This is a genomic window from Pseudoleptotrichia sp. (assembly GCF_057270515.1).
Map to the genome: position 1 here is coordinate 1 of NZ_DBHIXS010000006.1, position 115,343 is coordinate 115,343.

General features: G+C 30.2%; 112 protein-coding genes, 1 other RNA gene, 2 pseudogenes and 1 CRISPR repeat array (1 of these 116 running past the window's edge). Of the genes and pseudogenes, 102 read left to right on the forward strand and 13 right to left on the reverse strand.

All coding sequences use genetic code 11. The features are described 5' to 3' along the window. Positions 1-31 precede the first annotated feature (31 nt). A CRISPR array of direct repeats spans positions 32-463; the repeat unit is 36 nt; unit sequence GTTTGAGAGTAGTGTAAATTCAGATAGTATTCAAAC. Between the two features lie 341 nt (positions 464-804). The 3 genes from ACO5J6_RS05775 (at position 805) to ACO5J6_RS05785 (ending at position 2,869) form a co-directional block, all read left to right on the forward strand. Continuing rightward, positions 805-1,728, forward strand: a complete 924-nt coding sequence (locus tag ACO5J6_RS05775) for a manganese-dependent inorganic pyrophosphatase (protein ID WP_485642656.1) — start codon at positions 805-807, stop codon at positions 1,726-1,728. A gap of 90 nt (positions 1,729-1,818) precedes the next feature. Continuing rightward, positions 1,819-2,172, forward strand: a complete 354-nt coding sequence (locus ACO5J6_RS05780; protein WP_485642658.1) for a hypothetical protein — start codon at positions 1,819-1,821, stop codon at positions 2,170-2,172. Between the two features lie 31 nt (positions 2,173-2,203). Then, entirely contained in the window at positions 2,204-2,869 is a 666-nt protein-coding gene (locus ACO5J6_RS05785) for a peptidylprolyl isomerase (RefSeq protein ID WP_485642659.1), read from the forward strand. Positions 2,870-2,905: 36 nt separating this feature from the next. Here the strand turns inward: ACO5J6_RS05785 and ACO5J6_RS05790 are convergent, their stop codons facing one another. Next, on the reverse strand, positions 2,906-4,021 hold the full coding sequence (locus ACO5J6_RS05790) for a S1C family serine protease (RefSeq protein WP_485642660.1): 1,116 nt from the start codon (positions 4,019-4,021) through the stop codon (positions 2,906-2,908). Positions 4,022-4,571: 550 nt separating this feature from the next. Between ACO5J6_RS05790 and ACO5J6_RS05795 the strand changes: the two genes are divergently transcribed. From ACO5J6_RS05795 to ACO5J6_RS05860, 14 genes are all read left to right on the forward strand, one after another. Further along, complete coding sequence (locus tag ACO5J6_RS05795) at positions 4,572-5,306, forward strand: DeoR/GlpR family DNA-binding transcription regulator (RefSeq protein ID WP_485642661.1); 735 nt, start codon at positions 4,572-4,574, stop codon at positions 5,304-5,306. 144 nt (positions 5,307-5,450) lie between these two features. Beyond that, complete coding sequence (gene pfkB, locus ACO5J6_RS05800) at positions 5,451-6,368, forward strand: 1-phosphofructokinase (protein ID WP_485642662.1); 918 nt, start codon at positions 5,451-5,453, stop codon at positions 6,366-6,368. A 5-nt stretch (positions 6,369-6,373) separates the two neighbouring features. After that, on the forward strand, positions 6,374-8,278 hold the full coding sequence (locus ACO5J6_RS05805; RefSeq protein ID WP_485642663.1) for a PTS fructose transporter subunit IIABC: 1,905 nt from the start codon (positions 6,374-6,376) through the stop codon (positions 8,276-8,278). 505 nt (positions 8,279-8,783) lie between these two features. Continuing rightward, on the forward strand, positions 8,784-9,821 hold the full coding sequence (locus ACO5J6_RS05810) for an ABC transporter ATP-binding protein (protein ID WP_485642664.1): 1,038 nt from the start codon (positions 8,784-8,786) through the stop codon (positions 9,819-9,821). A gap of 1 nt (position 9,822) precedes the next feature. Beyond that, entirely contained in the window at positions 9,823-10,773 is a 951-nt protein-coding gene (locus tag ACO5J6_RS05815; RefSeq protein WP_485642850.1) for an ATP-binding cassette domain-containing protein, read from the forward strand. A gap of 1 nt (position 10,774) precedes the next feature. Then, a complete protein-coding gene (gene opp4B / locus ACO5J6_RS05820) occupies positions 10,775-11,737 on the forward strand; it encodes an oligopeptide ABC transporter permease (protein WP_485642665.1) in 963 nt (320 codons plus the stop codon). Positions 11,738-11,747: 10 nt separating this feature from the next. Next, positions 11,748-12,659 (forward strand): ABC transporter permease, encoded by a 912-nt coding sequence (locus ACO5J6_RS05825; protein WP_485642666.1) that lies wholly within the window; start codon positions 11,748-11,750, stop codon positions 12,657-12,659. 110 nt (positions 12,660-12,769) lie between these two features. Next, positions 12,770-14,557 (forward strand): oligopeptide ABC transporter substrate-binding protein, encoded by a 1,788-nt coding sequence (locus ACO5J6_RS05830; protein WP_485642667.1) that lies wholly within the window; start codon positions 12,770-12,772, stop codon positions 14,555-14,557. A gap of 353 nt (positions 14,558-14,910) precedes the next feature. Further along, positions 14,911-16,701, forward strand: coding sequence for an oligopeptide ABC transporter substrate-binding protein (locus ACO5J6_RS05835; protein ID WP_485642668.1), 1,791 nt, complete (start codon positions 14,911-14,913; stop codon positions 16,699-16,701). Positions 16,702-16,883: 182 nt separating this feature from the next. Beyond that, on the forward strand, positions 16,884-18,653 hold the full coding sequence (locus ACO5J6_RS05840; protein ID WP_485642669.1) for an ABC transporter substrate-binding protein: 1,770 nt from the start codon (positions 16,884-16,886) through the stop codon (positions 18,651-18,653). 39 nt (positions 18,654-18,692) lie between these two features. Next, positions 18,693-20,588 carry an ABC transporter substrate-binding protein gene (locus ACO5J6_RS05845; protein ID WP_485642670.1) on the forward strand — a complete coding sequence of 632 codons (1,896 nt, stop codon included), beginning with the start codon at positions 18,693-18,695 and terminating at the stop codon, positions 20,586-20,588. A 99-nt stretch (positions 20,589-20,687) separates the two neighbouring features. Next, positions 20,688-21,668: an FAD-dependent oxidoreductase gene (locus ACO5J6_RS05850; protein ID WP_485642671.1), complete on the forward strand. Its 981-nt coding sequence runs from the start codon at positions 20,688-20,690 to the stop codon at positions 21,666-21,668. A gap of 98 nt (positions 21,669-21,766) precedes the next feature. Next, complete coding sequence (locus tag ACO5J6_RS05855; protein ID WP_485642673.1) at positions 21,767-22,486, forward strand: hypothetical protein; 720 nt, start codon at positions 21,767-21,769, stop codon at positions 22,484-22,486. A gap of 133 nt (positions 22,487-22,619) precedes the next feature. Beyond that, positions 22,620-23,849 (forward strand): replication-associated recombination protein A, encoded by a 1,230-nt coding sequence (locus tag ACO5J6_RS05860; protein ID WP_485642675.1) that lies wholly within the window; start codon positions 22,620-22,622, stop codon positions 23,847-23,849. Positions 23,850-24,080: 231 nt separating this feature from the next. Here the strand turns inward: ACO5J6_RS05860 and ACO5J6_RS05865 are convergent, their stop codons facing one another. Then, on the reverse strand, positions 24,081-24,590 hold the full coding sequence (locus tag ACO5J6_RS05865) for a YceB family lipoprotein (RefSeq protein WP_485642677.1): 510 nt from the start codon (positions 24,588-24,590) through the stop codon (positions 24,081-24,083). A 311-nt stretch (positions 24,591-24,901) separates the two neighbouring features. Here ACO5J6_RS05865 and rapZ point away from each other — a divergent pair, with 311 nt between their 5' ends. From rapZ to ACO5J6_RS05975, 22 genes are all read left to right on the forward strand, one after another. Then, the gene (gene rapZ / locus ACO5J6_RS05870) at positions 24,902-25,783 is read left to right on the forward strand and encodes an RNase adapter RapZ (RefSeq protein WP_485642679.1); all 882 of its coding nucleotides are present in this window, start codon (positions 24,902-24,904) and stop codon (positions 25,781-25,783) included. Positions 25,784-25,807: 24 nt separating this feature from the next. Beyond that, positions 25,808-27,589, forward strand: coding sequence for an excinuclease ABC subunit UvrC (gene uvrC, locus ACO5J6_RS05875; RefSeq protein WP_485642681.1), 1,782 nt, complete (start codon positions 25,808-25,810; stop codon positions 27,587-27,589). Between the two features lie 79 nt (positions 27,590-27,668). Next, the gene (locus ACO5J6_RS05880; protein WP_485642682.1) at positions 27,669-28,688 is read left to right on the forward strand and encodes a hypothetical protein; all 1,020 of its coding nucleotides are present in this window, start codon (positions 27,669-27,671) and stop codon (positions 28,686-28,688) included. A gap of 115 nt (positions 28,689-28,803) precedes the next feature. Beyond that, positions 28,804-30,324 carry an ABC transporter ATP-binding protein gene (locus tag ACO5J6_RS05885; RefSeq protein ID WP_485642684.1) on the forward strand — a complete coding sequence of 507 codons (1,521 nt, stop codon included), beginning with the start codon at positions 28,804-28,806 and terminating at the stop codon, positions 30,322-30,324. Continuing rightward, a complete protein-coding gene (locus ACO5J6_RS05890; protein ID WP_485642685.1) occupies positions 30,317-31,381 on the forward strand; it encodes an ABC transporter permease in 1,065 nt (354 codons plus the stop codon). Before ACO5J6_RS05885 ends, ACO5J6_RS05890 begins: the two co-directional genes overlap by 8 nt. Then, a complete protein-coding gene (locus ACO5J6_RS05895) occupies positions 31,382-32,251 on the forward strand; it encodes an ABC transporter permease (protein WP_485642686.1) in 870 nt (289 codons plus the stop codon). It abuts the gene before it with no gap. A gap of 106 nt (positions 32,252-32,357) precedes the next feature. Next, the gene (locus tag ACO5J6_RS05900) at positions 32,358-33,401 is read left to right on the forward strand and encodes a BMP family lipoprotein (RefSeq protein WP_485642687.1); all 1,044 of its coding nucleotides are present in this window, start codon (positions 32,358-32,360) and stop codon (positions 33,399-33,401) included. Positions 33,402-33,510: 109 nt separating this feature from the next. Next, positions 33,511-34,815 (forward strand): thymidine phosphorylase, encoded by a 1,305-nt coding sequence (locus ACO5J6_RS05905; protein ID WP_485642688.1) that lies wholly within the window; start codon positions 33,511-33,513, stop codon positions 34,813-34,815. Between the two features lie 469 nt (positions 34,816-35,284). Then, positions 35,285-35,950, forward strand: coding sequence for a deoxyribose-phosphate aldolase (gene deoC / locus ACO5J6_RS05910; protein WP_485642690.1), 666 nt, complete (start codon positions 35,285-35,287; stop codon positions 35,948-35,950). A gap of 33 nt (positions 35,951-35,983) precedes the next feature. Next, a complete protein-coding gene (locus ACO5J6_RS05915; protein ID WP_485642692.1) occupies positions 35,984-37,159 on the forward strand; it encodes a phosphopentomutase in 1,176 nt (391 codons plus the stop codon). A gap of 279 nt (positions 37,160-37,438) precedes the next feature. Then, on the forward strand, positions 37,439-38,083 hold the full coding sequence (locus ACO5J6_RS05920) for an NUDIX hydrolase (protein ID WP_485642694.1): 645 nt from the start codon (positions 37,439-37,441) through the stop codon (positions 38,081-38,083). Between the two features lie 21 nt (positions 38,084-38,104). After that, positions 38,105-38,578: a pyridoxamine 5'-phosphate oxidase family protein gene (locus ACO5J6_RS05925; RefSeq protein WP_485642695.1), complete on the forward strand. Its 474-nt coding sequence runs from the start codon at positions 38,105-38,107 to the stop codon at positions 38,576-38,578. A 56-nt stretch (positions 38,579-38,634) separates the two neighbouring features. Then, positions 38,635-39,180, forward strand: coding sequence for a GNAT family N-acetyltransferase (locus ACO5J6_RS05930; RefSeq protein ID WP_485642697.1), 546 nt, complete (start codon positions 38,635-38,637; stop codon positions 39,178-39,180). A 113-nt stretch (positions 39,181-39,293) separates the two neighbouring features. Then, on the forward strand, positions 39,294-40,004 hold the full coding sequence (deoD, locus tag ACO5J6_RS05935; protein ID WP_485642698.1) for a purine-nucleoside phosphorylase: 711 nt from the start codon (positions 39,294-39,296) through the stop codon (positions 40,002-40,004). A 43-nt stretch (positions 40,005-40,047) separates the two neighbouring features. Then, on the forward strand, positions 40,048-40,476 hold the full coding sequence (cdd, locus tag ACO5J6_RS05940; RefSeq protein WP_485642700.1) for a cytidine deaminase: 429 nt from the start codon (positions 40,048-40,050) through the stop codon (positions 40,474-40,476). Positions 40,477-40,863: 387 nt separating this feature from the next. Then, positions 40,864-43,542: a cation-translocating P-type ATPase gene (locus tag ACO5J6_RS05945; protein WP_485642702.1), complete on the forward strand. Its 2,679-nt coding sequence runs from the start codon at positions 40,864-40,866 to the stop codon at positions 43,540-43,542. Positions 43,543-43,795: 253 nt separating this feature from the next. Then, entirely contained in the window at positions 43,796-44,077 is a 282-nt protein-coding gene (locus ACO5J6_RS05950) for an HU family DNA-binding protein (RefSeq protein WP_125235626.1), read from the forward strand. Positions 44,078-44,277: 200 nt separating this feature from the next. Further along, the gene (locus ACO5J6_RS05955; protein WP_485642704.1) at positions 44,278-44,721 is read left to right on the forward strand and encodes a DUF3290 family protein; all 444 of its coding nucleotides are present in this window, start codon (positions 44,278-44,280) and stop codon (positions 44,719-44,721) included. A 97-nt stretch (positions 44,722-44,818) separates the two neighbouring features. Next, on the forward strand, positions 44,819-45,445 hold the full coding sequence (locus ACO5J6_RS05960) for a DUF421 domain-containing protein (protein WP_485642706.1): 627 nt from the start codon (positions 44,819-44,821) through the stop codon (positions 45,443-45,445). A 203-nt stretch (positions 45,446-45,648) separates the two neighbouring features. Next, positions 45,649-46,641: an ABC transporter substrate-binding protein gene (locus ACO5J6_RS05965; RefSeq protein WP_485642708.1), complete on the forward strand. Its 993-nt coding sequence runs from the start codon at positions 45,649-45,651 to the stop codon at positions 46,639-46,641. Between the two features lie 132 nt (positions 46,642-46,773). Next, complete coding sequence (gene typA, locus ACO5J6_RS05970; RefSeq protein ID WP_485642709.1) at positions 46,774-48,588, forward strand: translational GTPase TypA; 1,815 nt, start codon at positions 46,774-46,776, stop codon at positions 48,586-48,588. Positions 48,589-48,656: 68 nt separating this feature from the next. Further along, positions 48,657-48,794: a hypothetical protein gene (locus tag ACO5J6_RS05975; RefSeq protein WP_485642710.1), complete on the forward strand. Its 138-nt coding sequence runs from the start codon at positions 48,657-48,659 to the stop codon at positions 48,792-48,794. A gap of 189 nt (positions 48,795-48,983) precedes the next feature. Here ACO5J6_RS05975 and ACO5J6_RS05980 read toward each other — a convergent pair whose 3' ends face one another. Beyond that, positions 48,984-49,577: a histidine phosphatase family protein gene (locus ACO5J6_RS05980; RefSeq protein WP_485642711.1), complete on the reverse strand. Its 594-nt coding sequence runs from the start codon at positions 49,575-49,577 to the stop codon at positions 48,984-48,986. A 201-nt stretch (positions 49,578-49,778) separates the two neighbouring features. Here ACO5J6_RS05980 and ACO5J6_RS05985 point away from each other — a divergent pair, with 201 nt between their 5' ends. The 9 genes from ACO5J6_RS05985 (at position 49,779) to pyrG (ending at position 59,179) form a co-directional block, all read left to right on the forward strand. Further along, positions 49,779-50,276 (forward strand): hypothetical protein, encoded by a 498-nt coding sequence (locus ACO5J6_RS05985; protein WP_485642712.1) that lies wholly within the window; start codon positions 49,779-49,781, stop codon positions 50,274-50,276. A gap of 70 nt (positions 50,277-50,346) precedes the next feature. Then, on the forward strand, positions 50,347-51,162 hold the full coding sequence (locus tag ACO5J6_RS05990) for a toxin-antitoxin system YwqK family antitoxin (protein WP_485642713.1): 816 nt from the start codon (positions 50,347-50,349) through the stop codon (positions 51,160-51,162). Between the two features lie 136 nt (positions 51,163-51,298). Further along, a complete protein-coding gene (gene whiA, locus ACO5J6_RS05995) occupies positions 51,299-52,204 on the forward strand; it encodes a DNA-binding protein WhiA (RefSeq protein ID WP_485642714.1) in 906 nt (301 codons plus the stop codon). A gap of 22 nt (positions 52,205-52,226) precedes the next feature. Continuing rightward, positions 52,227-53,183: a tetraacyldisaccharide 4'-kinase gene (lpxK, locus tag ACO5J6_RS06000; protein WP_485642715.1), complete on the forward strand. Its 957-nt coding sequence runs from the start codon at positions 52,227-52,229 to the stop codon at positions 53,181-53,183. Between the two features lie 52 nt (positions 53,184-53,235). Further along, positions 53,236-54,099: a hypothetical protein gene (locus tag ACO5J6_RS06005; RefSeq protein WP_485642716.1), complete on the forward strand. Its 864-nt coding sequence runs from the start codon at positions 53,236-53,238 to the stop codon at positions 54,097-54,099. A gap of 71 nt (positions 54,100-54,170) precedes the next feature. After that, the gene (gene serS, locus ACO5J6_RS06010) at positions 54,171-55,442 is read left to right on the forward strand and encodes a serine--tRNA ligase (RefSeq protein WP_485642717.1); all 1,272 of its coding nucleotides are present in this window, start codon (positions 54,171-54,173) and stop codon (positions 55,440-55,442) included. Positions 55,443-55,470: 28 nt separating this feature from the next. Then, entirely contained in the window at positions 55,471-56,178 is a 708-nt protein-coding gene (locus ACO5J6_RS06015) for a glycoside hydrolase family 25 protein (RefSeq protein ID WP_485642718.1), read from the forward strand. A gap of 105 nt (positions 56,179-56,283) precedes the next feature. Then, positions 56,284-57,270 carry a class II fructose-bisphosphate aldolase gene (locus ACO5J6_RS06020; protein WP_485642719.1) on the forward strand — a complete coding sequence of 329 codons (987 nt, stop codon included), beginning with the start codon at positions 56,284-56,286 and terminating at the stop codon, positions 57,268-57,270. A 295-nt stretch (positions 57,271-57,565) separates the two neighbouring features. Next, positions 57,566-59,179 (forward strand): CTP synthase, encoded by a 1,614-nt coding sequence (gene pyrG, locus ACO5J6_RS06025; protein ID WP_485642720.1) that lies wholly within the window; start codon positions 57,566-57,568, stop codon positions 59,177-59,179. A gap of 148 nt (positions 59,180-59,327) precedes the next feature. Here the strand turns inward: pyrG and ACO5J6_RS06030 are convergent, their stop codons facing one another. The 6 genes from ACO5J6_RS06030 to ACO5J6_RS06055 all read right to left on the reverse strand — a co-directional run bounded on the left by ACO5J6_RS06030 (position 59,328) and on the right by ACO5J6_RS06055 (position 64,731). Continuing rightward, entirely contained in the window at positions 59,328-59,588 is a 261-nt protein-coding gene (locus ACO5J6_RS06030; RefSeq protein WP_485642721.1) for an HPr family phosphocarrier protein, read from the reverse strand. Between the two features lie 93 nt (positions 59,589-59,681). Then, positions 59,682-61,271: an Rqc2 family fibronectin-binding protein gene (locus ACO5J6_RS06035; RefSeq protein WP_485642722.1), complete on the reverse strand. Its 1,590-nt coding sequence runs from the start codon at positions 61,269-61,271 to the stop codon at positions 59,682-59,684. Between the two features lie 51 nt (positions 61,272-61,322). Next, positions 61,323-61,985 (reverse strand): MarR family transcriptional regulator, encoded by a 663-nt coding sequence (locus tag ACO5J6_RS06040; RefSeq protein WP_485642723.1) that lies wholly within the window; start codon positions 61,983-61,985, stop codon positions 61,323-61,325. Between the two features lie 162 nt (positions 61,986-62,147). Next, positions 62,148-62,783 carry a ribulose-phosphate 3-epimerase gene (rpe, locus tag ACO5J6_RS06045; RefSeq protein WP_485642724.1) on the reverse strand — a complete coding sequence of 212 codons (636 nt, stop codon included), beginning with the start codon at positions 62,781-62,783 and terminating at the stop codon, positions 62,148-62,150. Between the two features lie 119 nt (positions 62,784-62,902). After that, entirely contained in the window at positions 62,903-63,808 is a 906-nt protein-coding gene (gene rsgA / locus ACO5J6_RS06050) for a ribosome small subunit-dependent GTPase A (protein WP_485642725.1), read from the reverse strand. Positions 63,809-63,810: 2 nt separating this feature from the next. Then, positions 63,811-64,731 carry a PASTA domain-containing protein gene (locus ACO5J6_RS06055; protein WP_485642727.1) on the reverse strand — a complete coding sequence of 307 codons (921 nt, stop codon included), beginning with the start codon at positions 64,729-64,731 and terminating at the stop codon, positions 63,811-63,813. A gap of 265 nt (positions 64,732-64,996) precedes the next feature. Between ACO5J6_RS06055 and ACO5J6_RS06060 the strand changes: the two genes are divergently transcribed. Next, positions 64,997-66,760 carry a 1-deoxy-D-xylulose-5-phosphate synthase gene (locus ACO5J6_RS06060; protein ID WP_485642729.1) on the forward strand — a complete coding sequence of 588 codons (1,764 nt, stop codon included), beginning with the start codon at positions 64,997-64,999 and terminating at the stop codon, positions 66,758-66,760. Between the two features lie 293 nt (positions 66,761-67,053). Here ACO5J6_RS06060 and ACO5J6_RS06065 read toward each other — a convergent pair whose 3' ends face one another. Beyond that, complete coding sequence (locus ACO5J6_RS06065) at positions 67,054-67,797, reverse strand: SDR family oxidoreductase (protein ID WP_485642730.1); 744 nt, start codon at positions 67,795-67,797, stop codon at positions 67,054-67,056. Positions 67,798-68,059: 262 nt separating this feature from the next. On the opposite strand from ACO5J6_RS06065, the gene ACO5J6_RS06070 reads away from it, so the two are divergent. The 12 genes and pseudogenes from ACO5J6_RS06070 (at position 68,060) to ACO5J6_RS06125 (ending at position 75,465) form a co-directional block, all read left to right on the forward strand. Further along, on the forward strand, positions 68,060-68,767 hold the full coding sequence (locus ACO5J6_RS06070; RefSeq protein WP_485642732.1) for a GntR family transcriptional regulator: 708 nt from the start codon (positions 68,060-68,062) through the stop codon (positions 68,765-68,767). 151 nt (positions 68,768-68,918) lie between these two features. Next, positions 68,919-69,320: a hypothetical protein gene (locus ACO5J6_RS06075; RefSeq protein WP_485642733.1), complete on the forward strand. Its 402-nt coding sequence runs from the start codon at positions 68,919-68,921 to the stop codon at positions 69,318-69,320. Between the two features lie 111 nt (positions 69,321-69,431). Further along, a complete protein-coding gene (locus ACO5J6_RS06080; protein WP_485642734.1) occupies positions 69,432-69,857 on the forward strand; it encodes a hypothetical protein in 426 nt (141 codons plus the stop codon). Positions 69,858-69,960: 103 nt separating this feature from the next. Further along, positions 69,961-70,125, forward strand: a pseudogene (locus ACO5J6_RS06085) (Txe/YoeB family addiction module toxin); the annotation flags it as partial. A 660-nt stretch (positions 70,126-70,785) separates the two neighbouring features. After that, positions 70,786-71,604 carry an oxidoreductase gene (locus tag ACO5J6_RS06090; RefSeq protein WP_485642735.1) on the forward strand — a complete coding sequence of 273 codons (819 nt, stop codon included), beginning with the start codon at positions 70,786-70,788 and terminating at the stop codon, positions 71,602-71,604. A gap of 34 nt (positions 71,605-71,638) precedes the next feature. Next, positions 71,639-72,643, forward strand: a complete 1,005-nt coding sequence (locus ACO5J6_RS06095; RefSeq protein WP_485642736.1) for a helix-turn-helix domain-containing protein — start codon at positions 71,639-71,641, stop codon at positions 72,641-72,643. A 717-nt stretch (positions 72,644-73,360) separates the two neighbouring features. After that, positions 73,361-73,543: a hypothetical protein gene (locus ACO5J6_RS06100; RefSeq protein ID WP_485642737.1), complete on the forward strand. Its 183-nt coding sequence runs from the start codon at positions 73,361-73,363 to the stop codon at positions 73,541-73,543. A 190-nt stretch (positions 73,544-73,733) separates the two neighbouring features. Continuing rightward, positions 73,734-73,841, forward strand: coding sequence for a hypothetical protein (locus ACO5J6_RS06105; protein ID WP_485642738.1), 108 nt, complete (start codon positions 73,734-73,736; stop codon positions 73,839-73,841). Positions 73,842-74,015: 174 nt separating this feature from the next. Further along, entirely contained in the window at positions 74,016-74,519 is a 504-nt protein-coding gene (locus ACO5J6_RS06110; RefSeq protein WP_485642739.1) for a hypothetical protein, read from the forward strand. A gap of 64 nt (positions 74,520-74,583) precedes the next feature. Further along, positions 74,584-74,817 (forward strand): annotated as a pseudogene (locus ACO5J6_RS06115) (type I restriction endonuclease subunit R, EcoR124 family); the annotation flags it as partial. A 215-nt stretch (positions 74,818-75,032) separates the two neighbouring features. Continuing rightward, entirely contained in the window at positions 75,033-75,197 is a 165-nt protein-coding gene (locus tag ACO5J6_RS06120; RefSeq protein WP_485642740.1) for a hypothetical protein, read from the forward strand. 58 nt (positions 75,198-75,255) lie between these two features. Further along, positions 75,256-75,465 (forward strand): aldo/keto reductase, encoded by a 210-nt coding sequence (locus ACO5J6_RS06125; protein ID WP_485642741.1) that lies wholly within the window; start codon positions 75,256-75,258, stop codon positions 75,463-75,465. Positions 75,466-75,715: 250 nt separating this feature from the next. Here the strand turns inward: ACO5J6_RS06125 and ACO5J6_RS06130 are convergent, their stop codons facing one another. Continuing rightward, positions 75,716-76,828, reverse strand: coding sequence for an NADH-dependent flavin oxidoreductase (locus tag ACO5J6_RS06130; RefSeq protein WP_485642742.1), 1,113 nt, complete (start codon positions 76,826-76,828; stop codon positions 75,716-75,718). Between the two features lie 380 nt (positions 76,829-77,208). Here ACO5J6_RS06130 and ACO5J6_RS06135 point away from each other — a divergent pair, with 380 nt between their 5' ends. The 24 genes from ACO5J6_RS06135 (at position 77,209) to dnaN (ending at position 97,895) form a co-directional block, all read left to right on the forward strand. Further along, positions 77,209-77,673 carry an META domain-containing protein gene (locus tag ACO5J6_RS06135; protein WP_485642743.1) on the forward strand — a complete coding sequence of 155 codons (465 nt, stop codon included), beginning with the start codon at positions 77,209-77,211 and terminating at the stop codon, positions 77,671-77,673. 417 nt (positions 77,674-78,090) lie between these two features. Further along, positions 78,091-78,645 carry a hypoxanthine phosphoribosyltransferase gene (hpt, locus tag ACO5J6_RS06140; protein ID WP_485642744.1) on the forward strand — a complete coding sequence of 185 codons (555 nt, stop codon included), beginning with the start codon at positions 78,091-78,093 and terminating at the stop codon, positions 78,643-78,645. A 126-nt stretch (positions 78,646-78,771) separates the two neighbouring features. Beyond that, positions 78,772-79,587 carry a 16S rRNA (adenine(1518)-N(6)/adenine(1519)-N(6))-dimethyltransferase RsmA gene (gene rsmA, locus ACO5J6_RS06145; RefSeq protein ID WP_485642851.1) on the forward strand — a complete coding sequence of 272 codons (816 nt, stop codon included), beginning with the start codon at positions 78,772-78,774 and terminating at the stop codon, positions 79,585-79,587. A gap of 1 nt (position 79,588) precedes the next feature. Continuing rightward, entirely contained in the window at positions 79,589-79,828 is a 240-nt protein-coding gene (locus ACO5J6_RS06150) for a DUF4911 domain-containing protein (protein ID WP_485642745.1), read from the forward strand. Between the two features lie 433 nt (positions 79,829-80,261). Beyond that, the gene (locus tag ACO5J6_RS06155) at positions 80,262-80,504 is read left to right on the forward strand and encodes a KH domain-containing protein (protein WP_485642746.1); all 243 of its coding nucleotides are present in this window, start codon (positions 80,262-80,264) and stop codon (positions 80,502-80,504) included. Positions 80,505-80,512: 8 nt separating this feature from the next. Next, positions 80,513-80,908 carry an acyl-CoA thioesterase gene (locus ACO5J6_RS06160; protein WP_485642747.1) on the forward strand — a complete coding sequence of 132 codons (396 nt, stop codon included), beginning with the start codon at positions 80,513-80,515 and terminating at the stop codon, positions 80,906-80,908. A 252-nt stretch (positions 80,909-81,160) separates the two neighbouring features. Beyond that, positions 81,161-81,589: a ribose 5-phosphate isomerase B gene (rpiB, locus tag ACO5J6_RS06165; protein ID WP_485642748.1), complete on the forward strand. Its 429-nt coding sequence runs from the start codon at positions 81,161-81,163 to the stop codon at positions 81,587-81,589. A gap of 52 nt (positions 81,590-81,641) precedes the next feature. Further along, entirely contained in the window at positions 81,642-81,983 is a 342-nt protein-coding gene (locus ACO5J6_RS06170; RefSeq protein WP_485642749.1) for a histidine triad nucleotide-binding protein, read from the forward strand. A gap of 133 nt (positions 81,984-82,116) precedes the next feature. After that, complete coding sequence (locus tag ACO5J6_RS06175; RefSeq protein WP_485642751.1) at positions 82,117-82,896, forward strand: TrmH family RNA methyltransferase; 780 nt, start codon at positions 82,117-82,119, stop codon at positions 82,894-82,896. Then, on the forward strand, positions 82,884-83,792 hold the full coding sequence (locus tag ACO5J6_RS06180; RefSeq protein WP_485642753.1) for a deoxyribonuclease IV: 909 nt from the start codon (positions 82,884-82,886) through the stop codon (positions 83,790-83,792). Before ACO5J6_RS06175 ends, ACO5J6_RS06180 begins: the two co-directional genes overlap by 13 nt. Before the next feature lie 98 nt (positions 83,793-83,890). Continuing rightward, positions 83,891-84,155, forward strand: an RNA gene (gene ffs / locus ACO5J6_RS06185) — signal recognition particle sRNA large type. A gap of 162 nt (positions 84,156-84,317) precedes the next feature. Beyond that, positions 84,318-85,565, forward strand: coding sequence for a GNAT family N-acetyltransferase (locus ACO5J6_RS06190; RefSeq protein ID WP_485642755.1), 1,248 nt, complete (start codon positions 84,318-84,320; stop codon positions 85,563-85,565). A 124-nt stretch (positions 85,566-85,689) separates the two neighbouring features. Next, positions 85,690-86,121 carry a TM2 domain-containing protein gene (locus ACO5J6_RS06195; RefSeq protein WP_485642756.1) on the forward strand — a complete coding sequence of 144 codons (432 nt, stop codon included), beginning with the start codon at positions 85,690-85,692 and terminating at the stop codon, positions 86,119-86,121. 198 nt (positions 86,122-86,319) lie between these two features. Beyond that, positions 86,320-88,521 (forward strand): ATP-dependent helicase, encoded by a 2,202-nt coding sequence (locus tag ACO5J6_RS06200; protein ID WP_485642758.1) that lies wholly within the window; start codon positions 86,320-86,322, stop codon positions 88,519-88,521. 19 nt (positions 88,522-88,540) lie between these two features. After that, entirely contained in the window at positions 88,541-89,395 is an 855-nt protein-coding gene (lpxC, locus tag ACO5J6_RS06205; protein WP_485642759.1) for a UDP-3-O-acyl-N-acetylglucosamine deacetylase, read from the forward strand. Between the two features lie 109 nt (positions 89,396-89,504). After that, a complete protein-coding gene (gene fabZ, locus ACO5J6_RS06210; RefSeq protein ID WP_485642761.1) occupies positions 89,505-89,930 on the forward strand; it encodes a 3-hydroxyacyl-ACP dehydratase FabZ in 426 nt (141 codons plus the stop codon). Positions 89,931-89,964: 34 nt separating this feature from the next. Then, positions 89,965-90,744 (forward strand): acyl-ACP--UDP-N-acetylglucosamine O-acyltransferase, encoded by a 780-nt coding sequence (gene lpxA / locus ACO5J6_RS06215; RefSeq protein ID WP_485642763.1) that lies wholly within the window; start codon positions 89,965-89,967, stop codon positions 90,742-90,744. Beyond that, on the forward strand, positions 90,744-91,553 hold the full coding sequence (locus ACO5J6_RS06220) for an LpxI family protein (protein WP_485642764.1): 810 nt from the start codon (positions 90,744-90,746) through the stop codon (positions 91,551-91,553). Before lpxA ends, ACO5J6_RS06220 begins: the two co-directional genes overlap by 1 nt. A 49-nt stretch (positions 91,554-91,602) precedes the next feature. Continuing rightward, on the forward strand, positions 91,603-92,745 hold the full coding sequence (lpxB, locus tag ACO5J6_RS06225) for a lipid-A-disaccharide synthase (protein ID WP_485642766.1): 1,143 nt from the start codon (positions 91,603-91,605) through the stop codon (positions 92,743-92,745). A 22-nt stretch (positions 92,746-92,767) separates the two neighbouring features. Next, the gene (locus ACO5J6_RS06230; RefSeq protein WP_485642767.1) at positions 92,768-94,207 is read left to right on the forward strand and encodes an MATE family efflux transporter; all 1,440 of its coding nucleotides are present in this window, start codon (positions 92,768-92,770) and stop codon (positions 94,205-94,207) included. A 3-nt stretch (positions 94,208-94,210) separates the two neighbouring features. After that, positions 94,211-94,831: a glycerol-3-phosphate 1-O-acyltransferase PlsY gene (gene plsY, locus ACO5J6_RS06235; RefSeq protein ID WP_485642769.1), complete on the forward strand. Its 621-nt coding sequence runs from the start codon at positions 94,211-94,213 to the stop codon at positions 94,829-94,831. A 28-nt stretch (positions 94,832-94,859) separates the two neighbouring features. Then, a complete protein-coding gene (locus ACO5J6_RS06240; RefSeq protein ID WP_485642771.1) occupies positions 94,860-95,879 on the forward strand; it encodes an NAD(P)H-dependent glycerol-3-phosphate dehydrogenase in 1,020 nt (339 codons plus the stop codon). A gap of 41 nt (positions 95,880-95,920) precedes the next feature. Continuing rightward, positions 95,921-96,742, forward strand: coding sequence for a sigma-70 family RNA polymerase sigma factor (locus ACO5J6_RS06245; RefSeq protein WP_485642772.1), 822 nt, complete (start codon positions 95,921-95,923; stop codon positions 96,740-96,742). Positions 96,743-96,767: 25 nt separating this feature from the next. Then, entirely contained in the window at positions 96,768-97,895 is a 1,128-nt protein-coding gene (gene dnaN, locus ACO5J6_RS06250; protein WP_485642773.1) for a DNA polymerase III subunit beta, read from the forward strand. A gap of 154 nt (positions 97,896-98,049) precedes the next feature. Here the strand turns inward: dnaN and ACO5J6_RS06255 are convergent, their stop codons facing one another. Further along, complete coding sequence (locus tag ACO5J6_RS06255; protein WP_485642775.1) at positions 98,050-98,610, reverse strand: C40 family peptidase; 561 nt, start codon at positions 98,608-98,610, stop codon at positions 98,050-98,052. Positions 98,611-98,836: 226 nt separating this feature from the next. Between ACO5J6_RS06255 and thrB the strand changes: the two genes are divergently transcribed. Together thrB and ACO5J6_RS06265 are read left to right on the forward strand one after the other, a co-directional pair. Next, entirely contained in the window at positions 98,837-99,763 is a 927-nt protein-coding gene (thrB, locus tag ACO5J6_RS06260; RefSeq protein ID WP_485642777.1) for a homoserine kinase, read from the forward strand. A 60-nt stretch (positions 99,764-99,823) separates the two neighbouring features. Continuing rightward, positions 99,824-100,909, forward strand: a complete 1,086-nt coding sequence (locus tag ACO5J6_RS06265) for a thymidine kinase (RefSeq protein ID WP_485642778.1) — start codon at positions 99,824-99,826, stop codon at positions 100,907-100,909. 195 nt (positions 100,910-101,104) lie between these two features. Here ACO5J6_RS06265 and ACO5J6_RS06270 read toward each other — a convergent pair whose 3' ends face one another. Further along, positions 101,105-101,479 carry a carbonic anhydrase gene (locus ACO5J6_RS06270; RefSeq protein WP_485642780.1) on the reverse strand — a complete coding sequence of 125 codons (375 nt, stop codon included), beginning with the start codon at positions 101,477-101,479 and terminating at the stop codon, positions 101,105-101,107. A gap of 724 nt (positions 101,480-102,203) precedes the next feature. On the opposite strand from ACO5J6_RS06270, the gene ACO5J6_RS06275 reads away from it, so the two are divergent. From ACO5J6_RS06275 to pepF, 15 genes are all read left to right on the forward strand, one after another. Further along, a complete protein-coding gene (locus tag ACO5J6_RS06275; RefSeq protein ID WP_485642782.1) occupies positions 102,204-102,425 on the forward strand; it encodes a DUF896 domain-containing protein in 222 nt (73 codons plus the stop codon). 39 nt (positions 102,426-102,464) lie between these two features. Next, positions 102,465-103,127 (forward strand): HAD family hydrolase, encoded by a 663-nt coding sequence (locus ACO5J6_RS06280; protein ID WP_485642784.1) that lies wholly within the window; start codon positions 102,465-102,467, stop codon positions 103,125-103,127. Positions 103,128-103,242: 115 nt separating this feature from the next. Next, a complete protein-coding gene (locus ACO5J6_RS06285; protein WP_485642786.1) occupies positions 103,243-104,316 on the forward strand; it encodes an asparaginase in 1,074 nt (357 codons plus the stop codon). 42 nt (positions 104,317-104,358) lie between these two features. Next, positions 104,359-105,504 (forward strand): pseudouridine synthase family protein, encoded by a 1,146-nt coding sequence (locus tag ACO5J6_RS06290; protein WP_485642788.1) that lies wholly within the window; start codon positions 104,359-104,361, stop codon positions 105,502-105,504. 978 nt (positions 105,505-106,482) lie between these two features. Continuing rightward, positions 106,483-106,899, forward strand: a complete 417-nt coding sequence (locus tag ACO5J6_RS06295) for an HD domain-containing protein (RefSeq protein WP_485642790.1) — start codon at positions 106,483-106,485, stop codon at positions 106,897-106,899. Positions 106,900-106,924: 25 nt separating this feature from the next. Further along, positions 106,925-107,878, forward strand: a complete 954-nt coding sequence (locus tag ACO5J6_RS06300; protein ID WP_485642791.1) for an RluA family pseudouridine synthase — start codon at positions 106,925-106,927, stop codon at positions 107,876-107,878. Positions 107,879-107,896: 18 nt separating this feature from the next. Beyond that, positions 107,897-108,562, forward strand: a complete 666-nt coding sequence (locus tag ACO5J6_RS06305) for a ribonuclease HII (RefSeq protein WP_485642793.1) — start codon at positions 107,897-107,899, stop codon at positions 108,560-108,562. Beyond that, complete coding sequence (locus tag ACO5J6_RS06310) at positions 108,552-108,908, forward strand: YraN family protein (protein WP_485642795.1); 357 nt, start codon at positions 108,552-108,554, stop codon at positions 108,906-108,908. Before ACO5J6_RS06305 ends, ACO5J6_RS06310 begins: the two co-directional genes overlap by 11 nt. A gap of 9 nt (positions 108,909-108,917) precedes the next feature. Further along, positions 108,918-109,118, forward strand: coding sequence for a zinc ribbon domain-containing protein (locus ACO5J6_RS06315; RefSeq protein ID WP_485642797.1), 201 nt, complete (start codon positions 108,918-108,920; stop codon positions 109,116-109,118). 43 nt (positions 109,119-109,161) lie between these two features. Then, positions 109,162-109,947, forward strand: a complete 786-nt coding sequence (locus ACO5J6_RS06320) for a ComF family protein (RefSeq protein ID WP_485642798.1) — start codon at positions 109,162-109,164, stop codon at positions 109,945-109,947. Next, entirely contained in the window at positions 109,944-112,382 is a 2,439-nt protein-coding gene (locus ACO5J6_RS06325; RefSeq protein ID WP_485642800.1) for an alpha-amylase family glycosyl hydrolase, read from the forward strand. Before ACO5J6_RS06320 ends, ACO5J6_RS06325 begins: the two co-directional genes overlap by 4 nt. A gap of 83 nt (positions 112,383-112,465) precedes the next feature. Beyond that, the gene (locus tag ACO5J6_RS06330; protein ID WP_485642802.1) at positions 112,466-113,017 is read left to right on the forward strand and encodes a PepSY domain-containing protein; all 552 of its coding nucleotides are present in this window, start codon (positions 112,466-112,468) and stop codon (positions 113,015-113,017) included. A gap of 200 nt (positions 113,018-113,217) precedes the next feature. Beyond that, the gene (locus ACO5J6_RS06335) at positions 113,218-113,631 is read left to right on the forward strand and encodes a YkvA family protein (RefSeq protein ID WP_485642804.1); all 414 of its coding nucleotides are present in this window, start codon (positions 113,218-113,220) and stop codon (positions 113,629-113,631) included. Positions 113,632-113,773: 142 nt separating this feature from the next. After that, positions 113,774-114,619 carry a YlmH family RNA-binding protein gene (locus ACO5J6_RS06340; protein WP_485642805.1) on the forward strand — a complete coding sequence of 282 codons (846 nt, stop codon included), beginning with the start codon at positions 113,774-113,776 and terminating at the stop codon, positions 114,617-114,619. A gap of 232 nt (positions 114,620-114,851) precedes the next feature. Continuing rightward, positions 114,852-115,343, forward strand: partial view of an oligoendopeptidase F gene (gene pepF, locus ACO5J6_RS06345; protein ID WP_485642807.1) — the 5' end (the start) only. 1,311 nt of this gene lie beyond the right edge of the window; 492 of the gene's 1,803 nt are visible here — the first part of the coding sequence; it begins with the start codon at positions 114,852-114,854; its stop codon lies beyond the right edge, outside the window.

The following is a 115,343-nucleotide window of genomic DNA, read 5'->3' on the forward strand; positions in this document are numbered from 1 at the left end:
CTTGTTAATTATATATAAAAGCAATATTATCGTTTGAGAGTAGTGTAAATTCAGATAGTATTCAAACCTTTATCCGTAAAAAAATATAGAGAACAGTGTTTGAGAGTAGTGTAAATTCAGATAGTATTCAAACATGGAAAGCAGTACAATAAAAAATATATAGGTTTGAGAGTAGTGTAAATTCAGATAGTATTCAAACTGTACTTGTGGAGCCATCTTTTAATCTATGGTTTGAGAGTAGTGTAAATTCAGATAGTATTCAAACATCTTTGCAATGTGGAAATATGGAATTTAAGTTTGAGAGTAGTGTAAATTCAGATAGTATTCAAACAAAGCACAGAAGAAATTCAGTGGAGTATTTGTTTGAGAGTAGTGTAAATTCAGATAGTATTCAAACGGACGGAAGAAAAATAAAGACATATAGTGTGTTTGAGAGTAGTGTAAATTCAGACAGTATTCAAATAAAAAAATAAATTATGTTAGATTATACCAAGTTTCAGAGTGTATAATATTCTAAATTAGAATAAAAACGTAAAAATTTAAAAAGAACAGATAGGGAGCTTTTTCCCTATTTTTTTGTAAAAATATTTTGTTTTTAAGAAATTTATGTATTAAAAAAAAAGAGAAAATGTTATATAATAAAAAATATAATGATAAAAATTAAGATATGAATTTTTAAATTTATAATATATTAAGAAATGAAATATGAGGAATAAAAAAATGGAAACTTATCATAATCCCATGTAAAATGTTAACGATGATTAGAAAATAAAAAATACATAAAAATATCAAGGAGGAAAAATTATGTCAATATTAGTTTTTGGACACAAAAATCCGGATACGGATACAATCTGTTCAGCAATAGCATATGCTGAATTAAAAGGAAAATTAGGAAAAGATATAAAACCTGGAAGACTGGGAGAATTAAATGAAGAAACAAAGTTTGTACTGGATTATTTTAAAATTGGAAAACCTGAACTAATAGAAAATGTTTCGGGAAAAGAAATTATGCTTGTCGATCATAATGAGAGAACACAGACGGCTGACGGATTTGAAGAAGCAAAAGTATTGGAGCTTGTAGATCATCACAGAATATCAAATTTTAATGTGGATGAGCCTCTTTATGTCAGAATGGAGCCGGTAGGATGTACAGCTACAATTATACTTAAACTATTTAAAGAAAATGGATTATTACCTGAAAAGACAACAGCGGGATTAATGCTAAGTGCCATAATTTCAGATACGTTACTATTTAAATCACCTACATGCACCGAATGTGATATAAAAGCAGGAAAAGAATTAGCTCAGATAGCGGGAGTAAATCTTGAAGAATATGGTCTTGAAATGCTGAAAGCAGGGACTGCTTTAGGAGGAAAATCAGAAGCTGAACTACTTAATATGGATATGAAAATATTTGAAATTGAGGGAACGAAAATTGGTGTAGGGCAGGTCAATACTGTAAATGAAAATGAATTAGTTGAAAGAAAAGAAAAATTTATTTCAGAAATGAACAATATTATTTCAAAAAATGGACTAAATTTTTTCCTGTTCATAATTACTAATATATTATCGAATGATTCTGTAGGAATAGTGGCAGGAAATGGCAATGCAGCAGTGGAAAAAGCATTTAACGAGAAAGTAGAAAATAATACTGTTTTACTGAAAGGCGTAGTTTCAAGAAAAAAACAGGTAATACCTCCGTTGACAAAAGCAATACAGGAGAGTTAGTTTTTATAGTAAGGTGGTTTTTCCATAAAATTGACAAAAAAATCTTATGTATGGTATAATTTTAAAAATAAGAGTTTAAAGGAAAAAGGTATGGCAATAATTAAATTTAAGAAACGTGAAGAACCTAAAATTCTATTCGGTATAAAATTACCTTTGATAGCTACAAATTTTTATAAGGAAATCAAAAATAAAAAAACAGGTTTGGAAATAATAAGAGATACATTAAATATAGCTGACGGAAGATTAATCAATATTGTAGATGTCCGTGATGCAAATGATAATCCCGCTTCAGTTCTTGTTATTTACGATAATTTTGTAAATGAAAAGGAAATAATGAAAATGAATCTTGAAATAGAAGTTTTTGATTTTAATATTTTTGAATTTGATTATAATAATAAAGTAAATATTGAAGAAGTAATTGAAACAATTAAACACAGAAATTAAAAACAAAATTTTTAGAGAAAGGTTTGATAAAATGAAAAGAATATTACTACTTGGGATTTTGATGATGATGTTTTTTAATTTTGGTAATGCCAAAACACCAAAAATAAAGAAGACAAGAGCTGAAAGAAAACTTGAAAGACAAGAAAAAAGAGATGATAACAAATTTAAAAAGCAGATGAAAAAATTTCAACTGGAAGCAGTAATTAAGACGACTAAAGGAGATATATCATTATTCCTTTATCCTGAAGCTGCTCCTCAAAATGTTGCAAATTTTGTATTTCTGGCAAAAAATAATTTTTATAACGGACTTGCATTTCATAGAGTTATAACAAATGTCTTAGTTCAGGCGGGAGACCCTGTAGGCGACGGAACGGGAAATACAGGATATTTAATAAATGATGAAATAGTAGATTGGCTGTCATTTGATAATGCAGGGAAATTAGCATTAGCAAATACAGGTCCTAACACAAACAGCAGTCAATTTTTTATAACAGTGTCTCCTCTAACTCAGCTGAATAATAAATATACGATAATTGGAGAAATAAAATCCAGAGAAGATTTGAGTGTATTAAGACTCGTAAGACAGGGAGATAAAGTAACTGATATAGAAATAAAAGGAAAAAATGTAGATGAATTTTTAAATTATTTCTCAAGTGAAACAGCTCAATGGGAAAGTATTTTAAAACAAAATAAATAGGAAATAAAAAAGCTGTCTTAATTAAGACAGCTTTTTTTAATTTTGGATATTATATTTTTCTAATACAATATTTACATTTTTTTCTTTTCCATTAGAATAAATTTTCAAGTTTACAGTTTCTCCTATTCTTTTAGCAGCCAGCTCTCCTATAAATGAACTTGCAGAGGAAATTCTTTTATTATTTAATTCAAGGATAACATCTTTTTCACGGATACCGTATTTAGCGGCAGGAGAATGAGGAAATACTTTATTTATATATACTCCGTAAGAATATGGCGGTTTTGCCTGTCCTGCCGGTATAGCCGACAAATCGTTGATAGAGATTCCTAAATAAGGACGTTCAAATTTTCCTGTCTTTATAATCGAATCTTTTACATTTTGAGCAAGATTGGAAGGAATAGCAAAACTTATTCCGATATTTCCTCCCGTTGTGGAAAAAATAGCTGTATTTACTCCGATAACATTTCCATTAATATCTAAGAGTGGTCCTCCACTGTTTCCCTGATTTATAGCAGCATCTGTCTGAATAAAGTTTTCAACCTGTTCAATTCCGAGTGAGCTTCTTCCTAAGGCTCCGATTACTCCCACAGTCATTGAACTGTTTAGTCCCAAAGGATTTCCAAATGCGATTGCCCAGTGTCCAATTTTTATATGGTCTGAATTAGCAAATTTTAGAGGGACGAATTTTTTATTTGAATTGATTTTCAATATGGCAATATCAATCTCAGGAGAGCCTCCTACAAGTTTTGCAGAATATTCGTTACCGTCAGAAAGTTTTACGTATATTTCATCAGCTCCGTCGATAACATGATTATTTGTCATAACATATCCGTTATCGGAAACGATAAATCCTGAACCTAAACTTCCGGAATCCTTTTTAATCTGTCTACGTCCTGACGTTCCGAATAACAGTTCTTCAAGGGGATTGTAAGTGTTGACAATAATAGTTTTTTTAGTTCTTATATTGACTACGGAATCCTTTGTTCTGTCATATACATTTGAAAATGCGTCCTGCACTCTGTAAACATCATTTGATGATGAAACAGAAGTTTCTATTTTTGGTGTATTGCCTGCATTACGACTCGCCGTTTCAGCATTCAGGCTCAAAGCGGTAAGCATAAATATAGCTGTTAAAATCTTTTTTAAACTCATAAATATATCTCCTTATTATTTAATTATACGTTTTAAAATAAATTATATTACTGATTAATTAGAAAATATATAGAATTTTAATAAATAATTCCTTTGTAGGATATTTTTCAACAGTACATGAAAAAAAATAAAAAAATTTGGAAAAAAATGAAAAAAATGATTGACTTTGAGAAAAATAAAGTATATTATAAGAATATAATATTGTAAAAATAAAAAATAAAATATACAAAGTAAATATTATCAGTACAACTAAAGATATGATTATGGAAATAAAAAATTTAAAATAAGCATTGCCAATATAGACGAAGTTATAGTTGTTGTGAAAATAGAAATAATAAAAAAATTATGTTTTATCGTAAAAATAAATTTTGAAATATATAACTATGAAAACAAAAAATATAAAATAAAACATAGAATACAGAATTTCAATATAATAGAATTTAATATATAAAAAAAATTTATTTTATAAAAAAATCCGAATAAAACAAAAGATTAAATAAAATAAAAAACAAAATCTAAATAAAAAATCTAAATTACAGGAAGGAAAATTATGCTGGAAATAGACAGATTTGAAAAAATAATGTATGAATTAAATAAAAAAGGCAGGCTTTCCTATCAGGAATTAAATGATATTATGGATGTATCGTCATCTACTATAAGAAGAGACATTGAGAAGATGTATTTAAAAGGGCTTTTATTGAAGATCAAAGGCGGTGTCTGTCAGCAGAAAAAACTGAGTTTTGATATTGAAGTAAAAGACAGATTTAAAGAAGGTGTCAATGAAAAAAAGGAAATTGCCGAAAAAGTTTCGGAAATAATAAAAAATGGTGATTTTGTTTATCTTGATGCAGGAACTACTGTTTTTTATCTTATAGAAAAATTGAAAAATAAAAATCTGACAGTTGTAACAAATGGTCTTATGCATATAGAAGAACTGCTGAAATATGGAATAAAAACGATAATTGTTGGAGGCGAAGTCAAGCATTCGACAAAAGCCATAATAGGAGTAGAAGCTATTCAGGCTCTGGAAAAGTTCAGATTTGACAAATGTTTTTTAGGAACGAACGGAATAGATACAGAAGCAGGATTTACAACTCCTGAAATAAATGAAGCAATGTTGAAGAAAAAAGTAATAGAACTGTCAGAAGAAAAATATATTCTTGCCGACAGTGAAAAGTTTGATAAAATTTCAAATGTGAAATTTTCCGAACTGAAAGAATGTAAAATAATAACAACTAAAAAAGCTATTAAAGAAAATAATAGATATAAAAAATATTTTTATTAATATTGAGATTGTTATTGTAAAAAATTTTTATCTATCTGTAATTACAGCTATGAATGATAACAGCTATAAAAATAATGACAGTTATGAAAAATTTTTAGAAAATAATAAAAAATCAAAATATTAATTAGAGAAAAGGAGGTCAGTATGATTTATACATTGACTTTAAATCCTGCTTTGGACTATGATATGTACATCAATGAAGATTTGAAAACGGAACATCTGAATCTTGCAAATAAAGTTAATTACAGAGCCGGAGGAAAAGGTATAAATGTATCAAAAGTTCTTAAAAACCTGAATATAGAATCGACAGCAATAGGTTTTATAGCCGGATTTACAGGTAATTTTATAGTCAGGGATTTGGAAAGAGACGATATAAAATCAGAATTCGTAGAGCTTGAAGGATATACAAGAATCAATGTAAAAGTAAATGGTAACGATAAAGAAACAGAAATAACCGGTGTTTCTCCTGAAATTTCAGAAAAAAAATTAAAAGAATTGACTGAAAAAATTTCTTGTCTGAAAGAGGGAGATATACTTGTACTTTCGGGGAGTATTCCTGCAACTTTGAGCAGTAAGATATATAAAGAACTCTCGGAAAATATAAAAAAGAATGTGAAAATTGTTCTTGATACAAGAGGAAATCTGTTGCAGGATAATATACACAATAACTTTTTCATTAAACCGAATATTCATGAATTGAGAGATATGTTTAATGAAAAATTGGAAACAAAAGAAGAAATTGTAAAAAAATGTTCGTTTTTCTTGGAAAGAGGAGTAGAAAATGTAATTATTTCACGTGGCGGTGATGGGGCATTGCTTGTAAATAATGAATTTGTAATGGAGGCGTCAGTACCTAAAGGAGAACTCATAAATTCCATAGGTGCGGGAGATTCAATGGTGGCAGGATTTATAGCAGGATATGTAGGAAATATGTCTTTGGAAAATTCTTTCAGACTGGCAGTAGCAGCAGGAAGTGCTACGGCATATTCTTACGGACTTGCAGAAAAAGACTTTGTAGATAAACTGTACAAAGAGATAAAAATCATTAAGGAAGGTGTATAAAAAATATGAAAATATCGGATTTGCTGATAAAAGAGAGAATAAATCTCAATTTACAATCCAGAGATAAAAAAAGTGTCATAAGAGAGATTGCAAAATTACATGACAATACAGGTGTTTTAACTGATTATGAGGGATATGTTGGAGCATTAAATGCGAGAGAAGAACAAAGCTCCACGGCGCTTGAAGAAGGAATAGCGATACCTCATGCAAAGACGGAATACGTAAAACAGCCTGCATTGGCAATGGGTAGGTCTACAGAAGGAATAGATTATGAATCAATGGACGGAGAGCCTTCTCATTTGTTTTTTATGATAGCGGCACCCGCAGGGGCGGACAATACTCATATCGAAACACTGGCAAGGTTAACACAGCTGTTACTGGACGATGATTTTAGAATAAGCCTTGAAAAAGCTGAAACACCTGATGAAGTTTTGGATATTATAAATAAAAAGGAAGCGGAAAAATTAAAAGCAGAAAATGCTGAAAAAGAAGAGGCTTCTGTATCTGTCAATGAGGGTGAGAATTTTATAATAGCTGCAACGGCGTGTCCCACAGGGATAGCACATACATATATGGCTGCGGAAGCATTAAAAAAAGCGGCAGATGAAATGGGCGTAAAAATAAAAATAGAAACAAACGGTACTGACGGCAGAAAAAATGAACTGACATCTGAAGATATAAAAGCTGCCAAAGGTGTAATTCTTGCAGTGGACAGGAATATAGAAACAGCGAGATTTAATGGGAAACCTCTGATAAAAGTAGGGGCAAAAGAGGGGATAAACAATGCAAAAGGTTTAATTCAGAAAGTATTGGACGGAAATCTACCTGTTTATACGGCTTCAAATGAAGAGGGAACTACATCAAAATCAGGAGAAAAAACAGGATTATATAAACATCTGATGAGCGGTGTGTCGTATATGCTTCCCCTCGTAATAAGCGGTGGAATATTGATAGCATTGGCATTTCTAGCAGATACTATTATGGGGAACAGCGATGCAGGGACTGATTTCGGATCAAAATCTGCACTCGCAAAAATGCTTATGAACATCGGAAAACAGGCATTTGGATTATTTGTACCTATATTAGGCGGATATATAGCCTACAGTATGGGGGACAGAGCGGCACTTACAGCAGGACTGGTAGCAGGGGCATTGGCTTCTTCCTTGGGTTCAGGATTTTTAGGAGCTATAGTAGGAGGTTTGTTTGCAGGAGTTGTCGTTAAATTTTTAATATCCGCATTAAAAGGATTGCCTAAATCATTAAACGGGCTGAAAATGATACTGTTTTATCCTGTGCTGTCGGTATTGATTGTAGGGATAGCGATGATACTCGTAATAGACCCCGTTGTAAGTATACTGAATACAGGTTTAACAAATTATCTAAATTCAATGAACGGTTCAAGTGCAGTATTATTAGGACTGATACTCGGAGGAATGATGGCTGTGGATATGGGTGGTCCTGTAAATAAGGCAGCTTATGTATTCGGGACAGGAACACTGGCAGCTACAATGACAAAAGGGGGAAGCGGTGTCATGGCGGCAGTTATGGCAGGAGGAATGGTACCTCCTTTAGCAATCGCTCTGGCTTCTACATTATTTAAAAATAAATTTACTGAAGAAGAGAGAGAAGCGGGGATAACAAACTACGTAATGGGGCTATCATTTATAACAGAGGGAGCCATCCCTTATGCAGCGGCAGACCCTGGAAGAGTAATACCCGCAAATGTAGTAGGTGCGGCAGTAGCAGGAGCATTGACTATGATGTTCGGAATAAAAATAAGAGCCCCTCATGGAGGTATATTAGTAATGGCACTAAGTAATAATTTCTTAATGTATCTTGTAGCAATAGCTGTAGGAAGTATAATTTCTGCTGTTATATTGGGAATATTAAGAAAGAAAGTTCAAGAATAATCTAACGGAAATAATCTGAATATCCATAATTTAAATTTTATAGATACATAAAATTAGATACATAGATTAAAAATATAAATTATACGTATAAGCCATCAAGCTACAGAAATATGAATGTTGAATATAAATTAAAATTATAGAATTAAGAATATAGATTATAAACTTTAAATTGTGAATAAGGATATAAATATTTTAAAATATAAAGTTAAATATTAAAGTTAAAATATAAAGTTTGAATAAAGTTTGGAATAAGATTAGGATAGTTAAAAAATATTTCTGGCTATAATATTATTAGATTATTTAATGTTAAAATAAATAAAAAATATAAATAATTGAAATCGATAAAAAACACTCTAAATACTTGAGAAAAATTATATTTTCAAATTATGGAGTGTTTTTTTATTACAAATAATATTTGAAAAATATTTAAATATAAGGTAAGATAATAAATAAAGAAATTATTTTTAAAAATATCTTGTATTAAATAAGGAGAGAATAATTGAAAATGGATGATATTTTGTTGAAAATTAACAACTTGTATACAGGATTCCGTATTAAGGATGAATATTATAATGCGGTAGATAATGTCTCAATTGAACTGAAAAAAAATGAAATACTGGCTATAGTAGGAGAATCAGGGTGTGGAAAAAGTACCCTTGCTACATCCGTTATAGGACTACACAATCCTATAAATACAAAATCTGAAGGAGAAATAATTTATAAAGGAGAAAATCTCCTGTCATTAAATGAGGCGCAATATAACGAAATCAGAGGAAATGAAATAGGAATGATATTTCAGGATCCTTTGTCGGCTCTAAATCCGTTAATGAGAATAGAAGAACAGATAGAAGAAGGACTTATATATCATACAAAATTTGATGCCGAAGAAAGAAAAAAACGTGTATATGAGCTTCTGCAACAAGTCGGGATAGCTAACTATAAAAGGGTAGGCAGACAGTTTCCCCATGAGCTGTCAGGGGGAATGAGACAGCGGGTAATGATAGCTATTGCTCTTTCGTGCAAGCCGTCAATTTTAATAGCTGACGAGCCTACGACAGCTCTCGATGTTACAATACAGGCACAGATATTGGATTTGCTGAAATCCCTCCAAAATGAGATACAGGCAGGTATTATACTGATAACTCATGATTTGGGAGTAGTTGCGGAAATGGCGGACAGAGTTGCAGTAATGTATGCAGGACAGATTGTCGAAGTAGCGACAGTCGATGAGCTTTTTAATAATCCGAAACATCCATATACAAGGTCTTTATTGAGCTCCATACCTCAACTTGACAATGAAACGGAAAAACTGCATGTGATTGAAGGAGTCGTTCCTTCATTAAAAAACCTTGTAAGAACAGGTTGCCGATTTGCTCCGAGAATATCATGGATAGAAAAAGATGAACACGAAGAAAATCCTGAGTTACACGAGATTTCTGAAGGACATTTCGTGAGATGTACCTGCTGGAAAAACTTTTATTTTAAAGATACTCAGGAGGAAAATGAAAGTACAAAAAATGATATGGGAACGGAGGAAAGATAAAATGAGCTTTATGGAAATAAAAGGATTAAAGGTTCATTATCCTATTCGTGGCGGATTTTTCAATAAAATAATAGATTATGTCTATGCTGTAGACGGCATTGATATGACAATAGAAAAAGGAAAGACATATGGGCTTGTAGGGGAATCGGGTTCAGGCAAGTCTACAATAGGGAAAGCTATTATAGGTCTTGAGAAAATAAAAGACGGAATAATCAATTATGATAAAGAAAAAATTGATAAAAAAACAAGGGGAAGAAACAGAAAATATAAACAGGATGTTCAGATGATATTTCAGGATTCGCTCTCAAGTTTAAATCCTAAGAAACGTATAATAGATATAATTGCGGAACCTTTGAGAAATTTTGAAAATCTGACCTCCGACGAAGAGAGAAAGAGAGTGTCCGAATTACTTGAAATAGTAGGTATGACTGATGATGCATTATACAAATATCCTCATGAATTTTCAGGAGGACAGAGACAGAGGATAGGAGTAGCAAGGGCAGTTGCTACAAAACCTAAGTTGATAATAGCCGATGAGCCTGTTTCAGCACTGGATTTATCAGTACAGGCACAAGTGCTGAACTATATGAAAGAGATACAGAAACAGTTCGATTTAAGTTATCTGTTCATATCTCATGACCTCGGAGTAGTAAAACATATGTGCGACCATATATCAATAATGTATCGTGGACGTTTTGTAGAAAAAGGAGAGAAAAACGACATATACAGCAATCCTCAACATATATATACAAAAAGACTGATTGCCGCAATACCTGAAGTAAATCCTAATCATAGAGCAGAAAACAAGAAAAAAAGATTAGAGGTAGAAAGAGAATATATCCAGAATGAGTTGGAATATTATGATAAAAACGGAAAAGTTTATGATTTGAAAAAAATAAGTGATACTCATTATGTGGCATTGGCAAATAAAGTCAAAGGAGGAGAACAGTAAAATGTGGAAAACGATATTGAGAAGAACATTGGTGATGATACCTCAGCTATTTATATTGAGCGTACTGATATTTATACTTGCCAAGAAAATGCCGGGAGATCCTTTTACAGGATTGATAACGCCCCAGACAGATCCTGCGGCTTTGGAGGTACTAAGAAGAAAGGCAGGATTATACGACCCTTGGCACATACAGTATTTCCGTTGGATGAAAAATGCTTTTCAGGGAAATTTTGGAATGAGCTATGCTTATAAAATACCTGTAAAAACGCTGATAGGTCAGAGAGCTGCAAACACATTTATATTATCTCTGGCAAGCATAATATTGACTTACTCTATAGCCATACCGTTAGGAGTTCTGGCAGGAAGATATCAGAATTCATTTTTTGATAAAGTAGTAGTTTTCTATAACTATATAAGTTATGCTATACCTACATTTGTCATGTCCCTGATTATGTTATGGTTATTTGGATATACGTTGGGCTGGTTTCCGAAAACAGGTTCCGTTACTATAGGACTCGACCCGGGAACATTCAAATATTACATAGACAGAATACACCATATAATTCTTCCGGCTGTAACTTATGCTCTATTACAAACGACAAGTACAATACAGTATTTAAGAAATGAAGTAATAGATGCAAAATCCCTTGATTATGTAAAAACTGCAAGAAGTAAAGGAGTACCTGAAAATAAGGTTTACTCAAAGCATATATTCAGAAATTCCATATTGCCTATAGCTGCATTCTTTGGATATACAATAACAGGACTGTTGGGAGGGTCGATTTTCATAGAAATGATATTCGGATATCCGGGAATGGGAAATCTATTTATAAGTTCCATAAGTACAAGAGATTACAGTGTTGTAACATCACTTATACTATTATACGGATTTTTAACATTATTGGGAAGTCTATTGTCAGATATTATAATGAGTATAGTAGACCCGAGAATAAGAATAGAGTAGGTGGTGTTATATGAAAAAGAGTGATAAAAAAGAAATCGAAAATATGAATATAAAAATAAGTGAAAAGCCGACAGGATTTAATGTCATAATGAGAGAAATAAAAAAGGATAAACTGGCAATGTCTTCCCTTGTGATACTCACAGTATTATTTTTGTCGGTATTTATAGGAGCGGCATTTTTGAATAAAGATGAAGTGATGAAAGTATCTCTGCTGGATAAATATGCAGCTCCGGGAGAAGGTTTCTGGCTTGGAGCCGATACTGGTGGACGTTCTATTTTAGGACAGCTCGTAATAGGAGCGAGAAACTCAATAGTAGTAGGAGTAGCAGTTACTGTAATTACATCAGGACTTGGAATTATAATAGGACTGATTTCAGGATATTATGGCGGTATAATAGACTATATTATAATGAGAATAGTGGATTTTATAACAATAATGCCTACCCTTATGCTAATAATAGTATTTGTAACTATTGTTCCAAAGTATAATCTTATTTCATTTATATTTATAATGAGCGTATTTTACTGGACAGGAATAACAAGACTAATAAGAAGTAAAGTTTTATCGGAAAGCAGAAAAGATTATGTACTGGCTTCAAAAACATTAGGAACAAGTGATTTTAAAATAATATTTAGGGAAATTTTGCCGAATATAAGCTCTATAATAATAGTGGATACTACATTGGGACTTGCAGGAAATATTGGTATAGAAACAGGACTGACTTTTTTGGGATTTGGATTTCCGCCGTCTACTCCAAGTTTAGGAACTTTGGTAGGATATGCCACAGATCCTGAAGTTATGGCTTCCAAATTATGGATATGGGTTCCTGCTTCACTGCTTATACTTATTATGATGCTATGTATAAATTATGTAGGACAGGCACTGAAAAGGGCTGCCGACGCAAGACAGAGATTGGGATAAGAGTATATTAATATAAATTTAGTGAGAAAAACTTATTTTATAAATAAATTATAGTAATAATTAATTATAGTAGTTTCAAAAATAAAATATATTAGTAAAGGAGAACGGATATGAAAAAGAAAAATCTTTTTTTGATGTTATTGATTTCCATTATGTTATTGACAGTTGCCTGCGGGCCGGGAAAGAAGAAAAGCGATAAAGGAACCGAAAAAGTCGACATTTCAAAATTTCCTACGGCAGTTGAAAATAATGAAAAATCTGTAGAGGGCGGCACATTAAAAGTAGCAATGGTGAAAGATTCAGCAATGGTAGGTCTTTTTAGTAGTGTTTTAGCTACAGACGGTTTTGATATGATGATTACTTCCAGTTTTATAGGAGAGCAAATATTTGATACTGATGAAAATTTTGAAGTAATGGATACCGGAGCAGCTTCGTTGGAGGTAGATGTAGCTAATAAAAAAGCTACTATAAAAATAAAAGATAATGCAAAATGGAACGACGGACAGCCATTAATAGCAGATGATGTAATATATGCCTATGAAGTATTGGCGAATAAAGACTATACAGGTGTAAGATTTGACGACGAAAGCAGAAAAATTGTAGGGATAGAAGATTATCATAACGGTAAGGCTTCTACAATTTCAGGAATAAAAAAAGTAAATGACAAAACAGTCGAAATATCATTTACTGAACTTGGACAGGGAGTATACACTATAGGAAATGGATTGATAGGTTATGCTCTGCCTAAACATTATTTGGGTGATGTTCCTATTAAGGATTTGGAATCTTCTGAAAAAATAAGAGATAAAATGTTGACAACGGGTCCTTATTATCCTGTGAAAATGGTACAGGGAGAAAGTGTCGAATTAAAGGCAAATCCTTACTATTTCAAAGGGAAACCGAAAATTGACAGAGTAACTGTTCAAATAGTAAATTCCAAGACAATAACTTCGGCATTAAAAGCAGGGGAATATGATATAGCACTTTCAATAACAGGAGATATATATAATACATATAAAGATTTAAATAATCTGACAATATTAGGAAGACAGGAGCTTTATTACTCATATATGGGCTTTAAATTGGGTCATTATGATAAGGAAAAAAGAGAAAATGTAGTTGATCCTAACGCTAAAATGGGAGATGTAAAACTGAGACAGGCACTTGCTTATGGATTGAATGTAGACCAGATGTTGACGTTTTATAACGGATTAAGAGAAAGAGCGACTTCGTCGGTACCGCCTATATTTAAGAAATATTATCCCGAAGGACTTGAAGGGTACCCTTACAATCCCGAAAAAGCTAAAAAGTTGTTAGATGAAGCAGGTTATAAAGATGTGAACGGCGACGGATACAGAGAAGATAAAAATGGAAAACCTTTTGAAGTAAACATTGCCGCTATGGCAGGCGGAGATATAGCCGAACCGTTGGCACAGTTTTATATTCAGAACTGGAAAGAAATAGGAATAAAAGCTGTATTATCCACAGGTAGACTTATAGAGTTCAATAATTTCTATAAAAAAGTGGATGCTGATGAAAAAGATATAGATGTATACTTTGCAGCATGGGGAGTAGGAACAAATCTGAACCCTATTGAAAGTGCAGGAAGAAAATCTCCTTTCAACAGAACCCGTTTTGTTTCTGAAGAAAATGACAGATTAATGAAAGAAGTAGTGGGAGAAAAATCCCTTACGGAAGCAGGATATAAAGCGGCAGCTTATAAAAAATGGCAGGAATATTATATAAATCAGGCTGTAGAGGTACCATTGACATACAGATATGAAATATTCCCTGTAAATAAAAGAGTAAAAAATTTCAATATTTCATATAATATGGATAAATATGCAATACATCTTGTAGAATTGACAGCTAAAGAACCGATAAAAGCTACAAATTAAAAAAATTATAAATAAAAAAGATTGTTTAAATTCTTATAATAGAATTTTGGACAGTCTTTTTTTATTAAAAATTATTTTTGAAATTAAATTGCGGATATTTTTTAAATTTTTTATGAGAAAGTTTTATTGTTATTATATTTAATTGTTATTATATTTATATCCATAGTATTCTATATTTGTAATTTTTGATAATAATGATTAAAAATTATTATTGATATAATTAACAATATATATTCCTAATAAAAATTTTTAATGCAAAAATTTCTTGTATATATGTTATAATTAATATAACATATTAGTAATAAAAATGTTTGTCGGGTAATTTATCCATATAATTCAAGGAGGAATGTAGGATGAAAAGAAAAAACGGAATTTTAACACTGATAATATCTTTTATGATATTACTGACGGCGTGTGGACCGGGAGAAAAGAAAAGTGCAAAAAGTGGAAACAATGTCGATATTTCAAAGTTTCCATTAAAAACAAGCAATAACGAAAAGACAGTAGACGGTGCGACATTAAAAGTAGCATTGGTAAAAGATTCTCCATTAGTGGGAATTTTGAGCAACGTACTTTACACTGACGGTTCAGACGGAACGATTATTGACAATTTTGTAACTTCAGCAATATTTGATACTGACGGAAATTTTGAAGTAACTGATACAGGAGCTGCAACGCTGACAGTAGATACTGAAAATAAAAAAGCAACTATAAAAATAAAAGATAATATAAAATGGAGCGACGGACAGCCTTTAGTTGCCGAAGATATAATATATTCCTATGAAGTTGTAGCAAATAAGGATTATACGGGTGCGAGATATAATGACGAAAAAAGAAAAATTATTGGAATAGAAGATTATCATAACGGTAAAGCATCTACAATTTCGGGAATAAAGAAAATAGATGAGAAAACAGTGGAAATCTCATTTTCCGAAATGGGACAAGGTATTTATACAGTAGGAAACGGACTTATAGGATATGCTCTTCCGAAACATTATTTAAAAGATGTTCCTATAAAAGAGTTACAGTCTTCGGAAAAAATAAGAGAAAAATTGGTAACAATAGGGCCATACTATCCCGTAAAAATGGTACAGGGAGAAAGTGTGGAACTGAAAGCAAATCCGTATTATTTTAAAGGAAAACCTAAAACAGACAGGGCAACAATTCAAATAGTAAATTCAAAAACAATAGTTTCGGCAATGAAGTCGGGAGATTATGATTTTGCCCTTGATATACCTTCAGATTTGTATAATGTATATAAAAATCTTAATAATATCGAGCTTCTTGGGAGACAGGAGTTATATTATTCATATATGGCGTTTAAAGTAGGACACTGGGATAAGGCAAAAAAAGAAAATATAATGGATTCCAATGCTAAAATGGCAGATGTAAAATTGAGACAGGCTTTGGCTTACGGGCTGAATGTTGATGAAATGGTAAAAGCGTTTTATAACGGTCTAAGAACGAGAGCAACTTCATCGGTACCGCCTGTATTCAAGAAATATTATCCCGAAGGACTTGAGGGATACCCTTACAATCCTGAAAAAGCTAAAAAGTTGTTAGATGAAGCAGGCTATAAAGATGTGAACGGCGACGGCATAAGAGAAGATAAAAACGGGAAGCCTTTTACAGTAAATATAGCAGCCATGGACGGAGGAGATATAGCGGAACCCCTATCTCAATTCTATATTCAGAACTGGAAAGATATAGGGATAAAAGCGGTACTGGCTACAGGAAGACTTATGGAAAGTAATAATTTTTATGATAAACTTGATGCGGATGATAAAGAGATAGACGTATTCTTTGGAGCATGGGGAGTGGGAACAAACCTGAACCCGTTTGAGTCGGCAGGAAGAAAATCTTTCTTTAATATGACACGTTTTGCTTCTGATGAAAATGACAGACTTATGACTGAAACGGCAGGAGAAAAATCATTAAAAGAAGCAGGCTATAAAGCGGAAGCCTACAAAAAATGGCAGGAATATTATATAGGTCAGGCTGTAGAGGTACCTTTGACATATAAATATGAAATACTTCCTGTAAATAAAAGGGTAAAAAATTTTGAAATAGATTATAGTAATCCTAATAAAGGGTTTTATCTTGTAGAGCTGACAGCACCACAGCCGATAAAAGCTACAAATTAAAAAAATATAAATAAAAAAGATTGTTTAAATTCTTATAATAGAGTTTTGGACAGTCTTTTTTATTGGAAACTGTTTTTGAAATTAAAATATAGAAAAGTAAAAGCTCTCATTTTCTTTTAATGTAAAGTTATTATAATAAATTGAAAATAGTTATAATAATAAATAATCAAGGAGATAAAAATATGGGAAAAGAAAGAATAAAAATGATTTTGACTATCCTGATTCTGATTTTACTGACAGCCTGCAATATAGGAAAATCAGGCAATAAATTTGAAATCACTGAAGAAGTCAAAAACGGCGGACATAATGTAAAAGGAGCAGTTCTTAAAGTGGCAAATATAAGAAATAGTGCTTATAGCGGAGTGTTTTATTCAATCCTGAATACAGATTATGATGGAAGTTCAGTAATATTCTTTACTGATGAAAATATTTTCTATTATAAGAGCGACGGGACATTATCCAAAGGGGGAATAGCAGAAGCAACTACGGATATTGATAAGAAAAAAATTACTGTCAGAATAAAGAAAGATGTAAAATGGTCTGACGGAGTTCCTCTCACGATAGATGACTATATATATACTTATGAAGTTATGGGACATAAAGATTATTTTTCTCCCGAAGCAGCTGAAGCTCTAAGAAAGCACATTGTAGGGGGAGAGGATTATTATAACGGGAAAAGTGATAAAATCTCGGGAATAAAAAAGGTAGATGATAAAACAGCTGAAATATCGGTCATAAATTTTTCTCCCGATAATAGAAGCACAGCAGGAAATTTATTGATAGACAATGTACTTCCGAAACATTATCTGAAAGACATTCCTGTAAAAGATTTGCCTAATTCCGAAAGAATAAAGCAAAAAATGGTAACAATCGGTCCGTATATACCTGTGGGTATAACAAACGAGGGGAAAACGGTTATGCTTGAAGCAAACAGAAACTACTACAAAGGAGTACCAAAAATAGAAAAAGTAACGGTAGAAGCAACAGACAGAAATAATATACTGAAAAAAGCAAAAAACGGACAATATGATATTATTACTGTATATGAATATCTATATGAAAATTTAGAAAAACTGAATAACATAACTCTTGTAAATGAAGGCAGCAGAGCTTATAAAACATTGATTTTCAATATGGGATATTATGATGAAAATAAAAAACAGAATATAACAGACCCCAATAAAAAAATGACTGATATAAAATTGCGGGAAGCCCTTGCTTACGGTACAAATGTAGATGACATAATAAAGGAATATTATAATTCAGGAATAGACAGGACTACAGGCATAGTTCCGTCAGCATTTGGAAAAGCCTATGATGTGAACGTAAAAAACTATCCTTATGACCCTGAAAAAGCAAAGCAGTTACTGGACGAAGCAGGATACAGGGATATAGACGGCGACGGATATAGGGAAGATAAAAACGGACAGCCTTTTGAGTTGAGAGTAACATCAATGGATCCGTATTATGAACAAGTTAAAACTTATATGAAAAACTGGGAATATATAGGATTAAAATCAATATTTGTAACAGGAGATTTTGAAAAGGATGTTAATACATATTTTAAGTCAATAACAAAAGGAAATAACGATGTAGATGTATATTATACTTCTTTAAGAATGGAAAGCATGGAAAATGATAATTTTCATAATACATATTCAATGAAAGGAACAAATAATTACAGTCATTTTACATCAGAAAAGCTCGAAAAAATAGTAGAAGAAATAACAGGAAATAAATCTTTAAAAAATCCTAAATACAGAATAAAAATGATAAATGAGTTTCAAAAATATTATTTGTCCCAATTACCCGAAATACCTTTAATGAATGAATATTCTTATTTTGCTCTGAATAAAAGAGTGAAAGGCTATAAAGGAAAAACGGATGACCCGAAATATGGGGTACATTTATGGGAACTTACAGCTAATGATCCTATAAAAGCAAAAAATTAGGAGAATAATAAATATAATATAAAGATTTTGGAGGTAAAAATGAGAAATATAAAAGTAAAATCGGCTTTATCAGCTTTACTTTTTATAATATCGGTTTCCTGCGGTATAAATAATGGAAATAATACAAATCAAAATCAGGGAAACGGTCAGCAAAATATTCAGAAGAATAATCAGAATGTCATTATAAAATCGGAATTTAAACAGAGAATACCGAATATAGTTACTAACAGTCAACCGGCAGTGGACGGAGGAGCCATAAAAGTGGCAGTAATAAATAAAACTGCTTTTACGGGGACATTAAATGAAATTTTTGCTACCGATGAAGCCGATAAAAAAATTATGAACCTTATAGGAACAAGAGTTTTAGAAATAAATGATGATTTTGAACCTACAGATAAGGGGATTATAGACGAAATGTATATCGAAAATGATGACAAAAAACTTATAAAAAAAGTCAGATTTAAAATAAAGGAGGGAATAAAATGGTCTGACGGACAGCCTCTTACAGCTGATGATTTTATATATACTTATGAAGTCGTAGCTGATAAAGATTATAAAGGGAATGAGAAAAAAGGAATAAGTTATATCAAAGGAGTAAACGAATATAATGGGGGAAATGCTGAAAAAATCCCGGGAATAAAAAAAATAGATAACAGAACGGTAGAAATAGAGTTTAAAGGATTTCCCGGAACAATTACAGCTCCTTATATGTGGGGATTGCTCAGGTATGTCCTGCCTAAACATCATCTGAATGGAATTCCTGTAAAAGATATGCCGAATTCACCAAAATTAAGAACCGATATAGTTACTTTAGGTCCATATGTACCTACTGAAATAATATCGGGAGTGGGATTTAAAGCAAAGGCAAATCCTTATTATTTTAAAGGGAAGCCGAAAGTGGAAAATCTCTCAGTAGAAGTAATAAGCGGCAGAAATTATCTTGAAATTACGAAAAAGGGATATTATGACATAATGATGTTTGCTTTAGGGTCGACTGAAGATTATCCTATATTAGAAAAGTTTAATAACATTGAAATAATCGGAAATATGTCATCGGGATATTCTGCCTTTGAAATAAAATTAGGTTATTGGGATAAGGACAGAAATGAAAATATCTTGGACCCTAATAATAAACTCGCTGATAAAAGAGTAAGACAGGCATTGGCTTATGCTCTGGATATAGATAATAAAATAACGGATGTAAAAATAAAAGGAGCGGGACATTATAATCTGACCGAAAGAGCTACAACTGTTATTCCTCCCATATTGAAGAAATATTATAATGAAAATATACAGGGTTATCCTTACAATCCCGAAAAGGCAAAACGGTTACTGGATGAAGCGGGCTACAGGGATATAAACGGAGACGGAATAAGGGAAGATAAAAACGGACAGCCTTTTGTGATAACTATAGCAAAGGGAGAAGATAATTATATTGATACAGGGAAAAAAGCGGATGCCTACAAATCAGTAGTAGGACATGCCGTAGAATATTGGAAAAAAGTAGGGATAAATGCAAGAATTGTTACAGGAGATTCTCAGGAACTACAAAAGAAAAATGATGAAGATAACAAGGAAATAGATATATATTACGTTGGAAAAGGATTAACTTATGACGCATACAATCCATATTTCTATAAACGTAGAAAAAATTTTAATACAACTTCAAGATTTGCTTCGGAAGAAAATGACAGACTGCTTGATGAAACTGTGAGTCAGAGATCAATGAAAGATGAGATGTATAAGATACAGGCATATAAAAAATGGCAGGAATATTATATGGAACAACTTCCTGAAATTCCTCTGTTTTATTCGTATAATATAGTTATAGTAAATAAGAGAGTAAAAAATTTCTATATTTTTGACAATGGAACTCTGAACACTCTATATATGACAGAACTTACTGCACAGGCACCTTATTCAAGCAGCAGATAATAAAACTTGGTTATTGACAAATTATCCGTTTTATAATAAAATAAATTAATTGTAATCATTACAAAATTAAAGAAATTATTATATAAACAGGAGGATAAAATGGATTTTAGTTTGAATTTAGGTGCGTTGGAAAAAGGAAAACTGAGAAAAATAGATGAGAATGAATTATATGACGTGATTGTGGTAGGAGCAGGTCCGGCTGCAGTGTCGGCAAGTATTTATGCTGCGAGAAAAGGACTTTTAGTTGCTATGATAGGACTGAAAGTAGGAGGGCAAATGCTCGATACGAATGAAATCGAAAATATTATAGGTACTCCAAGAACTACGGGGTCAAAATTTGCGGAAGACCTTGAAAAACATATGAAAGAATATGAAATTGCGTTTAAAGAAGGACATCTTGTAAAAGAAATAAAAGAAAACGGAAAAGACAAAGTACTAATAACAGATGACGGAAAAAGTTATAAGACAAAAACTGTTATAATTGCTACGGGTGCTTACTGGAAAAATTTGAATATACCGGGAGAGGCTGAATATACAGGTAAAGGAGTACATTATTGTTCTACTTGTGATGGGCCGTTTTATAAAAATCTTGATGTAGCCGTTATCGGCGGAGGAAATTCGGGAGTGGAAGCTGCCCTTGATTTGTCAGGGATTGCAAAAAATGTTACTCTGATAGAGTTTATGCCCGAACTGAAAGCTGATATGGTCTTACAGGATAAATTAGCGGAAAGAGATAACATAAATATCATTACAAACGCACAGACTACGGCAGTAACGGGAACACAATTTGCTGAAAACCTGAAATATCTCGATAGAGAGTCCAATATAGAAAAAGATTTGAAAATAGACGGTGTATTTATAGAAATAGGATTATCTCCAAAAAGTGATTTAGTCAAAGGTTTGGTTGAACTTAATAAAATGGGAGAAATCGTTATTAACGAATACAATATGACAAGTGTAAAAGGAATATTTGCCGCAGGAGATGTTACTGTCATTAAGCAGAAACAGATAGTCGTTGCAATAGGAGAAGGAGCAAAAGCGGCACTCGGAGCTTTTGAATATATAATAAAACAGTATTAATTATAACTTTCCCTAAAATCTTGTTATTTTATACAAAATTACTTGAATATTATTAATTAATATTATAAAATAAAAATAAGATTTGAAAGGAGAAACAAATGGAAGAATTAAAAAAATTATTATCGGAAAAATATCTTGGAATGGGGGAGTATTTTAAGCAAACATTTAGCTTAATGACAAAAATAGGACAGAAAGAAATAGCAATATTAGGAGGTATAGCTTTAACCCAGATTGTAACATCGTTTTTTAATGGAAATCCTGTTGTATTTCTGATAGCGATAATAAGCGAGATTTTATTAGTATTTCTATTGCAAAGAATTATTTCCTATATAGAAGGAGATGATGATGGTTATGCCAATCTAAACGGAATTTCAAATAATAATAACTTAAAAAAAATTGCCATAGCAGGGTTGATAATGGGGTTACCTATAATAAATTTTATAGCAATGATATTCTTAATTATATATCCTTATTTTTTACAGGCATATTTAAATAAAAATCTTGATTTGAAAGGGACTTATGAATACTCTTCCAGAATTTCTACAAATAATAGACTTAGAATACTTTTACCGGGAATGCTTACAGCTGTAATTATTTTTATTCCGGTGGTTGCCATAGCAGCTGTATCTCTTATGATATCTATTCAATTTGGATGGGTTATTACAGGATTGATGGTTGCAATTTTATCACTTTTCTCCAGTATACTATCTTCTATAATTTATTTGAACGTGAAGTATATGGATGAAGAAAACTCAGGCAGTTATGATAATAGAAATATAACTGACGAAAATGCCATTGATTATAATAAAGATAAATAAAAAATAAATCAGAACTGTTTTTAGAATTGAAAAATATAATTTATATATTGTTATAATTTTTTGTTCTAAAACAGTTCATTTTAATATTTTATAAGAGATAACAATTTTATAAAAATAATAATTGGAGATAAAAATGAATTTATTTGAGAATTTATATGAAGAGAAAAAACCTTTAGCTTTCAGATATAGACCTAAAGATTTGGAAGATTTTTACGGTCAGGAGAAACTTGTGGGCGAAAAAGGAATACTGAAAAAGATTATTGAAAAGGGAACTTTTATGAATTCGATATTCTGGGGAGCTCCCGGCACAGGAAAAACTACTCTCGCAGAAATTATCGCAAATAAAATGAATTATAATTATGAATATCTGAATGCCATAAAGTCTTCCGTTTCGGATATTAAAGAATTATCCGAAAGAGCAAAAAGAATATTTGGGATTGAGGGAAAACAGACATTACTTTTTTTTGATGAAATTCATAGGTTTAATAAATTACAGCAGGATTCACTGCTCCAGGATTTGGAAAACGGAAATATAATATTAATCGGTGCAACAACCGAAAATCCCTATTATAGTCTGAATAATGCCTTACTGTCCAGATGTCTTGCTTTTGAGTTTAAGAAACTGAATGAAGAAGATTTGTTTAAAATTTTGCAAAATATAAATGAAAAGGAGAAATTTGATTTTTCCGAAGAAATTCTCAAATATATTTCCGAAATAATCGAGGGAGATGCAAGACAGGCGATAAATATACTCGAACTGCTTTCAAATACTGGTGTAAATTTTACTCTTGATGAAGTAAAAGAAGTGCTGAATACAAAAAAATCATATCATAAGACCGAAGACAAATATGACACTATTTCCGCAATGATAAAAAGTATAAGGGGGAGCGACCCTGATGCTGCAGTTTACTGGATAGCAAAGATGCTGTCTGGAGGAGAAGACCCAATGTATTTGGCAAGGAGACTTGTAATACTGTCATCGGAAGATATAGGACTGGCAAATCCGCAGGCTTTACCTATAGCAGTGGCAGGAATGCAGGCTGTAAAGGAGATAGGAATGCCCGAAGCGAGAATAATCTTATCCGAAGTGGCTATCTATCTTGCACTTTCTCCCAAGAGTAATTCCGCATATTTGGCGATAGATAATGCTATTGGACATATAGAAAATAATAAAATTCAGGATGTTCCTAAACATCTGACAAAATTAGGTGCCAAAGATTATAAATATCCACATTCTTATCCTGAACACTTTGTAGTACAGGACTATATGGCTGAAAAAATAAAATTTTATGAACACGGGGATAATAAATTTGAAAATATTGCAAACGAAAGAATGGAAAAACTGTGGAAAAATAAAAAATGAGAATATTTATTTATAATATTTAAAACCGTTTTGCAAGTCTATTTAAAATTTTACAGTAAAAATATATAGTGAACATTGGAGAAAATAAATTGTTTTAAGTCTTTAAGCGAGTTTTTATTTTCTCGGGAATGAATAGACATTTTTATCAGCAAAATTTTTTTAGAGTAAGACAAAAGCGATTTTAAAATCTGTAAATAAACGTTCTCATTATATTAATTATTTTATGACAACTTATTTTATAACGACGATTTTATTATTTTCAATTTTTATATCTTTTATCATCTGAAATTTCTCAATTTGTTTCAGGTCTATCAGCTCCTTTTTTTCGAGCTGACTGAAAGCAAAGTTTAAAGCAGTTCTTATAATAGGTTTTTTATCCATATCAATTTCTTTGTCTTCTTTTGTAACTTTTATAAGTTTAAAATCGTCAAGATAAAGTTTTGCGTCCATTAAATCGTATTTTATATCTGTTTCAAAAGTCATTGTTCCACTTATTTTATCGTTAAGTGCGTCGTTCAGATATTCTACTTCTATTATCATTTTGTTATTTTCAAAATGGGTTTTAGGATTATAAAGTTTTATTTTTCCGAAAGGATAAGATTTTTCCATAGGAAATTTGGACTTTACGGCAGTCTGCACCATTGAATCGGGTATCTGCACCTGATTCTGAAAATATAAATACGTTCCTCCGCCTACACCTAAGACTATCAGGAACATCAGTAATCTGAAAAAATGTTTCATAATTCACCTCTTAAAATGTATGATATGGCTTAATATTAACATTAAAAACTTTTAATAAACTTAGAAAATGTATAAAAATAACGGTTTGGATAATATAAAATTTTGTAATATTTTTTTGTAAGAATTTACAAATATGTGATATAATAAATAGATGAATATAAAGTTATTAAAACTAAAATTTTATTATTATATAAGTTCAAGTAATAAATTCAAATAATATAAATTTAAAAATATAGAAAAAGAGGCTTTTTTATTCCGCCTCTATTATGTATATAATAAGTGTAATTTGTAAAATATGGAAGGTGAAGTTTATGAAAGAAGAATGGAAAAAAGAACTTGTCATAATAACAGGAATGAGCGGTGCAGGAAAGTCTGAAGCAATGGACTTTTTTGAGGATAGAGGATATTTCTGTATTGATAATTTTCCTATAAATTTATTTCAATATCTGAATGAAATATTTATAAGCAGTGAAAAAAGGGATAAGGTCGCCGTAGCTATAGATATAAGAAATCAGGAATTTATGAGTCAGTTTAATAAACAGCTGAAACTTCTGAATGATCTCAAAATAGACTATACCATAATTTACCTTGATGCAAGGACATCCGTACTTCTTAGCAGATACGAGCTTTCAAGAAGAAAACACCCTTTAAATCTCCATGATACTTTGCTGGAAAATATAGAAGAAGAAAGAAAACTTATCAAAAATTTTATGCTGAAAGCAGATATTGTAATTGATACAAGCTCAACTACAATAAAAGAATTTCAGGAGATTTTACAAAAAGAATTTTCAGGAAAAATGAGTAAATTAAGCATAAATTTTACTTCTTTCGGTTTTAAATACGGAATACCTTTGGATATGCACCTTATGTTTGATTTGAGATTTTTGCCTAATCCTTATTATATAGAAAATTTAAAGAAAAAAACCGGAAATCATCCTGATGTGAGCAATTATGTAATGGAGCTGAATGAAAGTAAGGAATTTTATAAAATACTCTACGATATGCTTGTTTATCTGATTCCTAAATACGAAAAAGACGGGAAATCCCATTTGAGAATAGGAATAGGATGTTCAGGAGGTCAGCATCGTTCGGCAGCTTTTGTAAATAAGCTCTATGAAGATTTATCGAAAAGATTTGATTATAAAATTACTAAATTTCACAGGGAAATAGGAGATGAACTTGAAATCAAATAATCTCTTTAAAATAAAGAGGATAAAATGGACAAAATAAAACCGCCGATAGAATATAAAAATATACCTGACAGCCCCGGCGTTTATCTGATGAAAAATCAGAGCGGGAAAATAATATATGTAGGGAAAGCTAAAAATCTTAAAAACAGAGTGTCCTCATATTTTAAAAATATAAATTCACATAATGTGAAAACACTGGAGCTTGTCAAAAATATTGCAGATATAGAATTTTTTATATGTAATACCGAAGTAGAGGCTCTTATTCTTGAAAATAATCTTATAAAAATGCATAGACCTAAGTATAATATTTTGTTGAAAGATGAAAAGACTTATCCATATATAAAATTTACAAAAGAAAGATTTCCAAGAATTGAAATAGTGAGAAGTACAAAAAAATTAAATGAAAAAGCCGATTATTTCGGACCGTATCCTACGGGGATATTTTTTGCAGTAAAGACCCTGCTGAGGATATTTCCTGTTAGGGACTGTCATAGAAGTATGGATAAATATACGAGTCCATGCCTGAAATTTTATATGAATACATGTACGGCACCATGTAAATATAAAGATATTGAAGAAGAATATAATGAAAACGTGGAAAATTTTAAAAATTTTCTGAAAGGTCAGAGAACAGAAATATTTGAAATACTTGAAAAAAGAATGAAAAAGTTCAGTGATAATATGGAGTTTGAAAGAGCCATTGCCGAAAGAAATAAAATTGAGGCACTCAAGAAATTGTTACAAACTCAAATTATAGAATACAGCAAAGAAATAGATGAAGATGTTTTTGTGTTTGAAGAAACAAATGACATTGTATTTTTATGTGTACTGAATATAAGAGAAGGAAAAGTCATAAATAAAAATCATATAAAAATTTCCCTTGAAAGAAGCCATGAGGATAATTTATTTGAAAGGCTCATAACATCTTATTATGAAAAAAGAAATATCCCTAAAAATATGATATGTGATGTAGAATATGAGAAAAATGAAAATCTAATAAAACAGTGGGCTGAAATTGAGAAAAGAAAAGATATTAAATTACATTTTCCAAAAATAAACAGTAGACGGAGACAACTGTTAGAAATGGGATATTTGAACTTGAAAGAAGAAGTTGAAAAACACTTCAGACAAAAAAAAGTTATTCAGGAGGGGTTGCAAAAATTGAAAATCGAGTTACAATTAAAAAGGCAGCCTTTGAGAATAGAATGTTTTGATATTTCAAATATTCAGGGAAAGGACGCTGTGGCTGCGATGACTGTGGCGATAAACGGAGAAGTTGAACCGAGAGAATACAGACATTTTAAAATAACAGTTAAAGATACTCCCGATGATTTTCTAATGATGAGAGAAGCTTTGACAAGAAGATATTCAAAATTATCACAGGAAGAATTTCCGGATTTGATACTTATAGACGGGGGAAAAGGTCAACTGGGAATAGCTGTAGACGTACTCGAAAGTTTAGGAAAAATAGAACATACAGACATTATAAGTATCGCTAAAAGAGAAGAAGAAATTTTTAAAAGCTATGAAAGTGAACCGTATATATTTGAAAAAACCGATGAAACTCTTAAAATCCTACAGAGATTAAGAGATGAAGCCCATAGATTTGGAATAACTCATCACAGAAAACTCAGAAGCAAAAGAAATATAAAAAGCGCATTGGATGATATAGTCGGAATAGGACCAAAAAGAAAAAAAGAATTAATAAAAAAATTTGGCACAATAGCGAATATAAGAAATGCCGAAATAGAGGAATTGATTGAAATAGTACCTGAAAAAATTGCAGTTTCCATAAAAGAAATGTTATAGATTATTGGAAAAACATTTTAAAAATGAAAGCTCAATTTTCTCTTTTAAAACAGTTCCGCATTAGTTAAGGAGGAAAACCTTGAAAAAGATATTATTAATTTTAATGATAAGTACAAGTATACTAAGTTTCGGTATATTTGATAAAATAAAATCGGAAATAAAGCTGAAAGAAGAAGAAACACCGAGATTTAAAGAAGTAAAAGTCATTATAAACGGAGAGGAGAAATCAAGAAAAGTAATTCCCGGAAGATATGAAATAAAACTGTTTGAAGTGAGCTATCCCACTGACATATTTGGGAAAAATAATTTTTATAATGAATTTAACAGAGTATTGGGAAAAATTGATAAAAACAAAAAATACTCCCTATTATTGGAAAAACGTTTTTATGATGATATGCAGAAAATAAAAACCGATGAAATGTCCGAAGAGGAAAAAGTACTGGAATTACCTGCTTCTTCCCTTGACGGATATAATATACAGGAGCTGACTCAGCTTTCGAAAGGTATGAATACAAGCCAGTATGCAGGGACAGATCAGGAATTTTTAAACAGACAGGTGTATGTACTTTACAGACTGCTGGATAGAAAAGGCTTTAATCCTGACAATGTGTATTCGGAACTGGATAAAGAATTTCTTGTTGCTGAATTGAAAGAAAAAAGGAAAGATATTGTAAAAAATTTTGAAACTTCCAAAATTGAATATTTTGTCAAAGAAAGTTATGACAACATAGATTTTAAAAAATTTCAGGATGATTCTGTCTATAAATTTGATAGAGACATCATAATTTCGGAAAAAATAGAAGATCAGGCTTTATTGCCTGAAATAAAGAATAATCTGTACTTGGTTAATTTTCCTCCTGATATAATTAAAGATTTGGAAAAAAATAAACTGAAATTAAAAAGAGAAATTTTATTACTTGAAAATAATCAATTTCACGGATATACTTATAATGAAAATAATACCGTTGTTTTTATTGGAGGCAAAAAAGCAAAATATTATTACAATGATTATAAAATAAATGTAGTGCTTAAAAAAATAAATATTTTGGAATTATTAAAGACAAATTCCAATTACTATGTATCTGATTTTTTTAATTAAAATAATTATTGATTAGAACATCGTTTAATCAGAATATCAATTTGAAATATTATTAATTCGAACATTAATATAGATGACATTGAAAAACAGTTTTAAAATTTAAGTAGGAGGAAATATGAGTGACTATATTTTAGAAATGAAGAACATAAGAAAAGAATTTTTAGGCGGGAAAATAGTCGCTAATGATGATATTACCCTGAAAATAAAAAAGGGTGAGATTCATGCCATTGTAGGAGAAAACGGAGCAGGGAAATCCACACTTATGAAAATACTAAACGGTCTTTATTCACCTACATCGGGAGAGATTTATTATAAAGGTAAAAAAACCGATATAACAAGTCCTTCTGTAGCCGCAAATTTAGGGATAGGAATGGTTTATCAACATTTCATGCTCGTGGAACCTTTGACTGTTGCGGAAAATATGGTACTGGGCTTTGAGCCTGTAAAAAATGGAGTGTTTTTTGATTTGAATACGGCGAGAAAACAGGTAATGGAAGTGTCCCAGAAATACAATCTGAATATCAATCCCAATGCCAAAGTATCAGAATTGTCTGTCGGAATACAACAAAGAATAGAAATATTAAAGATATTGTTCAAAGGAGCGGAGCTTCTTATATTTGATGAGCCAAGTGCAGTATTGACACCACAGGAAGTCATAGAGCTGTATGCTATAATGAGAAATCTTGTAAAAGAAGGAAAAACAATAATATTCATAACTCACAAATTACATGAAGTTCTTGAGTTATCGGATAATATAACTGTCATCAGAAAAGGGAAAGACGTAGGAAATCTGAAAACATCAGAAGCCACAAAAGAGAAAATAGCAAATATGATGGTAGGAAGAGTAGTTCTTTTTGAAGTGAAAAAACCTGATGTGAAATTGGGAGAAACAGCAGTAAAAGTAAACAATATGACAGTCAGAGGAGAAAACGGGATAGAAAAAGTGAAAGATGTTTCTTTTGAAATAAGAGAAGGAGAAGTTTTAGGAATTGCAGGAGTGGAAGGCAATGGGCAGACAGAACTGATAGAAGCCCTCGCAGGTCTTAGAATAGTCGAAAGCGGAGCATATTCCATTTTAGGAGAAAATCTTGAAAATAAAACTCCTAAGACAGTAAAAGAAAAAGGACTGTCACATATACCCGAAGATAGACATAAAAGAGCTACTATTGATGATTTTACCATAGAAGAAAATATGGCTTTGGGATTACAGGAAACCTACAAAAAAGGTCTGTTAATGGATTATTCGCAAATTGAAAAGAAAACAAAAGAAAATATGGAAAAATATGATATCAGACCTTTAGACGGAAAAATTAAATTTGGAGGGCTTTCAGGAGGAAATCAGCAGAAAGTAGTAGTAGCAAGGGAACTGGAAAAAGAAAACAAATTTATAATAGCGGCTCAGCCTACAAGAGGAGTGGACATAGGAGCTATTGAAATGATACATAACACAATCTTAAATGAAAAAACAAAGAAAAAAGCTATACTCCTCGTTTCTGCCGAACTTTCGGAAATAATGGCGTTGAGCGACAGAATAGCGGTTATGTATTCGGGAAAGATTGTCGGAATGCTTGACAGAAAAGACGCGACAATGGAAAAATTAGGTATATTAATGGCAGGAGGAAAATTAGATGACTAAGAAGTTAAAAGAATTCTTACCGTCAATAATAGCGGTTCTTATTGCTTTGACTATCGGTGGAATAATAATGATAACAAAAGGGGTAAATCCTATACTTGCTTATTCGGATATGGCAAAAGCGGCATTCTACAGAAGTTCGCCTAAAGCTCCTTTTATGGGAGGACTTGCAAAAACTTTGTTTACATCAACTCCCCTTATATTTTCGGCTCTTGCGGCAATGGTTGCCTTTAAAGCAGGATTGTTTAATATAGGAGCACAGGGACAAATGATAGCCGGAGGACTTGCGGCAACATTTTGGGCAGTAACATTTAGAAATTATTTTCTCGGTAATATGTTTGTTGTCTTAATCGTTGCAATAATCGCAGGATTTATATGGGCAGGAATAGCAGGTTATCTGAAATCGAAGTTTGGAGTAAATGAAGTAATCAGCACGATAATGCTGAATTATATAATGGTAGATTTTCAGAACTATTTGCTGAATGGAGTGTTGAAAGACCCGGCATCTCAAAATACTCAATCTGAAAAAGTTTTTGAAGGTGCGAGATTGCCTTTGATTTTTGCAAAAGTTACTAAACAGAATTTAAATCTCGGTTTTGTTATAGCAGTATTATTAGTTGTAGGAATTTATTTCTTTTTTAAGTATTTCAAAATGGGATATGAAATAAAAGCTGTGGGGCTTAGCGAAACTGTTGCAGAAAATGCAGGAATAAATCCTAAAAAAATGATGTTTATTGCAATGGGAATAGCCGGAATATGTGCAGGACTGGGAGGAGCGGAAAGAGTTTTAGGAGGTTCGGCACAGTATGCATATACTGAACTCATAATGGGGGATGCAGGATTTACAGGACTTGCAGTAGCATTACTGGGGAAAAATAATCCTTTCGGGATACTGATAGCGGCAATATTTTATGCGGCTCTTGATGTAGGGGGGCAGACACTACAGCTTAGATATCAGGTGGATAAGGAAATTGTCCTGATTATACAGGCTCTGATAATAATATTTGTAGCCTCTGAGAATTTATTTAAATTCTTTATTTCAAAGAGAAAGGAGAAATAAATGAGTATAGTATCCATTATAATATTTTTATTGAAACAGACATTAATCATAGCACCTCCTATTCTCATAACTGCTGTCGGAGCGTGTATATCGGAGCGTAGCGGTGTTGTAAACATCGGTCTTGAAGGGATAATGTTGAGCGGAGCGTTTGCGACAACGGTAGTAAACCTTGCGACAGGCAATCCGTACTTGGGAATCTTGGCAGGAGTAGCAGCCGGTGGTATTATTTCATTAATTCACGCAATAATAAGTATAAATCTGAAAGGCGATCAAATAATAAGCGGTGTCGCTATAAATCTGTTTGCAGTTGCAATGACGTCATTTCTCATAAAAGCAATGTATAGAGTTACAGGTAGTACCCCTACCGCTTCAAAACTGGCAGATAAACATATTGTAATTGCCATAATATATATACTTGCGATATTGACACATTTTCTGGTATTCAAGACAGTTTTGGGGCTGAGAATAAGAGCTGTCGGAGAACATCCTTTAGCTGCCGACACTGTCGGAATAAACGTTTATAAAATAAGATATATAAGTGTAATCCTGTCGGGAATGTTCGCAGGACTGGGAGGAGCGTATCTGACTTCTGTAATGTTGCCGGCATTTTCCAATAATATGTCCGCAGGAAGAGGATTTATGGCAATGGCGGCGATGATATTCGGTAAATGGAATCCTATAGGAGCTATCCTTGCGAGCTTGCTTTTCGCATTTGGACAGGCTTTTGCAGATTATGCGAAAACGATAAACTTGCCGATACCTCAACAGTTTCTTTCGATGATACCTTATATATTGACATTACTGGCATTGATAGGATTTGTAGGAAAAGCGAGAGCACCAAAAGCCTCCGGACAGCCTTATGAAAAATAACAGAAAAAATAAATAATAATTTATTTGAAAAATCTATTTGAAAAAAACAAAAAATAGGGTATAATTTGTTATATAAAGATACATAAAAAAACAGGAGGATTTAAAAATGAAAAGAATTGTAACAATTTTCAGCATTATGGCTGCATTGCTTTTATTTGTGGCTTGTGGAGGTTCAAAACCTGCTGAAGGTGAGCAAAAGAAAGATGATGGACAGCAGACGGCTCAAAAAGATACTGGTAAAAAAGTAGCTATCGTCTATTCTACCGGAGGAAAAGGAGACAAGTCTTTCAATGACGCTGCTTTCAGAGGACTGGAAAGGGCAAAGAAAGAATTGGGAATCGCATTTGACGAATATGAGCCAAAAGACCCCGCAACAGAAGCTAAAGATGCTTTAACAAAATTTGCAGAAACAGGAGAATACGATTTGATAATCAGCGTAGGATTTACAATGAAAGATTCATTATTGGCAGTTGCACAACAGTTTCCTGACCAGAAATTTGCTATAATCGATGAAAAAATTGAAAATGTTCCTAACGTGGCTTCATTGAGTTTTAAAGAACATGAAGGTTCTTTCCTTGTAGGAGCATTAGCTGCTATGATGAGTAAAACAGGAACTATAGGATTTGTAGGAGGAATGGAATCACCGCTAATCCAAAAATTTCAATCAGGATATATACAAGGTGCAAAATATGTAAATCCTAATATCAAAATATTATCAGTTTATATAGGCGGAAATAATGCATGGAATGACCCTGCATCCGCAAAAACAAAAACTGAAACTTTAATCCAGCAAAAAGCTGATGTAGTTTACCACGCAGCAGGAGCAAGCGGACAAGGTGTATTCCAAGCTACAAAGGAAAAAAATGTATACGCTATAGGAGTTGATTCAAATCAGGACGGAATAGCTCCGGGAACAATTCTGACATCAATGATGAAATATGTTGACAATGCAGTGTTTAATGAAATAAAAGATACTCTTGAAGGGAAATATCAGCCTATAATTCAAGAATTTGGAATAAAAGAAGACGGTGTAGGAACTACTGAATTTGAATTTACAAAAGATAAAATAGGTGAAGAAAATATCAAAAAATTAGAACAGATAAAACAAGATATTAAAGATGGAAAAATTGTAGTTAAACCTACTTTATAATTGAAAATCTTAAAAGTCTTGAACAGAAATGAAAGCAGGATTTAATATCCTGCTTTTATTTATAAAATAAGAGATATAAAATAAAAAGGAAATAGAAAGGAAATGTTGAATGAGAGTTGTAGATTTGATAGAGAAAAAAAGAGATAAAAAAGAACTTTCAAAAGAGGAGATTTCGTTTTTATTGAATGAATATTTAAAAGAAAATGTACCTGATTATCAGATGTCATCATTTCTTATGGCAACTTATTTTAATGATATGACTGCTGATGAACTTCTTGAATTTACAATGGTAATGAGAAATTCGGGAGATATAATAAAATTTGATGATGTTGATAAATTTTTAGTTGATAAGCACAGTACGGGAGGGGTAGGAGATAAAGTAACAGTTGTTTTAGCCCCAATTTTGGCAGCATTAGGTATGGGAACTACGAAATTATCAGGAAAAGGGCTGGGTCATACGGGAGGAACTATAGATAAGTTCGAAGCTATAAAAGGTTTTAAATTTTCCGGTACAAGAGATGAGCTGGTCTCGATAGCAAATAAGACAGGAATAGGACTTATGGGTTACAGCGATAAAATTGTTCCTCTTGATAAAAAACTTTATTCTTTAAGAGATGTTACAGGGACAGTGCCGAGTATTCCATTAATCGCAAGCAGTATTATGAGTAAAAAACTGGCTATTCAATCCGATGTAATAATACTTGATGTAAAAGTTGGAGACGGGGCTTTTATGAAAGATATCAGTCATGCAAAGGAACTGGCTGAAAGAATGATAGAAATAGGAAAAGGTGCGGGCAGACAAGTAAAAGTAGTATTAAGTAATATGGATGAACCTCTGGGATATTCTATAGGGAATGCCAATGAGATAATGGAAGCTGTGGAAACTCTCAAAGGAAATGGACCCGATGATTTAAAAGAAGTAGTCTATACTATAGCCTCTCTCGCATTAAAAGCTAAAGGAGAAATAAACGATTTATCCGAAGGTAGAAAGAAAATAGAAGAAGTGATAAATAATGGTTCCGCCCTCGAAAGATTGGCAGAATTTATAACTGAAAGCGGAGGAAATGGAAATCTGATAAATGATTACAGTTTACTTCCACAATCAAAATCAATAATGGAAGTATTTTCTCTAAAAGAAGGATATGTTTCAAAAATAAAAGCTGAAGAAATAGGAAAAGCAGCTATGATTATAGGTGCAGGTAGGGCGACAAAAGAAGATATAATCGACCATGCGGTAGGTATAAAGATACTCAAAAAAGTAGGAGATAAGGTCAGCAAAGATGAAAAAATAGCCGAAATATATTATAATGACAATAAAAATATAGAAAATTCTCAAAATATGATTTTAGATGCATACATAATTCAAAATGATATAATCGGCAAGCAAAAAGCAATATTGGAAATAATAGAGTAATCAGCTATACAAAAAATAATAAAAAATGCAGGGATGTTAAATTAAAATACTTGAAAATTTTTTTAAATGTGATATAATACAGAAGAAATATAATAAGAAGTGTTTTAATAATTTAACCTAAAAACCCCTGTGACGGCAGGGGTTTTTCAATATTCTTATTTCTTTTTATTTCTTCTTCTGAATGTATATAATTATAAAGTGGATCAGCAAATCAGAAATGATAGAAATAAAAATCTCCAATAAGAAGTGTCTCAATGTTTGACTTCCTTTCTACTCTGACACTTAGAGTGAAAGTCTACATTATTATAATATATTTTTAATTAAAAAAAATTATTATATTTTTTATTATAATAATATAATAATTTGAATAATCCAAAAGACATTCCCAAAATGATATATATTTGATAAAAATAAGATACAAAGTATAGAGAAAGCAATATATAAAATGATTAAAGAAAGGAATATAAAAATGGAAATAAATAAATACATTGACCATACTATTCTAAAAGCTGTTGCACAGAAAAAAGATATAAAAAAATTATGTGATGAGGCAAAGGAATACAATTTTTTCTCCGTATGTGTAAATGGAGCAAATGTAAAATATGCTTACGAGCAGGTGAAAAATTCTGATGTGAAAGTAGCAGCAGTCGTGGGTTTTCCTTTAGGAGCGATGTCCAAGGAAGCTAAAGTCTTTGAAGCGAAAAAAGCTATAGAAGACGGAGCTTCGGAAATAGATATGGTAATAAATATAGGTGCATTGAAAGACAAGGAATACGGCTATGTAGAACAGGAAATAAGAGAAATAAAAGAAGCAATAGGAGATAATGTATTAAAAGTAATAATTGAAACTTGTTATTTAACGGATGATGAGAAGAAAAAAGCGTGCGAACTGTCATTGAATGCAAAAGCGGATTTTGTTAAAACTTCCACAGGATTTGGAACAGGAGGAGCTACTTTTGAAGATGTGGAATTGATGAAATCAGTGGTTGGAAATAAAGCCGAAGTAAAAGCAAGTGGAGGAGTAAAAGATTTAAAAACAGCACAAAAATATATAGAATTAGGTGCAACAAGACTTGGAACAAGCTCGGGAATAGAAATAATAAAAGGTCTGAAAGTAGAAAAAGATAAATATTAATAGAAATATTAATATAAAGAAAGGAAAAATAAAATGAAAGATATAAGCAGAGTAACATTAATAGTTTTGGATAGTGTAGGAGCGGGAGAGTTGCCTGATGCGGCTGATTTTGATGATGTCGGTTCAAATACACTCGGGAATATGGCTAAAGCTGCGGGAGGGATGAATTTACCCAATATGCAGAAATTAGGATTAGGGAATATAACTGAAATTAAGGGAACTCCTCCGGTCGAAAAAGCCGAAGGAGCTTATGGAAAAGCAGTAGAAGTGTCTATTGGGAAAGATTCCACGACAGGACATTGGGAAATAGCCGGAGTACCGTTGGAAAGACCTTTTCCAAATTATTCAAACGGATTTTCCGACGAAGTAATAAAAGAATTTGAAGAAAAAACAGGAAGAAAAGTAATGCTGAATAAACCATTATCAGGAACTGTAGCGATAGATAAGTATGGAGAAGAGCAGATAAAAACGGGAAATTGGATAGTGTACGGCTCGGCAGACCCTGTATTTCAGATAGCTGCAAATGAGGAAATTATACCTTTGGAAGAATTGTACAGAGCTTGTGAAATCGCACTTGAAATTTGTAATAAAAAATCACCGGTAGCAAGGGTAATTGCCAGACCATATATAGGTAAAAAAGTAGGAGAATTTAAAAGAACGGCTAACAGACATGATTTCTCCATAGACCCTCCTAAAGAATCAATGCTTGAAAGAATAGAGAAAGCAGGTCTTGATGTGATTGGAATAGGGAAAACGAGTGATTTGTTCAATGGCAAGGGAATTACGGATAACAGAAAAGCAAATCAGGATAATCTGGACGGTATTAAAAAAACAATAGCAGCATTGAAAGAAAACACAAAAGGGCTGATTTTTACTAATCTTGTGGATTTTGATGCTGTATATGGGCATAGAAGAGATGTTCAGGGCTATGTAAATGCCTTAATAGAATTTGATAACTGGCTGCCTGAGATAGAAAAAAACTTGAGAGATGATGAAATTCTTATTGTTACGGCAGACCATGGAAATGACCCTACTTACAAGGGAACAGACCATACAAGGGAATATATACCTATACTTATTTATGGTAAAAAAATTAAAAAGAATGTAAACATAGGTGTAAGAAAAACTTTTGCGGATATTGCCGCTACTATTGAAGAAATTTTATTAGGAACGAAAAAAGAAGGAAGTTTTGCTAAGGAAATATTATAAAAGTGATATTATAATATATAAGAAATAAGATTTCTAAAAATAAGATTTCCGATATAATTCAGATTTAAAATAAGATATTAGAATTATCAAACAGTTTTTTACAGATAACTTGATATTAGTATTTAAAGATAGAATAATAATGGAGATAAAGTTTCCGACTTAGCAAAGGCTTTTTTATTCAGCAAAATAAGAAATAATAAAATAAAAGATAATAAAATAAGAAATAATGAATAAAAGAAAAATAAAATATTTATAAAAATAAAGTGAGGAAAAATCATCATGGGAAAAGACAGAGAACAATGGATGAAATGGGCTATGGAATTGCAAAGTCTGGCTCAAGCTGGATTGAATTATGCAAAAGATGTATTCGATATAGAAAGATATACAAGAATAAGGGAAATTTCAGCAGAAATTATGTCCAAAAAATCGGATATTTCTCTGGAAAAGGTAAAAAACCTCTTTTGTAATGAAATCGGCTATCAGACACCTAAAATGGACTGTCGTGCGGCAGTATTTAAAGATGATAAAATCCTTATGGTAAAGGAAAGAGACGGAAAATGGTCATTACCCGGTGGTTGGGTAGAAGTTGATTTGTCAATAGAGGAAAATACAGTAAAGGAAGTAAAAGAAGAAGCCGGAGTGAGTGTAAATGCTGAAAAAATTATCGCTGTTCAGGACGGAATAAAAAATAATTCAGGTTGCGGATTGGGGCAAGTTCCATACGGAATAATCAAAATCTTTGTTCTCTGTTCCATTATTGATGAAATGGAAGACAAGTTTATAAAAAATAATGAAACATCTGAAAGAAAATATTTTAAATTAAATAATTTACCCGAACTCTCTGAAATCAGAAATACTGAAAAACAGATAAAAATGTGCTTTGAAGCATATAAAGCAGAGGTTTGGGAAGCAATATTTGATTAATTGGGAGAGAAAATACGGATTATGAGAAGAAAAGACAGGGAAATAACCGATAAAGATAAAATAAAAGAAATTATTTCTGCTTGTGATTGTTGTAGATTAGGTTTTAATGATAATGGAAAAGTTTATATTGTTCCTCTAAATTTTGGATTTATTGAAAAAGACGGGGAGTATACTTTTTATTTTCATGGTGCAAAAACGGGAAGAAAACACGATATCATGAAAGTAAATAACTGTGTAGGTTTTGAACTTGATACAAATCATAGGGTATACGGAGAAGGAAATATCGCATGTACTTATACTTCCGCTTTTCAAAGTGTTATAGGATCAGGAAAAGTTTTTCCGGTAGAAGATTTAAATGAAAAAGTGCAGGGACTCTTTGAAATTATGAAACATAATACAGGAAAATCGGAATGGGAACTTAATCAGAAAATGGTAAATGCGGTACATGTATTTAAACTGAAAGTTGAAGAGCTTGCGTGCAAAGAGCATGAATAAAATAACAGATTTTGTAAATCTTTTAATAAAAAGTCAGAAATAAAGGAGGTTTCGGAATGATTTTACCGTTGGAAGAATATCAACTGAAAAATGGAATAACTTGCCAAATAAGAAATGCTTTGACGGAAGATGCTGAAAAACTTATGGAATACAGGAAAATTATAAGTAGTGAAACAAATTTTTTGAACAGATATCCTGAAGAAATAAGTTCTTCCATGGAAGAAGCTGAAAAGTTTATTAATGAATATAAGAAAAATGAAAAAATATTATTGCTGGTATTTGTAGATGAAGAAATTGCAGGAAGTATAAGTCTTAGAGCTGTTTCAGATTTGATAAAACTTAAGCATAGAGCAGATTTTGGAATATCGGTAAGGAAAAAATACTGGAATTTAGGAATAGGAAGCTTATTAATTTCCAGAATACTTCAAATAGCAAAAGATAAAGGCTATGAACAAGTCGAACTTAAAGCTTTTGAAAATAATGAAAATGCAATCAGACTATATAAGAAATTTGGTTTTGAAGAATGGGGAAAGGTTCGCAGGGCTTTTAAACTGAAAGATGGAAGTTATCATGATGAAATAATTATGGGAATTATGCTATAATAAAATAATAATAAATTAAATAATAAATTTTTTATTTTTGAAAGAAACAAGCAATAAAGTCGGTTGGAATAGATGTGTTAAAAGATATTAAATAAAAATCAGGAGGTAAAAAAATGGCAACACCGCACATAGGAGCAAAAAAAGGAGATATAGCTGAAACAATATTATTACCGGGAGATCCTTTGAGAGCAAAATACATTGCAGAAACATTTTTACAGGATATAGTACAGTATAATAATGTAAGAGGAATGTTAGGATTTACAGGGATTTACAAAGGAAAAAAAGTATCCGTTCAGGGAACAGGAATGGGAGTTCCTTCGATAGGAATTTATTCTCACGAATTAATAGCTGAATATGGATGTAAAAATCTAATAAGAGTAGGAACGGCAGGTTCTTTGCAGGAAAATGTAAAAATTAGGGATGTAGTTCTTGCAATGGCAGCTTCTACGGATTCAGCAATAAATAAATTGAGATTTAACGGTGCCGACTATGCACCGACTGCAAATGCAGAATTACTTTTTAAAGCTTATGAAGTCGGAAAGGCTAAAGGATTAAGCATGAAAGCGGGAAACATACTTACAAGTGATACTTTTTATGGAGATGAGCCTGAAGCTTGGAAAAAATGGGCAAAATTTGGAGTATTATGTGTAGAAATGGAAACGGCTCAGTTATATACAATGGCTGCCAAGTTTGGTGTAAATGCTCTGACAATACTCACAATAAGTGATTCATTAGTTACGGGAGAAGCTACTTCAGCAGAAGAAAGACAGCTCACATTTAATGATATGATAGAAGTTGCATTGGAAAGTGCATTAAATTTATAATACACATAATATTATGATGTAGACTAATAAACAGGAGATAAAAATGACAGAATTAAAAGGAAAAATAAAATTGACCGAAAAAGAAATATCGGATTATATTGATGAAGCTAATGATATACTAAAAAATGCTTATGTTCCTTATTCAAAATTTCCTGTGGCTGCATTGCTGATTGACGAACAGGGAAGAAAATTTAAAGGAGTGAATGTGGAAAATGCTTCTTACGGTTTGGGGATATGTGCAGAAAGAAATGTGATACCTACAGCGGTAACAGAAGGAATGAAAAAAATAAAGCTGCTTGTAGTAACAGGAGGGACACCTGAACCTATTAGTCCTTGTGGTGCATGTAGACAGGTGATTTCAGAATTTTCCGATAAAGATACGGTGATTATCCTTACAAATAAGGATAAAAAATATAAAATATGGTCAATAGATGAATTACTACCATATTCATTCGGTCCAAAAGATTTATAAAGAATGTTTTTTATAGAATAATTTAATAATAAAAATTATCTAAAAAATAAAAAAAAGAGGCTGTCTCATAAGATAAATAAAATTACTAAATCATAAATTTTATATATTTTATTATTTGTATAAAACCAATGAAAATAATGTGTTTTGATTTTTAAAAATATACAATATTTATATTAGTAAAATTATTTTTGGCTTATGAAACATCCTCTTTTATAATTTTATCTAAAATTTTTATTGTAAATTTTTGCATTCAAAACGGCTTTTTTAAAATATTGCCATATTTATTAAAAATACCGTTTATAAAAAATCAAATATAGTGTATAATAATAACATTACAAAAAAAGAAATAAAAGTTATAAAGAAAGAATAAAGAAAGAGGTGGACGAGATGTGGTTTACAAAATCACAGGAAGAAGTACTGAAAGAACTGAATACAGATCCTAAAACAGGTCTGACAACAGAAGAAGTAAATAACAGACTTGAAAAATACGGGCAGAATAAATTAAAAGGAAAGCCTAAAAAAAGTATTTTTCAGCTGTTTTTAGGTCAATTGCAGGATGTTCTTATCTATGTACTTATAGGGGCGGCAGTAATCAATATTGTAGCTCATGGACTGGAAGGGGTAACGGATGCGATAATTATTTTAGCTGTTGTATTTATAAATGCCGTTGTCGGAGTAGTTCAGGAGTCCAAAGCTGAAAAGGCACTCGAAGCATTACAGCAGATGACAACGCCCAAAAGTGCAGTCAGACGTAATGGAGAAATATTGGAAATAAACTCTGAAGATTTAGTACCCGGAGATATAATCATAATTGACGCAGGACGTTTTATTCCCGCAGATATAAGACTTATTGAAAGTGCAAATTTGCAGATAGAAGAATCAGCTTTGACGGGGGAGTCTGTTCCTGCCGAAAAAAATGCCGATTTCATTACGGAAGATACTAAAATATCTGTAGGAGATAAAGAAAATATGGCATTTATGTCTACAATGGCAACTTACGGAAGAGGAGAAGGCGTTGTTGTAGCCACGGGAATGGATACGGAAATAGGAAAAATAGCAAAAATACTTGATGAAGATGAAAACACACTGACACCTTTACAGATAAAACTTGATGAACTTGGAAAAACATTAGGATATATGGCAATAGGTATCTGTATATTCATATTTATAATAGGATTATTTCAAGGGAGAAACTGGATTGATATGCTGATGACTGCGATAAGTCTGGCAGTTGCAGCGATACCTGAAGGACTTGTAGCGATAGTTGCCATAGTCCTTTCTATGGGAGTAACAAGAATGTCCAAGATAAATGCCATTGTCAGAAAGCTCCCTGCTGTAGAAACATTAGGTGCAGTAAATATAATCTGTTCCGATAAGACAGGAACACTGACACAGAACAAAATGACAGTGGTAAAAATGTATACTCCCGGCAAGATAAAAGAAGTTTCGTCAGAAAGTGGAAATTTTGAAGCGGATAAAGATGAAAAAGAGCTGATAAAATCTTTTGTACTCTGCTCGGACGCTTCTATTGATAATGGACAAAGTATAGGAGACCCTACGGAAGTAGCTCTGATAGTTTTAGGTAATAAATTCAATCTCGAAAAGAATACATTGAATGCCGAATATAAAAGAGTAGGAGAAAATCCTTTTGACTCTGACAGAAAACTGATGTCCACACTAAATGAAGAAGAAAATGGATACAGAGTTCATACAAAAGGAGCGATTGATAATATTCTTACTAAAGCTGATAGAATATTTATGAACGGGCGGATTATCCCTCTAACTGAAAAAATGAAAGAGGAAATACTTAAAGTTGCCGAGGAAATGTCAAATGATGCTCTGAGAGTATTGGGAGTGGCATTTAAAGATACAGAAAAGATAATTCCGGCAGAAGAAATGGAAAAAAATCTTGTAGTAGTAGGAATTGTAGGAATGATAGATCCTCCAAGAATAGAAGTGAAAGATTCCATTTCTAAAGCTAAAAAAGCGGGGATAACCCCGATTATGATTACAGGAGACCATAAAAATACAGCGGTAGCCATTGCAAAAGAACTGGGTATTGCTACAGATATAAGTCAGAGTTTGACGGGAGCAGAGATAGACGCTATTTCTGATGAGCAGTTCGCACAGGATATTAATAAATACAGAGTATTTGCAAGAGTTTCTCCTGAACATAAAGTAAAAATTGTAAAAGCATTCAAAGATAAGGGAAATATAGTATCAATGACAGGAGACGGAGTAAATGACGCACCGTCGCTGAAATTTGCCGACATAGGTGTGGCTATGGGGATAACGGGAACTGATGTTTCCAAAGGTGCGAGCGATATGATACTGACAGATGATAATTTTACCACTATCGTTCATGCTATAGAAGAAGGAAGAAACATATATAACAATATAAAGAAAACGATAATGTTTCTTTTGTCATGTAATCTGGGAGAAGTAATATGTGTATTTATAGCAACTCTGTTTAATTGGCCACTACCTTTAGTAGCAATACAATTGTTATGGATAAACCTTGTAACGGATACGTTGCCTGCAATCTCATTGGGAATAGACCCGGGAGATAAGGACGTAATGAAAAGAAAGCCGAGAAATCCTAAAGAAAGTTTCTTTTCAGAGGGTGCAGGATATAGAGCCGCAATAGCGGGAATACTCATAGGGATTTTGACTTTGGCGGCATTTTACATAGGAGTTAGTGAACACGGTTTTGGAATAAATGAACTGATTAATAACGAAAGCAAAGAAGCTATAAAAGTTCTGACATACGGTAGAACAATGGCATTTATAGTATTGACCATATCTCAGCTGTTTTATTCTTTGACTATGAGAAACAGTAAAAAAACTATATTTGAAGTAGGTTTCTTTAAAAATAAGTTTCTGATTTTATCTATAATAGTCGGAATAGTCTTACAAGTGGGGTTAATATCAATACCTTCCATTGCTCGAATATTTAAAGTTACTCAGTTATCATTTGCAGATTGGGATATAGTATTCATATTTGCATTAATTCCGTTTTTAGTAAATGAAGTTATAAAAATCATCTCAAGAAAAATGAAAAAATAAGTTTTGAATAAATTTGGAGTAAAATTTAAAAAAAGAGAAAAATATAGTAAATACAGAATTTCTAACTATAATTATTTTTAAAAAATCAAAATTTTAAATATAAATTTGATAAATAAAAAATTTATTTTTAATTAAAAATTCAAATAAAACAAGATTTTTACTTGACAAATTCAAAAAAAAGGTTAAAATACTGGTATAAAGTTGTATTTATATGTTCATAAATAACAACTTAAAATATTTAGGAGGAAATAAAATGTCAAAAAAAGAATTTGTTGAAGCTTATGCAAAAGCAACAGGAGAAACTAAAAAAAGAGCTGAAGAATTAGTAAATGAGTTTTTAGGAACTGTTGAAAAATCTTTATCTAAAGGAGAAACTGTTCAATTCGTTGGATGGGGAACATTCGGAGTACAAAAAAGAGCTGCAAGAAAAGGAAGAAATCCTCAGACAGGGAAAGAAATCAAAATAGCAGCTAAAAAAGTAGTTAAATTTAAAGTTGGTAAAAAATTAGCTGACAAAGTTGCAAAAGGAAAATAATAATTTAAAAAAGAATATATTTCAGAAAATTTGACAATATTTGACAATAAAGATTGAAAAATTTTTAGAAACATATTCTTATAAGAGACGTCTATGTACGTCTCTTTTTTTATAAATAATTTTTTAAAGTATTGATATTTTTTTTATTATATAGTAGAATAACCCGAATAAAATAATAATTGAATATTTAAGGAGGAAAAATGGAGTTTTACAGTCAAAGTTATCTTGAAAACAGTAGACTTATTACAGACAAATTATTGGTTGCAGTATTGTTTGCGATAGTCATATTTCTCGTCTTTATACTGACACGTTGGTTCAAAGGGAGTATAACTGTAAAAGAAAAACAGTTAAGCTTACTTGCTCTAATATTGGTAATACTTTTCGGATTGTTAAAAATGAGCGAATTTCAGGATAAAAACAATCAGGAGAAAATCTATAAAAATACTGCAAGTGTAATCAGAGGACTTTCTGAAAAATTTAATGTATCGGAAAATGAAATATATGTCAATACAAAAGAAATAACAGAACATACCGTATATAAGATTAAAGATAAGTTTTATCAGATACATTGGGTAGATAACAGTATACTTGTGGAAGAGATGGCAGTACCATATGTGGATGATATTAAGATACTTGATAAATAAGATATACAAAAAATTGAAAATTAAAAAACGAAAATGGATTTCAAAATATATTGAAAATTGGGTATATAATAAAAACCCATGATGAAAGGAGTAAAAAATGTCATTTATAATATCTATAGCAATAAAATTGACAATAGGATTTACAGCATTAGTCCTATTTATGAATCTTAACGGTAAAGGTCAACTGGCTCCCCTATCTACAGGCGACCAGATAGGGAACTATGTTTTAGGAGGAATTATAGGAGGAGTTATTTATAATCCTGCTATTACAATAGTACAGTTTTTAATAGTATTATTAATATGGGGAGTACTTATGACAGCCATAAATTTCCTGAAAACAACGAGTACGGGAGTAAAAAATATAATTGACGGTCAGGTAATATCCCTTGTAAAAAACGGTCAGATTATAACAGAAAATTTTACAAAAGCAAGTATGACTGTGGCTGATTTTTATACAAAAGTAAGAATGAAAGGCGTGTATAAAGTTTCAGATATTGAGGGTGCATTTCTTGAATCTAATGGACAGATAACTGTAATTAAAAAAGAGGATGAATATGGATTAGTAGTTATAGCCGAAGGAAAAGTACAGGAAAATAATTTGTTACATTCAGGAAAAAATTTGGAATGGGTTATGGAAAAACTTGGAAAAAAAGGAATAAAAAATATAGAAGGTGTATTTCTTGCAGAAATCTCCAATGATGATTTGTTCATCGTACATAAATAAAAAATTATTACGAATAAACAGAGAATAAATAATAAATTAGGAATTAAATGATAAAAAAATAATATGTAAAGAAATAATGAAATAATATAAAAAATAGATAATATAAATAAAATATATGAATATAAAAAAGCCAAGAAATAGTTTTTAGTTATAAAAAAATATGTTATAATAAAAAACAAAAAAATTTTAGGAGGATGATTCAGATGAAAAAAATTATGAGAGGTGTACTGTTATTCGGTATGTTAGGAGGCACGTTGGTGTCATGTGGAAATAAGGGAAATGAAAAAGAAAAAGTTGAAGAAACTCAGAAAAACGAGAAAGTTTATAAAATTGGAGTATCCCAGATAGTAGACCACCCGGCACTAAACAAATCAAAACAGGGATTTAAGGATGCATTGGCAAAAGCCGGAATTAAGGCAGATTTTGATGATAAAATAGCAAATGGTGAAATACCTACACAAACAATAATAATGCAGCAGTTTAATGCTGACAATAAAGATTTGGTGTATGCAATAACTACACCGACATCACAAGCGGCAAAGAACCAGATAAAAAATATTCCAATAGTTATAGCAGGGGTTACAGACCCTAAGAGTGCAGGGTTAATCGGCATACCCAATTTGACAGGTACGAGCGGAGCTGCTCCGATTAATGAAAATCTTGAGTTGATGAGACAATTATTTCCGAAAGCTAAGAAAATAGGTATAATTTATAATTCATCTGAACAAAATTCGGTTTTCGAATTGAATAATTTGAAAAAATTAGCTCCTGAAAAAGGATTTGAAGTGATAGATAAAGCAATAACAAGCGGTACGGAACTTGTTACTGCTGCAAATATACTTTCAAAGCAGGTCGATATCTATTATGCAATACAGGATAATACAGTTTCTTCGTATTTTTTGACATTACTTGATGTTATGAACCTTGCTAAAGTACCTATATTTGGTACAAACGATGTCTATTCGGACAGAGGAGGCTTTGTTTCACAGGGGACTACCGACTATGATATAGGCTACAGAGCAGGTGAGATAGCTGTGGAAATATTGAGAAACGGGAAAAAGCCTTCGGATATTCCTATTGAAACAGTAACAAATCTGAGAATAGAAATAAACAAAAAAAATATGGAAGAATTAGGAATAAAAGTTCCTGATGAAATATTAAAACAAGCTACATTTACTGAAGACAAGAAAAAGTAATAAATAATATCTTTACTTATTCCTGAAAAATAAAAGGAATTTGTAAAGATATTTTAATTATCTGTAAAAAATTTTCTGTTTTTACTCAAAGTATGCTATAATAATAATCACGAAATAAATAAAGGAGATAAAATGAGCAGCAAAATTAAAAATATAGCGATTATAGCCCATGTCGACCATGGGAAAACGACACTTGTCGACGCTTTACTGAAACAGTCAGGTACATTTGGGGAACACGAAAAAATAGATGAAAGAGTAATGGACAGTGATGACTTGGAGAGGGAAAGGGGGATTACAATATTTTCTAAAAATGCGTCCATTCATTACGGGGGATACAAGATAAATATAGTGGATACACCGGGGCATGCGGACTTTGGAGGGGAAGTTCAAAGAATACTGAAAATGGTGGATTCCGTATTATTACTTGTGGATGCTTTTGAAGGAGTAATGCCTCAGACAAAATATGTATTAAAACAGGCTCTTGAACATGGATTAAGACCTATAGTAGTAATAAATAAAATAGACAGACCGAACTCGGACCCTGACGGAGTTGTGGACTCGGTGTTTGATTTGTTTGTAGATTTAGGAGCCAATGATTTACAGCTGGATTTTCCTGTAGTGTATGCTTCTGCGAAAAACGGATTTGCAAAAATAGATATCGATGATGAGGACAGGGATATGAAACCTCTGTATGAAATGATACTGAAACACGTCGAAGACCCTGACGGAGATGAAAATGAGCCTCTGCAAATGCTTATTACTAATACTGAATATGATGAATATGTGGGGAAATTAGGAACAGGGAGAATTTATAACGGTAAAATAAAGAAAAATCAGGATGTTGTTTTGATAAAAAGAGACGGAGAACTTGTAAATGGTAAAGTTTCAAGAATTTATGGGTATGACGGATTAAAAAAAATTGAAATGGATGAAGCTGTTGCAGGAGATATAGTAACTATCGGAGGAATAGAAAAAATAGACATAGGAGAAACTGTCGCGGATAAAGAAACTCCAAGGGCGTTACCGTTGATAGATATAGATGAACCTACATTAGCGATGACTTTTTTAGTAAACGATTCTCCTTTTGCAGGAAAAGACGGGAAATACGTAACGTCGAGAAATCTTCTCGAAAGACTGACTAAGGAAGTAAATCATAATGTGAGTATGCGTCTGGAAATGACCGACTCTCCTGACGCATTTACAGTGAAAGGAAGAGGGGAGCTTCAATTGTCCATATTGCTCGAAAATATGAGACGTGAGGGATATGAAGTGGCAGTATCAAAACCTGAAGTAATCTATAAAGAAGAAAATGGCGTAAAAATGGAACCGATAGAGCTTGCTATAATCGATGTTGCTGATGAATTTGTCGGGGTAGTTATAGAAAAAATAGGTTTGCGAAAAGGTGAAATGCTGAATATGGCACAAGGAAGCGACGGTTATACAAGACTGGAGTTCAAAGTACCGTCGAGAGGACTTATAGGATTTAGAAATGAGTTTCTGACCGAAACAAGAGGTACAGGGATATTAAATCACTCATTCTTTGAATATGAACCGTATAAGGGAGATATTACAGGCAGAAGAAAAGGTGTACTTGTAGCTCTCGAAGCAGGAACAAGTATCGGATATTCACTAAACAATCTACAGCCGAGAGGAATACTGTTTATAGGACCGGGAGTCGAAGTATATGAAGGGATGATAGTCGGAGAACATTCAAGGGAAAATGACCTTGTAGTAAATGTATGTAAAGGAAAAAAACTCACAAATATGAGAGCCGCCGGAAGTGATGATGCATTGAAATTGGCTCCTCCTAAAGAATTTACATTGGAACTCGCTTTGGAATATATCGCCGATGATGAATTAGTAGAAATAACGCCTAATAATATAAGATTAAGAAAAAAATATTTGAGCGGACTTGAGAGAAGAAAATACGAAAATTCAAAAAATTGATAATTTATATAAAATATAAAAATAAAATAATTCTATTGTTAATAATTTTTTTATAATAAAATTTGAATATGAAGTTGAAAATTATAAAACAGTTTAATGAAATATTTAAGTATGGTAGTGATTTTATAAAAAATTTAGTAACTGAAAAGCTTGAAGAAATAGAAGAAGATGAAAAAATAACTGAAAAAGAAGAAAAAAAATATTAAAGTCTGAAAAAAGTATAAAAAGAGGCTGTAATAAATCACGAAAATTAAAATATTATATTTTTTAGAAGAACTTGAAATATATGTTATATAGAACAAATTAAAAAAAATCGTTTTTCAAATAAAAAAAGATTGGAAATACTCCAATCTTTTTTATCTTAAATAAAATACAATTTGAGATTAAATATAAAACTATATTTCTTTGCTAAAATCATGTTTAATCAGCTCTATGAGATTAAAATTTCCGTTCTCATATTCATATTTGAAGATAGAGCAGTTAGGAATACCACTAAAAGGGAAATCAGGGGCATATTTAAGCATAAAGGCATAGCATGCAGCACCATGGCTGACAGCAAGAACTTTTTTATGACTTTCTCTTTCCATTATATCTATGAGAGCTTTAGTCATTCTTTCGGATACCTGTTTTTCAGATTCTCCTTTAAATTTCACGAAAAAATCTCCAAAACTTCTTTCATTTAGTTTGTGAGGAGGATTTAAATCTTCACTTTCGCCTTCAAATACACCGAAATTCCATTCCTTAATTCCTTTCAACCTTTCATAAGGCATTTTATAATCCGTTACTATTTCGAGAGTATCACTTGCTCTTTCCTGAGTAGATGAGTAGGCATGGTCAAAAATGATGTTATTTTCCTTGAAATATAGACCTGCAATTTTAGCCTGTCTTTTTCCCTCATCAGTCAGAGGTGAATCGCATGCACCTTGGATTTTTTTTCTTAAATTGAATAATGTCTGTCCATGTCTCATTAAATAAAGTGTCTTTTTCATTTTTTTCTCCTTGAGATATGATATTCATATATTTCTATTTTATCTATTATACTATAAAAATTATAAAAAGAAAACTACGGCTTGCAAATATATTAAAAATGTACATCTGTATAAATATTGATTTTTAAAGGTTTTAATGGTACAATACTTAATAATATAAAAAATAGAAAAATTGAAAAATGTAATATCAAGGAGGCTTAAATGCTAAAAAAAATAATAACAGTTTTAATATTTGTGATAGGAGTGATTTCATTCCCGTTTGATAGTAAAGAATTTAACTCACCTCAGGCAGTAATTTATAATACTAATAAAAAAATGCCTGCAAATTTCAGATTTGAAATGAACGGTGATAACTGGGAAGATACAAATTATATAATTCATGTACTTAAAGACGGAGATAAATACAAAGTTGCATACAGCTATCTGAAAGCAGTTTCTCCAAGTTATTATGATAAAGACGGTTATCCTAAACTTGAAAATATAACAAAAGAATTTGACAAAGTATTTTTCACTTATTTTTCCGCTCAACCGGGAAGCTATGAAAAAGAGGGGGAAAAATATGAAAGAATGGTATACGAGTCATTGACTGCAAAGCAGCTGGAAGAATTTTTGAAAGAAAGAAATGCGAAAAAAGTTGATGATAATATTCAAAAAAGAATAAAAGAACATCTTTTATGGCTGGATAAATCAGCAAATTAAAAGTTATGCTTAGAAAATACATTAGTAAAAGACATATAAAGATATATTAGGCTAAAAGGAGATTCATATAATGAAAAAAAATTATATCATTTTAACGGCATCATTATTTTTGATGTCCATAAACTCCTATGGACAGGATATATTTGCCAATTATAGGGTACATTTTGATAAGATTTATCTTACAAATTATGTTCAGACAGAAAATGATAATCTGAAAATCAAGAGAGTAGGAGATTTGACATACGAAATAACAAGTTCAGGAAATTTTAAAATTCATGACGAGGGCGGGAGAATGCTTGATATAAATCTGAAAAATGGAACTCTTGACGGGCAATATAACGAATATTACAGTAATGGAAGTATGTTTACATCAGGTAAATATAACAATGGTAAAAAAGAAGGATTGTGGAAAATCTACACTGAAAGCGGATTGTTATGGAAAAGTTATGAATTTAAAAACGATGAACTGAACGGGCAATATATTTCTTATTACGCGAGTGCAGGAACAAAAGAAATTGTTGGAAACTATAAGAATAACAAGCTTGACGGTTCATGGAACGAATATTATTCCAACGGAAACAGAAGAAAAAGCGGAGAATATATAAATGGTGAAAAAACAGGAGTTTTCACTGAATGGTTTTCAAATGGAGTAAAAAAGTCTGTCATAAACTATACGAATGATGAAGTGAACGGTAAAATGACAGTCTATTATGAAAATGGAACACCTTTTTATGAAGCCGATATAAATGGAAGAGAGGGCAATGTAAAAGGATATAATCAAAATGGAACTGTCAGCTTTGAAGGAAAAATAGAAGAAAACAGAAGAAAAGGCACATGGAACTTTTATGACGGTGCGGGAAATATTTTAAATAAAGTAAATTATTAAAATCATTGAGATTAATTTTCTTTTATTATATTTTCTCTTTTTCTCTAAATTCTCTAAATTATATAAAAAAATTTGAAGTAAAGTATGTAAGTAATATAAATACAAAAATATTATAAAAAGCGGAAGTGGAGGGAATATGTCCTTTTCGGCAACATTAAAAAGGGAAATTTTTAATAAAGAAATTGAAAATCAGGAAGAGATTTATGCCGAACTTTTCGGAATTTTTATTTCTAAAAATACAATAACTGAAAAGGGAATAAATTTCACCACTGAAAATGTATCATTGGCAAAAAGAGTATATTCAAATTTAAAGTCTGTAATAAATACTGATATTTTTCTAAAATATTCTATCAGTAATAAACTGGGAGCTCATAAAGTATATGAAATCAGGGTTGCTGTTACAAAAAAAAATAAACTTGAATACAATGAACTCTTGAAAAAACTGTTTTCATATAAAAATTTTTCAGAAGAAAAAACGGAATATCAGCTTGCAGGAATAATAAGGGGATTTTTTATAAGCTGCGGCTATATAAAGTCTCCCGAAAAAGGCTATGCTCTTGATTTTTTCATAGATACGGAAGATTCGGCTACTTTTCTTTATTATTTGTTCAAACAAATGGGAAAAAAAGTTTTCCAGACCGATAAAAAGATGAAAAGCCTTGTTTATCTTAGAAATTCTGAAGATATATTGGATATCATTTTTCTTATCGGCGGGATTACATCATTTTTTGAATTTGAAGAAGTAACTATCAATAAAGAAATAAGAAATAAAATAAACAGAAATATGAACTGGGAAATTGCCAATGAAGCAAAAAAATTATCAACTTCAGAAAAACAGATAAAAATGATAAAATATATTGATAGTGAAATGGGATTGTCGGAACTGTCGGACATTTTAAGAGAAACTGCCAAAGCGAGGCTGGAGAATGAAGAAATGTCGCTCCAAGAGCTGGCTGATTTAATGGAAGTTTCCAAATCGGGAATAAGGAACAGATTTCGCAGACTTGAACAGATTTATACAGGCTTGAAAGAAAAAAGCTAAAAATGAGGAAAAAGGTGAAAAAATGAAATTTTTATCTTTAATATATGGTTTTGCAGTTTTTATTAGAAATAAACTGTATGACTGGAAAATACTGAAAATAAGAGAAGTAGAAAATGTAGAAATCATCTGCATTGGAAATATAGTTGCGGGAGGTTCGGGGAAAACACCAGCAGTTCAGTATTTTGTAAAAAAGTATTTAGACGAAGGAAAAAAAGTCGGAGTTTTAAGTAGAGGATATAAAGGAAAAAGAAATAAAGAACCTATGCTTGTTACAGACGGTAAAGAAATATTTGCCACTCCTTTAGAATCAGGAGATGAAGCATATCTTCATGCATTAAACCTTAAAGTTCCGGTAGTAGTTTCTAAAAACAGATATGAAGGGGCAGTTTATTTAAGAGATAATTGTAAAGTCGATATTATTGTAATGGATGACGGTTTTCAGCACAGAAAGCTGAAAAAGGACAGGAACATTATATTGATAGATGCTACAAATCCTTTTGGCGGAGATGAATATTTGCCAAAAGGTCGGTTACGTGAATCGATAAGCAGCCTTAAAAGAGCGGATGAAATTATAATTACTAAGAGCAATTATGTAAAAGAGGACATCATAAGTTTCATAATAAATAAAATAAAAAAATATGAAAAACCTGTTTCCGTTGCGACATTCAAGGAAGGATATTTTTATAATCTTGAAAAGAAAAATTTTCCTTTGAATGAAATAAAAGATAAAAAAGTGATGATATTTTCTTCCATTGCAAATCCTAAGATTTTTTACAATACTGTAAAAAAACTGAAACCGAATAAGATTGACGAAATAAAATTTGTTGACCACCATTTTTACAGTAATGAAGAGATAGAAGAAATATGTACCGAAAGTAAAAAATATGATTATATAATAACTACTGAAAAAGACATAGTGAAAATAAATAAAAATATAGAAAATTTACTCATTCTGAAAATGGAGTTTGAAATAATTTAGAAAAAGTAGTAAAATTATTAATTAAGAAGAAAACTTGGAAGGAGATACACTGTTGGAAAAAAGTAAAAATCAAAATCCTATATTCTCTGGTATTAAAACATTTTCAGAATTTATAGAAACATATGGAAATCATTTTGAGAAAAGAAAATATTTTACAATAGATGAAAAGTTTGAAATAATTAAAAAAGAGCCGTCTTTTATTCAGGAAATGGCTTATATATTTTTTCAGACAGAGAACAGCTCAATAAAAAATCAAATAGAAAGTCGGATAAAGGAAGAGTTTTTTCATACTTATAAGGAAAAAGATAAAAAAATAGAAAGAATGTCAAAGTTTGAAAAAGAAAAATTGAAAGAAAGTTTTAGACGGTCTATAGTTAATAAAGATACAATACATTCGATAAAATTGGGAAATGAATTGTTTCATAGGGACAGAAAAGTTTTTTTTGAAATAATGTATAAATTTTCTTTAATATCATCAGACAGTAATAAACTGGTAAAAACGTTTTTTGCCGAAATAATGCTTGATATTGACGGTACTTTTAATGAAATCAGAAAATATACGGATGAAATTATAAAAAACATAATAAATTATTTCGTCAAATCGGAAAGTGAATTTATAGATTATTCCTGTAAAAATAGTATTGAATATTTTGTCCGAAATAAAACTGATTTGCTTTATAAAAAAATTTATATGAAAAAATACAGTGAAATTATTGAAAAATATAATATTAATAATATACCTGAAATAAAATTTCAAATGGATAAAGCAAAGACAGAGAGTAAAACAGGAAATAGTGCAGTCGTCAAAAAAAATACCAATACAAACAGTAAAACAAGCAATGAAATAGATAATGAAGAATATAAAAAATTATCCGAAAGCAAAAAAATATTATATAATTATTTAGAAAACGAATAGATTTATTAGATAGATAAATTTAAATATAAATAGATTTAAAAATAAAAACTAAAAAGAAAAGGAGAGAAATTATGCTTGAGATGAGATATATAAGGGAAAATGCTGAAAAAGTGAGAGAATATCTGAAAAATAGAAAAAGCGATTTTGATTTGGACGGATTGTTGAAGCTTGATGAAGAGAGAAGAAACATATTACAAAAAGTCGAATTGCTAAAAAAAGAAAGAAATGAGTCCAGTACATTAATAGGAAAATACAAAAAAGAAGGTAAAGATACAGCGGAATTAATGGACAGAATGCAAAGGGTCAGCGGAGAAATAAAGGAACTTGATAAAGAACTGGCGGAAATAGATGAAAAACAGGTAAAATTTACTTATACCATTCCTAATAAATTACACGATACAACTCCTGTGGGAGAAAGTGAAGATGACAATGTGGAAATAAGAAAATGGGGAGAACCGAGAAAATTTGATTTTACTCCTAAGTCGCATGATGAATTAGGTGTGAATTTGGGTATTCTTGATTTTGAAAGAGGTTCAAAATTGGCAGGGTCAAGATTTACAGTGTATAAAAGACAGGCAGCAAGACTTGAAAGAGCATTGATAAATTTTATGCTCGATACTCACACATCTGAACATGGGTTTGAAGAGATACTCACACCACAAATGGCGAAACGGGAAATAATGACAGGAACAGGACAATTACCAAAGTTTGAAGATGATATGTACAAAATAGAGGGAGAAGAATTATTTCTAATACCTACTGCGGAAGTTACCCTGACAAATCTTCATAATGGAGAAATTCTTGATGAAGAAGAGCTTCCTAAATATTACTGCGGATTTACTGCCTGCTATAGAAAAGAAGCAGGTTCGGGAGGTAAAGACCTGAAAGGGATTATAAGACAACATCAGTTTAACAAAGTGGAAATGGTAAAAATAGTACATCCTGATACTTCTTATGACGAGTTGGAAAAAATGGTTTCAAATGCCGAAAAAATATTACAAAAATTAGAACTGCCATACAGAGTCATCGCACTGTGCAGTGGAGATATAGGGTTTAGTGCTGCAAAAACTTATGATATAGAAGTATGGGTGCCAAGTCAGGATAAATACAGGGAAATTTCATCATGCTCAAATACTGAAGATTTTCAAGCAAGACGGGCAATGATTAAATATAGAGCCAAAGAAAATGGGAAAAGTTATTTTGTTCATACATTAAACGGTTCAGGATTAGCTGTAGGAAGGACATTACTTGCGATAATGGAAAATTACCAGCAGGAAGACGGAAGCATAAAAGTACCCGAAGTCTTGGTTCCTTATATGGGAGGATTGACTGTTATAAAGTAATATCCATAAGCTATGGATAGGAGATAAAATGAAGAAATTTTTTAGAAGATTATTTTTTCTTATAATTTTAGGATGTGGAGCAGTTTATCTTGAATTTTCAGGATATCTGTATCACAATGACATCTTTGCCATGTTATATAAAATACAGGGCATTGACATATCACATCATCAGGAAAAAATAAATTGGAAAAAAGTAAGTAAAAAATATAAGTTTGTAATAATGAAAGCGACTGAAGGAAAAGATTTCCTTGATACGGATTTTTTTTATAACTGGAATAATGCAAGATTAAACGGTTTTACTGTGGGAGCGTATCATTTCTTTTCAATGCTTAGCAGTGGAAATGCACAGGCTGATTATTATATAAGCAAAGTACCTGATTATGACAAAGCTCTGCCGCCAATGATAGATTTGGAAATACCTACCAAATATCCTAAGGAAATAGTATTAAAAGAGTTGAAGGATATGATAGAAAAACTCGAAAATCACTACAAGAAAAGGGTAATAATATACGTAACTTACTATACTTATAAAGCTTATGTCAAAGGAGAATTTCCTGAAAATAAAGTTTGGATAAGAGATATAAAATTTGTGCCTGAAATTGCCGAAAAGGACAGATGGGTAATATGGCAGTTTTCAAACAGAGGAAGAGTAGAAGGGATACCGGGATTTACAGACAAAAATGTATTAAAAGGTGATTCGGTCGAACAGCTCATAGAAGAAAGCAGGATAAAATAAGGCTTTTAGAAAAAATTTGATTTTACATTGATTTTTTTGAAAAAATTTGATAATATGTAATAAATAATGGTATTAAACTATTTAATAAATATTTAGGAGGCTAAAATGAAATATCATTTTAAAGATTTAGGATTAAGCAACACAAAAGAAATGTTTGCAAAAGCAAATAAAGAAGGATATTCAGTACCTGCTTTTAACTTTAACAATATGGAACAGTTACAGGCAATTATTGAAGCATGTGTTGAAATGGGGTCGCCGGTAATACTTCAAGTATCTACAGGGGCGAGAGATTATATCGGGAAAGAAATGTTACCTTGGTTGGCTAAAGCTGCAACAGCTTATGTCAAAGCTTCCGGTTCAGATATACCTGTAGCATTGCATTTGGACCATGGACCAAGTTTTGATGTAGCTAAGGATTGTATAGAATATGGATTTTCTTCAGTAATGTACGACGGTTCTCATCATCCATATGATGAAAATGTTGCGGAATCAAGAAAAGTTGCTGATTTTGCTCATCAGCATGATGTTACGGTTGAAGCTGAATTAGGAGTTTTAGCAGGGATTGAAGATGATGTAAAATCTGATACACACATTTATACTCAGCCTGATGAAGTTGAAGATTTTGTATCTAAAACAGGAGTTGATTCATTAGCGATAGCTATAGGAACTTCTCATGGAGCACATAAATTTAAACCGGGAGATGACCCTAAATTGAGATTAGATATTTTAGCTGAAATTGAAAAAAGAATACCGGGCTTCCCTATAGTGTTACACGGTTCTTCAGGAGTACCTCAACAGTTTGTTAAAATGATTACTCAATATGGAGGACAGTTGGCGGATGCAATCGGTATACCTGATGAAGAATTAAGAAAAGCTTCTAAATCTGCCGTAGCTAAAATAAACGTTGATACTGACGGAAGATTGGCTTTTACAGCGGGTATCAGAGAAGTATTTGCAACTAAACCGGGAGAATTTGACCCGAGAAAATATTTAGGGCCTGCAAAAAATTATATGAAAAATTACTACAAAGAAAAAATTAAAGATGTATTCGGAGCTGAAGGAGCTTACAAAAAAGGAACTGAAAGAAAATAATAAAAAAATAATACAATAAAAATTCAATCAAATAAAATTGAAATATAAAAAAATTAAAAAAATAGGAAAACCGTGATTTAAGCGGTTTTCCTAAAAAATAAATTTAAACAAAATACTGTAAAATCACAAAATAAGGTGAAAATTTTTTTTTTCATCTTTTTTATTTGAAAGTCTAAATTATTCATACGAGTTGTAATTCTCTTAAAAACAGTGTTTATTAAAAAGTTTATAGTCTTAAAAATCAGATAATAATTAAAAATAGAAAATAATATAAAATTTAAATACAGGAGGAAAAATGAGAGTAAAAATCGACAGGACAAAATATATTTTTGTTACAGGCGGAGTTGTTTCTTCATTAGGGAAAGGGATTGTGGCATCTTCATTAGGCAGACTGCTCAAAGAAAGAGGTTATAAAGTAACTATACAGAAATTTGACCCGTATATAAATGTTGACCCGGGAACAATGAGTCCTTATCAGCACGGAGAAGTATTTGTAACGGAAGACGGTGCTGAAACCGATTTGGATTTAGGTCATTATGAGAGATTTATAAATGAGGATTTGACAAAGTATAATAACCTTACAACGGGAAGAATTATGTCGAAAATAATTTCCAAAGAAAGAAAAGGTGAATTTTTAGGAGGAACTGTCCAGACTGTACCTCATGTAACGGATGAAATCAAATATAATATAATAAAAGCTGCCGAAGAAAGTAATTCTGATATAGTTATTACAGAGATAGGAGGAACTATAGGAGATATAGAAAGCGATCCGTTTATAGAAGCCATTAGACAGCTGAAAAGGGAAGTAGGAAGAGAAAATATAGCTTATATCCATGTAACTCTTCTCCCTTATCTAAAAGCGGCAGGAGAACTCAAAACAAAACCCACACAGCATAGTGTGAAGATGTTGCAGGGACTGGGGATTTCCCCTGATGTAATCGTCGTAAGAAGTGAACATCCTGTAGATCAGAATATAAAGAAAAAAATATCCATATTCTGTGATATAGATGAAGAAGCGGTGATTGAATCTCTTGATGCGGAAATATTGTATGAAATACCTCTGACAATGGAAAGATTGGGACTTGCAGATGTAATATGCAGACATTTTAAAATTGAAAATAAAAAACCCGCTCTTGTTTCATGGAGTAAAATGGTAGAGAAATTCAAAAATCCTAAAAAGCTTGTAAAAGTAGCAGTTGTAGGAAAATATGTTGAGCTGAAGGATGCCTATATCAGTATTAATGAGGCAATAGAGCATGCAGGATTTAACCTTGATACTAAAGTGGAGATAGATTATCTGAAAGCAGGAGAATTTGACATTGAGAAACTTGGGAACTATGACGGAATACTTGTTCCGGGAGGCTTTGGAGATAGGGGAATAGAAGGAAAAATTCAAGCTATAGAATACGCAAGAAAGAATAAAATACCGTTTTTTGGAATATGTCTCGGTATGCAAATGGCTTCGATAGAATTTGCAAGAAATGTGCTTGAATATAAAAATGCTAATTCTACTGAATTTGATAAAGATACTGAATATCCTATAATAAGCCTTATGGAAGAACAGGAAGGACTTGAGGACTTAGGAGGAACAATGAGACTGGGAGCATATCCGTGCATTTTGAAAGATGACAGTCTTGCAGCAAAAGTTTACGGAAAAACTTCAATTAGCGAAAGACATAGACATAGATACGAATTTAATAGTAGATATAAAGAAGAGTTTGAAAAAGCGGGAATGGACATTGTAGGACTTTCACCTGACGGAAATTATATAGAAGCAGTGGAAATCAAAGAACATCCATATTTTCTGGCAGTTCAGTATCACCCTGAATTTAAAAGCAGACCTACAAAACCTCATCCATTGTTTACAGGCTGGATAAAGGCGGTATTAAAGAAAAGAAACAATAAATAGAGTAATAATAAAAAATTGATAATAGATAATAAATAAAAAAGCTGTCTCAAAAATAGAAGATAGAAATAAAATATATGAGAAATATATTTATTCATATTATTTCTAAAGTTTTTCTTTTGAAACAGCTTTTTTGAAATATTTAGACAAGTTAGTCTCTAATTGTAGCCAATAAATCTCCTAAAACTTCGACTGCTTGCTCGGCATCTGCCCCTTCAGCGTATACAGTTATTTCAGAACCGTTTTTTATTCCTATAGATAATAATTTTAATAATGATTTACCGTTTACCTTTTTTCCGTCATGTTCAACAAAAACATCACTTTCAAATTCTTTTGCTTTTGCAACAAATACCCCACCCGGTCTAGTATGCAATCCTGTAGGATTTGTCATAACAACTGTTTTACTTGCCATTTATATTTCCTCCTTAAAATATCTTGTATATTAGTAATTTTACATTAGTTTTGGCTATTTGTCAATAAAATAAATTATTTTATCATATATAGCTTATATAATAATATTTATGGAATTAAAGTTTGAATAAGTAACATTTCCCAGCTTAGAATTTTTAATTTTTTTTACAAATTTTCTTTCGCAGTAATCTACTGTTACTCTATCACCATTGGAAGCTTTTGAATGTTCAGCAGCAAGTCTTGCAGCAAAGTTTACTGTATCTTCATCAGGAATTTTATTGTCTTTTATAAGTAAAACATGGCTTCCCGGAATATCTTTTACATGAAACCATATATCCGTAGTATTTCCTTTGGAAAAAGATATTTCTTCATTCTCTTTGTTATTCCGTCCTACAAAAATTTTAAATCCGTTATATTCAAAGGAAAGCAACTCACGTTTTTTGGATTTATTTAATCTGATTTTCTTTCTATTGTCAAATCTGAGTTCATTTTCAATTTCTTCAATTCCTATAAAATCAGTTTCTTTTTCGATGAAAAGTTTTACCTCATCAAGATATTTTATTTCATTCTGAATATCCTGTTGTCTTGAATTAAGAGCAGTAATAGTACGTTTTCCTTTATTGTATTTATTATAGTAGGTATTCAAATTATCATTAGGAGACAATAAAGGGTCAAGGGAAATAATCGTTTCAGAATTATTATAAAAATCAAAAACATTTATTTCACTCATTCCCTGTTTCAGAATATGCATATTTGCAGCAAGAATATCTCCTATTCTTTTATAGTTTTCATAATTTCTGTTTTTATTTAAATCAATGCTTATATTCTTCAATATTTTTTCAAATTTTTTAGTTTGAGTGTCAATATATTTAAGTAAAACTTTCTTTTTTTCATTTATAACATTGGAAGTAATAGTAGTTTTAAAATATTCATTCAAGCTACTGTTAAGGCTACTGAATTCTGTAGAAGAAATTTTTTTATCAGAAAATTCTGAAAACTTATTGTATGTAATGATTTTCTGTTTTTCAGTTTCGTAAATAATAGGAATATAATCAGATATGTATTTTTTGAAAATATCATAATCGGAAAAACATTGTTTTGCAAAAATTTTTCCGACACCCTCGATTTTATTTATAAAATCTTCAGGAGAAGAGAAAGGAAAATTTTCTTTTTCAAGATATATTGGAAGAATTTTTTTTTCCATAAAGGGAAGAGTATAATTCGCTCCTGTCATAATAATTCTGTTTCCTTCATCAAAAGTAGAAAAATAGAGAGCGGAAAGTATTTTATTTTCAGATGTGAGGAAAATATTGCTCGCTCTCCCCATAATCTCAAAAATAAGAGTATACTTTTCAATATCTCCAAATTGATTCAACTTTTCAAAATCAAAATAAACTATACGGTCATAGCCTTCCTGTCTAATATTTATGAGTATGGAATTTAGTAAATATTTTTTTAGCGAAAGTAAAAATTTAGACTGAAAATCAGTGTTTAAATCCTTTTCTTCTTTCAAATAAAATATAGTAGAATTATCTTTTACCTGAAACAGTAAATTATTTTTGCCGAAAAATAAAGAAAGAGAAGATTTATCATATTGATAAATCTTCGTGAGTTTATAATTCAAAATTTTTTCTTTCACTTCTTTTAATAAAAACGATATTCCAATACCGTCCATATAAAGCATAAAATCTCCTCCTGCATATGAAATAATAATTCAAAAATTAAAAAAGTTATATCAAATATAGTTTTTTGTAACCATTATATCTGTAGCATCGTCAATATTTATAACTTTTTCTTCTCCATTAATAGATAAAATAATAGAATATTTATCAATATCAAGAATTTTAATCACGGATTTCAACATAATCCCTTTTTCATTAAGGTATTTTTTTATTGCAGGGCTGCCTTTTATGGAAGATACCTGAACAGTATCACCGATTTCAAAACTCAGAATAGTTTCGGGCTGAATTTCTTTTTTCACTTTATTTAAATTATTGACAATGGACTGAAATACGCTGATAAAAGTGTCTAAATCTTTTTGTGAGATTTCAGCCGTTATTTTTTCCAGAATATTTGAATGAAAACTTCCGTGATATTTAAAAGCTATAAGTCCTTTTTTTGAAAGTCTTACAAAGACTTTTCTTCTGTCGTCTTCGGAGCGGTTTCTTTCTATAAAATATTTATCTGTCAGCTTATTTACTGCCACTGAAGCCGTCCCCATTGTAATCCCCAATTTTTCCGAGAGCTCATTCATTGTGAGGGACTGTTCCCCGATTGCTTCAATAACATGTAATTCCGTTGTAGTCAAGCATTTTATAACCTGATTTAGATTAATTTCTTCAATTTTATAATAAGTCTTATAAAACTCATCAAGTAAAGCTTCAATTTTAGAATACATTTTCCCTCCTATTTATAGTTTTTCTGAATTTTTATAAAAGTAATCAACAGTAGATATTTCAGACTAAAAAATAAATTTTATAGATTTATAAATAAATTTTTTGATAATCCGAAAATATTAATATGAAATATTTTACAAATAACAAATATTAGTAGCTGATAATCATTTCAGGGAGTCAATTCTTTCTTTATAATCTCCATTAAATATATACGAGCCTGCAACTAAAATATTTGCTCCTGCCTCTTTCACTTTTTTCCCCGTTTCAGCATTAATGCCGCCGTCCACTTCAATATCTATATTTTTATCAAGAGTTCTTAATTCTTTTATTTTATCAGTCATATTTTCTATAAAGGCCTGCCCCCCAAATCCTGGGTTTACAGTCATAATAAGTACCATATCGATGTTTTTTAATTCATATTTTATCATTTCAATAGGAGTGGAGGGATTTAAAGAAATCCCAACTTTTTTTCCGTATGATTTTATTAATTGTAATGTTCTGTTGAGATGTTTTGTAGCTTCCACATGGACAGTTATTATGTCCGCTCCTGCCTCGACAAAATCTTTTATAAATCTGTCAGGGTTTTCAATCATTAAATGAACATCAAAAATGAGATTGCTGCGTTTTCTTATAGCTGAAATTACAGGAGCACCAAAACTGATATTTGGAACAAAAGCTCCGTCCATTACATCTAAATGAAGATATTCTGCCCCCGCCTTTTCAACTTTATCGATTTCATTTCTTAAATCGCTGAAATCAGCAGCAAGCAGTGATGGTGCTACAATTACTTTTTTGGACATAAATTTACCGCCTTTATTATTGTTTTTTTTATTTGAACACTTTTTAAGAATAAAAAATATATTTATTTGTATGCTTTCATAAAAAATACATTAACTTTAAGTGTCATATAGAATATTATTTAATTTGGAAATATGTTATTTAAAGAATATAAATAAAAATCATATCTCATTTTTGGAATATCTCCTGTAAGAATATGTTCTTTTATACTGCAATCAGGCTCATTCATATGAAGACAGTCTCTAAATTTACATTGGGGAATATAATCAATAAATTCAGGGAATAAAAGTTCAAGTTCTTTTTTGTCTTTCAATTTTGGAAATTCGAGAGAAGAAAATCCGGGAGTATCAATTAAATACGTGTCTGTATCTATTCTGAAAAATCTGCTCTCGGTAGTTGTATGGCGTCCTCTCGAAGTTTTATTGCTGATTTCATTTGTTTCAAGGATATCTTCTCCTATCAGAGTATTTATCAATGTGGATTTTCCTGAACCGCTTGGACCCGATACAGTAACAGATTTTCCTTTTATATAGGATAAAAGCTGTTCAAGTCCGATATTATTTTCAGCAGAAATAGGAAAAACGGGAATACTGTTCCCGAAATTTTCCTTTATCTTATTTAAAAATATCTGTAAATCCTCGTCAGAAATCAAATCAGTTTTTGAAATAATTAGTATAGAAGAAATATTCTGACTTTCCGCATTTAAAAGCATTTTCTGAAAGACTGTAAAATCAAAATTTGGAGAAACTACTGAAAATAGAATCCCGATAAAATCAATGTTTGACAATAACGGTCTATGTAAAAAATTCTTTCTTTTTTCAATTTTTGTTATGACTTTCTCGTTTTCATCAAATTCAACTATGTCGCCTATAATGCAGTTCATCTTGTCATTTTTGACTTTCAGACTGCCTCTTAATCTGCATTCATAAATATTTTCTTCTTTCAGATTATTACAATTTTCGTCTAACACGTAGTAAAAACCTTTTATTTTTCTGATAACTTTTCCTTTAATAAAATTACCTCCCAAAATTAGTCGTTATCACTTCTTTCAGTATCAGCACCCGGATTATTGTTTTGCTGTTGCTGATTATTATTGTTATTTCCGGAATTATCACGTTTGTCTATTTTATTCAGAGTATCATTTATAATATTTTCAATTTCCTGATTATTTAAATCCTGATTAGTCTGATTTATAATTTCTTCGACTGACGGTCCTGTAGGTTGAACCTTAACTCCTGCATTAATAACTATGGAAATTTTCTGTCCTTTGGAAATCTTTGCTCCCGGTGCAGGAGAAGTGGACATAATAGTATTTACAGGTAATGTAGGGTCTTCTCCTTTAGTAGTACCTCCCAATGTAAGTCCTATTTGTGTAAGTAATACTTTAGCATCATTTATATCAAGACCAATCAGATTAGGCATAACTGAAGCGTCGAGAATTTTCTGCGACGACACGAGTATGGAAATCTTTTGATTTATTTCGAGTTTTGTCCCCGGTTTAGGATATACGCCGATAATCGTGTTATATCTTTGGTTGGAAGGCTGATAATCAATTTTTTCAATCTGAATATTCTGTCCTTGTAATAATGAACGTGCTTCAAGCAATTCAAGACCTACAAGGTTAGGAACTTCTTGCCCTTCTCCATTATTTACCCAGATTTGAATTGTTCTGTTTACTTTTACTTCTTTTCCCGGTAAAGGAAATTGTATAAATACTGTATCAAGAGGAACTTTTTCAGTTTTGGAATGAATAACTTTCACTTTAAGACCTGCTTCTTTTAAGTATTTTACTGCGTCTTTTTCATGCAGATTTACAACATTTGGTATAACTGTGAGTCTTTCATTGAAAAAATGTCTAAAAAAGACATCTCTGCCTATAGTTCCTAATATAATTAAACATATTATTGTAATAACAGTTTTTATAATATTAAATTTAAATTTCTTTGCCATTTCGCACCTCTTTGCCCATTTCAAATATTTTTAATCCAATATATAATATCATAAATAGTTTCAAAAGACAATAATCCCAAAGGGAAAATAAAGGTAAAAAAAACTTGACTTGGAGTATGCTCCAAATGTTATAATGAAAAAACTTATATAGAAGATGTTTAATAAATAGAAAAAATGTTTGTCAAAACAAATGTTGGAATAAAAAATGAAATTGAAGTGGTTTTATCAAAAAAATATCTAAAATAAAACATCAAGGAGGAAAAAAATGGCATTAGAAAAAGTAAATTCACCGGATGATATCAAAAAATTATCAAAAGAAGAACTGAAAACATTAGCACAGGATGTGAGAAATGCACTGTTAAATAGACTTACGAAAATAGGAGGACATATAGGACCGAATTTCGGCATAGTCGAGGTAACAATAGCACTACACTATGTATTCGATTCACCAAAGGACAAATTTGTATTTGATGTGTCGCACCAGTGTTATCCGCATAAAATATTGACAGGAAGAAAAGAGGGATTTTTAAATCCTGATAAATTTTCGGAAATTTCAGGATATACAAATCAGGATGAAAGTAAACACGACTTTTTTAAAGTAGGACATACATCAACATCAGTAAGTCTGGCAACAGGACTTGCAAAAGCGAGAGACTTGAAAGGAGAAAAAGAAAATATAGTTGCGATTATAGGAGACGGCTCATTAAGTGGAGGAGAAGCTTATGAGGGACTGAACAATATTTCCGAACAGGGAACAAATATGATTATCATTGTAAATGACAATGATATGTCTATTGCTGAAAATCATGGGGGATTGTATAAAACATTAAAAGAATTGAGGGAAACCGAAGGAAAATCTCCGAATAACCTTTTTAAAGCATTAGGACTTGATTATATGTACATAAAAGACGGGCATAATTTGGACGAACTGATAAAAATATTTAAAAGCGTAAAAGATATTGACCGTCCTATAGTTCTGCATATTCATACTGTGAAAGGGAAAGGACTTCCTTATGCTGAAAAAAATAAAGAACCATGGCATTATAATGCTCCATTTAATGCAGAAACGGGAGAAGTAACAGTCAATATGGCAGGAAAAGAAAATTATTCGGATTTGACAGGAAAATATTTACTGGAAAAAATGGAAAAAGACCCTGCATTAGTTGCAATAAGTTCAGGAACACCTACCGTGTTGGGGTTTAATTCCGAAAGAAGAAAAAAAGCCGGAAAACAGTTTGTAGATGTGGGAATAGCAGAAGAACACGCTGTAGCACTGGCATCAGGAATAGCAGCTAATGGAGCAAAACCTGTATATGGGGTATACAGTACGTTTATTCAGAGAACATATGACCAGCTGTCTCAAGATTTGTGCATTAACAATAATCCTGCGGTAATACTCGTATTCATGGGAGGGCTTACAGGAATGAACGATGTTACTCATTTGGGATATTTTGATGAGCAGATTGTAGGAAACATACCTAATATGGTTTATCTCTCTCCTACAGGCAGAGAAGAATATTTTGCAATGCTTGAATGGGCGATAGAGCAAAGAAAATATCCTGTAACAATAAGAGTCCCTTCAAATGGAGTAATTACAACAGGAGAAGAAATAAAAACGGATTTTAATGAACTGAACAGATATGTTATAACAGAAACCGGAAATGATGTAGCAATCATAGGAATGGGAGATTTCTATCATTTAGGAAAAGAAGTAAAAGAGCTTTTAAAGGAAAAAACAGATATAAATGCAACATTAATAAATCCAAGATTTATATCAGGAATAGACAAAGAAGTTCTGGAAAAACTTAAAGAAAATCATGGACTTGTAATAACACTTGAAAATGCAGTACTTGACGGGGGATTTGGAGAGAAGATTACGAGATTTTATGGAACATCAAATATGAAAGTAATGAATTTTGGCGGAAAAAAAGAATTTACTGACAGAGTTCCTGCTGAAGAAATACTGAAAAGAAATCACCTCACAAAAGAGCAAATAGTGGAGGATATACTTGAAATTATTGGGAAATAAAAATTTTACAGAAATATAATTAAAATATTTAAAAGAAAGAAGCTGTCTCCAAAAGAAAATTTAATAAGAAAAATTATATTTATGAATTATTTATAATCTCACAATTTAAAACGAAAAATGGATTTGGAAAAAGTCAATTATCTGCTCTTTTTTATACGAGCTTTTGACTTTTTTTGAATGACTGTTTTATCAGTGAAATTTTAGTAAATGGATAAGTATAGTTTTCGTATTCTACTTATATTTTTTCAATTTATTTTTTCTATTTTGAGATAGCTTCTTGTTAATATAAAATATTATAACTGTGCCGTCGGATAAAGTGTCATTTCATTTACACTTACTTCTTCAGGTAAGTCAATAGCAAATTTTACAGCTTCAGCTACTATTATCGGGTCTGCTCCAATTGTATCATAAAGGAATTCAATTCTTTCTTTGATTGATTTGTTTGTAATACGTGTTGCAAGCTCAGTTTTAAATGCACCAAGATAAAGAGTAGTTGTACGGATATTTCTTTTTTCATTTGCACTTTCTTTTCTGAGAACTTCCATTAAAGCTTTGACACCATGTTTTGTTGCACAATAAATACCCGCTCCTAAATATGTATTTAGTCCGGCGACTGATGAAGTGCTGATAACATGTCCGGATTTTTGTTCGATAAAATGTGGTAGTACTGCTTCAATACCATTTATTACCCCTTTTAAATTGACATCTATCATTTCATCCCATTCATTTGTTCTAAATTCAGATAGAGGTGAATTTGGCATTAGTCCTGCATTATTAAAAATAACATCAATTTTACCGTACTTTGAAATTGCAAAATCAACTAAAGATTTTACATCTTCCCTTTTTGACACATCTGTTACTTTATAGACAGCTTCCCCATTTTTTCTTTTTATTTCATTTACTACCTGTTCCAATTTATCTTTATTTCGTGCAGCAAGTACAATCTTTGCACCATTTTCGGAAAGTAATTGTGAAGTAGCTTTTCCAATCCCTGAAGAAGCTCCTGTAATTATCACAACTTTGTTTTTTATAGCCATTTAAATCATCTCCTATTTATTTAATTATTATATATTATATCATATGTTTTAAAAAAATCAATAGATATATATATACCTAATAAAAATATAAAAAGATAAATATAATAAAACCCGTTGTTATTACAAATATTTTAGGGTATAATATAATAAAATTCTTTTAAAATTAAAAGTAAAAATTATGATTATTTCTAATTATACAGGAATTATCAGTTTTATATGAAAAGTATTTTACATGGAGAAATAATTTGAGAAAGGAATAAATATGAATAAGTATAAAGAAGTTTATCAAAACATTAAAAACCTAATAAAGAATGAAGAAATTAAATCAGGAAGTTATTTAAAAAAAGAGGCTGATTTAGCTGAGAATTATTCCTGTTCGGTACTTACTGTAAGAAAAGCTCTTTCTATGCTTGAAAGAGAAGGATATATTCAAAAAATAAAAGGAAAAAGGTCAATTGTATTGGAAAAGGGTGATTTAAAAAATATTTCTTTAACTTCAATTCAAACTTTTCAAGAGCTCAACAAAATCAAAAATATAAATGTTAAGACTAATTTAATAAGTCTGTATATAGTGCAAGGTGTTAAAGAGTTAATGGAAAAATTTCACGTTTCAAAAGAAGCAGATTTTTATAAAGTTGTTCGTACATACTCTTTAGATGACAAGGTTGTGCAACTGGCAACTTCATATTTTGATAGAAGAATAGTTTCGTTTTTAAGTGAAGAAATTGCAAAGAAATCCATATATGAATATCTGGAAAAAGAATTAAAACTAAAAATATCCTATTCACAAAGAGAGATAAAGTTCAGAAAAAGCACAGATGAGGAAAAACAATACATAAATCTTGAAAATATTGATAGAGTAGTTGTTATTGATACACACGCTTATTTATCCAATGGAAATCTTTTTCAGTACGAAACAATTACATATCATCCTGATGAATTTACTTTTACAGCAATTGCGAAAAGGTAATAATATGTTAAAATAAAATGGCTAAAATTATTTTACTAAGCTTGTTATATAAAATTTAAAAATAACAAAATATGATATTATAATTAAAAAACTTGATTTTTCTTATTAAATATTATAAAATTAAAATAGAATTATTTTAGGAGTTGATATAATGAAAAAATTTATTTTTATGTTCTTTTTGTTATTTGCCGGTTTGGGATTTTCCAATACTGTTTTGGATAGTTTAACCGGTCCAAGATGGATTTGTGACGATATTGTTGCTAATAAACAGCTGATCTATCTGGTTATTTCAAAAGAAGCTACAGATAAATATAAAGCTACATTCAATGCTTTTAATAACATTACAAAAGACGGGTTTGATGAAGTTGAAGTTGGATCATTTGACCTTGCTATAAATGAAAAAGAACAATATTTTTATTTTACTAACTTAAATAAAAAATCGCAAAAATTTTCAAATTACAGATTTGATTATAAAGTTGGTAAAAAAAATAGAGTGAAATTTTCTTTATACGATATTTCCAAAAAAAGAAACATCTGTGAATTTTACGATTAAATGATATAAATATGATGATTAGGTTGCAGTTTTTTATATTACGGGTGATTATTGTTTTGTTTATATAAATTAAATTATTTTAAAAAATATATAATAAAAGGAGTGTTTGAAATGAAAAAAATTATTATGTTAGGATTTTTCATATTTTCTATAGTGGGAATGGCAGCACCTTATAGAGATAACAGAGGCGTACTGTTTATGGAAACGGAAGAATGGATCAAATTTTACAATAAAGAAGGACAGGAAGTTGCAGCCTGTCCCGTGATTGGCTCTCTAATTATGGAAGAAAGTTATATAAAAGACGGCAAAAAGATGAGAAGTACTTTGGCTGAAATTCAGCAGGCTATTAAAGATTTTAATAATATGTTAGCTGATACGGGACTCAGAGATATTTATGGTGGGACAGATAAAATACACGAATTTTATTATGCAGCCGTATGCAGAAAACCGACACAAAAAGATTATGATTTAGTCGGCTCTCCAACATTCAAGAAAACAATGGATAGAATTTTTAAAACTAATAAAGTCATAGAATAAAAACATATGGATTTTTTGTCAAAATATTGTACAATAAAACAAAAAGAGGTGATTTAAATGATAGCTACAAATTATTTCAATGTGAGAAATAATCTTAAAAAGTAAGGATATTAAAAGAAACGGTAATGAGGGGATAGGAAAACCGGAACCTTTAAAACATGAATTGAATGGATATTGGAGCAGAAGAATTACGGGTAAGCACAGGTTTATACACAAGATAACAGAAACGGATATTGTTGTTATTGCGTGTGCTAATCATTATGAATAAGGTAAATAAAAAAGGTAAAAATAATAAAATTTACTGATTTTATAAAAAATAAAAATTTGGAAAAGAAAATTTGGAAAAGATAAAAATTAAATAAATTATATTAAATCAAATGAATATACCAGTCTATTTAGTTTATGCTCACAAATATAGCAATGAAATTAAATAGATTAAACAAATATTATAAAAAAAGACATCAGTTACCACATTGAAATGGAAAAAGTGGTAATTGATGTTTTTTATATTTGAGGTATACTTTAATATGAGAATATAAAAATATAAAAATATAAAAATATAAAAATATAAGAATATCTTCATATTTCATACTTTTATCTGTATAATTAATATCATATAAAAGTTGTATGTTAGAATAAAAAAAGGAGAGGTTAAAGAAAGTAAATTTTAAAAAAATAATATAAAAAAATAGAAAAATATTATCAAATAAATATGAAAAAAGATATGGATAAATTAAAAAATAAAATCTCTGTTTAACTTCTCTTTTTATCTTTTTATAGTGTAAAGAATCTAAAAGAAAAAGTAAAGAGCAAAAATGTCGTAAATTGATAATTAAATGTCGTTTTTTGTTATTGGATTTAATGTCTTATTTTGATAAAATAATTTTGTAAAAAACTCAAAATGAAAAGAGAGGAAAAAATTAAAAATATGAAAAAAGTAATTTTATTAACTGGGGCAAGTAGTGGAATAGGTTATCAAACAGCAGAAATTCTTGCAAAAGAAGGGCATATAGTTTATGGTGCAGCAAGAAGAACAGAAAAAATGGAAGATTTAAAACAATTTGGGGTTAAATCTATATATTTGGATGTAACTGATGAGAATAGCATTAAGAATGTGGTCGACACAATAATTGGAAATGAAGGACGTATAGATGTTCTGATAAATAATGCCGGATATGGTTCTTTCGGTGCAGTTGAAAATGTAGACATAAGTGAAGCAAAAATGCAATTTGAGGTAAATTTATTTGGATTGGCAAGATTGGTTCAGTTGGTACTTCCGTATATGAGAAAGCAGAAATCAGGAAGAATTATAAATGTATCGTCAATGGGAGGAAGATTGACAACTTATTTTGGAGCATGGTATCATGCAACTAAATATGCACTTGAAGCATTTAGTGATGCATTGCGTATGGAAGTGTCTGATTTTGGAATAGATGTTTCACTTATTGAGCCGGGAGGTATAAAAACTGACTGGGGAATTATTGCTGCAGATAAACTGGAAAATTCTGCAAAAGGTGGAGCATATGAAAAAGAAGCAGTGAAAACAGCGAAAGGAATGAAAAAACAATATTCAGGAAACTTGCTTTCCAATCCTATTGTTATTACAAAAGCCATTTCAAAAGCAGTAAACAGCAACCGTCCTAAAGCAAGATATTTAATAGGATTTATGGCAAAACCATTGGTATTTTTACATACTATTCTTCCAGCAAAAGTTTTTGATAAAATTATGAAAAAATTAATGGGTTAGGATATAAGATAGTTTTAAAGAAGGGATTAAATAAATGAAATTAACTGTACCGAAGCAGTTTCAAGATTTTTTAAAGAGTATTGGATTATCAATTGAAAATATTCTTGAGCAGGCAGGAATACCGAATATTTTGTGGAAGGAAGAAATTCAGCTTTCTACTGAGGAATATTATTCGTTTTTAAAGAAAATTGACGAAGTTATTACAGATGAACAGATTTTAGCAATTAGTAATATTGATAATTTGAATGTATTTATTCCCTCATTTTTTGTGGCACTTTCTTCTAAAAATGGACTTGAAGGAATAAAACGACTGGCAAAATATAAAAAATTGATAGGACCTGTGTTTTTAGAGGTTAAAGAATTTGAAAAAATAGTGCAAATACAGTATTTTTTTGAACAAAGAGAAAAGGAATTACCACGTTTTGCAGTTTTAAATGAACAGCTCTTATTAATAAATTTATTATATAAAGGAATTGGTAAAAAGATAACTCCTATAAGTTTGACGAGTCCATTTGAATATGGAAAACTATTATCGAAAGAGATAAATATAGCTATAAGCAAAGGTACGCAAAATGAGATTGTTTTTAGTACGAAAGATTTGAAAAAACCGTTTTTGACTTCAAATAATATTATGTTAGACTATTTGGAACCACAATTAAAACAGAAATTGACAGAAACAGAAAAGGAAACATTTGAAACCTTTACGAGCAGAGTACAGAAAAAACTTTTTCAACTTATTCCCAGTGGAAAATTTGGACTGGAAAATATAGCGGAGGAATTTGGTATAAGTGGAAGAACAATTCAGAGAAATTTAGCAGCAGAAAATGCAAGTTTTAATCAGTTAGTTAAAGATGTCCAAAAAATAATGACATTAAATTATTTAGAATCAAAGGAACTCTCAATAAATGAAATTGCCTATTTAGTCGGATATACTGAAATTTCTTCATTTTATCGTGCATTTAAAAGCTGGACTGGAAAAACTGTATTGCAGTATCGGAAGGAGAAAAAGAATACAGATATTGAAAAAAAATCCTGTTGAGAAGTCCAATGTTATTATTAATATTTATTACAAAGGATAAAATTTCTTAATTATCTGTTTCAGGTAAAATAATTTTAATCGTCATATTTATTAGCTTGTTTCAGTTCAAATTCACAATCATACAGTTTTGAAATATTAGTATTTGTTTTGTTACTGCTATATAATATGATTCATAAAATTATAACGGCTATTATAAAAAACATATCTTTGACATAAGACCAATGTCGATTTAGATGATGAAGGAAACGGGACATACGAGAGAAGTAGAAAAAAATCATTCTACTGGTATAAAAAAGTTATAGAAACAAATGGAAATGATTTAGAAAATAATTAATACATAAAAATTAAGTTAAGAAAAATACTGTATGCAAATATATTTTGCATTGTATTGGGAATAATTTAGAAGTACACTTTTGATTAATAATAAAAATCAAAGTGTACTTTTTGGTTTCTTGACTTTAAATAGAAATAGGGATATAATTATTAAACAAAAATTAACAGATGAAAAGAGAAACAGTAAATAAAAAAAGGAGGAGAAAATTATAGAAAAAGAATTGAAATGGGCAGTTTTAGGAACGGGTATAATTGCTAATGAAATGGCACAGGCACTCGAAAAATGGGGAAAAGACTGTATGCTGTGGCAAACCGAACATATGAGAAAGCCATAAAATTGCTGAAAAATATGGGATAGAAAAAGTTTACGATAAAATAGAAGATATGTTTACTGAGGCTGTAATCGCCTGTGAGAAAGCTTATATTGAAATTATGGAATATCATAGAGCCGATAAGGCTAAAATAGTCTATACAGAAACGGGTAAAATAGATGAAATCAAAGAAGGAGTAACGTCATTTATGGTTTGTGATATAATATATCACAATTTTAAGGTTTATGAATGGTAAAATATAGAAATTTTATTAAAATAATAAAACTAAAATAATTAAAAATTAGAAAATATAAATATAAATAAGAACTTATAGTATGGAATAGGGAGAAATAAAAAATGAATAATACAAGAGAAACGAGTGGAATGATACAGAGAGCGGAACTGTAAAAGAACAACAATCTAAACCCTGAAAGTCAAATGGTAGTATGATAAAAAAGATTAGAGGAAAGATTTTTGTAACAGAGATATTTTTTGACCCCAATAGCGAAGATATCTTTCAAGATAAACTATTAAAGGTAGCAAAAGTGGAGTAAAAAGAATAAAAAGTAGATGATTTTTGTATATACCTTTTTCGTTCATTTCATATTTATTTATATGAAATAAAAAACTTGAGAATAAATAGGGAATTGAGAGTAGAAAAAAGAGCTTAAAAATGATATAATATTAACAAATGTTCATATAGAAAAATTTGAAGTTATGGAGGGAAAATGAGTGTTTTATTTGATGAGTTTAAGACTATTTGTTTATATTTAAATAAAGTTGGAATCACACCTACACTAATGGGTTCTTTAGGATTAGAATTTATATCAAAAGAGGATTGGGATCCATCAGATATTGATATTCATGTTCCGGGAGATCCAAGAGGCTGGGAAGCTCCAGACGAACTAAGGATTTATGATTGGGACAAAATAATGGCGGTTATGAAAGAATTGGGATATAATTTAATAGATGTTCATGAGCATGAATTTAAAAAAAATGGAGTTAGTGTAGAATATGGAACTATCGATTCATTATATGATTTTGCAGGTATTTCCGAATCAGATATAGAGCTTATTCAACTAAACGGAATAAAATTTCGTGTACCAAGTCTAAAACAGTTTTTAAACATTTATGAAGCATCATCAAAAGATTCATATAGAAACAATAATAATAACAATAAAGACTTTAAGAAGATTGCTTGGTTGAATAGTCATTTGTGTATGTTAGAATAAAAAAGAAGAGATATGGTAATGAGTAAATAAAGCTTAAAGAAAAGATAAACATCAAAATAAATACGCAAATAAAGAAAAAGAAATAAAAATTGATGAATTAATAGAGAATGAAAGTTTAAAGGAAGATTCTAAACGGTTTATAGAAAAATCTATAAATAAAGAATTTGTTGATTATGCCGGTGCGGAATTGGACAGTATACTACCCCCAACTTCACGTAGAAAGGGAGCAAGAGAGGCGAAAAAACAGACTGTATTACAGAAAATAAGAAATATAGTGGAAATTTTTATCAGAATTTAGATTTTAAATATTAAGATAAACAATATTATAATAAAAAATAGTCTAAAAAAATAAAATAAAAAATAATATAATTAATAAAAAACTTCTTGACTTGGAATTTAATTCAAATATTGTACTATAAAAATACAAATGAATAGTTTACAATATAAATAAAGATATAATCAAGATAACAAAAATACAGATAAAGAAAATTGATTATAATTGGAGATTTTAAAATGGAATATGTAAAATTAGGAAATTCAGGACTGGAAGTATCGAAAATATGTTTAGGATGTATGGGATTTGGAGACCCTGTAAACTGGCAGCATAAATGGATACTGGAAGAAGAGGAAAGCAGAAAAGTTATAAAACAGGCACTTGATATGGGGATAAACTTTTGAAGTTGCTAAAAAGAAATATGGTGAATACGAAGAAGCTGATAAACAGATTATATTGAGGGTGAAAGAGCTGGCAGAGAAATATGATGTGGAAAAATCAAATATTGCTCTTGCGTGGTTATTTTCAAAAAATACAGTACCAATTATAGGAGCTACAAAAAGTTCTCATTTAAATGCAGCAATAAATGCACTGGGCGTTAAATTAACAGATGAGGACATTGCTTATCTTGAAGAGATGTACATTCCTCATAAGATAGTGGGAGCTTTATAATAGGTACAATTTGATAGAAATTATTATTATAATAAAATAGTTAAACAATTAAGAGAAGTCTAAATAATAATATATAAAAAATCCCTTCAAAATTGCAATCAGAGTTTTACAGCAATATTTTATGAAGGGATTTTTTGTTGGTTTGGAATACTCATAAAAATAAATTATTGTAAAAAGATATTGTGAAGTATTTTAAAAATAAAAATTCCAAAAATTCCATAAGTATGTCTTTTTATGTTATCCTTATGATTTATTTTTTATTCTTTATCGGTGGTAATAAAGAACTCCCGTCTTTAGCACGTTCCCATAAAAATTCTCCTAAATCATATTTGTCCTCTCTTTCCAAATCCAGCTCCGTTTCAATCTCATTTTCCCTATTTTCAAGTATGAGAGTTCCTATATTATGATTTAAGATAACTGTTTTTCCAAGTGCTATAAACTCTGCCCAGCCTGTATCAAGAGCTTTAGCTATCTGTTCTCCGGTATATAGATTTCCTACTCCTATTAGAGGAAGTTTTCCGTCTATATGTTTATGAATTTGCTCTATAGCAGATTTTTCAGTATCTCCTCCACGATAAGCGTTTATGTAGAAATCGGGTAATGAAACATGCAGATATTGTAATGGTTTTTTTACAAGCTCATCAATCAATGCAAAAGTTTCAGTTAATGTAATTCCTTTATTTCTTGGCTCTTCCGGAGAAAAACGGTATCCTATTATAAATTTATCTGCATTATGCTTAGTTCTGGCTTCATTAACTGCATCTATAACAGCTAAAGGAAATTTCATCCTTTTTTCTATGCTACCACCCCATTCATCTGCCCTTGTGTTAGTTTGTTCTGAATAAAACTGCTGTATAAGGTATCTATTTGCCCCATGTATTTCCACTCCGTCAAATCCTGCCTGAATAGCTAAATCGGCAGCATTCCCGAATGCTTTTATAAGATTATGAATTTCTTCGGGAGTTATTTCCCTTGCTTTTGTTTTTTTGTCATAACTTGGAGCAATTATATCGTTATTATTTACATCAGGAAGTGCAAGCCTTCCTCCGTGATGTATCTGCAAAATTGCTTTTGTTCCCTGTTTATGTAAAATTTCTGTTACTTTTTTTAAAGCAGGTAAATGTTTTTCGCTGATAGCTTCGGGTTGTCTAGTAAATGCCTTTCCTCCGTCAGCGACTAAAGTGGCCTCTACTATAAACATTCCTATATTTTCTCCACGACGGCTCATAAATTTAAAATCTCTGTCTGAAAAAGTACCGTCTTCATTGGCAACAAACAGTGTCATAGGAGCTACCACAAGTCTATTTCTAATCTCTACCCCATTATTCAGTACATATTTTTCAAAAATTTTATCTGAATTCATTATACCACTCTCCTGTCTTTTTTATTTATATATATTTTATCATATTTACATATGATTTGGTATACAAAAAGTTTTTGACAGTTGCCTTTTTTATATTTAGATAAAGTTTAAATAAAAAAATTTCTGATTTGATTTTAGAGTAGATATAAAAACATAAACATAAAATATTAATATCAAACTTATTATATAACATTAAGAATATAAATATAACATTTATTTAATTAGTAAAATGAGTATATAAAACAAAAAATGAATAACGTATTCTAATAGTTTTATTACATATTTAAAAGAATTTTCAAATTTTATTGTAGTAATTTTAGATTGAGAATAAAAATTAAAAGCAAAGATTGAAATTAAAAATGGAAAAATTAGGAGGAAATATGAAAACAAAAATAACTTTAGCTTTATTTACAATGTTTTTAGTATTCAATGTTTCTTTTTCTTCTACAGTAAGAAACAGAAACAGAAGGAAAAATATTAAAAGTATAAAACAGCAGATAGTTGACACTTCATGGAAATTAGTCAAAATTTCGGATGATGACTTCAGTAAAAAAGGAATTACTTTAAAAATAACATCAAAAGGGTTAAGTGGAACGGCAGGAGTAAATAATTATTTTGGTACATACAAAATTAATGGTAATAAAATTTCCGTATCAAAATTAGGAGTAACAGGAATGCTGGGTTCCAATAAGAAAATGGAAGCAGAAGAAACTTATATCGATATTCTTGAAAATGTAAAAATAATAGAAATAAAAGGCAATAAATTGATATTAAAAACAGAATTGGAAGAAATCCTCACTTTTGTCAAAGACCTTGATGATGAAGTCATTCCATATAGTAAATAAATGCTTACAAAACAGGTAGCAATTATTTTAAAATATGACCTTAGAAACTAAATGAAAAAATAGAATTGTTCAAGGGTCATATTTTTTAATGGTTATTTTCTTGAATCGTTTTTTTGATAAATTATTTATTCTTTCTGAATAAATATCCATTTTTTGTGGAAATATTTATTTTGAGAAATATTTGTGAAAAGATTTATATAATGATTACAATAACGAAAATATGGTTATACAATACATATAAAATATATAAACTTGAAGTATATTGAAATAAATACAGTAAAATCAGGTATAAAGTTATCTAAAAAATCAAAATACTCCCTTGAATTCACATAGGAAAAATGATATAATCATTAAAATACAGAACAAATCAGAATGTTTAAATTATTTGAAAATCAGAAAAGAACGGAGTTATTGAAAATGAAAAAAGACTGGGAATTTGGTATAGCTCGACAGCTAATTACAAAAGAAGCAATTATGAACAGAGTTAGAGAGTTGGGAAAAGAAATTACAAATGATTTTAAAGATGATGATGCCCCTCTGGTAGTAGTAGGATTATTAAAAGGTTCAATAATTTTTATGGCTGACTTGGTCAGAGAAATAAAAATTCCTTTGGTAATGGATTTTATGGAAGTTTCGAGTTACGGGAACGGCTTTGAAACTACAAGGGAAGTAAAAATCCTGAAAGATTTGGAAAATTCAGTTCAGGGGAAAAATGTACTGGTAGTTGAAGATATAATAGACTCGGGACTTACTTTGAAAAAAATATTGAAACTATTGGGAGGACGAGGGCCTAAAAAAGTTTCTCTTTGCACACTGCTGGACAAAAAAGAAAGAAGAGAAGTAGACATAGACGTCCAATATGTAGGATTTGAAGTTCCTAATGAGTTCGTTCTGGGATACGGTCTTGATTTTAAGGAAGAATACAGAAATATTCCTTATGTAGCAGTTGCTGTTGAAGAATTATATAAATAAAAAGATTATATTTTGTATTAACACAAAGTATTAATACAAATAATTAGATATGTCAGATATGTGAATGATCAGAAAAAAATATCAGGAGAAAAATTGAATAAGAAAAAAAGTGTAAGAAAAAATAATATTGAAAAAAAACATAACGCCAAAAAGAAATATGGTCAGAATTTTTTAAATGACAGTCAATTATCCGATAAAATTTTAGAAGTTGCAGATATTAGGAAAGATACGGAAATAATCGAAATTGGACCGGGATTGGGATTTTTGACTGAAAAACTTGTAAATAAAAGTAAACATCTGACTGCTTTTGAGATAGACGATGATCTAATCCCGATACTTAATAGAAAATTTGGTAATAACAAAAATTTTTTGCTAATTCATAAGGATTTTCTTGAAGTAGACCTTGAAAAAATTCTTGAGAATAAGAAAAATATAAAAGTGGTGGCAAACATACCTTATTATATAACATCACCTATTATAAATAAGCTGATAAATTTTAGAAATAATATATCGGAGATTTATTTAATGGTACAAAAAGAAGTCGCAGAAAGGATTACTTCAAAGCCGCATAGTAAAAATATGAGCCTTTTGACTCACGCTGTCCAGTTTTATGGTGAAGCAGAATATCTTTTTACAGTTTCCAAGGAAAAATTTACCCCTGTTCCTAAAGTGGATTCGGCATTTTTAAAAATTATTTTACTGAAAGATAAAAAATATGAAAGTCAGATTTCCGAAATAAATTACTTCAAATATCTGAAAGCAGCATTTTCAAACAAAAGGAAAAGTCTGGGAAATAATCTCACGGAATTGGGCTTCAGCAAAGAAGTGATACAAAATGTACTTGAAAAAATAGGAAAAAGTAAATTGGCAAGAACAGAAGAATTTTCAGTTCAGGAATTTATTAATTTTATAAAATTGCTGGAAGATAAGACAGGAGAATAAATTGAAAAGTTGGGAATATATAATTCAGACAAAAAAAGAGCATATCGACTTTATAAATAAGATAGTCGAGGCTTACGAAGGTGTAGGAAATGTGAGGACACTGGATAATAAAAACGGACTTATAAAGATAATTACAAATTCTTATTTTTTAAATGATATGGATAATATTTTGGAAAGATTGGGAGAAAAAGATGTTTTTATAGAAGTCATTGAAAAAAGAGAATGGCTTGGTATTTTATAAATTGACATAAGAGTGTCAATTTTGAAAACAATATAAAATATGGTAAAATATCAGATATATAAGAAATAAATGTATAAAAAATAAACACAGAAACAGAAAAGAAATAAATTATAAAAACAAAAAATAAAAAACGATAAAAGTAAGTAAAAATAATATAAAATAATAAAAAAATAATATAAAATAATATAAAATAATAAAAATGATAAAAATAAATAATAGGCTATAATATAAAATTTAGGGACTTTCTCAATAAGATAGAAAAATAACCAAGATAGAAAAATAATCAAATTATAAGTTTGCATATTTTACTGTTTTCATAAAGCCAATAAAATGGTATCTAAAATATACAATAATTATATCAGTAAAACTATTTTTCTAACTTATGAGATCCCTCTAATTAACAAAATATAATAATCAAATTAGGAGATGAAAGATGAGCAAATATTTTGAAACAGTGAACTTCTGGCTTGAAAATCTATTGGATTCAAACGGAAATTATACTATTGAAAGTAATGAAAAAGGAAAATTTATAGAAATTACAATCAATGTAATAAAAGAAGATATAGGAAAAATAATCGGAAAAAATGGAAGAATAATAAGTTCGTTGAGAGTTTTAATCTCTTCTATCGCAAAAAAAGAGAAGAAGATTGTCAAAATCGAAGTTAAGGAGATGTAGTTTTACAAATGAAAAAAAGTTTCAAAGTAAGGACGTATTATTATGATACTGACCATATGGGTGTCGTCTATCATGCCAATTATCTGAAATGGATGGAAATCGCAAGGACAGAATATTTCAGAGATATACTGCCTTATAAGGAAATAGAAGATATGGGAATAATGATGCCTGTAAAATCTCTTAACATAGAATATATAAATTCAGTAAAATATGATCAGGATATTGAGATAATTATTGAATTAAAGGAAATAGACAGCATCAAAGTAAGATTTTTTTATGAGATATATGATGAAAATAATGTACTTAAGGCAACAGCCGAAACATTAAATGTAATGGTAGATAAATCCGGAAAGCTTAAAAGACTTCCGAAAGATATTTTAGCTATACTTAAAGGACAAAATTAAATATTTAAATTATAAATATACTAAAATAATTTTCGGAAGAGAGTTAGTTTAGTATAATTTTTATAAATGAGAGAAATATAAATGAAAGAAAGGAGAGAGGTTGTCTCATAAGGTAGAAAGAACATTCTAAACACAAATTGTATATATTTATCATTTTTATGAAATCAATAAAAATATCAACTCTCATTTTTTTAAATATATGATATTTATGTTGGTGAATTTATTTTGATTTATGAGATAATCCTTACTATTATGAAAATAGTTATAGGAAATGACCATGCAGGTGTAGATTTAAAATTAAAAATAGTAGAATTTTTAAGAAAAAAAGGACATGAAGTTACTAATATAGGGACTGATACCCTTGATTCCGTTGATTATCCTGATATAGCAAAAGAAGTTGCTCAAAAGGTATTGGATGGGGAAGCAAAATATGGGATATTAATTTGCGGTACAGGTATAGGCATTTCAATTTCTGCGAACAAAATAAAAGGAATAAGAGCAGCACTGGCTCATAATGAATTTACGGCAAGATTGTCCAGATTACATAATGATGCCAATATCATTGCGTTGGGAGCCAGAGTTTTAGGCGATGAGTTGGCAGCAGTATGTGTGGACACATTTATAAATACTGAATTTGAAGGTGGAAGACACGCAAAAAGAGTTGAAAAAATAGAAAAATAAAATAATAGGATATAACAGAAAATATAATATTTAGAATATTTAGGAGGAAAATATGTCAACAATATTTAAAAAAATAATAGACAAGGAAATCCCTGCAAATATAGTTTATGAAGATGATGATTTTTTGGCTTTTCATGATATAAATCCTGCGGCAAAGGTTCATGTACTTGTCATACCAAAAAAAGAAATCAGAAATCTTGATGCTGCTACAGAGGAAGATTTGGAATTACTAGGAAAACTACAACTGACAGTGGCAAAAGTAGCAAGAATATTAGGAATTAACGAGGACGGATACAGAGTTGTAACTAATATAAATAAAAACGGCGGTCAGGAAGTATATCATATTCATTATCATATATTAGGCGGAGAGCCTATGGGAATGAAAGTGAGATAAGAACTATTCTGAAAATTGAAAATAATTAGAAATATTAATAAGACACAGAAAAAATAATAAGTAAAAATAATAATGATTATACGTAAAATTAAATATACAATATGCAAGAACAAACAAGATATTAGGAGTATTAATGAAAAATATAGTAACAAGTCCTGATAATAAGTTTTATAAGTTGTTAAAAAAATTGGATAAGAAAAAATATAGGGATGAAAATAATATTTTCAAGACGGAGGGAGAAAAATTTTTGAATGAAAATATTAATTTCAATAAAATTATTATAAAAGATTCAAAATATGACTATTTCAATGAAAAGTACAATATTGAAGAATATAATAATGTTACAGTATTGAAAGATGACTTATTTGATGAGATTTCCACTCAGGAAAATAGTCAGGGGATAATATTCCTGTATTCTAAAAATCTGAATTCTATTAATGATATTTGTGGAGATGTGGTAATACTTGATGATATTCAGGATCCGGGAAATGTCGGTACAATAATGAGAACAATGGAAGCAGCTAATTTTAAAAATCTCATATTGACAAAAGGGTCTGTAGATGTTTACAATCCTAAGACAGTTAGGGCAACAATGGGAGGTATATTTAATTTAAATATAATTTATGAAACTCCCGAAAATATAGTGGAATTTTTAAAAGAAAAAAAATATTTGACTATTTCTACAGCATTACATGAAAATTCTGTTTCCTATAATGAAATAGATCAGAAAGAAAGAAATGCTTTTATATTTGGGAATGAGGGTGGAGGTGTATCCGATTATTTTATAGAAAATTCGGATATAAAGGCGATTATTCCCATTTATGGAAATATTGAGTCTTTGAATGTGAGTATTGCTGTAGGAATATTTTTGTATAAAATGAGAGAAAAACAGGAGGAAAAATGTTTAAAATAGGTTCACACGTAGGAATGAGCGGGAAAAAGATGTTTTTAGGTTCAGTGGAAGAAGCACTTTCATACGGAGCAAACACTTTTATGATATATACCGGGGCACCACAAAATACAAGAAGAAAGCCTATAGAAGAACTGAATATTGAAGCAGGATTGAAATTAATGGAGGAAAATAATATTTCTGTTGAGGATATTGTCGTTCACGCTCCTTATATAATAAATCTTGGAAATGCCGTAAAACTTGAAACTTTTGAAATCGCAGTACAGTTTTTGAGAACGGAAATAGAAAGAACCGACGCAATAGGTGCGCCGAGAATAGTTTTACATCCCGGAGCTCATGTAGGAGAAGGAGCAGAAGTTGGAATTGCCAAAATAATTGAAGGATTAAATGAAGTTTTGACAAAAGAACAGAAAACTACTGTAGCCCTTGAAACAATGGCCGGAAAAGGAAGTGAATGCGGCAGAAATTTTGAAGAAATCGCAAAAATAATAGACGGAGTAAAATTAAAAGATAAACTTTCCGTATGTTTTGATACATGTCATGTAAATGATGCAGGGTATGATATTGTAAATGATTTTGAAGGAGTAATGGAAGAATTTGATAAAATTGTGGGAATAGACAGAATATCGGTTATTCATCTGAATGACAGCAAAAATCCGAGAGGTGCCATGAAGGACAGACATGAAAATTTAGGATTTGGAACGATAGGATTTGAAACTTTGAATAAAATAGCTCATTATGAAAAATTTTCTCATTTGCCGAAAATACTTGAAACTCCATATGTAGCATTGACTCCCGAAAAGGGAGCAAAGACAGTACCGCCATATAAATTTGAAATAGAAATGCTGAAAAATAAGAAATTCGATAAAAATATACTTGAAAAAATACGAGAGCAGTAAAAATACAAAAAAGAAGATATATAATTTTCAACTATTTGTCGTAAGGTTTTCAAAGAATTAATTGACAAGGATTGGAAAAAATGATAGAATAATTTTTGTCATACTAGCCGGGGAGTTAGCGGTGCCCTATATCTACAACCCGCTTTAGTAGAGGTGATGTCGGACTTGCGGATAATTTCAGTATCAATGCCTTATATTGAGGATGTTGAGAAAATAGTCCTGTATTGTAGAGAAGCGGCGAATCGTGTCAGGTTGGGAACGAAGCAGCACTAAGTCGATTTCTTTAGGTTTATGGGGTCGCTATTTTTGAGTTTTTGATATAAGAAACAGATAGTGGAGTTTTTTCAAAAGTCCGATGTATGACTAAATATATTTGAAAAATACGTGATTAAGTATTTTGTGTAATACAGCAATTATAACATTTTAAAATTGTAACTATTTAAATATAGACATTATATACACAATAGCAGGAAATAATTTCATTGCTATTTATTTTTTATTATGAAATAGTATTAAGGAGTGGCTATGGATATTATTCAGTGGGATAATAAATCGGAAAGAGACAGGATTGAAAAAATAAAAGATATGGATAAAGAGTTTATATTTAATATAAATAAGGAAAAGCTTTTTATTCTGTGTTCAGAAAATAAGATATACGGATATGCAATAATCAGCTCGGAAAAAGATTCGGGACAAAATGCTGAGCTAAAAAAAATATTTATAATACCTAAATTGAGAAATAACGGATATGGGACTATACTCCTAAAATATCTTATAAACTGGCTTATAAATAATAATTTTGATATACTGACTGTGAAAAATCATAAGAAGATGAATAATTTCCTTGAAAAGCAGAGATTTATAAAAAATGAGAATGGTTATGTATTAAACAATCTAACTGAAAATAAAAAACAGGAAAAGAGTATGTTTTTTGTATCAAAATTTGCAATAGCAGTAAATATAATATTAGCATTTCTTAAAATTTTTACGGGAACTTTGTTTAAAAGCATTTCATTATTGGCAGACGGGATAAATTCACTGTCAGATTTGATTACAAATATTTTAGTAATAATAGGTTTGAAAGTAGGTTCAAACCCTGAAGATAAAAACCACCCCTATGGTCATGGAAAAATAGAATCGGTTTTCAGTGTCATAATCGGAACATTTATAATACTTACTGCTTTTAACCTTATTAAAGAAAATGTAATAAATTTATTTAACGCAGAAAACAAAATTATAACGGACATTATTCCCGTAGTGATAACAGTGATTGCCATTATAATAAAAATTTTTCAACTGATATTTATGAAATATAAAACAAAGGATTACAGAGGTCAGCTCATAAATTCCCTGCTGAAAGACTATAAAACTGATATAGTCATATCATCTTCGGTACTTTTAGGGATTTTGCTGTCGAGAATAAATCCTATATCTGATGTTCTTGTCGGTATTGCCGTTGCTTTATATATCATAAGGGAAGGCTATAAACTTATCAAGGAAAATGCCCTTATACTTCTTGATTCTCAGAATGAAGAATTACTGGAAAATATAAAAAAAGACTTTTCAGAGTTTGAAGAAATAGAAAATGCTCATGATTTCAGGATGACTACCTCAGGAAAAGATGTGTATATCACTGCCGATGTGAGAGTAAATAAGCTTATGACGGTAGATGAAGCTCATGAAATTACTAATAAGATATCAAAATTTATAAAACATAAATATAAAAACATAAAAAGAATAATGATACATCTGGAACCTTTATATGATGATTAATAAAAGATATGTCTAAATTTTATAAATCAAATTAAATTCTACATTGATTTTTATTTTATAATGTGTTAGTATATTTAAAATAAGAAACAAATAAATGTGAAAATGAAAGGAGAATTTAAGGTATATGGATGAATACAAAAATTTGGAAGAAGCCGAATTGGAAGAAATAAAAGTTGAAGAAACAGGTAGCGGATTTCAAAATGAACAGGATTTCTCACAGGAACCAAAAACGGGAGGAACGGAAAACGGAACACAAGGAGAAGAGGATTTTACTGTAATGAGTGTAAGAGCAGAAAAAATATCAAAAAATAAAAGAAAATATAATAAGATAGTGTACTGTTTATTAGCGTGGTTTTTAGGATTATGGGGAGTTCATTCTTTCTATGCGGGAAAAACATTACAGGGAATTATATTTATATTAACTACAATAATAGCTTTTATATTATCTTTCATTTATATAGGTGTATTTATTATGTTTATAGAAGGAGCTATATGTATTATCCAAATTATATTAGCAGTGATGAAATCTTCCGATGAAAATGGAAATATTTCATAATTTTAGTAATCATAATTTAAAAAAAGAGTTTGCTTTACTCTTTTTTTTATTACTCAATTATGATATAATTTATTTAATAAATCAGTAAAATATAACTTTCTAATAAAAGAATGATCTCAAGGTTTTAAGTTTAAAATTCAGGGATAAAAAGTTTAATATAAATAATTAAGAACAGGAAAGAAAAGGAAGGCATACAAAATGAGTATTTTAGATGAATTAAACAGTGAACAGAGAAAAGCGGCAGAAAAAGTTGAAGGACCTATCTTAATATTGGCAGGTGCAGGAAGCGGGAAAACAAGAACTGTTACATACAGAATAGCTCATATGATAAGGGAAAAAGGAATTTCCCCTTTAAATATCCTTGCCCTGACATTTACAAATAAGGCTGCAAGAGAAATGAAAGAAAGAGCCGAAGCATTAGTTGGAGCTGATTCTCACAATCTTGTAGTTTCGACATTTCATTCTTTTGCAGTGAGATTATTGAAAACTTATTCTGAAAGGATAGGTTATGGGAGAAATTTCAACATATACGATGTAGATGACCAGAAAAGTATAATTGGAAAGATAAAAAGAGATTTAAATGCAGGAAATGATGATTTTACTCCGGGAAGAATAGCAGGAAAGATAAGTAAACTGAAAGAGCAGGGGATAGGACCTGAACAGCTTGAAAAAGAACTGGATTTGAAACTTCCTGCAAACAAATTTTTTTATGAAATATATAAACAGTATAATGAAGTTCTGAAAGCAAATAATGCAATGGATTTTTCGGATTTGCTGCTGAATGCGAGAAAGTTACTGAATGATTCATATGTTCTTGAAAGAGTACAGGATAGATATAGATATATTGTCGTAGACGAATATCAGGATACAAATGATATTCAATATGAGATAATAAGTATAATCGCTTCAAAATATAAAAATATATGTGTAGTCGGAGATGAGGACCAAAGTATATATGCTTTCAGAGGAGCGAATATAAATAACATATTGAACTTTGAAAGGGACTATCCCGATGCCTTTGTAGTAAAACTTGAGAGAAATTACAGATCTACAAAGAGAATACTCGCTGTTGCCAATGAAGTAATAAAAAATAATAAAAGCTCCAAGGGGAAAAAACTTTGGACTGACGGAGATGAAGGTGAAAAAATAAAAGTATTTAATGCTGAAAATGTCTATGATGAAGCTGAATATATAGTAGAGAATATAAAAGCCAAATCAAAGGGCGGAAAATACTATAAAGATATGACTATTTTATACAGAACTAATGCGCAGTCGAGAGTTTTGGAAGAAAAACTTTTGGCAGCAAATATCCCTTATAAAATCTATGGCGGTATGCAGTTCTTTCAAAGAAAAGAAATTAAGGATATTCTTGCATATTTGAGTTTGCTTAATAATAAAAATGATAATCATAATTTTTTAAGAATTATAAATGTTCCTAAACGTTCCATAGGAGATAAAACCCTCGAAAAAATAGCTCAACTGGCTCAGGAAAAAGGACTGTCAATGTTAGATGCATTAAAATTTATAAATGAAGTGCCTGAAATTAGGTCAGGAGTAAGGGAAACTCTTACAAATTTTTATAAAATGATGCAGGAAATATATGAAAGCCTTGATGAATTGTCAGTAAAAGAAGTTTTTGATGAAGTGATGTCCAAAACAAAATATATTGATTTTATAGAAGACAATAAAGAAGACAGGGTAAAAAACATTGAAGAACTTTTAAACAGTATAACCGAAGCACAGAAACAGAATGAAGGTCTTTCACTGGGAGAATATCTAGATATGGTGTCATTAAGCACATCTACCGATGATATGGAAGACGAAGAAAATTTTGTGAAACTGATGACAGTACACAGTTCCAAAGGACTTGAGTTTGATTATGTATTTATTGCAGGAATGGAAGACGGGCTTTTTCCGTCATGTAATTTTGAAACTCCTGAAGAAGATATAGAAGAGGAAAGACGACTGTGCTATGTCGCCGTAACAAGAGCTAAAAAAGAGCTGTTTATATCCCATGTTTCCGAAAGAATGGTTTGGGGACAGATGAATTTTATGATAAAGCCTTCCAGATTTATCTATGAAATGAAACAGGATAATCTCGAATATTTATCTGAAAAATTTTCTAAATTCACAAAAAAAATGGAAAAAAGTACGGTTATAGACAGTAAAAGAAAAACAAAAATAGAAAATTTCAATCCTTTTGCCATAAAATCCGTAAGGACGCAGGATTTGAAGCACAGACATGATCTGAAATACAAAGTCGGAGATAAAGTAACTCATATAAAATTTGGAAAAGGAAAAATAAAAAGTATGGACAGTAAGAGTATGACAGTCGATTTTGCAGTGGGAGAAAAAAAAATAGCTTTAGTATTGGTGAAAAAGATTTTGAAAGATGAATAAAAGAAATCGGAGGCAATAAATGAAAAGAAAAACTATAAAAAATGAAGTAGAAATAAGTGGAATAGGACTTCATAAAGGGCAGGAAATAAAACTTACTTTAAAGCCTAACGAAGATAACGGCGAAATAGACAGGGGAATTATTTTTAAAAGAATTGACATTACCGATAAAGATAATGTTATAAAAGTCGACTACAGAAATCTGTTTGATCTTGAAAGAGGCACAAATATAAGAAATAAGGATGAAGTAAAAGTTCATACAATAGAACATTTTATGTCGGCCCTTTCTGTTTCAGGAATTACTGATATATTAGTAGAAATAAATGGAAATGAGCTGCCTATACTCGACGGAAGTTCCATACAGTTTATGGAAAAGCTGAAAGAAGCAGGAATAAAAGAGCTTGAAAGTGAAATAGAGCCTATTGTAATAAAGGAACCTGTAATATTTAGTCAGGAAAAAGACGGGAAACATGTAATAGCTTTACCATATGATGATTTTAAAATATCCTATACTATAGATTTTAATCATAGTTTTTTAAAATCCCAGTATTTTGAAATAAATGTAAATCTTGAAGAATATATTGAAAAAATATCAAGATGCAGAACATTTGCTTTTGATTATGAAATAGATTTTCTGAAAAAAAACAATCTGGCACTTGGAGGAAGTCTTGAAAATGCTATAGTCATTGGGAAAGACGGACCTCTAAATCCTGAAGGACTTAGATATCCTGATGAATTTGTAAGACATAAGATACTGGATATTATAGGAGATCTTTACGTGCTTGGAAGACCGATAAAAGCACATATAATAGCTATAAAAGCGGGGCATTTTGTAAATGCAAAATTGACAGAACTTATTGCAAAGAAATATTTATAGGATACGGAAAAGATAAATAAAAAAAATAGATTATTGACTTTTACAATGGATAAAGTTTATAATACGGTAAATGATAAATTATATAAATTTTTAGGAGGATAAAATATATATGGAACCAGTAATGACAATAGAAGATATCATGAAAATATTGCCGCACAGATATCCATTTTTATTAGTAGACAGAGTAGTGGAAAAAAATGGAACGGATACATTAGTAGCAATAAAAAATGTAACTATGAATGAAGAATTTTTTAATGGGCATTTCCCCAAAAAACCTGTTATGCCGGGAGTTCTACAAGTAGAAGCAATGGCTCAGGCAGTTGGGCTCTTAATGTTGGAGCCGGGGAAAATACCTCTATTTATGTCGATAGATAAATGTAAATTCAGAAAAGGAGTAGTTCCCGGAGACCAGTTAAGAATAGAAGTGGAGAAAATAAAAGTAAAAAGAAATTTTATAGTTGCCAAAGGAAGATGTACTGTAGACGGAATAGTTACATGTGAAGCTGATTTGATGTTTGCAATACAGGAATTGTAATTTAACAGAATAAAATTATAGGAGAGGTATAATTATGAGTAGAAATAATATACATCCGACGGCAATAGTAGCTGAAGAAGCTAAGCTTGGAGAGAATATAACTGTGGGAGCATATTCGATTATAGGACCTGAAGTAGTAATAGGAAACGGAACAACTGTAGAATCCCATGTTGTCATAGAAGGAGAAACAACAATAGGAGAAAATAACTACATATTTTCTTTTGTTTCTATAGGAAAAGTACCTCAGGATTTAAAATTTAAAGGTGAAAAAACGAGAGTTGTAATCGGAAATAACAATAAAATAAGAGAATTTGTTACTATCCATAGAGGAACGGACGATAAATACGAAACAAGAATTGGAAACAATTGTCTAATAATGGCGTATGTACATATAGCCCATGACTGTATTATAGGGGATAACTGTGTATTAGCCAATGCAGCGACTTTTGCAGGTCATGTGGAAGTAGAAGATTATGCAGTAGTCGGCGGACTTACAGCTATACATCAGTTTACGAGAGTAGGCAGACACGCCATGATAGGAGGCTGTTCGGCAGTAACTCAAGATGTAGTTCCTTATATGCTTTCCGAGGGAAATAAAGCAAGAGCAGTATATATAAATATTGTGGGACTTCAAAGAAGAGGATTTTCAGAAGAACAGATAAAGACTTTAAGAGAAGTCTATAAAATTATTTTCAAGAAAAAACTGAAACTCGAAGAAGCATTACAGATACTTGAAAGAGATTACAGCCATTTTGATGAGGCGATGAAAGTAGTAGAATTTATAAGAAAAAGTAAAAGAGGAATTACGAGATAATGAATAAAGTAGGATTAATAGCCGGAAACGGCAAATTACCTGAATTATTTCTAAAACAGTGTGAAAAAAACGGAATAGAATTGTTTTCCGTCTATTTGTTTGACAGTGTAGAAAACAGCATAAAAAATTGTAGTAATTCAGTGAAATATAGTGTAGCACAGCCGGGAAAGATAATTTCTTATTTTAAAAGAAACGGACTTTCTCATGTTATTATGCTTGGAAAAGTTGAAAAAGACCTTATTTTTTCAAATCTGAAATTTGATTTTACTGCTACAAAAATTCTACTTTCTGCAAGAAATAAAAAAGACAAGAATATATTGAAAGCAATTATAAATTATATAGAGGGTGAAGGATTAACTGTTTTACCTCAAAATTATCTTTTGGAAGATTATATGGTAAAGCCTACGGTTTATACTAAAATTTTTCCGTCAGAAAATGAGGAAAAAACTATAAAGATAGGAATAGAAGCTGCGAGAATGCTTACCGATATTGATGCGGGACAGACTGTTGTTGTAAAAAATGAGGCAGTTATTGCACTTGAGGGGTTAGAAGGAACCGACAAGGCGATATTAAGAGGGGGAGAGCTTGCAGGAAAAGACTGTATCGTTGTCAAAATGGCAAGGAAAAATCAGGATTATAGAATAGATATTCCTACTATAGGTCTTGAAACTCTAAAAAAAGTCGTTGAGATAAAAGCAAGAGGAATAATAGTTGAAGCAGAGAAAATGCTTTTTATAGACCAAAACGAAGTTATAAATTATGCAAATAAAAATAAGATTTTTATTAAAGGAATTAGCATAAAAGATTAGCAAGAATTTTTTAATAAAAAAATTAATTGAAAAACAAAGGGAAAAGTAAATGGAAAATAAAAAGAAAGTATTTGTTTCTTCGGGAGAAATGTCGGGAGACCTTCATTTATCATATATTATAGAGGAAATAAGGAAAAAAGACCCAAATATATCATTTTACGGAGTCATAGGAGATAAATCAATAAATGCAGGTGCGAATAAAATAACACATATAAAAGATAATGATATAATGGGGTTTATCGAAGCATTGAAAAAATACGGATATTTTAAACAGAAAGCTGAGGAATATCTGAAATATATAAAAGATAATAATATAGAAACTGTCATATTTGTGGATTTTGGAGGATTCAATCTAAGATTTTTTAAATTGTTGAAAAAAAATATTCCTTCTATAAAAACAATATATTACATTCCTCCCAAAATATGGGCATGGGGGAAAAATAGGATAAAGACTATTAAAGAATTTGATGACGTGATAGTCATTTTTCCTTTTGAAAAGGAATATTTTCATAAAATTGAAAAAAAATCAGGATTATATGTGGAATATTTTGGCAATCCTTTAGTTGATAAATATGAATTTTCTGAAAAATTGGGAAATAAAATAATGTTATTACCGGGAAGCAGAAAACAGGAAATAGAAAAATACATACCCATAGTAATAGAATTAGTTAAAAGCAGAGAAATGAAAAATGAAAAATTTATAATGAAATTTCCTGATAAATCTCATTTAGAATATGCAGAAAATATAAGTAAAAAATATGACATAGATTTAAACGAAATAGATAATCTTGAAATTACTCTTGATACAATACAGAACTTAAGAAATGATTGCAAATATGCTATTGCCACATCCGGAACTGTTACTTTTGAATTGTCGCTGACAGGGCTTCCTGTAATAACAGTCTATAAGGCTTCGGCGATAAATGCATTTATTGCAAGAAAGATAGTAAAATTAAAATTTGTTACGTTGACAAATTTGAATGCCGACAGGGAAATATTTCCTGAACTGCTACAGGAAGATTTTAATATTAAAAATTTAATAAAACAGTGCAAAATAATAGAAAATAAGAAAGAAGATATAGTAAGTGAGTTGAAGGAAGAAAGGGAAAAGCTTGGAGAAAAAGGAGTTTTAAGTAAAATTGCTGATTATATGATAGAAAAGATTAATGGTCAAAACGGCATAAAAAACTAAAACTGAAAAAGGAAAATAATATATGGAAAAAAAACGGGAAGAATTATTAAACAGTTCGATTTTCGGATTATTTATAAAATATTTTATACCCACATTTATAGGTTCGATAGTAGTTGTACTTTATAACATTGTAGACAGATTTTTTGTCGGGAAAATAAGTGAAAAAGCTTTGGCAGGAGCAGGAGTTTCTTTTTATATAGTTATGATTCTTATAGCTTTTTCAATGCTTATAGGAGTAGGAGCAGGAACAATCATTTCCATAAGGTTAGGGCGAGGAAATGAAGATGAGGCTGAAAAAATATTAGGTAATGCAATAACTGTTTTTGCAGTGTTGGGACTTATTCTTTTTGTCATACTGAGAATAAATCTCGACAATATACTGATATATTCAGGGGCAAACAGTGAAACACTGCCTTATGCACGAACTTATCTGGAAATAATATTATATGCAATATTTCCTCTGTTTTTTTCTTACGGGCTTACAAATATATTGAATGCGGCAGGAACACCAAGAATAGCTATGTTTTCAATGATATTGGGAGCTGTTACGAATATTATTCTTGATTATGTTGCAGTAATGATAATGAAGACGGGAATAGAGGGGACGGCTTATGCTACCTTGATAGGTAATGTACTTTCCGCTATATTTGTAATGTATTTTTTAACGGTCGGAAAATTGCCTTTTAAAATAAATCTTTTTGGATATAAACTTGAAGATACGAGTTCCATAAGATTAAGATTTAGGAATTTAAAATTATCCATTGATATAGTGAGAGATATAATTGTAATAGGATTATCTCCATTTATGCTCCAGCTGGCAAGTTCGGGAGTAGGACTTATAACAAATAAAATAGTTGAAACAAATGGAGGAACATACGGAGTTGCAGTTATGACGATTATAAATTCATATCTTCCTTTGATGACAATGACTGTATATTCAGCAGCACAGGCGATACAACCTATAATAGGGTTTAATTATGGAGCAGAAGACTACAGAAGAGTAAGAAAATCACTTTTAACTGCTGTTTTTTCAGGAATTTTCCTGTCTTTTATGTTTTGGATTACAGTGATGTTGTTTCCAAAAAATCTTATACTTTTTTTTAATGAAAAGAGTACAAGCGAAGGACTGAAAGAAGGAATAAAAGCTCTGAGAATTTATTTTTCCCTTATAATTCCTGCTTCTTTAGGAATAATACTGCCTAATTATTTTCAGGCTACAGGTAGACCGAGATATTCGGTCATATTAAATTTATTGAGACAAGTTGTAATATTTTTAATAGTAGTTATAATTTTTTCACATATATGGCAGCTAAATGGGGTATGGTATGCCCAGCCTTTTACCGACTTGATGTTTGCCTTAGTTTTGATAATATTCTTATTTAGAGAACTTAAAAAACTAAAAATAAAAGAAAAAGAAATAAATAACAGAAACAACGGGACGATTATCGGAAAGGATGATTAAAAAATGAATACGGTCATATTAGCTGTAACTGCTTATTTTTTAGGGAGTATCCCCAATGCTTTATGGATAGGGAAAGTATTTAAGGGGATAGATATAAGGGAGCATGGAAGTAAAAATACAGGTTCAACAAATGCCGCAAGAGTTTTAGGTACAAAACTGGGAATACTTACGTTGATACTGGATATAGGAAAAGGTGCATTACCGACTGCTTTGGCAATACTGACAAATGCAAATCTAATTGAACAGATTACAGGTATTATCGGGTCAGATGCTATATTTATAGGAATATTTGCAATTATAGGACACAGTTTTTCAATATTTATGAAATTCAGGGGAGGAAAAGCTGTCGCAACGACGGTGGGTGTATTTACAGTCCTTGTACCGATTGCAATATTATTTGCAGCAATCGTATTTTTCACAGTATTCGGAATTTCAAAATATGTATCTCTTTCTTCGATAATAGCCGCTACTTCGTTACCGATATTGATATTTGTATTATATAAGAACATACCGCTTACAATTTTTGGGATAATAATAGCTGCACTAATAATACTAAAGCATAAAAGTAATATAGAAAGACTCAAAAACGGTACGGAAACGAAATTTACCATGAAGAAAAAATAAATATATTTTTAAAGAAAGTTGGTGGATTATGAAAAATATATTGGTAATAGGAGGAGGAAGTTGGGGAACATGTCTTTCCAAACTTCTCGTTGAAAACAAAAATAAAGTATATTTATGGGAACATAGTGAAGAAATAAGAACAACCATGAGAGAAACTCATGAAAACGCTGTGTATCTTCCCGGAATAAAATTACCTGAGGAATTGATTTTAATTGACGATTATTGTGAAATTTTATCAAATGAAACAGAATTTGGAAAGATAGACATTCTTTTATTAGCCACTCCTACACAATTTTTAAGACCGATTTTAAAAAGATTGAAAAATTGTCTGAATTATAATATAATAATAGTAAATGTAGCAAAAGGAATCGAAGTTTCAACTAATAAAAGAATATCGGAAGTTGTAGATGAAGAGCTGAAAGGTAAAGATTATAGTTATGTATTGCTCGCAGGACCGACTCATGCTGAAGAAGTATCAAGAAAATTACCTTCGGCAATATTATCAGTATCAAAAGATGAGCGAGCTGCGATAGAAGTACAAAATGTTTTCAGTTCATCATATTTTAGAGTATATACAGGAACAGATTTGACAGGAGCCGAACTTGGAGGAGCATTAAAAAACTGTCTTGCCATTGCAGCGGGAATAGCGGACGGTATGGGTTACGGCGATAACAGCAAAGCAGCTCTTATAACAAGAGGATTAAACGAGATACTCGAATTTGGAAAATATTATAATGTGGATTCCAAAACATTTATGGGTCTTTCGGGACTTGGTGATATTATTGTTACTTGTACAAGTAAACATAGTAGAAACAGATTTGTAGGTGAAGAGTTGGGTAAAGGTAAAAAGATAGAAGATATAGTGTCAAATATGAAAATGGTTTCAGAGGGAGCAGCAACTATAAAAGCGATTTATTCGATAATAAAAGAAAAAAATATAAAATCTCCTATTTTTACGGCACTTTATGAAGTAATCTATCAGGGAAAACCTGTTACTGAACTGGCTTCGACTTTTATGAGCAGAGATCTCAGATCTGAATTTATTTAATTACGCTATTATAACATTAGAGAATACTAACGGAGATGGTAATGGAAGAAAACAATTTAAATTTAATTTCTTTATACTTAAGTGATATTCAGAAATTTAACTTGTTGTCTAAAGAAGAAGAATATGAACTTTTAAGAAAGATTAGAGAGGAAAATGACGAACAGGCAAGACAACTGTTGATATTATCAAATTTAAGACTTGTCATAAGTACCGCAAAAAAGTCTCTTGGCAACGGGTTGCCTCTTATTGATTTGATAAGTGAAGGAAATATCGGACTAATCAAAGCGATAAATAAATTTGATTATGAAAAAGGACACCGTTTCAGCACTTATGCAGTCTGGTGGATAAAACAGTCCATAAAAAAGGCAATTATAAATACCGGAAGAGATATAAGAATACCGTCCTATAAATACGAACAGTTATCCAAAGTAAACAGGGTTATAATGGAATATGCCGCAAAGTACGGAGAATCCCCTCCTACTGATTATATCGCCAAAAAGGTGGATTTAAAAGAAAGTAAAGTGATCCTTCTTTTAAATGAATTTCAGGATGTAATATCTCTGAACGAAACGATAGGAGATAATATATATCTTGAAGATATTGTCGGGAATACTGATGATGTAGAGGAAAAAATAATAAAAGAAGATCAGCTGACTGAAATGAGAGAATTACTTGAAAATATCCTGACTGACAGAGAAAGGGAAATCCTTGAAATGAGATACGGTCTCTATAACAATAAAATCCATACATTAAAAGAAATAGGAGCAGCATTGAATATTACAAGAGAAAGAGTAAGACAGATTGAAAAAAAAGCCATAACAAAACTTAAGAACCATTTTAAAGAATACAAGGAAATATTTTAAGAATATAATAGAATAGGAGAAAAAAATGTTAAATGTTAAAGTTGACAGGAAAGAGCTTTTAAGAGCCATACAGGTAGTCGAAAATGCAGTAACTGAAAACAAAATAAGGGAAGTTCTTTCAGGAATATATATAGAAGCAGTGGAAAACAAGATTATTTTAAAAGGGACCGATTTGGAGTTATCCATAAATACTGAAATTTCGGGAGAAATTACTTCGGAAGGAAAAATTGTAATAAAACATAAATTAATAGAAGAATTTTTAAAACAAATTTTAGATGAAAAAATAGAATTAATAGAAGAACAAGGGAAATTGGTTATAAAAACTGACAGTACAAATACTGAATTTTCATTATACGATGCGGAAAATTTTCCTGCTCAAACAAAAATAGAATTAGGAGTAGAATATACATTTAATAAAAATAAATTATTAAGTTATATAGAAAATGTAAAAATATCCGCTTCGACAGACCCTGAAAATTTGGCAGTCAACTGTATAAGATTTGAAATTGAAGAAAATAAATTAAAACTTGTCTCTTCTGATACATATAGATTGACATATATTGAGGAAGAACTGGATGAAAATGAAAAAAACAAAGAAGGATTAAGTGTAAGTATACCTTTGAAAACGATAGACGGATTGATAAAAATAATGAGACTTATAGATGAGGAAAATATAATTTTTAAATCCGACGGTACAAAAGTATTCTTTAAATTTTCCAATGTAGAGATACTCACAAGAGTTATTGAATTACAATTTCCTGATTACAAATCAATATTGAAGAATGCTCAGCATGATAAAAAGGTATTGTTAAATACAAAAGATTTCCTATCAGTTTTAAAAAGAACTCTTATCTTTGTCAGAGATAATAAAGATGCAAAAAATGGCGGAATTTTCAATTTTGAGAATAATAAGCTGATACTGACAGGGATAAATGAAAATGCCAAAATAAAAGAGGAGTTGGCAACGATACAGGAAGGAGAAAATCTGAAAATCTCATTGAATGTAAAATTCTTAGTGGACTATATTTCAATCCTGGACGGAAAAGTAACGGAACTTAAATTAATGAACTCCAAAAGTTCGGTACTCGTAAAAGATGAAGAAAGCGATAAATCCCTTTACTTTACAATGCCTCTGGCGTTAAGAGAAGGATAAAATTTGAAATTTGAAGATAACATTTTGAAAGTAATATGAAATAATATAATAAAAAAGTAAAAAACTCGAATAAGTATCTAATATTTATCGAGTTTTTTACTATCCAAAGTTTTTTTATTGTGTTCTAAAAATTTAATTATCCTAATTATGAGAACTAACTGAATGGATTAATTGCCCATCTGAAAGTTCTGCTATAAAAGTCACTATCCAAACTTGAGATTGTAACTCTTCTACTTCCGGAAGAAGCGTGAATAAACTGTCTACCACCCATGTATATACCTACATGTGATATACGACCTTTTCCGGTAGTTTCAAAAAATACCAAATCACCTTTTTTCATATTCATTGATGAAATTTTTGGTCTGAATGTTGCCTGCTCACTGGAAACTCTTGGTAAGTTTAAATCAGCTGCTTTTCTAAATACATATCCGACAAAACCTGAACAATCAAAACTATTAGGTCCGGTAGCTCCCCAAACATAAGGTGAACCAAGTTTATTAGAAGCAAATTCGATAATTTGATCTCTAACGCCTGATTTAACGCTGTGAGAACTTCTTCCTGACTTACTGCTATTGTCTTTAACATTCAAAGACATAGAATCGTTCTTGTAATAGTTTCCGATGATTTTTGTTAATTCATCTGAAGGGTTTTTCGGACTCGCAAAAACCGATGCAGATAACAACAGAGCACCAGCCAGTATTACTATTCTTTTCATGTAACCTCCAATCTACCATAGAACTTTGGTGATACTATTTTACTACATAAATCTTTGAAAATCATTAGAGTTAAATTTAAAAAAAATAATTGTAGATACAAGAGAATGTAATAAAAAGGGAAATGTTGAATTATTAAGGATAATATGATATTATATACAAAATATGAAAAAATAATAAATGATATAAAATATATATTTTTTATAATTCAAGGAAAGGGTAGAAAAAATGAGTTTAAAATTTAAAGTTAGAGTACCGGGAACATCGGCAAATATCGGTGTCGGATATGACTGTTTAGGAGTAGCACTTGATTATTTACTGGAACTTGAAGTGGAAGAAAGCAGTAAAATAGAATTTTTGGAAAATGGGAAACCTTTCTCAATTCCTATCGAGGAAAACCTCATTTTTGAAGCAATAAAATATACTGAAAAACATCTGGTAAAAAATATTCCAAGTTATAAAATAAATATTATTAAAAATGAGATACCTATTGCGAGAGGTTTGGGAAGTAGTTCCAGTGCCATTGTCGCAGGAATTTTAATAGCAAACAGATTTGCAGGGAATCCTTTAGATATTGACAAAATTGCGAAACTTGCCGTAGAAATGGAAGGACACCCGGACAATGTAGTGCCTGCAATATTTGGCGGTATGGTATTAACTGCTCACGATAAGAAAAATATAGTTTACAGCATTTTATCAAATACTGATGATTTATATTTTTATGTTATGATACCTGATTTTCAGCTTTCCACTGAAAAAGCGAGAAGTGTACTGCCTAAGTCGTATTTAGTTTCCGATGCTATAAATAATATGTCTAAATTAGGACTTCTTGTGGATGCATTCAATAAAAAAAAGTACGACAATCTAAGATTTTTATTGGGAGATAAAATTCATCAACCATACAGATTTGCATTGATAAATAATTCCGAAGAAATATTTGAGATATCTCAAAAATATGGTGCATTAGGAGAATACATAAGTGGAGCGGGACCAACTCTGATTTCTTTAAATTATGAAAATGATGAATTTCTTGAAAATATGAAAAAAGAACTGGAAAAACTTCCTGATAAATGGACAATCGAAAAGAAAAGAATAAATTTAAAAGGTGCAGAGATTTTTGATGAAGAAAATTTAGATCGGGATAATAACAATTAGAAAATTTATTCGAAATATGTTAGAATAATTACAAAGAATTTAAATTGGGAGATTTTAATAATGGAATTTCATCTAAAAAGCAATATAGGGACATTGGAAGTTATTACAGGAAGTATGTTTTCAGGAAAAAGTGAAGAGTTGATAAGAAGACTGCGAAGGGCAAAATATGCAAAACAGAAAGTAGTGGTTTTTAAGCATGCGATTGATAAGAGATATGGAGAAAGAGGGATTTATTCTCACGGAAATGACAGTCTAGAAGCGTACCCTGTGAGTTCAGTAGAACAAATGGAAGAAATAATGAGAAAAAATAATGATGCAGAAGTAATAGGAATAGATGAAGTTCAGTTTTTTGGGGAAGATGTTGTCAAGTTTTGCGAAAAATATGTTGAATTCGGTAAAAGAGTGATTGTTGCGGGACTGGATATGAGTTTTAGAGCTGAACCGTATCACCCTATGCCTGAATTAATGGGGATTGCAGAGCAGGTAGATAAACTGCATGCTATATGTACAGTGTGTGGAAAATCGGCTTATGCAAGTCAAAGACTCATTGACGGAGAGCCTGCATATTATGACGATCCGCTCGTTATGGTTGGGGCTTCTGAAAATTATGAAGCAAGATGTAGACGACATCATATTGTTAGATACAGGGAAAATAATAAGGGAAAAATATATTTTGTTGTAGGAACTGACATAGGAGTAGGAAAAATATCAGTTGAAAAGTTATATACTGAAAATATATTAAAAGATAAAAAAACAAAAGTTATAATAATATCATCAGGCATTGAAGAAGATGAAAAATCCGAAAATAAACTGTCTGAATTAAGAAAAAAAATAAATAAGGAAATGATAGAAAATGATTTTGTATTCGTAAGAATAGTAAGAGGACTTTTACTCCCTATCGAAGGGAATTATAATGTTGTAGATTTTATGTGTGAATACAGGAAAAATTCTGAAATAATCCTTGTTTCCCGAAACAAAAGGGGAGTATTAAATCAGGTTTTACTGACAGTAGATTTATTGAGAAAATCTGATCTGAACTTTAAAGAAATAGTATACACTAATAAAAGTTCAGATGATAAAGAGAATATGGAAATTATAGAGAAAATAAAAAAATTAACAAAACTTAACTATAAAATAATAGATTAACGATATCATTTGTATAAATAAAATTTTATTAAAAAAACATATTTATTTAAAATATGTTTTTTTATATTTTTTTATTTTGGGACATCTCTTTTTATTTGTATTTTTATTTTTTAGAATAATCATGAATAGACTATAAAAATTTCTATCTTTTTTTAAAACTTCAATCTTTAATAATTTCATATGACCATAAATAGTCTATAAAAGGTCAATCAAAATTTCTATTTCACCATTTTCCTCCACAAAAAGTCCTGTAACAGCGATATCTGAAAGATGTTCCCTAATCATTCGAACAGATTTTGTAATATATTCTTTCTGGATTTCATCATTTATAGGACAACCTGCACAGTCGCTATGCCCTGCAATAAAAATATGATCGGATTTATGTTTTCCGATTGAGATCAGAATAATCTTGTCTTCCACTGCTTTCAAATAGTCATCGTATACTATTTTACTTACAGGTCCCGCGTCCGTTATAGTATCCACATAATCATAACGGTAATTATTTCTTATATATTGATTTATTATATGGATAAATCTTCCGTCCATACAGCATATTAAAGTACAGAACATTTTGAGCCTCCTGATTTATTTGGTTTGTATTAATACTGATATTAATATGGATATTTGTATTTTTATCAGTATTATTCGGTATTATTTTTAAGATAAAATAATTCGCGAGTTTCATTTCTCTCTATAATTAATAACACTTTTCAACTAATTCAACTAATATAGTTATATCATAAAATATAGAATACAATAATTTTTTGAATAAATCCATTATATATAATATATGATATAAATTAGTTTGATTTAATATAATATAAGATTAAAAAAATTTTTGATATAAAAAATGTGATAAAAGAATATATAACAAAAAGTAATAAAAATGAAAAAGATATTAATGATATATATTTAAAATGATATATATATTCTATTATTTTTATTATTTAGTTATAAAGCTCTTTCGCCAACACATCGTCCGATTTTTGAATGAACTGAATACTTAGTCAATAAAAAACATAGAGTTTTTTTGGCAGAGAACTTGATTTTAATAGATAAGTCAAACATTAGTACTAAAAAAAGAGCCGATTGGGGCTTTTTTTATTTTGATAATATTTTCAGCAAAGTTGTAATGTCCTAAAATATGTGATACAATAAATTATTGAGTTTATTAAGTAAATTCGGTATATATAATATATATTCACAATCAATTATTCACAATCAATATGATTTTATATAAAAGAAGATTATATAAAAGAAGATTGAAAAAATTTTATATAAAAGGAGAAAAAGAATGGAAGATATAGTAAAAAAAATAAATGAATTTTCTAAAATAGCAAAGGAAAGAGAATTGACAGAAGAAGAAGCAAAGGAAAGAGAAAAATATAGAAGAATGTATATAGATAAATTTAAAGAAAGTGTGAGAGGACATCTGGACAATATAAAAGTCGTGAGAGTAGACGACGAAGGAAATCCTATTGATGATGAAGGAAACAAAATACCTGACCAAGCATAGAAAAATTAACTAAAAAAAATATAAAAAAAGGAAAATATTATGAAATATGATTTAGTATTATTTGATTTGGATGGAACTCTCGCCAATACTTATAAATCCATTGCGAAATATGTAAATTCAGGTTTTGAGGAATTAGGTCTAAAAACCTATTCTTTGGATTATTTTTATAATCTTATTGGATATGGAATGGCAGGAGTTGTCGATATAGTCTTTGATATAGAAAAATATGATGAAAAGGAAATAAGTAAAGAAAAAGTAGTAGAAACTTTGAGAAAATACTATAAAAAATATTATGACTATAAAGTAGAATTATATCCTGAAATTGATAAACTTATGGATTTTCTCGAAGAAAACGACATAAAAAAAGGTATAGTTACAAATAAGGAGCATGAGCTTGCTGTGAATACTGCCAAAAACCTATTAGGAAAGTGGAAATTTGAGGATATAATTGGTTCAGACGATAAAAAACATCCAAGAAAACCTGATTCTTACGGTGTAGATAAAATATCTAAAGAAACGAATATACCTAAAAACAGGATACTATATGTGGGGGATATGGAAGTAGACCTCAAAACAGCTGAAAATTCAGGAATTGATATAGTTTACTGCAACTGGGGATTTGGAAACGGTAAAAAAGAAAAAAATATACCTGAAAATATAAAAGTATCAAATATAGATGAACTGATAGAAAAAATTAAATAATAAATAGAAGAATAAATTTATCAATATAAGAATAGATACAATGTATTATAAAATAAAGATAGATAATTCATAAATATATTTTATAAAATGATTAGTGAAGGGAAATGCAAAATTTATGAAAGAGCAGAATTGTCAAAATAAGAAAAAAATCTTAATAATAAATACAGGCGGAACAATAAGTATGGTTCATTCGGATAAAGATGATAACCGAAGTGCATTAAAGCCCTCAAAATCATGGAGTGAAGTAATACAGAATTATCAGTTTCTGGAAAATATGAATGTAGATTATGTACAAACAAGCAAGATAATAGATTCATCTGATATGAATTATGAAATATGGCTGGAGATAGGAGAAATAATAGAAAAAAATTATGACAAATATAAAGGATTTGTGATACTGCACGGGACAGATACGATGTCCTATACTGCGAGTGTACTTTCATTTATGTTAAAAAATCTTAGTAAAACAGTAATTTTGACAGGAGCTCAGCGTCCTATTCAGGAAATAAGAAGCGACGGATTGCAAAATTTACTGACTTCCATAGAAATAATTGAAAAGCAATCAGAAAAGGATTTTTCAGATGACGAAGAAATATTGCCTGTAGTTCCTGAAGTGTGTATATTTTTTAGAGATCACCTTTTTAGGGGAAACCGTTCCAGAAAGCTTGATTCTACAAATTATTTTGGATTTTCTTCTCCAAATTACTTACCTTTAGGACAGGCAGGGTCTAAAATAAAAATATATGAGAACAGGCTTTTATCTCAACCGGAAGGAAAATTTTATGTGGATTATAAGATTAATCCCAATGTAATTATGATGGATGTATTCCCGGGATTTAATCCTGAAATATTGAAAAAGATTTTTAAAGATAATGACAGTATAAAAGGTCTTGTTTTAAGAACTTATGGAAGTGGAAATACACCACAAAATCAGGAATTTTTAGAAGCAATAAAGTATATAATAAATTTAGGAGTCATAATACTGAATATAACCCAGTGTACTGTGGGAAGTGTAGAAATGGGTTTATATGAATCAAATGCAATATTGACAAAATTAGGAGTAGTAAACGGTTACGATATGACGCCCGAAGCGGCGATTACGAAATTTATGTGCCTACTGGGAAAATATGGGAGTGAGAAAGTAAAAGAAAGACTTGTAATGAATATTGCAGGGGAGCTTACAAAATAAGCAGATAAATTAATGAGATAAATTGATACGGTGAATAAAACAATGAGTAAAATAAGTATGAACGAAACAAATAAAAATGAAATATATAAAAATAAAATAAATAATAATTTAGCAAACGGGATTACTGATGATAAAAAAAATAAATATACTGAAGCGTATGTATCTAATAGTAAAATAGATGAAACTAAAACAGATAAACTGGATACGGAAATAAATATATCAAAAATAGAAAAATTGATAAGAGATTTTGAAAATACATCGTATTTTGGATATATGTTTTTTATTAAGTATGACGGAAAAAGATTCAATTCTTTTGATGAAAATCCTAATATGAAAAGTGTAAAATCCGAATTTAGAAAACTTCTTGAAAAAAACGGTATCAAAATGTTTAAAGGAATTCAACAAGCAGGAAGAACGGATAGAGATGTGAGTGCCAAAGAAAATATACTTTATATAAATTCTCAATATTATTTGGAGTTTTCTCATATGAAGTACATTGAAAGTGAAGGACTGAAAATAAAAAAAATAGTGCGGACAATTCCTTTTCTTGAATTTCCTCAAATGATATATAAACGTTTTTATATTTATGAATATCCAATGGAATTTATAAAAAATAGTGATGAGAAAATAAAGATGAATTGTGAAAAATTGTCAGGAAAAAAGAATTTTAAAAAATTTACTTCAAAAAAAGGAGAGAAACTGAAAAATCATATCAGGGAGATATTTGTAAGATACAAAAACGGTAAATTGTATTTTGAGGGAGACGGATTCTTACCTCAACAAGTAAGAATAATGAGCAATTTTATTTTGAACGGTCAGCTGAAATCACTTCCGGGAGAATATTTGACATTGGAAAGAGTTGAAATATCAGAAGAATTGGAAAAACTTTTATTCGAAAAAATTGACATTGACAGTTTCAAGAAAAATAATAATTTTTGTCTAAAAGTAGAAAATAATATCGGAAATATTAATACTAAAGAAGACTTCTATTATGATAAAGTTTGGGATAATGAAATTCGAAGTATTTTTGAGAAAATTGAAAAAATTGAGAAAAATCATTATTTTTATGTCTTTTATGTGAAAAGAAAAAATAAAGGTGAAATAATAGGAAAAAATGGAAAAAATATAAGAAAAATGAAAAAAGTATTCGGAAATATTGTTATTAAGGAAGAAAATCAGATATTTTAGATATTATCAAGTATTATATATTATAATTATAGTATTAGAATATCGTAAATATTAGGAAGATATACTTGAATTATAATCAATTGTCTGAAACAGTTCAGAAAAGGTATTTGATAAATATCAGAAGTATGTACTTAAATTCTAATGCTACAATAATAGATATTTAGAAAGAGTATTTAAGATTATGATGTTAGAATAATAATAGATATTTTAGAGAAATATATTTAAAATTTTGATATTAGAATAATATAATATATTAGAATAAAAAAAGAAGAAGTGCATTTAAAATAGCATAGTGATACTGAATGATATAAAAATTGAAATAAAAAATATTCAGGATAATATTATAAATGAATATTATGTAAATCTAAGAATGATAGGGTATAATAAAATCCAAAATATAATAAAATTAAGAAATAGAAAATAAGAAAATAATAAAAAGATAGAAAATAGGAAAATGGATAAAACAAGGAAAAAGAAATAATAGAATAGAAAAAATATCAAAACAAAGAACAAAGAAATAAAAAAGAAAAAGATAATAAAACGAAGAATAAAAATATAGAGAATAGAAAAACTCAACAAAGCAAGAAATGTATGTTAGAATAAAAAAAAGAGAAATTAAAGAGAGTAAATTTCAAAAAGATAATATAAAAAAATAATGGAGGAAAAAATGGGAAAAAAGAAATTTACTCAGGAATTTAACAGGATATAATATACTCTATCATAGTTCGAGAAAATGGATAAAACAAGGAATAAAGAAATAATAGAATAGAAAAAATATTAAAACAAAAAACAAAGAAATGAAAAAAGAAAAAGATAATAAAACGAAGAATAAAAATATAGAGAATTGAAAAGTTCAACAAAGCAAGAAATGAAGAAATAATTGAATAAAAAAGAACAAAGAAATAAAAAAAGAAAAATAATAAAACAAAGAATAAAAAATATAGAGAATAGAAGAAATTAATAAAATAGGGACAAAAAATGTATATTATAAAAAAAGGAATAGAATATTTTTTTCCTAAAATTGACAAGAAAAATTTGATAGAAGCGATGAAAGATCTTAGTTCTGAAGAGCAGAAAATTTTTGAAAACATGAGCAAATACGATAAAGCTCACTGTTTAGAAGTATATCAAAAGTTGAAAAAAACAGAGCTGAAAAACGACAAATTATATCTAAGATTTGCCCTTTTGCATGATTGCGGCAAATTAAAAGCCGGAATAATAATAAGAGTACTTCATAAAATAGGGATGAAAACTAAGTTAAGAAATCATGCCCTGAACGGATATAAAAAATTGAAAAATATAGATAAGGAATTGAGTATATTAGTCAAAAATCATCATAATAAGAATTATTCGAAAAAAATGGATATTTTTCAGAAATGTGATGATGAAAGTTAAAAAAATAAAAAAACAGAGAGTAAAAATGGAAAAAGAAAATAAAATAACGGTAATGGTAACATTTGATGAAATAAATGAAAGAATGGACAGTTTTTTATCAAGAAAAACAGATTTTACAAGAAGTAGAATTCAGCAGCTTATAAAAAATGGGGATATAACTGTAAATGGAAAAAATGCTAAAAATAATAAGAAAATAAAGTCTTCTTATAAAATTGAGGAAAATGACAGGATAGAAATATTTATACCTGAAACGGAGCAAGCTGAAATAATTCCTGAGAATATAAAGATAGATATCATTTACGAAGATGAGGATATTGCCGTAATAAATAAAAATGCGGGGCTGGTAGTACATCCTGCTCAGGGACATTATTCGGGAACCCTTGTAAATGCGATCTTGTATCATATAAAAGATTTATCGGGGATAAACGGAGAAATAAGACCGGGAATAGTACATAGACTGGACAAAGACACAAGCGGACTCATAGTAATAGCAAAAAATGATAAGGCTCATATAAATCTTGCGAAGATGTTTCAGGAAAAAAAAATAAAAAAAACTTATTTGGCAATATTAAAAGGAAAACTGACTAAAGAAAAAGGAAGAATAGTAACACAAATAGGTCGTGATACTGATGACAGAAAAAAAATGACGGTCATAAAAGGAAATGACAGAGGAAAAGAAGCTATAACAAATTATAACGTAATATGCTCAAATGAGCTGTTTACGTTGGTCAGAGTATATATTGAAACAGGGAGAACACATCAAATAAGAGTTCATATGAAATATATGGGCTATCCCATATTAGGAGATATGGTATATGGGCGTAAAGACAGTGAAAAAAGGCAGATGCTTCACGCATATAAGCTTGAGTTTTTACATCCTGTTACAGAAAAGCCGATGAAATTTATATCGGAAATACCTGAAGATTTTAGAAAAGCATTGAAAAATATAAAACTTGAATTTGATTTGAATGATTTATAAGTTATTTAAAGGAGCAATATGAGTACGTTAAGAGAATTTGATGAAAATTATAAACAAATAATAGTGGGAGTAGATGAAGCAGGAAGAGGGCCTCTGGCAGGTCCTGTTGTAGCTGCGGCTGTCATCATAATTCAGTATTTTAAAGAACTCGAAGAAATAAATGATTCAAAAAAATTGACGGAAAAGAAGAGAGAGCAACTGTTTGAACTGATAATTGAAAAATGTGTTGTGGGAATAGGTATAGCCGATGAAAAGGAAATAGACGAAATTAACATATTGAATGCTACATTTTCAGCAATGAGAAGAGCGATAAAAAAAGTAAATGAAAAAACGGCTTTTGATATTGTTCTTGTAGACGGAAATCATAAAATAAGGGAATACAATGGGAAACAGGAAGCGGTAATTAAAGGAGACGGTAAATCATTGTCCATTGCGGCGGCTTCCATAGTAGCAAAAGTTACAAGGGACAGAATGCTTGTAGAAATGTCAAAAGAATTTCCCGAGTATGGATTTGAAAAGCACAAAGGATACGGAACAAAATTGCATAAAGAAATATTGTTAGAAAAAGGTCCGTGCAGATATCATAGAAAATCTTTCTTAAGTAAAATATTAGGAAATATGAAAAATAATGATAAGAAAACAAAAGAGAAAAATAGGGGGTTAAAAATTTTTAATGAAAAATAAGAGGGAGATAGGGTTTAAATTTGAGGATATTGTCAAAAAATTTTTGGAAAAAGAAAAAATTTTATTTGTAGAAAATAATTATTATACAAAATATGGGGAAATTGACCTAATATTTTTGGAAAAATCGACAAAAACGCTTGTGTTTATAGAAGTAAAGTACAGAAAAAACAATAATTACGGAGAAGCTGTCGAAATGGTCAGCAAGAAAAAGCAGGAAAGAATAATAAAATCATCACAGGTCTATATTTTTAAAAACAAATGGAAAGGCAACGTCAGATATGATGTTGTAGGAATAACGGGAAACGGCTTAAAAAATGATATTAACTGGATAAAAAATGCATTCTGAGGTGAAAAGATGAAAAACAATGAAAAATGTCTGAAATGCGGCTCAACGAGCTGTGAAGTAAAAACAATAGCTTTACCTACAAAAAAACTTGGAGAAGCAAAAATATCACTTGATACATTTTATCTGAAAATATGTCAGAATTGCGGTTATACTGAAACATACTCGGCAAAAGTAATTGAAAAAGTCAAAAAACCTATTAAAAATTATTGACATAAAATCCTGTATACAAAAAAGTATTCTTAATTTTAAAAGGATGATTTTCAGAAATGAGGACATAATTTCGGGGGAGAAGTTAGTCGGGTATGGGATTGTATCAGGTGAAACTGAAAATAGACTTTTAAATCTTAAGAAATTGAGAAAATTAAACAACATATATTATATTTGGGATTATGATGAAGATTTTAAAAAATTGATTTTTTCCTATAAATATCATAGGAAAAAGAAACTTGCAAAATTGATTGCTGATATGATAAAAAAGGAATTTGAATTTGTCATTCAGAGAGAAAAAATAGATTTTGTCATAAGTGTACCTGTAAATATACAAAGAAAAAATGAGAGAGGATATAATCAGGTCGATGAGATACTGAAATGTCTTGACATCAACTATATTCAGCTAAAACGTATTAAAAATACTGAGAAAATGCATAAATTGCTTGATGAAAAATTACGTAGAAAAAATATAGAGGGAAGTTTTTCTGTAGGAAAGAATATAGATTTTAAAAATAAAAGAATACTCATTGTTGATGATATTGTAACTACGGGAGCAACGTTGAGGGAAATAAAGAAGAGTATTTTGGAAAAAATTAGCGACAAAGAGAATATCAATAAAAATAAAATGGGAAACAATAAAATAGATGACAGAGAGAAAAATTATAGAAAAAAATATTATGAAGAAAAAAATCATAAAGAAGAAAATGATAAAAAAGAAAATTATAAAAAAGAAAATTTAAATAAAAATCTAAATAAGTATGAAACTGAAATTATAGTTTTTTGTCTTGCAGCTGCAAGAGAAATTAGAATAAGTAAGGGAGAAATATGAATTTATTAAAAAAATTAGTATTATTAGTTTTATTGACGGGTTCTGTGATTTCTTTTTCCGAAGGAAATAAATCAGTCGAAAATCCTACAAAATATAGTCAGAGGGATGACAATTATATTGATAAGAATTCTCTATACCATGAAGAAAGTCCTGAATATAGGATAGATGAGGGCAAAAATGTCAGAATAATACTTGAAACTAAAAACAATGATGTCTATTCTGCTGAAATCATTTACGGCGGAAAAACAAAAATGATGAGAAGTATCGGAAATTACGGAGGGAAAGAAATATTTGTAGGTGAAATACCTGATACTGCCACTGATTATTATTTCAAGCTGACTGATAATAAAACAAAATATTTTTACGGAAAGAATACTGTTACTTCTTCAAATACCGTACAAAAATTTCATTATGAAAAATCAGGAAAATTGACGAATATTCCTGACTGGGCTAAAAGTTCGGTAGGCTATCAGATATATATAGATTCATTTAGAAACGGAAATCCTGATAATGACCCTATATTCAATGAATTTGGAACAGATGACTTTAAGGCACCGACAGGCCGTATACGTTCAGGAACACAAAAAAAGGACTTGGTAGCTGCCCAATGGGGAACAGGAGCCTATAATTCCGAATTTACAGTAAATGACTGGAATGGAAATTACGAGACAAAAAATATATGGGAAGAAAATGCACTAAATGAAGTAAAAAATTATTCCAGATACTACGGAGGAGATTTGCAGGGGATAAAGGATAAACTGGATTATCTAAAAGAACTTGGTGTGGAATATATAATATTATCTTCGCCTTTTTATTCTTTATCCAATCATAAGTATGATACGATATATTTTAATCATGTGGATCCGTATTTTGGATATCTGGAACAAACGGGAACAAATAAAGGTTTGGATATCAAAGGGAAAGTTCATAATAAAAATGGAGACAAAGAGCTAAATTTACTCATATATAACAGTAAAACAGGAAAAAATCTGATAAATGAGAATATGACAGAACCAAATACATGGGTATGGACGGATTCTGACTTGGAATTGGCAAGTTTGATAAAAGAAGCTCATAAAAAAGGCTTGAAAATTGTGCTGGAAGTAGCACCTGACATAACTTCAGGAAGATTTTTTGCTGTAATGGACGGAAGATATGGAAAATGGTATCTGGATGAAAATGATTTGAGGCTCGATTTATCCAATAAAGATGTAAGAAATTATATAGAAAATTCCATGAAGAAATGGATTTTAGGACCTGATGAAACTTTTAAAAATTATTCTGATGATGACGGAATTGACGGAATAAGATATGTCTATTATGATGATAGAAATAAAAAATATCTGATTGATATAACTGAAAATTTAAAAAAATATAAGCGGGACATTCTTATTTCGGGAGAATTTTCAAATAAATTCGGAGAAGATATAACAGCAGGAGTGTACGACAGCGGAGCAGACTATAATATTGTAAATAACCTTGTAAAATATATGATAAATACAAATTCCAACTATAAAATAGGAAGTGTTGAATTTGCAACTAAACTAAATGAAATATATAATAAATATTCAAAAGAGAGATTTAATACAACACAGATTTTTGTAGACTCTCTTGATACAGACAGAATATATAGCGGAATAATAAATCCTAATAGAGTTTTTGACAGGAATAATCAGTCAAATCAGGGATATATGAATATAAGACCTGATTTATATGACGGAAATGCGGTCAGCAGACTTAAGGAAGTGCTTGCTGTCCAGTTAATGCTTCCTGCGACACCAGTCATATATTACGGAGATGAAAAAGGGATGTGGGGTGCTGATTCCCCAAGAAACAGAAAACCTATGTTATGGGAAGATTATATGCCTTATGAAAATGAAACTGATGACATAAGTAAATATACAGGCAGACTAAGAACTTTACCCGAAACTGTTCAGATAAATGAAGTAAATAGAACAGTTTCTTATCCCGTAACAATAAATCAGGATATTGAAAATTATTATAGAAATTTACTTAAAATAAGAAAAGATTATAAAGATTTATTTAAAGAGGGAAGATTCAGAATTTTGGAAGTATATAATGATCCTAAAACAAAGGCAAGAATAGATAGTGAAACGGCTCAATATCTAAATGATGAAAAAAGAAAAGCAAAAATCTATCAGGGAAAAGATATAACTCCTCAAGCTCCCAATATAGATTTTATAAGTTATGAAATATTCAATAAAAAGAATTCTATAATAGTAGTCATAAATAACAGTGGAGACAGTTATCCTCTAAGTTTACAGGTACCTAAACTGTTCGGTTTTTATACAAACCAGCTGAATAAAAAACAGAAATATTCTATTTCTGATAAAAAAATAAAAATTATAGTAAAACCTTATGAAGTAAAAATATTACACAGCAAAGATACTAATATACTTGATTCTTTCAAATAAAATAAAAAAAATTTATATCTCTCATTTTTCTTTAAGTATTTTGTGTTATAATTAACTCAACTTAAAAATATACGGAGGTAATTATGAAAAATAGGTTTTTTAAAATCTTAATTTTGGGAGTTATAACAGTATCAGCTGTTATTTACGCTAAAGGATATAGAAACTATAATCCAAAACTTTCTCTTGAAAAAGCAGAACAAATAGCATTCTCTCATGCAAAAGTATCTAAGAATGATGCACTTGTAAAAAGAACAAAATTAGACAGAGAACATGGAAGAATAGTTTATGAAATAGAATTTTATGATAAAAATAATCGAAAATATGAATATGATGTAGATGCAGATACAGGAGAAGTTGTAAGTTATCAGCATGAAACTAAGAGAAGAGGAAATAATTCATATTATAACAATGATGTAAATAACGGCGAAAGATTTATCGGAGAAGCTAAAGCAAAATCCATAGCATTATCAAGAGTGCGTGGAGCAAAAGACTTAAATATTGTAAAATTACATCTTGATCGTGAAGACGGAAGAATGGTATATGAAGGAAAAATAATCTACAATAATACTGAATATGAATTTGATATTGACGCAATAACAGGAGATATTGTAAGCTGGGAAGAAAAAAGATACTAATCACATTGTGAAAAAATGGAAGATTATGTAACAGGAAGTTATGAAAAAACGGGAAGTTGTGAAAAAAAACTAAATAAATTATAAAAAAAGAAGCTACAAAGAAAATATTTAAATCTTGGTAGTTTCTTTTTTATTCTTACTATTAATTAATATATATTTATGATAAAATAGAAAGAAACAATTATATAAAAGGTGGAAGTATGAATAAAAGACAAAAAAGATTTTATGAAAAATTTAAATCTGAAAATATTAATTCAGAACAGATTAATAAAGCTAAAAATATGGCAGGTCATTTAGGAAAACTGTCATCAAAGTTTTTATTGCTTTTGAAAATGATAAATTCCAATATAAAGGGAGAGTTCAAAATTTCTGTAATGGATAAACTGAAAATAATCGGAGCAATAATTTATGTAATAACTCTTACAGATGCAATTCCCGATTTTCTCCCGTTTTTTGGATTTGGAGATGATATAGCTGTAGTAACTTATGTTCTGGCAAAGCTGAATAAACTGGTCTCAGAATACGAGGAATTTGAAAATGGCAATGGACAGCAATATAATAAAAAGAAAGAGCCTGATTATGACAATATGAGAACAGTAAGCGAAGACGAATAAAAAAAGAAAATACAAAGATAGAAATAAAAAGAATAAAAATAAAAAATAGAGAAATTTATTTTATATGGCTCTAATAAATGTTTGATATATATGATAAATTAATAATACAATAGGTTAGTGATGTTCGATAGAAAGGGTCAGAATGAAAAAAGAAATATTTTTAAAACAATTTCCTAAAGAACTGGAATATGAAGTGAGTAAACTTTATAATTCTTTTGAGAATGCAGAAAAATACGATACAATAGTTTATACTGAAGAATTTTACACTCCCAACATATGGAAAAAATTAACTGATAAAATAGAAAATATAAAAATTATAACTGACGGAATATTTGAAAACAGTGATAGGAGACAGATAGTTTTTATACCGATTGGGTATTATGAAAATGACAGTTTTGATACAATAGAAAAAAATAAAGGGAAAATAAGATTAAGTAATCCGAATAATTCATATAATCAGAATTTTCCATGTAAGTTATTAAAAATAAGTGTTAATTCTAAATTTAAGGAATATGGGCATAAAGACTTTTTGGGCAGTTTAATGGGATTAAATATAAAAAGAGAACTTATGGGAGATTTGATACAGGATAAGGAAAATGCTTATATCCCTGTTTCTGATAAGATTTCTGATTATATCCTGACGGAATTGAAGCAGATAGGCCATGCCTCGTGTACGGTTAAAGAAATTGATATTAAAAATGGAGAAATCATCCCTGAATATAAATATGACGATAAATTTATAACTATTCCGTCAAAAAGATTGGACAGTATTGTGTCGGCAATAACCAATCTGTCAAGAAATAAAGTTATAGAGCCTATTGAAAAAGGAAAAGTATTGATAGACTATTACGAGGAAAAAGACAAGTCAAAAATAGTTGAAATTGGCAGTCTTATAACAATAAGAGGGTACGGAAAATACAAATTATTTTCAGAGCATGGGGAAACAAAAAAAGGAAAAGAAAGACTGTTAATAAAAAAATATGTGTAAATTTGACATAAAAATTAAGAAAATAAAATAGTAAAAATAAAAATAATAAAAGATATAAAAAAGTACAAGATATAGATAATAAATAATAAAAATATATGGAGTATAGAAACTATAAAAAATAAAACAACAAAGTAAGAAAAGAGTAGAAAATAAGAAAGATGAAAAATCTACTTACAAAAAATTCAACTCAAGCGGACGTAAGGAAAGAATAGAAAATAAGAGAGGTGGAAAAATGTCGAAAAAAATAGGAAAAGAATATAAATGGAATTTAAGCGATATTTATAAAAATTATGAGGAATGGGAAAAGGATTTTGAAAAATCTGTAAAAATCAAAAGAGAATTGATTTTATATAAAGGAAAATTTTCAAATGAAAAGAAATTGTTGGAATTTTTTAAAAAACAGGAAGAACTGGACAAAATTTCATATAAACTGTTTAGATACCCTCAACTTGCCAGAGATTTAAATTCATCTGATAAAGAAGCTACTGAATATCTACAAAAAGTACAATTTTTATTTTCGGAAATATCTACAGATTTGTCATGGGTAAATTCAGAGCTTATAGATAATAAAGAAAAAATAGAAAAATGGATAAAAAAAGAAGAATTTTATGATTACAGATTTGGATTGGAAAATCTGTTCAGACTGCAAAAACACGTATTAAATGAAAAAGAAAATAAACTGCTTTCTTATTTCAGTTCTTTTTTTTCTTCACCAAGAAGCATA

Coding starts and splice junctions, on each gene's coding strand:
- cdd (WP_485642700.1), top strand. CDS start 40,048: ATGACAGAATTAAAAGGAAAAATAAAATTGACCGAAAAAGAAATATCG.
- serS (WP_485642717.1), top strand. CDS start 54,171: ATGCTTGAGATGAGATATATAAGGGAAAATGCTGAAAAAGTGAGAGAA.
- rapZ (WP_485642679.1), top strand. CDS start 24,902: ATGAAAGAAGAATGGAAAAAAGAACTTGTCATAATAACAGGAATGAGC.
- dnaN (WP_485642773.1), top strand. CDS start 96,768: ATGTTAAATGTTAAAGTTGACAGGAAAGAGCTTTTAAGAGCCATACAG.
- ACO5J6_RS06155 (WP_485642746.1), top strand. CDS start 80,262: ATGAGCAAATATTTTGAAACAGTGAACTTCTGGCTTGAAAATCTATTG.
- ACO5J6_RS05960 (WP_485642706.1), top strand. CDS start 44,819: ATGTCATTTATAATATCTATAGCAATAAAATTGACAATAGGATTTACA.
- ACO5J6_RS06080 (WP_485642734.1), top strand. CDS start 69,432: ATGAAAAAAATTATTATGTTAGGATTTTTCATATTTTCTATAGTGGGA.
- ACO5J6_RS05930 (WP_485642697.1), top strand. CDS start 38,635: ATGATTTTACCGTTGGAAGAATATCAACTGAAAAATGGAATAACTTGC.
- ACO5J6_RS05830 (WP_485642667.1), top strand. CDS start 12,770: ATGAAAAAGAAAAATCTTTTTTTGATGTTATTGATTTCCATTATGTTA.
- ACO5J6_RS05855 (WP_485642673.1), top strand. CDS start 21,767: ATGGAAGAATTAAAAAAATTATTATCGGAAAAATATCTTGGAATGGGG.
- ACO5J6_RS05885 (WP_485642684.1), top strand. CDS start 28,804: ATGAGTGACTATATTTTAGAAATGAAGAACATAAGAAAAGAATTTTTA.
- ACO5J6_RS05805 (WP_485642663.1), top strand. CDS start 6,374: ATGAAAATATCGGATTTGCTGATAAAAGAGAGAATAAATCTCAATTTA.
- rpiB (WP_485642748.1), top strand. CDS start 81,161: ATGAAAATAGTTATAGGAAATGACCATGCAGGTGTAGATTTAAAATTA.
- ACO5J6_RS05775 (WP_485642656.1), top strand. CDS start 805: ATGTCAATATTAGTTTTTGGACACAAAAATCCGGATACGGATACAATC.
- ACO5J6_RS05835 (WP_485642668.1), top strand. CDS start 14,911: ATGAAAAGAAAAAACGGAATTTTAACACTGATAATATCTTTTATGATA.
- rpe (WP_485642724.1), bottom strand. CDS start 62,783: ATGTCCAAAAAAGTAATTGTAGCACCATCACTGCTTGCTGCTGATTTC.
- lpxK (WP_485642715.1), top strand. CDS start 52,227: ATGAAATTTTTATCTTTAATATATGGTTTTGCAGTTTTTATTAGAAAT.
- opp4B (WP_485642665.1), top strand. CDS start 10,775: ATGTGGAAAACGATATTGAGAAGAACATTGGTGATGATACCTCAGCTA.
- ACO5J6_RS06095 (WP_485642736.1), top strand. CDS start 71,639: ATGAAATTAACTGTACCGAAGCAGTTTCAAGATTTTTTAAAGAGTATT.
- ACO5J6_RS06160 (WP_485642747.1), top strand. CDS start 80,513: ATGAAAAAAAGTTTCAAAGTAAGGACGTATTATTATGATACTGACCAT.
- ACO5J6_RS06330 (WP_485642802.1), top strand. CDS start 112,466: ATGAAAAATAGGTTTTTTAAAATCTTAATTTTGGGAGTTATAACAGTA.
- ACO5J6_RS05860 (WP_485642675.1), top strand. CDS start 22,620: ATGAATTTATTTGAGAATTTATATGAAGAGAAAAAACCTTTAGCTTTC.
- ACO5J6_RS06300 (WP_485642791.1), top strand. CDS start 106,925: ATGGAAAAAGAAAATAAAATAACGGTAATGGTAACATTTGATGAAATA.
- ACO5J6_RS06275 (WP_485642782.1), top strand. CDS start 102,204: ATGGAAGATATAGTAAAAAAAATAAATGAATTTTCTAAAATAGCAAAG.
- deoC (WP_485642690.1), top strand. CDS start 35,285: ATGGAAATAAATAAATACATTGACCATACTATTCTAAAAGCTGTTGCA.
- ACO5J6_RS06015 (WP_485642718.1), top strand. CDS start 55,471: ATGAAGAAATTTTTTAGAAGATTATTTTTTCTTATAATTTTAGGATGT.
- lpxA (WP_485642763.1), top strand. CDS start 89,965: ATGAGTAGAAATAATATACATCCGACGGCAATAGTAGCTGAAGAAGCT.
- hpt (WP_485642744.1), top strand. CDS start 78,091: ATGAAAAAAGACTGGGAATTTGGTATAGCTCGACAGCTAATTACAAAA.
- pfkB (WP_485642662.1), top strand. CDS start 5,451: ATGATTTATACATTGACTTTAAATCCTGCTTTGGACTATGATATGTAC.
- ACO5J6_RS06075 (WP_485642733.1), top strand. CDS start 68,919: ATGAAAAAATTTATTTTTATGTTCTTTTTGTTATTTGCCGGTTTGGGA.
- ACO5J6_RS06200 (WP_485642758.1), top strand. CDS start 86,320: ATGAGTATTTTAGATGAATTAAACAGTGAACAGAGAAAAGCGGCAGAA.
- pyrG (WP_485642720.1), top strand. CDS start 57,566: ATGAGAGTAAAAATCGACAGGACAAAATATATTTTTGTTACAGGCGGA.
- ACO5J6_RS06090 (WP_485642735.1), top strand. CDS start 70,786: ATGAAAAAAGTAATTTTATTAACTGGGGCAAGTAGTGGAATAGGTTAT.
- ACO5J6_RS06055 (WP_485642727.1), bottom strand. CDS start 64,731: ATGGCAAAGAAATTTAAATTTAATATTATAAAAACTGTTATTACAATA.
- ACO5J6_RS06130 (WP_485642742.1), bottom strand. CDS start 76,828: ATGAATTCAGATAAAATTTTTGAAAAATATGTACTGAATAATGGGGTA.
- ACO5J6_RS05915 (WP_485642692.1), top strand. CDS start 35,984: ATGAAAGATATAAGCAGAGTAACATTAATAGTTTTGGATAGTGTAGGA.
- ACO5J6_RS06110 (WP_485642739.1), top strand. CDS start 74,016: ATGAGTGTTTTATTTGATGAGTTTAAGACTATTTGTTTATATTTAAAT.
- ACO5J6_RS05850 (WP_485642671.1), top strand. CDS start 20,688: ATGGATTTTAGTTTGAATTTAGGTGCGTTGGAAAAAGGAAAACTGAGA.
- ACO5J6_RS05965 (WP_485642708.1), top strand. CDS start 45,649: ATGAAAAAAATTATGAGAGGTGTACTGTTATTCGGTATGTTAGGAGGC.
- ACO5J6_RS06305 (WP_485642793.1), top strand. CDS start 107,897: ATGAGTACGTTAAGAGAATTTGATGAAAATTATAAACAAATAATAGTG.
- ACO5J6_RS06240 (WP_485642771.1), top strand. CDS start 94,860: ATGAAAAATATATTGGTAATAGGAGGAGGAAGTTGGGGAACATGTCTT.
- deoD (WP_485642698.1), top strand. CDS start 39,294: ATGGCAACACCGCACATAGGAGCAAAAAAAGGAGATATAGCTGAAACA.
- ACO5J6_RS06035 (WP_485642722.1), bottom strand. CDS start 61,271: ATGCTTTATATGGACGGTATTGGAATATCGTTTTTATTAAAAGAAGTG.
- ACO5J6_RS05840 (WP_485642669.1), top strand. CDS start 16,884: ATGGGAAAAGAAAGAATAAAAATGATTTTGACTATCCTGATTCTGATT.
- ACO5J6_RS05785 (WP_485642659.1), top strand. CDS start 2,204: ATGAAAAGAATATTACTACTTGGGATTTTGATGATGATGTTTTTTAAT.
- ACO5J6_RS05945 (WP_485642702.1), top strand. CDS start 40,864: ATGTGGTTTACAAAATCACAGGAAGAAGTACTGAAAGAACTGAATACA.
- lpxB (WP_485642766.1), top strand. CDS start 91,603: ATGGAAAATAAAAAGAAAGTATTTGTTTCTTCGGGAGAAATGTCGGGA.
- ACO5J6_RS05890 (WP_485642685.1), top strand. CDS start 30,317: ATGACTAAGAAGTTAAAAGAATTCTTACCGTCAATAATAGCGGTTCTT.
- ACO5J6_RS06220 (WP_485642764.1), top strand. CDS start 90,744: ATGAATAAAGTAGGATTAATAGCCGGAAACGGCAAATTACCTGAATTA.
- ACO5J6_RS06190 (WP_485642755.1), top strand. CDS start 84,318: ATGGATATTATTCAGTGGGATAATAAATCGGAAAGAGACAGGATTGAA.
- ACO5J6_RS06170 (WP_485642749.1), top strand. CDS start 81,642: ATGTCAACAATATTTAAAAAAATAATAGACAAGGAAATCCCTGCAAAT.
- ACO5J6_RS06315 (WP_485642797.1), top strand. CDS start 108,918: ATGAAAAACAATGAAAAATGTCTGAAATGCGGCTCAACGAGCTGTGAA.
- ACO5J6_RS05955 (WP_485642704.1), top strand. CDS start 44,278: ATGGAGTTTTACAGTCAAAGTTATCTTGAAAACAGTAGACTTATTACA.
- ACO5J6_RS06180 (WP_485642753.1), top strand. CDS start 82,884: ATGTTTAAAATAGGTTCACACGTAGGAATGAGCGGGAAAAAGATGTTT.
- ACO5J6_RS05895 (WP_485642686.1), top strand. CDS start 31,382: ATGAGTATAGTATCCATTATAATATTTTTATTGAAACAGACATTAATC.
- ACO5J6_RS05980 (WP_485642711.1), bottom strand. CDS start 49,577: ATGAAAAAGACACTTTATTTAATGAGACATGGACAGACATTATTCAAT.
- ACO5J6_RS05815 (WP_485642850.1), top strand. CDS start 9,823: ATGAGCTTTATGGAAATAAAAGGATTAAAGGTTCATTATCCTATTCGT.
- ACO5J6_RS05845 (WP_485642670.1), top strand. CDS start 18,693: ATGAGAAATATAAAAGTAAAATCGGCTTTATCAGCTTTACTTTTTATA.
- ACO5J6_RS06020 (WP_485642719.1), top strand. CDS start 56,284: ATGAAATATCATTTTAAAGATTTAGGATTAAGCAACACAAAAGAAATG.
- ACO5J6_RS06295 (WP_485642790.1), top strand. CDS start 106,483: ATGTATATTATAAAAAAAGGAATAGAATATTTTTTTCCTAAAATTGAC.
- ACO5J6_RS05950 (WP_125235626.1), top strand. CDS start 43,796: ATGTCAAAAAAAGAATTTGTTGAAGCTTATGCAAAAGCAACAGGAGAA.
- fabZ (WP_485642761.1), top strand. CDS start 89,505: ATGGAACCAGTAATGACAATAGAAGATATCATGAAAATATTGCCGCAC.
- ACO5J6_RS06105 (WP_485642738.1), top strand. CDS start 73,734: ATGATAAAAAAGATTAGAGGAAAGATTTTTGTAACAGAGATATTTTTT.
- ACO5J6_RS05900 (WP_485642687.1), top strand. CDS start 32,358: ATGAAAAGAATTGTAACAATTTTCAGCATTATGGCTGCATTGCTTTTA.
- ACO5J6_RS06340 (WP_485642805.1), top strand. CDS start 113,774: ATGAAAAAAGAAATATTTTTAAAACAATTTCCTAAAGAACTGGAATAT.
- ACO5J6_RS05905 (WP_485642688.1), top strand. CDS start 33,511: ATGAGAGTTGTAGATTTGATAGAGAAAAAAAGAGATAAAAAAGAACTT.
- ACO5J6_RS06120 (WP_485642740.1), top strand. CDS start 75,033: ATGGAATATGTAAAATTAGGAAATTCAGGACTGGAAGTATCGAAAATA.
- ACO5J6_RS05990 (WP_485642713.1), top strand. CDS start 50,347: ATGAAAAAAAATTATATCATTTTAACGGCATCATTATTTTTGATGTCC.
- ACO5J6_RS06040 (WP_485642723.1), bottom strand. CDS start 61,985: ATGTATTCTAAAATTGAAGCTTTACTTGATGAGTTTTATAAGACTTAT.
- plsY (WP_485642769.1), top strand. CDS start 94,211: ATGAATACGGTCATATTAGCTGTAACTGCTTATTTTTTAGGGAGTATC.
- uvrC (WP_485642681.1), top strand. CDS start 25,808: ATGGACAAAATAAAACCGCCGATAGAATATAAAAATATACCTGACAGC.
- ACO5J6_RS06320 (WP_485642798.1), top strand. CDS start 109,162: ATGATTTTCAGAAATGAGGACATAATTTCGGGGGAGAAGTTAGTCGGG.
- typA (WP_485642709.1), top strand. CDS start 46,774: ATGAGCAGCAAAATTAAAAATATAGCGATTATAGCCCATGTCGACCAT.
- ACO5J6_RS06230 (WP_485642767.1), top strand. CDS start 92,768: ATGGAAAAAAAACGGGAAGAATTATTAAACAGTTCGATTTTCGGATTA.
- ACO5J6_RS06280 (WP_485642784.1), top strand. CDS start 102,465: ATGAAATATGATTTAGTATTATTTGATTTGGATGGAACTCTCGCCAAT.
- ACO5J6_RS06290 (WP_485642788.1), top strand. CDS start 104,359: ATGAGTAAAATAAGTATGAACGAAACAAATAAAAATGAAATATATAAA.
- ACO5J6_RS05925 (WP_485642695.1), top strand. CDS start 38,105: ATGAGAAGAAAAGACAGGGAAATAACCGATAAAGATAAAATAAAAGAA.
- ACO5J6_RS06255 (WP_485642775.1), bottom strand. CDS start 98,610: ATGAAAAGAATAGTAATACTGGCTGGTGCTCTGTTGTTATCTGCATCG.
- ACO5J6_RS06335 (WP_485642804.1), top strand. CDS start 113,218: ATGAATAAAAGACAAAAAAGATTTTATGAAAAATTTAAATCTGAAAAT.
- ACO5J6_RS06310 (WP_485642795.1), top strand. CDS start 108,552: ATGAAAAATAAGAGGGAGATAGGGTTTAAATTTGAGGATATTGTCAAA.
- ACO5J6_RS06135 (WP_485642743.1), top strand. CDS start 77,209: ATGAAAACAAAAATAACTTTAGCTTTATTTACAATGTTTTTAGTATTC.
- ACO5J6_RS06060 (WP_485642729.1), top strand. CDS start 64,997: ATGGCATTAGAAAAAGTAAATTCACCGGATGATATCAAAAAATTATCA.
- ACO5J6_RS05780 (WP_485642658.1), top strand. CDS start 1,819: ATGGCAATAATTAAATTTAAGAAACGTGAAGAACCTAAAATTCTATTC.
- ACO5J6_RS06030 (WP_485642721.1), bottom strand. CDS start 59,588: ATGGCAAGTAAAACAGTTGTTATGACAAATCCTACAGGATTGCATACT.
- lpxC (WP_485642759.1), top strand. CDS start 88,541: ATGAAAAGAAAAACTATAAAAAATGAAGTAGAAATAAGTGGAATAGGA.
- ACO5J6_RS06325 (WP_485642800.1), top strand. CDS start 109,944: ATGAATTTATTAAAAAAATTAGTATTATTAGTTTTATTGACGGGTTCT.
- ACO5J6_RS06285 (WP_485642786.1), top strand. CDS start 103,243: ATGAAAGAGCAGAATTGTCAAAATAAGAAAAAAATCTTAATAATAAAT.
- whiA (WP_485642714.1), top strand. CDS start 51,299: ATGTCCTTTTCGGCAACATTAAAAAGGGAAATTTTTAATAAAGAAATT.
- ACO5J6_RS05920 (WP_485642694.1), top strand. CDS start 37,439: ATGGGAAAAGACAGAGAACAATGGATGAAATGGGCTATGGAATTGCAA.
- ACO5J6_RS05985 (WP_485642712.1), top strand. CDS start 49,779: ATGCTAAAAAAAATAATAACAGTTTTAATATTTGTGATAGGAGTGATT.
- ACO5J6_RS05975 (WP_485642710.1), top strand. CDS start 48,657: ATGAAGTTGAAAATTATAAAACAGTTTAATGAAATATTTAAGTATGGT.
- ACO5J6_RS06265 (WP_485642778.1), top strand. CDS start 99,824: ATGGAATTTCATCTAAAAAGCAATATAGGGACATTGGAAGTTATTACA.
- ACO5J6_RS05810 (WP_485642664.1), top strand. CDS start 8,784: ATGGATGATATTTTGTTGAAAATTAACAACTTGTATACAGGATTCCGT.
- ACO5J6_RS06270 (WP_485642780.1), bottom strand. CDS start 101,479: ATGTTCTGTACTTTAATATGCTGTATGGACGGAAGATTTATCCATATA.
- ACO5J6_RS05825 (WP_485642666.1), top strand. CDS start 11,748: ATGAAAAAGAGTGATAAAAAAGAAATCGAAAATATGAATATAAAAATA.
- ACO5J6_RS06070 (WP_485642732.1), top strand. CDS start 68,060: ATGAATAAGTATAAAGAAGTTTATCAAAACATTAAAAACCTAATAAAG.
- ACO5J6_RS06175 (WP_485642751.1), top strand. CDS start 82,117: ATGAAAAATATAGTAACAAGTCCTGATAATAAGTTTTATAAGTTGTTA.
- ACO5J6_RS05795 (WP_485642661.1), top strand. CDS start 4,572: ATGCTGGAAATAGACAGATTTGAAAAAATAATGTATGAATTAAATAAA.
- thrB (WP_485642777.1), top strand. CDS start 98,837: ATGAGTTTAAAATTTAAAGTTAGAGTACCGGGAACATCGGCAAATATC.
- ACO5J6_RS06245 (WP_485642772.1), top strand. CDS start 95,921: ATGGAAGAAAACAATTTAAATTTAATTTCTTTATACTTAAGTGATATT.
- ACO5J6_RS05790 (WP_485642660.1), bottom strand. CDS start 4,021: ATGAGTTTAAAAAAGATTTTAACAGCTATATTTATGCTTACCGCTTTG.
- ACO5J6_RS05865 (WP_485642677.1), bottom strand. CDS start 24,590: ATGAAACATTTTTTCAGATTACTGATGTTCCTGATAGTCTTAGGTGTA.
- ACO5J6_RS06065 (WP_485642730.1), bottom strand. CDS start 67,797: ATGGCTATAAAAAACAAAGTTGTGATAATTACAGGAGCTTCTTCAGGG.
- ACO5J6_RS06100 (WP_485642737.1), top strand. CDS start 73,361: ATGTTTACTGAGGCTGTAATCGCCTGTGAGAAAGCTTATATTGAAATT.
- ACO5J6_RS06195 (WP_485642756.1), top strand. CDS start 85,690: ATGGATGAATACAAAAATTTGGAAGAAGCCGAATTGGAAGAAATAAAA.